Annotated in this window: 100 protein-coding genes, 1 tRNA gene and 3 pseudogenes (1 of these 104 only partly in view); 85 read left to right on the forward strand and 19 right to left on the reverse strand. The window is 34.5% G+C overall.

All coding sequences use genetic code 11. From position 1 onward, the window contains the following. The 17 genes from CC92_RS0117440 to CC92_RS0117525 form a co-directional block, all read left to right on the forward strand. Positions 1-325: the 3' end of a DUF5704 domain-containing protein gene (locus CC92_RS0117440; RefSeq protein ID WP_029501362.1), read on the forward strand. 1,877 nt of this gene lie to the left of the window's left edge; 325 of the gene's 2,202 nt are visible here — the last part of the coding sequence; the start codon falls outside the window, past its left edge; the stop codon is at positions 323-325. 30 nt (positions 326-355) lie between these two features. Beyond that, the gene (locus tag CC92_RS0117445) at positions 356-1,672 is read left to right on the forward strand and encodes an S-layer homology domain-containing protein (protein WP_029501361.1); all 1,317 of its coding nucleotides are present in this window, start codon (positions 356-358) and stop codon (positions 1,670-1,672) included. Positions 1,673-2,007: 335 nt separating this feature from the next. Then, complete coding sequence (locus CC92_RS0117450; RefSeq protein ID WP_029501360.1) at positions 2,008-3,324, forward strand: S-layer homology domain-containing protein; 1,317 nt, start codon at positions 2,008-2,010, stop codon at positions 3,322-3,324. A gap of 368 nt (positions 3,325-3,692) precedes the next feature. Next, positions 3,693-3,845, forward strand: coding sequence for a hypothetical protein (locus CC92_RS22670; RefSeq protein ID WP_155998553.1), 153 nt, complete (start codon positions 3,693-3,695; stop codon positions 3,843-3,845). Beyond that, positions 3,829-4,422 (forward strand): hypothetical protein, encoded by a 594-nt coding sequence (locus tag CC92_RS0117465; RefSeq protein WP_029501359.1) that lies wholly within the window; start codon positions 3,829-3,831, stop codon positions 4,420-4,422. The genes CC92_RS22670 and CC92_RS0117465 overlap by 17 nt, the downstream gene beginning before the upstream one ends. A 428-nt stretch (positions 4,423-4,850) precedes the next feature. After that, entirely contained in the window at positions 4,851-5,945 is a 1,095-nt protein-coding gene (locus CC92_RS0117470; RefSeq protein ID WP_029501358.1) for a PPC domain-containing protein, read from the forward strand. Positions 5,946-6,005: 60 nt separating this feature from the next. Continuing rightward, complete coding sequence (locus CC92_RS0117475; protein WP_051650565.1) at positions 6,006-6,257, forward strand: DUF2164 domain-containing protein; 252 nt, start codon at positions 6,006-6,008, stop codon at positions 6,255-6,257. 326 nt (positions 6,258-6,583) lie between these two features. Continuing rightward, positions 6,584-6,895, forward strand: a complete 312-nt coding sequence (locus CC92_RS0117480) for a PadR family transcriptional regulator (RefSeq protein ID WP_029501356.1) — start codon at positions 6,584-6,586, stop codon at positions 6,893-6,895. Positions 6,896-7,032: 137 nt separating this feature from the next. Continuing rightward, positions 7,033-7,683, forward strand: a complete 651-nt coding sequence (locus CC92_RS0117485; RefSeq protein WP_029501355.1) for a DUF2812 domain-containing protein — start codon at positions 7,033-7,035, stop codon at positions 7,681-7,683. A gap of 33 nt (positions 7,684-7,716) precedes the next feature. Next, positions 7,717-9,639, forward strand: coding sequence for a sigma-54-dependent Fis family transcriptional regulator (locus CC92_RS0117490; RefSeq protein WP_029501354.1), 1,923 nt, complete (start codon positions 7,717-7,719; stop codon positions 9,637-9,639). Between the two features lie 203 nt (positions 9,640-9,842). After that, entirely contained in the window at positions 9,843-10,763 is a 921-nt protein-coding gene (locus CC92_RS0117495; protein WP_029501353.1) for a carbohydrate ABC transporter permease, read from the forward strand. A 1-nt stretch (position 10,764) separates the two neighbouring features. Then, entirely contained in the window at positions 10,765-11,601 is an 837-nt protein-coding gene (locus CC92_RS0117500; RefSeq protein WP_029501352.1) for a carbohydrate ABC transporter permease, read from the forward strand. 15 nt (positions 11,602-11,616) lie between these two features. Continuing rightward, positions 11,617-12,945: an ABC transporter substrate-binding protein gene (locus CC92_RS0117505; RefSeq protein WP_029501351.1), complete on the forward strand. Its 1,329-nt coding sequence runs from the start codon at positions 11,617-11,619 to the stop codon at positions 12,943-12,945. A 64-nt stretch (positions 12,946-13,009) separates the two neighbouring features. Further along, positions 13,010-14,098: a glycoside hydrolase family 88/105 protein gene (locus CC92_RS0117510; RefSeq protein WP_029501350.1), complete on the forward strand. Its 1,089-nt coding sequence runs from the start codon at positions 13,010-13,012 to the stop codon at positions 14,096-14,098. A gap of 4 nt (positions 14,099-14,102) precedes the next feature. Further along, positions 14,103-15,065, forward strand: coding sequence for a uroporphyrinogen decarboxylase family protein (locus CC92_RS0117515; protein WP_029501349.1), 963 nt, complete (start codon positions 14,103-14,105; stop codon positions 15,063-15,065). After that, positions 15,062-16,450, forward strand: coding sequence for a Sapep family Mn(2+)-dependent dipeptidase (locus tag CC92_RS0117520; protein WP_029501348.1), 1,389 nt, complete (start codon positions 15,062-15,064; stop codon positions 16,448-16,450). The genes CC92_RS0117515 and CC92_RS0117520 overlap by 4 nt, the downstream gene beginning before the upstream one ends. 12 nt (positions 16,451-16,462) lie before the next feature. Continuing rightward, the gene (locus CC92_RS0117525; RefSeq protein WP_029501347.1) at positions 16,463-17,764 is read left to right on the forward strand and encodes a serine dehydratase subunit alpha family protein; all 1,302 of its coding nucleotides are present in this window, start codon (positions 16,463-16,465) and stop codon (positions 17,762-17,764) included. A gap of 185 nt (positions 17,765-17,949) precedes the next feature. On the opposite strand, the gene CC92_RS0117530 is transcribed toward CC92_RS0117525, so the two are convergent. Further along, positions 17,950-18,315 (reverse strand): metal-dependent transcriptional regulator, encoded by a 366-nt coding sequence (locus CC92_RS0117530; RefSeq protein ID WP_029501346.1) that lies wholly within the window; start codon positions 18,313-18,315, stop codon positions 17,950-17,952. A gap of 142 nt (positions 18,316-18,457) precedes the next feature. Further along, positions 18,458-19,315, reverse strand: a complete 858-nt coding sequence (locus CC92_RS0117535) for a helix-turn-helix domain-containing protein (protein WP_051650564.1) — start codon at positions 19,313-19,315, stop codon at positions 18,458-18,460. Between the two features lie 178 nt (positions 19,316-19,493). On the opposite strand from CC92_RS0117535, the gene CC92_RS0117540 reads away from it, so the two are divergent. The 7 genes and pseudogenes from CC92_RS0117540 (at position 19,494) to CC92_RS0117570 (ending at position 26,907) form a co-directional block, all read left to right on the forward strand. Continuing rightward, complete coding sequence (locus CC92_RS0117540; RefSeq protein WP_051650563.1) at positions 19,494-22,619, forward strand: glycoside hydrolase family 2 TIM barrel-domain containing protein; 3,126 nt, start codon at positions 19,494-19,496, stop codon at positions 22,617-22,619. A 396-nt stretch (positions 22,620-23,015) separates the two neighbouring features. Then, entirely contained in the window at positions 23,016-23,237 is a 222-nt protein-coding gene (locus CC92_RS0117545; RefSeq protein WP_029501343.1) for a FeoA family protein, read from the forward strand. 41 nt (positions 23,238-23,278) lie between these two features. Continuing rightward, positions 23,279-23,500, forward strand: coding sequence for a FeoA family protein (locus CC92_RS0117550; protein WP_029501342.1), 222 nt, complete (start codon positions 23,279-23,281; stop codon positions 23,498-23,500). A gap of 196 nt (positions 23,501-23,696) precedes the next feature. Then, positions 23,697-25,841, forward strand: a pseudogene (gene feoB, locus CC92_RS23525) (ferrous iron transport protein B). A 105-nt stretch (positions 25,842-25,946) separates the two neighbouring features. Then, positions 25,947-26,084 carry a FeoB-associated Cys-rich membrane protein gene (locus tag CC92_RS21170; RefSeq protein WP_034218541.1) on the forward strand — a complete coding sequence of 46 codons (138 nt, stop codon included), beginning with the start codon at positions 25,947-25,949 and terminating at the stop codon, positions 26,082-26,084. Positions 26,085-26,134: 50 nt separating this feature from the next. Beyond that, the gene (locus tag CC92_RS0117565) at positions 26,135-26,623 is read left to right on the forward strand and encodes a transcriptional repressor (protein WP_051650562.1); all 489 of its coding nucleotides are present in this window, start codon (positions 26,135-26,137) and stop codon (positions 26,621-26,623) included. Further along, on the forward strand, positions 26,620-26,907 hold the full coding sequence (locus tag CC92_RS0117570; protein ID WP_029501340.1) for a DUF2325 domain-containing protein: 288 nt from the start codon (positions 26,620-26,622) through the stop codon (positions 26,905-26,907). Before CC92_RS0117565 ends, CC92_RS0117570 begins: the two co-directional genes overlap by 4 nt. Positions 26,908-26,952: 45 nt before the next feature. Here CC92_RS0117570 and CC92_RS22675 read toward each other — a convergent pair whose 3' ends face one another. Next, positions 26,953-27,120: a hypothetical protein gene (locus CC92_RS22675; protein ID WP_155998550.1), complete on the reverse strand. Its 168-nt coding sequence runs from the start codon at positions 27,118-27,120 to the stop codon at positions 26,953-26,955. Between the two features lie 290 nt (positions 27,121-27,410). On the opposite strand from CC92_RS22675, the gene CC92_RS21895 reads away from it, so the two are divergent. From CC92_RS21895 to CC92_RS0117595, 4 genes are all read left to right on the forward strand, one after another. Beyond that, entirely contained in the window at positions 27,411-29,414 is a 2,004-nt protein-coding gene (locus tag CC92_RS21895) for a peptidoglycan-binding protein (protein ID WP_051650561.1), read from the forward strand. A gap of 328 nt (positions 29,415-29,742) precedes the next feature. Continuing rightward, complete coding sequence (locus CC92_RS0117585; protein ID WP_034218539.1) at positions 29,743-30,237, forward strand: DedA family protein; 495 nt, start codon at positions 29,743-29,745, stop codon at positions 30,235-30,237. After that, positions 30,234-31,517 (forward strand): glycosyltransferase, encoded by a 1,284-nt coding sequence (locus tag CC92_RS0117590; protein ID WP_051650560.1) that lies wholly within the window; start codon positions 30,234-30,236, stop codon positions 31,515-31,517. The genes CC92_RS0117585 and CC92_RS0117590 overlap by 4 nt, the downstream gene beginning before the upstream one ends. Continuing rightward, complete coding sequence (locus CC92_RS0117595) at positions 31,507-32,115, forward strand: hypothetical protein (protein WP_029501336.1); 609 nt, start codon at positions 31,507-31,509, stop codon at positions 32,113-32,115. The genes CC92_RS0117590 and CC92_RS0117595 overlap by 11 nt, the downstream gene beginning before the upstream one ends. 77 nt (positions 32,116-32,192) lie before the next feature. Here the strand turns inward: CC92_RS0117595 and CC92_RS0117600 are convergent, their stop codons facing one another. Both CC92_RS0117600 and CC92_RS0117605 read right to left on the reverse strand, forming a co-directional pair. Continuing rightward, entirely contained in the window at positions 32,193-32,873 is a 681-nt protein-coding gene (locus tag CC92_RS0117600) for a DUF6320 domain-containing protein (protein WP_029501335.1), read from the reverse strand. Then, complete coding sequence (locus CC92_RS0117605) at positions 32,860-34,128, reverse strand: hypothetical protein (RefSeq protein ID WP_029501334.1); 1,269 nt, start codon at positions 34,126-34,128, stop codon at positions 32,860-32,862. Before CC92_RS0117605 ends, CC92_RS0117600 begins: the two co-directional genes overlap by 14 nt. A gap of 435 nt (positions 34,129-34,563) precedes the next feature. On the opposite strand from CC92_RS0117605, the gene CC92_RS0117610 reads away from it, so the two are divergent. The 7 genes from CC92_RS0117610 to CC92_RS0117645 all read left to right on the forward strand — a co-directional run bounded on the left by CC92_RS0117610 (position 34,564) and on the right by CC92_RS0117645 (position 46,834). Beyond that, complete coding sequence (locus CC92_RS0117610; RefSeq protein WP_029501333.1) at positions 34,564-36,966, forward strand: stalk domain-containing protein; 2,403 nt, start codon at positions 34,564-34,566, stop codon at positions 36,964-36,966. Between the two features lie 683 nt (positions 36,967-37,649). Further along, positions 37,650-39,599, forward strand: coding sequence for an endonuclease MutS2 (locus tag CC92_RS0117615; protein ID WP_029501332.1), 1,950 nt, complete (start codon positions 37,650-37,652; stop codon positions 39,597-39,599). A gap of 112 nt (positions 39,600-39,711) precedes the next feature. After that, positions 39,712-41,028: a xylose isomerase gene (xylA, locus tag CC92_RS0117620; RefSeq protein ID WP_029501331.1), complete on the forward strand. Its 1,317-nt coding sequence runs from the start codon at positions 39,712-39,714 to the stop codon at positions 41,026-41,028. 383 nt (positions 41,029-41,411) lie between these two features. Continuing rightward, positions 41,412-42,305, forward strand: a complete 894-nt coding sequence (locus tag CC92_RS0117625) for a leucine-rich repeat domain-containing protein (protein ID WP_029501330.1) — start codon at positions 41,412-41,414, stop codon at positions 42,303-42,305. Positions 42,306-42,348: 43 nt separating this feature from the next. After that, the gene (locus CC92_RS21900; RefSeq protein ID WP_051650559.1) at positions 42,349-44,208 is read left to right on the forward strand and encodes a DUF2201 family putative metallopeptidase; all 1,860 of its coding nucleotides are present in this window, start codon (positions 42,349-42,351) and stop codon (positions 44,206-44,208) included. 8 nt (positions 44,209-44,216) lie between these two features. Then, on the forward strand, positions 44,217-45,734 hold the full coding sequence (locus CC92_RS0117640) for an ATP-binding protein (protein ID WP_029501329.1): 1,518 nt from the start codon (positions 44,217-44,219) through the stop codon (positions 45,732-45,734). A gap of 239 nt (positions 45,735-45,973) precedes the next feature. Next, the gene (locus CC92_RS0117645; protein WP_029501328.1) at positions 45,974-46,834 is read left to right on the forward strand and encodes a DMT family transporter; all 861 of its coding nucleotides are present in this window, start codon (positions 45,974-45,976) and stop codon (positions 46,832-46,834) included. A 247-nt stretch (positions 46,835-47,081) separates the two neighbouring features. On the opposite strand, the gene CC92_RS0117650 is transcribed toward CC92_RS0117645, so the two are convergent. From CC92_RS0117650 to CC92_RS0117660, 3 genes are all read right to left on the reverse strand, one after another. Then, complete coding sequence (locus tag CC92_RS0117650; RefSeq protein ID WP_029501327.1) at positions 47,082-48,242, reverse strand: ABC transporter permease; 1,161 nt, start codon at positions 48,240-48,242, stop codon at positions 47,082-47,084. Next, the gene (locus CC92_RS0117655; protein WP_029501326.1) at positions 48,229-49,371 is read right to left on the reverse strand and encodes an ABC transporter permease; all 1,143 of its coding nucleotides are present in this window, start codon (positions 49,369-49,371) and stop codon (positions 48,229-48,231) included. The genes CC92_RS0117650 and CC92_RS0117655 overlap by 14 nt, the downstream gene beginning before the upstream one ends. A 90-nt stretch (positions 49,372-49,461) precedes the next feature. Beyond that, entirely contained in the window at positions 49,462-50,394 is a 933-nt protein-coding gene (locus tag CC92_RS0117660) for an ABC transporter ATP-binding protein (protein ID WP_029501325.1), read from the reverse strand. 605 nt (positions 50,395-50,999) lie between these two features. Here CC92_RS0117660 and CC92_RS0117665 point away from each other — a divergent pair. From CC92_RS0117665 to CC92_RS0117695, 8 genes and pseudogenes are all read left to right on the forward strand, one after another. After that, a complete protein-coding gene (locus tag CC92_RS0117665; protein ID WP_029501324.1) occupies positions 51,000-51,905 on the forward strand; it encodes a LysR family transcriptional regulator in 906 nt (301 codons plus the stop codon). Between the two features lie 609 nt (positions 51,906-52,514). Next, complete coding sequence (locus CC92_RS0117670; RefSeq protein ID WP_029501323.1) at positions 52,515-53,558, forward strand: methionine ABC transporter ATP-binding protein; 1,044 nt, start codon at positions 52,515-52,517, stop codon at positions 53,556-53,558. After that, entirely contained in the window at positions 53,542-54,222 is a 681-nt protein-coding gene (locus CC92_RS0117675) for a methionine ABC transporter permease (protein WP_029501322.1), read from the forward strand. Before CC92_RS0117670 ends, CC92_RS0117675 begins: the two co-directional genes overlap by 17 nt. A gap of 12 nt (positions 54,223-54,234) precedes the next feature. After that, positions 54,235-55,194: an L-lactate dehydrogenase gene (locus CC92_RS0117680; protein WP_029501321.1), complete on the forward strand. Its 960-nt coding sequence runs from the start codon at positions 54,235-54,237 to the stop codon at positions 55,192-55,194. Positions 55,195-55,386: 192 nt separating this feature from the next. Beyond that, on the forward strand, positions 55,387-56,214 hold the full coding sequence (locus tag CC92_RS0117685) for a MetQ/NlpA family ABC transporter substrate-binding protein (protein WP_029501320.1): 828 nt from the start codon (positions 55,387-55,389) through the stop codon (positions 56,212-56,214). A gap of 21 nt (positions 56,215-56,235) precedes the next feature. Beyond that, positions 56,236-56,340: pseudogene (locus CC92_RS23530) on the forward strand (FAD-linked oxidase C-terminal domain-containing protein); the annotation flags it as partial. Between the two features lie 90 nt (positions 56,341-56,430). After that, complete coding sequence (locus tag CC92_RS0117690; RefSeq protein ID WP_029501319.1) at positions 56,431-57,609, forward strand: pyridoxal phosphate-dependent aminotransferase; 1,179 nt, start codon at positions 56,431-56,433, stop codon at positions 57,607-57,609. Positions 57,610-57,673: 64 nt separating this feature from the next. Continuing rightward, a tRNA-Met gene (locus tag CC92_RS0117695) sits at positions 57,674-57,743 on the forward strand. A 134-nt stretch (positions 57,744-57,877) separates the two neighbouring features. Here CC92_RS0117695 and CC92_RS0117700 read toward each other — a convergent pair. Next, complete coding sequence (locus tag CC92_RS0117700; RefSeq protein ID WP_029501318.1) at positions 57,878-58,372, reverse strand: AAA family ATPase; 495 nt, start codon at positions 58,370-58,372, stop codon at positions 57,878-57,880. Positions 58,373-58,739: 367 nt separating this feature from the next. Between CC92_RS0117700 and CC92_RS0117705 the strand changes: the two genes are divergently transcribed. The 5 genes from CC92_RS0117705 (at position 58,740) to CC92_RS0117735 (ending at position 66,684) form a co-directional block, all read left to right on the forward strand. Beyond that, positions 58,740-59,819, forward strand: coding sequence for a sensor histidine kinase (locus tag CC92_RS0117705; RefSeq protein ID WP_081841985.1), 1,080 nt, complete (start codon positions 58,740-58,742; stop codon positions 59,817-59,819). Then, positions 59,816-60,439 (forward strand): response regulator transcription factor, encoded by a 624-nt coding sequence (locus tag CC92_RS0117710; protein ID WP_029501316.1) that lies wholly within the window; start codon positions 59,816-59,818, stop codon positions 60,437-60,439. Before CC92_RS0117705 ends, CC92_RS0117710 begins: the two co-directional genes overlap by 4 nt. A gap of 794 nt (positions 60,440-61,233) precedes the next feature. Beyond that, a complete protein-coding gene (locus tag CC92_RS0117725; protein ID WP_029501314.1) occupies positions 61,234-62,160 on the forward strand; it encodes a phosphotransferase in 927 nt (308 codons plus the stop codon). A gap of 183 nt (positions 62,161-62,343) precedes the next feature. After that, a complete protein-coding gene (locus tag CC92_RS0117730) occupies positions 62,344-63,477 on the forward strand; it encodes an exonuclease SbcCD subunit D (RefSeq protein WP_029501313.1) in 1,134 nt (377 codons plus the stop codon). A gap of 90 nt (positions 63,478-63,567) precedes the next feature. Continuing rightward, a complete protein-coding gene (locus CC92_RS0117735) occupies positions 63,568-66,684 on the forward strand; it encodes an AAA family ATPase (protein ID WP_029501312.1) in 3,117 nt (1,038 codons plus the stop codon). Positions 66,685-66,858: 174 nt separating this feature from the next. On the opposite strand, the gene CC92_RS0117740 is transcribed toward CC92_RS0117735, so the two are convergent. The 3 genes from CC92_RS0117740 to dpsA form a co-directional block, all read right to left on the reverse strand. Then, positions 66,859-67,662, reverse strand: a complete 804-nt coding sequence (locus CC92_RS0117740; RefSeq protein ID WP_029501311.1) for an aminoglycoside phosphotransferase family protein — start codon at positions 67,660-67,662, stop codon at positions 66,859-66,861. 438 nt (positions 67,663-68,100) lie between these two features. Then, positions 68,101-68,688 carry a dipicolinate synthase subunit B gene (locus CC92_RS0117745; protein WP_029501310.1) on the reverse strand — a complete coding sequence of 196 codons (588 nt, stop codon included), beginning with the start codon at positions 68,686-68,688 and terminating at the stop codon, positions 68,101-68,103. Between the two features lie 22 nt (positions 68,689-68,710). Further along, on the reverse strand, positions 68,711-69,589 hold the full coding sequence (dpsA, locus tag CC92_RS0117750) for a dipicolinate synthase subunit DpsA (protein ID WP_029501309.1): 879 nt from the start codon (positions 69,587-69,589) through the stop codon (positions 68,711-68,713). A 153-nt stretch (positions 69,590-69,742) separates the two neighbouring features. Between dpsA and CC92_RS23665 the strand changes: the two are divergent. Beyond that, positions 69,743-69,934: pseudogene (locus CC92_RS23665) on the forward strand (chromate transporter); the annotation flags it as partial. A gap of 288 nt (positions 69,935-70,222) precedes the next feature. Continuing rightward, a complete protein-coding gene (locus tag CC92_RS0117760; RefSeq protein ID WP_029501308.1) occupies positions 70,223-70,852 on the forward strand; it encodes a histidine phosphatase family protein in 630 nt (209 codons plus the stop codon). Between the two features lies 1 nt (position 70,853). On the opposite strand, the gene CC92_RS0117765 is transcribed toward CC92_RS0117760, so the two are convergent. Then, entirely contained in the window at positions 70,854-71,624 is a 771-nt protein-coding gene (locus CC92_RS0117765) for a Cof-type HAD-IIB family hydrolase (protein WP_029501307.1), read from the reverse strand. A 678-nt stretch (positions 71,625-72,302) separates the two neighbouring features. On the opposite strand from CC92_RS0117765, the gene CC92_RS0117770 reads away from it, so the two are divergent. The 4 genes from CC92_RS0117770 to CC92_RS0117785 all read left to right on the forward strand — a co-directional run bounded on the left by CC92_RS0117770 (position 72,303) and on the right by CC92_RS0117785 (position 77,335). Continuing rightward, positions 72,303-73,646 carry an MATE family efflux transporter gene (locus tag CC92_RS0117770; RefSeq protein ID WP_029501306.1) on the forward strand — a complete coding sequence of 448 codons (1,344 nt, stop codon included), beginning with the start codon at positions 72,303-72,305 and terminating at the stop codon, positions 73,644-73,646. A 7-nt stretch (positions 73,647-73,653) separates the two neighbouring features. Beyond that, positions 73,654-74,592, forward strand: coding sequence for an AEC family transporter (locus tag CC92_RS0117775; RefSeq protein WP_029501305.1), 939 nt, complete (start codon positions 73,654-73,656; stop codon positions 74,590-74,592). 253 nt (positions 74,593-74,845) lie between these two features. Continuing rightward, positions 74,846-76,024 (forward strand): bifunctional metallophosphatase/5'-nucleotidase, encoded by a 1,179-nt coding sequence (locus CC92_RS0117780; protein ID WP_051650558.1) that lies wholly within the window; start codon positions 74,846-74,848, stop codon positions 76,022-76,024. 237 nt (positions 76,025-76,261) lie between these two features. Further along, positions 76,262-77,335 carry an SGNH/GDSL hydrolase family protein gene (locus CC92_RS0117785; protein ID WP_029501303.1) on the forward strand — a complete coding sequence of 358 codons (1,074 nt, stop codon included), beginning with the start codon at positions 76,262-76,264 and terminating at the stop codon, positions 77,333-77,335. Positions 77,336-77,566: 231 nt separating this feature from the next. Here the strand turns inward: CC92_RS0117785 and CC92_RS0117790 are convergent, their stop codons facing one another. Next, a complete protein-coding gene (locus CC92_RS0117790) occupies positions 77,567-78,091 on the reverse strand; it encodes a peptidylprolyl isomerase (RefSeq protein WP_029501302.1) in 525 nt (174 codons plus the stop codon). Between the two features lie 233 nt (positions 78,092-78,324). Between CC92_RS0117790 and CC92_RS0117795 the strand changes: the two genes are divergently transcribed. Further along, the gene (locus CC92_RS0117795; RefSeq protein WP_081841980.1) at positions 78,325-79,524 is read left to right on the forward strand and encodes an SLC13 family permease; all 1,200 of its coding nucleotides are present in this window, start codon (positions 78,325-78,327) and stop codon (positions 79,522-79,524) included. Between the two features lie 359 nt (positions 79,525-79,883). On the opposite strand, the gene CC92_RS0117800 is transcribed toward CC92_RS0117795, so the two are convergent. Further along, positions 79,884-81,995: a methyl-accepting chemotaxis protein gene (locus tag CC92_RS0117800; protein WP_029501300.1), complete on the reverse strand. Its 2,112-nt coding sequence runs from the start codon at positions 81,993-81,995 to the stop codon at positions 79,884-79,886. Between the two features lie 349 nt (positions 81,996-82,344). Between CC92_RS0117800 and CC92_RS0117805 the strand changes: the two genes are divergently transcribed. The 15 genes from CC92_RS0117805 to CC92_RS0117880 all read left to right on the forward strand — a co-directional run bounded on the left by CC92_RS0117805 (position 82,345) and on the right by CC92_RS0117880 (position 97,075). Beyond that, positions 82,345-83,007 (forward strand): hypothetical protein, encoded by a 663-nt coding sequence (locus CC92_RS0117805; protein WP_029501299.1) that lies wholly within the window; start codon positions 82,345-82,347, stop codon positions 83,005-83,007. Between the two features lie 193 nt (positions 83,008-83,200). After that, positions 83,201-83,623 carry a pyridoxamine 5'-phosphate oxidase family protein gene (locus tag CC92_RS0117810; protein WP_029501298.1) on the forward strand — a complete coding sequence of 141 codons (423 nt, stop codon included), beginning with the start codon at positions 83,201-83,203 and terminating at the stop codon, positions 83,621-83,623. A gap of 335 nt (positions 83,624-83,958) precedes the next feature. Then, positions 83,959-84,408, forward strand: a complete 450-nt coding sequence (locus tag CC92_RS0117815; RefSeq protein ID WP_029501297.1) for a hypothetical protein — start codon at positions 83,959-83,961, stop codon at positions 84,406-84,408. A 186-nt stretch (positions 84,409-84,594) separates the two neighbouring features. After that, positions 84,595-84,804: a DUF4177 domain-containing protein gene (locus tag CC92_RS0117820; RefSeq protein ID WP_029501296.1), complete on the forward strand. Its 210-nt coding sequence runs from the start codon at positions 84,595-84,597 to the stop codon at positions 84,802-84,804. A gap of 154 nt (positions 84,805-84,958) precedes the next feature. Beyond that, positions 84,959-85,816, forward strand: coding sequence for an aminoglycoside 6-adenylyltransferase (locus tag CC92_RS0117825; RefSeq protein ID WP_029501295.1), 858 nt, complete (start codon positions 84,959-84,961; stop codon positions 85,814-85,816). Positions 85,817-86,284: 468 nt separating this feature from the next. Continuing rightward, positions 86,285-87,046: a hypothetical protein gene (locus CC92_RS0117835; protein ID WP_029501293.1), complete on the forward strand. Its 762-nt coding sequence runs from the start codon at positions 86,285-86,287 to the stop codon at positions 87,044-87,046. Between the two features lie 32 nt (positions 87,047-87,078). Next, positions 87,079-87,777 carry a hypothetical protein gene (locus CC92_RS0117840; RefSeq protein ID WP_029501292.1) on the forward strand — a complete coding sequence of 233 codons (699 nt, stop codon included), beginning with the start codon at positions 87,079-87,081 and terminating at the stop codon, positions 87,775-87,777. A 699-nt stretch (positions 87,778-88,476) separates the two neighbouring features. After that, positions 88,477-88,794 (forward strand): PadR family transcriptional regulator, encoded by a 318-nt coding sequence (locus CC92_RS0117845; protein WP_029501291.1) that lies wholly within the window; start codon positions 88,477-88,479, stop codon positions 88,792-88,794. Next, positions 88,795-89,670: an HAAS signaling domain-containing protein gene (locus tag CC92_RS0117850; RefSeq protein ID WP_029501290.1), complete on the forward strand. Its 876-nt coding sequence runs from the start codon at positions 88,795-88,797 to the stop codon at positions 89,668-89,670. Continuing rightward, positions 89,667-90,530 carry a DUF4097 family beta strand repeat-containing protein gene (locus tag CC92_RS0117855; RefSeq protein WP_029501289.1) on the forward strand — a complete coding sequence of 288 codons (864 nt, stop codon included), beginning with the start codon at positions 89,667-89,669 and terminating at the stop codon, positions 90,528-90,530. The genes CC92_RS0117850 and CC92_RS0117855 overlap by 4 nt, the downstream gene beginning before the upstream one ends. A gap of 38 nt (positions 90,531-90,568) precedes the next feature. Beyond that, positions 90,569-90,745 (forward strand): PspC domain-containing protein, encoded by a 177-nt coding sequence (locus CC92_RS0117860; protein WP_029501288.1) that lies wholly within the window; start codon positions 90,569-90,571, stop codon positions 90,743-90,745. Between the two features lie 392 nt (positions 90,746-91,137). Then, on the forward strand, positions 91,138-92,922 hold the full coding sequence (argS, locus tag CC92_RS0117865; protein ID WP_029501287.1) for an arginine--tRNA ligase: 1,785 nt from the start codon (positions 91,138-91,140) through the stop codon (positions 92,920-92,922). Between the two features lie 117 nt (positions 92,923-93,039). Beyond that, a complete protein-coding gene (locus CC92_RS0117870) occupies positions 93,040-94,350 on the forward strand; it encodes an ATP-binding protein (RefSeq protein ID WP_029501286.1) in 1,311 nt (436 codons plus the stop codon). A gap of 410 nt (positions 94,351-94,760) precedes the next feature. Next, on the forward strand, positions 94,761-95,933 hold the full coding sequence (locus CC92_RS0117875; protein WP_029501285.1) for an SH3 domain-containing protein: 1,173 nt from the start codon (positions 94,761-94,763) through the stop codon (positions 95,931-95,933). 209 nt (positions 95,934-96,142) lie between these two features. After that, a complete protein-coding gene (locus tag CC92_RS0117880) occupies positions 96,143-97,075 on the forward strand; it encodes a pectinesterase family protein (RefSeq protein ID WP_051650557.1) in 933 nt (310 codons plus the stop codon). A gap of 210 nt (positions 97,076-97,285) precedes the next feature. Here CC92_RS0117880 and CC92_RS0117885 read toward each other — a convergent pair whose 3' ends face one another. Continuing rightward, positions 97,286-97,561, reverse strand: coding sequence for a hypothetical protein (locus tag CC92_RS0117885; RefSeq protein WP_029501283.1), 276 nt, complete (start codon positions 97,559-97,561; stop codon positions 97,286-97,288). A 213-nt stretch (positions 97,562-97,774) separates the two neighbouring features. On the opposite strand from CC92_RS0117885, the gene CC92_RS0117890 reads away from it, so the two are divergent. The 4 genes from CC92_RS0117890 to CC92_RS0117905 all read left to right on the forward strand — a co-directional run bounded on the left by CC92_RS0117890 (position 97,775) and on the right by CC92_RS0117905 (position 100,533). Further along, positions 97,775-98,452, forward strand: coding sequence for a DUF3298 and DUF4163 domain-containing protein (locus tag CC92_RS0117890; RefSeq protein WP_029501282.1), 678 nt, complete (start codon positions 97,775-97,777; stop codon positions 98,450-98,452). A gap of 116 nt (positions 98,453-98,568) precedes the next feature. Next, entirely contained in the window at positions 98,569-98,925 is a 357-nt protein-coding gene (locus tag CC92_RS0117895) for a GntR family transcriptional regulator (RefSeq protein ID WP_029501281.1), read from the forward strand. A 104-nt stretch (positions 98,926-99,029) separates the two neighbouring features. Next, positions 99,030-99,722 carry an ABC transporter ATP-binding protein gene (locus CC92_RS0117900; protein ID WP_029501280.1) on the forward strand — a complete coding sequence of 231 codons (693 nt, stop codon included), beginning with the start codon at positions 99,030-99,032 and terminating at the stop codon, positions 99,720-99,722. 67 nt (positions 99,723-99,789) lie between these two features. Then, positions 99,790-100,533, forward strand: coding sequence for a hypothetical protein (locus tag CC92_RS0117905; RefSeq protein WP_029501279.1), 744 nt, complete (start codon positions 99,790-99,792; stop codon positions 100,531-100,533). 8 nt (positions 100,534-100,541) lie between these two features. Here the strand turns inward: CC92_RS0117905 and CC92_RS0117910 are convergent, their stop codons facing one another. Continuing rightward, positions 100,542-100,970, reverse strand: a complete 429-nt coding sequence (locus tag CC92_RS0117910; RefSeq protein ID WP_029501278.1) for a hypothetical protein — start codon at positions 100,968-100,970, stop codon at positions 100,542-100,544. A 159-nt stretch (positions 100,971-101,129) separates the two neighbouring features. Here CC92_RS0117910 and CC92_RS0117915 point away from each other — a divergent pair, with 159 nt between their 5' ends. Both CC92_RS0117915 and abc-f read left to right on the forward strand, forming a co-directional pair. Next, entirely contained in the window at positions 101,130-102,368 is a 1,239-nt protein-coding gene (locus CC92_RS0117915) for a DUF1015 domain-containing protein (protein WP_029501277.1), read from the forward strand. 617 nt (positions 102,369-102,985) lie between these two features. Continuing rightward, positions 102,986-104,452, forward strand: coding sequence for a ribosomal protection-like ABC-F family protein (gene abc-f, locus CC92_RS0117920; RefSeq protein WP_029501276.1), 1,467 nt, complete (start codon positions 102,986-102,988; stop codon positions 104,450-104,452). On the opposite strand, the gene CC92_RS0117925 is transcribed toward abc-f, so the two are convergent. After that, positions 104,449-104,790, reverse strand: a complete 342-nt coding sequence (locus CC92_RS0117925; RefSeq protein WP_155998544.1) for a hypothetical protein — start codon at positions 104,788-104,790, stop codon at positions 104,449-104,451. The genes abc-f and CC92_RS0117925 overlap by 4 nt on opposite strands. Before the next feature lie 356 nt (positions 104,791-105,146). Between CC92_RS0117925 and CC92_RS0117930 the strand changes: the two genes are divergently transcribed. The 9 genes from CC92_RS0117930 (at position 105,147) to CC92_RS0117970 (ending at position 113,906) form a co-directional block, all read left to right on the forward strand. Beyond that, entirely contained in the window at positions 105,147-105,773 is a 627-nt protein-coding gene (locus tag CC92_RS0117930) for a DUF4004 family protein (RefSeq protein WP_029501274.1), read from the forward strand. Between the two features lie 74 nt (positions 105,774-105,847). Continuing rightward, on the forward strand, positions 105,848-106,483 hold the full coding sequence (locus CC92_RS0117935) for a hypothetical protein (RefSeq protein ID WP_029501273.1): 636 nt from the start codon (positions 105,848-105,850) through the stop codon (positions 106,481-106,483). 112 nt (positions 106,484-106,595) lie between these two features. After that, positions 106,596-107,216 (forward strand): hypothetical protein, encoded by a 621-nt coding sequence (locus CC92_RS0117940; protein ID WP_029501272.1) that lies wholly within the window; start codon positions 106,596-106,598, stop codon positions 107,214-107,216. Positions 107,217-107,403: 187 nt separating this feature from the next. Continuing rightward, positions 107,404-108,564: an enoyl-ACP reductase FabV gene (gene fabV / locus CC92_RS0117945; RefSeq protein WP_029501271.1), complete on the forward strand. Its 1,161-nt coding sequence runs from the start codon at positions 107,404-107,406 to the stop codon at positions 108,562-108,564. A gap of 129 nt (positions 108,565-108,693) precedes the next feature. Next, complete coding sequence (locus tag CC92_RS0117950; RefSeq protein WP_029501270.1) at positions 108,694-109,383, forward strand: response regulator transcription factor; 690 nt, start codon at positions 108,694-108,696, stop codon at positions 109,381-109,383. 43 nt (positions 109,384-109,426) lie between these two features. Next, positions 109,427-111,031: a sensor histidine kinase gene (locus CC92_RS0117955; protein ID WP_155998541.1), complete on the forward strand. Its 1,605-nt coding sequence runs from the start codon at positions 109,427-109,429 to the stop codon at positions 111,029-111,031. Between the two features lie 189 nt (positions 111,032-111,220). Next, the gene (locus tag CC92_RS0117960) at positions 111,221-112,120 is read left to right on the forward strand and encodes an ATP-binding cassette domain-containing protein (protein ID WP_029501268.1); all 900 of its coding nucleotides are present in this window, start codon (positions 111,221-111,223) and stop codon (positions 112,118-112,120) included. Then, complete coding sequence (locus tag CC92_RS0117965; protein WP_029501267.1) at positions 112,101-112,889, forward strand: ABC transporter permease; 789 nt, start codon at positions 112,101-112,103, stop codon at positions 112,887-112,889. The genes CC92_RS0117960 and CC92_RS0117965 overlap by 20 nt, the downstream gene beginning before the upstream one ends. Positions 112,890-113,438: 549 nt before the next feature. Continuing rightward, positions 113,439-113,906, forward strand: coding sequence for an LURP-one-related/scramblase family protein (locus tag CC92_RS0117970; protein WP_029501266.1), 468 nt, complete (start codon positions 113,439-113,441; stop codon positions 113,904-113,906). Positions 113,907-114,102: 196 nt separating this feature from the next. On the opposite strand, the gene CC92_RS0117975 is transcribed toward CC92_RS0117970, so the two are convergent. Beyond that, on the reverse strand, positions 114,103-115,140 hold the full coding sequence (locus tag CC92_RS0117975; RefSeq protein WP_034218537.1) for a pectinesterase family protein: 1,038 nt from the start codon (positions 115,138-115,140) through the stop codon (positions 114,103-114,105). Positions 115,141-115,343: the final 203 nt, after the last annotated feature.

The following is a 115,343-nucleotide window of genomic DNA, read 5'->3' on the forward strand; positions in this document are numbered from 1 at the left end:
ACTAATTCAGGAGAACTTAAGAACCTATATAGGAAGAAACTATACTCCAACGGGAACCGTTCCAGCTGGTGTGGACCCAGGCAAAGTTACTAAGTCAATGCAAAAATGGTACGGGGAATATTATTTACCAAGTGACATCCATGCGGTACCTAAAAATTATCCTGTGATAGAGTATGCAAGACAAAATTATGGAATCGATTATAAAGAAAACTTTTGGTTAAGAAACGGATATATCATCGTTAATTTTAAAATCGAAACAATAAAAAATGGTAGTAAGCATCTAAGTTATATTATACCGATCAATCAGCGGGTAAGGACTACATAAGTGGGGGTACCCATTAGAGGGGGAGAGTATATGAATAAAATACTAAAAAAATTAATCAATAGTATCATGGTAATCGTACTCACCTTAACTGCTATAGCACCGGCAAGCGTTAAGGCTGCGACTGCAGTAAGCTACATTACGAAAGAAGAATTTGTTAAGCTCGTAGTGAAAGAGCTTAAAATCAAGGTAGATGAAAGCAGTTCGAAACATCCATATGTAGATGCAGCCATTCGAGCAGGTGTTATGACAAAGTATACGATTGGGAGCAAGCATAATAGTTATCTTACCAAGGGGGATGCTGCTGTCATCTTAGTCAATGCAGATATCTATCTACATGGAGAAACGGTCAGCGTTGAGCTATTACAATTGATATTATCTAGTAGAATTTCGGATATTACAAGCGTTTCTAGTGCGAGAAGACCATATATTGCAAAAGCATATGCTTTAGGCTTTATTACTGGTACATCAGACGGCATTTACACACGTACTCGTAGTATGAAAGTTGGTCAAAAAATATCGTTAAGTACAGCTAAGAACTTAGTAAGTATGCTAAACAACAAAGAGAAGCGCTCTAAAATCACGGATGATGGTCAACTGATCCGCACCACCAATCTTCCAGAATTTGCAGAGTTTTATCCTTACATATTAGCAGACTTTCCTAATAGCTATTATGCTTGGGAGTTCAAATTTATGCAGTACTCAACATCAAAGGGGCCTTTATATGGAACGAAGAACTGGGTGAATTTAAAAGATTATGCAGCTCCTAAAGATTTCGCAAAAATAGGGAATGGAGAAAAGGTTTGGTATTGGGCTGCAGTAAATGGGAGAGAAAAAATGACAGCGAAAGAAGTATACGACTTATCTGTAGATAAATGGGTCGCAAATACTGAGAAATATTTAGACCTTGTATTTAATGTAAATTATAAGACCTTAAAGAATGATAAAAAGTGGTACAAAGGAATCCAGGAAACGCATTGTCAATATGAAAATGAAGATTATGAATATAAATGGCTAAATAGATATATTGAAGCTGCCACAAAAAACAAAACGATTGTAGAAAGTAAATACATTGGGGTTGATAAATCCAGTATTTATATGTGCATGGATAGAGTTTATATTCGTGCACATGTAAAATACCGTATTATTTCCAGTGAAAATTTAGAACGTGTTGCACTTTCTCCGATTATATATACAAGCTATACTTACCCGGACCTAAACAATATTAAATTAGGAGAATGGAGAGACTGTTATCTGGATATCGAAGTCACGAATGATTATCTAAACTGTGGTATAAAAGAGGCGATTATCAACGATTATTTGCATGATATCAGGGTGGTGATTAAATAGTGATAGCCAATTCTAAAAAATTAAAGTTAATAGGTTGTACTGTAATATGCTTGTTTATTGTAGTTATGGCTTTTTTTATGGGCAACGAATATATGAATGCAGAAACTGTTTTTGACGGAGATTACTAGTTTTTTGTGACGATGGTAATGAATTAAAGTAGAGATAAACATAAGAAATATTTAGTATATTTAGAACTGTATTAGCAAAACCAATGCAGGAAATTCAGGGTATAATTTTTGAGTTATGATGAATTTGTTAGGCGGATAATAGATATAGAATAAAATAGAATTTCAAAACTGTATTGTATTTTTAGAATAAAGAGGAGGAGAGAGGATATGAAAAGAACACTAAAAAAGTTAATCATTAGTATCATGGTAATCGTACTCACCTTAACTGCGATAGCACCGGCAAGCGTTAAGGCTGCGACTGCAGTAAGCTACATTACGAAAGAAGAATTTGTTAAGCTCGTAGTGAAAGAGCTTAAAATCAAGGTAGATGAAAGCAGTTCGAAACATCCATATGTAGATGCAGCCATTCGAGCAGGTGTTATGACAAAGTATACGATTGGGAGCAAGCATAATAGTTATCTTACCAAGGGGGATGCTGCTGTCATCTTAGTCAATGCAGATATCTATCTACATGGAGAAACGGTCAGCGATGAGCTATTACAATTGATATTATCTAGTAGAATTTCGGATATTACAAGCGTTTCTAGTGCGAGAAGACCATATATTGCAAAAGCATATGCTTTAGGCTTTATTACTGGTACATCAGACGGCATTTACACACGTACTCGTAGTATGAAAGTTGGTCAAAAAATATCGTTAAGTACAGCTAAGAACTTAGTAAGTATGCTAAACAACAAAGAGAAGCGCTCTAAAATCACTGATGATGGTCAACTGATCCGTACCACCAATCTTCCAGAATTTGCAGAGTTTTATCCTTACATATTAGCAGATTTTCCAAATAGTTATTATGCTTGGGAGTTCAGTTTTATGCGGTATAAGTCAAACGGAAAACCTTTATACGGGACTAAAAACTGGATTAATTTAAAAGATTACGCAGCTCCTAAAGATTTTGATAAGATAGGGAATGGAGAGAAAATTTGGTATTGGGCTGCGGTAAGTGGAAGAGAAAAAATGACAGCAAAAGAATTTTATGATTTATCTGTAGATGAATGGGTAGCAAATGCTGAGAAATATTTAAAATTGGTATTCAATGTAAATTACAAGACCTTAAAGAATGATAAAAAGTGGTACCAAGGAGTCAAGGAAACAGATTCTCAATATGGAAATGAAGAGTATGAATATAAACGATTAAATAGATATATTGAAGCCGCCGTTAAAAACAAAACGATTGTAGAAAGTAAATATATTGGAGTCGATAAATCCAGTATTTATATGTGTATGGACTGGATTTATATTCGAGCACATGTAAAATATCGTATTATTTCCAGTAAAAGTTTGGAGCGTATTGAACTCTCTCCTATTATCTATACAAACTATGATTATCCGGATATATATAATATTAAATTAGGAGAGTGGAGAGACTGTTATTTGGATATCAAAGTTAAAAATGAATATTTGAACTGTGGTATAGGAGAGGCGATTATTAACGACTATTTTTATGATAACAGGGTGGTGTTTAAATAGTGGTATTCTATTCAAAAAAATTAAAGTTAATAGATTGTACTGCAATATGTTTATTAATTGTAGTTATGGCTTTTTTTATGGGAAACGAATATGTGAATGCAGAAACTGTTTTTGACGGAGATTACTAGTTTTTTTGTGACGATGGTAATGAATTAAAGTAGATATACACAAAAGTAAAAATACACTAAAGTAGAGATAAACATAAGAAATTTTCAGTATATTTAGAAACTGTATTAGCAAACAAAATGCAGGAAATGCAGGTATAATTTTTGAGTCATGATGAATTTATTAGACGGATAATAAATATAGAATAAAATGGAATTTCAAAACTGTATTGTATTTTTAGAATAAAGAGGAGGAGAGAGGATATGAAAAAAACACTAAAAAAGTTAATCATTAGTATCATGGTAATCGTACTCACCTTAACTGCGATAGCACCGGCAAGCGTTAAGGCTGCGATTGCAGTAAGCTACATTACGAAAGAAGATTTTGTTAAGCTCGTAGTTGTCAAATGCATTTAAAGTAATTGAAAGACCCGATGGAGTAGGAACAGAAGAGTATATAGAAAGAGGTAATTTATGTCATTCATATGAAGCCATAATTCAGGAAGTAAGGAATGTATTTGGTGTGGATTGGTCACTTAAAACACAAGGGGTTCTACATTCTTATTATGATAATCCAATTAAATTCCAACTAATCTCATATAAGTATAATGTTGTCTATATCGACCAGGAAGATTATGAGAATGGAAAAACAGGAAAAGATTCCATACTTTCTACTCCGGCTAAAGACCTGAATACGTACCCTGGAAGCGTAAGTGATTTTGTGATTGAAGATCCAACCAATATTGATATTAATGGAACAGCATATGAATATGCCGGAAAAAGTTATTACAAGTATAATGATAGTAACACGTTCTACAATGCTACATTAAAGGACGGAGTGATATCAGCAAAACATCAATATCAAAGTGATGCAACATTATATGTCTTAGTAAAAAATAAGGGTAACATAGATGTTGTTGTAAAGTGTGTCGATAAGGATGGAAAAGTTCTAAAAGATAATATCAATGGAGGGAAGTTTGGGGTAGAGAGTTGACCTCTCTTTGGTATGTAGTTATATAAATATAATACGATAGATTTAAGTAAAAATCAAACTGTGTCTCGGTTACAAAAATAGATTCTCGATTACAAACAGGGGTAAAAGTAGCGTTTCGTTTACAAAAAATGAATCTCACTTACAAAGAATGAATCTTGGCGTACAAAAATGCTTCTCGTTTTACAACTCACCGATAATAGAAAGTAGATAGAAATTATCGTAAACAATCTTGCTATAATTACTAAATAATGATAAAATATTACAAAATCTACAAATATACTTCATGACAAATGATAAGTTTTGTTATTACTATTTATAAGAAAAGTACAAATGATTGATTCCAAATAAGTAACAAGTCAATATTGAAATGGAATTATTAAATACTTCCGATGCCAAAAGAGTGAGACGTATGAATATGGAGGAACATAATGAAAAAAGTACTACTAATTATTTTAAGTTTGATGCTAATTGTACCAACAGGCGTTGTATATGCTGAAGAATCAGTAATAAATGCCTATGCAACTTCAGAGGATGAAACAGTAATTAATACCGTAACATTTCCAGAAGGTGAAACGACATATTCCGAGGAATTAACATTATCCCAAGGTGCATTTATTGTTAATATTGCGGATACACAGGATACGAAATATAGCATGTTAACTATTACTGTTTATTCTGATGCACAGAAAAAAACCAAGATTGGTTCTGCTACCCGTTTCTATGGGGATAAGGAAGCGACTCAAAAAACAATTGATATAGTAAAAGACGGTACCTATACAGTTACCTATGAGTTGTCACGCAGAAATGAACCACAGGAAATCTCATTTGATGTAACATATTATGAGGTACTAAATAAGGAACAAGCACTAAAGAGTGGAAAAGCTGCAACAGGTTATCTTAGCTATTATCAAAAAGAAGCATTGTATAAAGTAATAATTGAAGAAACAGGCTACATAAGTGTTAATTTAAAGTCAGACGATGATTATGCTAGTGCGTATTTAACTTTCTTAGATTCGAAAAAGAAAGAAATACAAAAAGAAGAATATGTGAATGCTTCAAAAGATAATACCATGTACTATGGTGTAAAAAAGGGAACGTATTATATTAAAGTGAAATCTAGTATGGGAATCTATTCTATCTCCTACTCCTTCCAAAAAATGAAAGATAACGGTGCCACAACGAAAGAGAAAGCCACCGCACTAAAAGTGGGTGCTAAAGCAAGCACTGGCATCATTTTAGCAGACAGCAAGGAAACTACAGCTGACTGGTTTAAGTTTACTCTGAAAGAAAGCACGAAGGTTTCAATCAAGGTTAGTGGTAATACGAATAATACGATACGTTTTGAAATACAAAGCGATTCTGTGAATTTTTTATTCAATAATTTAAAAATATCAAATGTTACAAAAGAAAATACAGCAACGATATCGAAAGCATTGCCAAAAGGAACTTACTATATAAAAGTGTATAAAGGGGCATCTGGAACGTCTGGTAATTATAGTGTTCAGGTTCAGAAAGAAAAATAATATTTCATAGTAAGAAAGTGCTCCTTATGGAGCACTTTCTATTTGAAGGAGATAGTAATTATGGATAAAACATATTCTAAATTTCGTTTTAGTCTAGAAGAGAAAAATAACATGCAGGAAGCAATCATTCAGTATTTTGAAGAAGAACGTAATGAAAAGTTAGGAATCTTAGGTTCAGAGAATCTGTTGGATTTTTTTCTGGATCTAGTTGGTGATAAGATATATAACAGAGCTCTTGATGATGCTAAGATTTTTTACAAACGGGCGATAGAAGATGTGGACAATGACTATTATGGATTGTATAAGGGATGAGTTATCAAAAAAGCATGGTTTAGAAGACCATGCTTTTTTGATAAACACCACAAAAGAACTTTCTTCACCAAAATAAAATCTCTGCTAAACAAGAGTCTATCAAAATTAGGATTCATCCTATGATTAGCGATATTCTTCGCAATCTAATTCCTAGATAATAAATTCACAGATTATATTAAACTTAAGCACATTATATAACTTGACATATACAGTTGTACTGTATATAATGAAACTATACAGTACAACTGTATAAAGCGTGACGATATAATATAACTATAATAAGAGGACTATTAAGCTGTCTAGCCTGCTTAAAATAAGGAGTTGCTATGAATCTAGAAAAATTTTTACCACTTACAGAAACTACTTACTATATTTTAATTGCTTTGTTAGAAGAAGGGCATGGGTACCATATTATGCAGAAGGTTGAGGAGCTTAGTAATAATCGAGTACGAATAGCGGCTGGAACGATGTATGGAGCCATTGAAAATCTGTTACGGCAAAATTTAATTAGTGCAGTACCAAGTGATGATAAAAGAAGGAAAGTATATAAAATAACAGAAGAAGGACGAGATGTTTTAAAGCTAGAATCAAACAGATTACGATTTTTAGTTGAGGTTGCTAATCAAAACGGATTATAAAATAAGAGGATGTAAAGCATAACATGTAGTTTATAATCATAATTTAAAACTTAACGAGTGATTAATAACCATGTTTAGAAAATTAATCAATAACGGATAACAACTAAGATATTGAGCCTGCGAAGGGATGGATGGATATGAAAAAGTATAAACTTTTTAGTGTAAATTTAAAGAAGGAAGAAAACTGGATACAGAGTATTATAGAACAAGGATATCGATTGAAAAGGAAATCACCCTGGTCAGCTTGCTATGAATTTGAACCAAGTGAAGAGAAAAACTTTATACCAATTGTTCGAATTGATTATCGTCTGTTTAAGAAAAGGGAAGAGTTCGAGGATTATATCATGATGTTTGAAGACAGCGGATGGAAACATATTGGTGGGACGAAAAACAGTGGGTGCCAGTATTTTGAAAAGAGTAAAAAAGATGCAAGTGAAGACATATTTTCTGACCAGTCCTCGAAAGCAGAACGCTATAAAAGAATCTCTAATAATTGGTTATCCATAATGATAGCATATTTACCAATCGTTATTGTATTTATATCCACTGGCATTTTTAAAATCGACTCTTTCTTTCATCTGAAGGAGCTTTACTATACTCCAGGATTATGGGAGTTAAGTGGTTTTAGTTTTTGGAGAGCATTTCTTTTTGAAACACCGTTTGCGTTAATGAGAGGGTTCTCGGGTTGGTTATTTATCGCGATGATATTTCTATATGGTCTCTTTGGTTTAAAGGCATTGTATTGGTACCATAAAGAAAAAAAGCTTAATGATAATATTCATCATTAGAATACTAGTAAGGATAAGATGGAGGATACAAGGATGGCTGGAATTGCGCTATTGATGCCAACAAAACAATTATATGAACAAGCAAAGAAAATTGTAAATACAGTGAAATGTGATGTTAAAATGATTGAATATGTGACAATTGAGAATGTCATTGACAAAACAAAAGAGGCAATTGATAAGGGAGTAAATATTATTATCTCCAGAGGGCGACAAGCCGAAGAAATTAAATTAAGTACTAATATTCCAGTAGTAGAAATGGTTTTTACCGCACAGGAATTAGGTCTAATTATTGTGAAAGCAAAACGTTTGGTGGCAAAAGCTAGGCCCAAAGTTGGTGTTATCGCATTTCAGGGTATGTTGTGTGACATGACATATTTCAAAGAACTTTACGATGTTGACATTAAGTTATATCTGCAGGATCTTACATCAAACATCTCAGAATCAGTGGCGAATGCTATTAAAGATGGTGTAGATGTTATAATAGGCGGAGAAAGCACCATGATTTATGCAAATCAACAAAACTTTCCTGCATTGGTACTTGAGTCGACGGGGGAGTCTATAAAGACTGCTCTAAAAACAGCTGAGAATATGTATCATATGTTAGATATGGAGCAACACAATTTTGCTATCTTCTCCACAATTTTGGATAGTTCTTTTAATGGGATTATGAGAACAGATACACATACCACTATATTAGCTGCAAATCGTGTAATTCAGCAGATTGTTGGGAAAGATTCAAGTGAAATATTAGGACATAAACTAAGGGATATTTTAAATGGGTTAGATGAAAGTCTAATAGAACAAGTGATATCTGGTCAAACGCAGTCATACTATACGTTCTTGAATGTGAGTCAAGAACCACTGGCAATAGTAATTGAAAGTATTGTAGTAGATGGTGAAGTAACAGGTATGATTGTATCTTGTAACCGAGTTCATCGTTTAGGGATTCGCCCTGAAAAGGAATTAAAGGAACAGTTTTTACAGGGGTATGTAGCAAGAGAAACTCTAGATTCAATGCAAAAGGAGAGTCCAGGGTTAAAAAACATAATAAAGATAGCAAAGTTATACGCGCAATCCAATAGCCCTATTTTAATCGAACAAGCTTCTGGTGTAGAGGCAGAACGACTTTGTGAAGGTATACATAATTATAGTCTGCGAAAGGGAGGACCTTTTGTTTTAATAAATTTAGCTGGACTTGAACAAGAGGATCAGCATCGTTTATTATTCGGCGGACTCGACATCCGTGATTCTACAAAAGCGCCAGGAGCGCTAATGAAAGCTAAGTATGGAACTCTTGTAGTTATGGGAGCTGATAAGTTGACAAAACAGTCTCAGTATTACTTATCTTGTATCATACAGAAGAAGATTGTAAAAAACTATGATTTTGCTTATAACGAGATAAAGAGTCAGTTTATAGATGTAAGATTGATTTTTTGCACCTCGAAAGATATGGCAGAGTTAATTACGATTGATAAAATGAGAAAAGATTTTTATTACCAGATATGTGCTCTAAGTTTTAAAATCCCTACTATTAATGAACGTGCAAAGGATAGAGAATTGCTATTAGAGACTTACTTTGCAAAGTATCAAAAACAATATTCACATTTTCATATATTATCACAGGGAGCAAAAGAGGTCTTATTAAAATATCATTGGGAAGGCGGTGCTGTCCAATTAGAATCATTGATGGAAAGACTAATTTTAACAATTGGGAAAAGAATTATTTCGGAAGAAGATGTTCGTAATCTACTAGATTTTGTTTATGCCAATAAGGAAATAGTAAAAGAAGTGGAATCTGGAATAACGGAACCATCGGTAGAAAGAAAACAGGACGAAGAAGACTTAATTAAGAGTACCTTAAAACGTTATGCTCATAACAGATCATTAACCGCAAAGTCTCTTGGAATGAGTAAAACGACTTTATGGAGAAAAATGAAAAAATATGGGATAGACTAGGGGTTTCGCTAAAAGATATACATTTCGTTCTATGAAACAAATATGTTGCAAAATGAAATGAAAAGATTTCAAAAACAAGACTGTGACGGATACATAGTATTTGTCACAGTTTTTTTGTTTATTTCGTCAATTTACGCTAGGAGATTTGTCTATAAAATATAATTATACAACAAAGGAAGTGGAAGCTTAGGAGGTTAAATGTTATGAAAGCAAAAGGTAGAGCGAGGAGAAATAAGCTTTACTACAAGAGAGTAGTTACACCATATTTGTTATTACTGCCAGTACTAGTATTTGTTACATTTTTTATGTTACGGCCTATGGTGAATGTTTTTATTATGAGTATGCAAAATTATAAGATACTCGAACCCGGAAACAAGTCATTTATAGGACTCTCAAACTACATAAAGATTCTTACTCAAGATGAAGTATTTATAAAAGCAATTCGAAATTCCATCCTTTGGGTAGCAGTCAGTGTAGTTTTACAAACCATCTTAGGTTTTTGGCTTGCATATTTGCTAAATCAGAAATTTAAGCTTAGAGGAATAGCAAGAGCACTTGTATTATCTCCTTGGGCAGTCGCTGGCGTTATGGTAGGTATCATATGGAACTTAATGTTAGGTGAGACTTATGGCGTTGTGAATGACTTATTGCTTCGACTTGGAATTATAGATCAAAATATTTCTTGGTTCTCAAGTGGTAACATGGCAATGGCTGCGGTTATCATTGCAAATGTTTGGAGAGGAATTCCCTTCTTCGCAATTAGTTATCTATCTGCCTTATCCAGTATTCCAGAGGATATCTATGAATCAGCAAAGATTGATGGAGCGAACCGTATCGTTACTTTATTTAAAATCACAATTCCAATGATAAAAGATACCTTTGTATTAACAACATTGCTTCGTTCCATATGGACCTTCAATGCAATGGACTTAATTTATAGCTTGACTTACGGAGGACCTAACAATTCAACAATGACGATACCACTTTATATTATGACAAAGTTTAAAGGTGAGATGGATTATGGGTATGCCTCTGCCTTAGCTGGTATCGCAACCATTCTAATGATGATTGTTGCATTTGCTTATATTAAAATTGGAAAGCTTGGAAAGGAAGAGATGTACTAAGATGAAGGGTAAACAGGGAATTAAAAAAGTTATATTTTTATACTTACCAGTAATCGCTTTTATAATCATAACATTGGCACCATTTTACTGGATGATTGTAACATCATTAAAACATAGTACAGAGGTCTTTTCTAGACCACTTACTTATTGGCCAAAAGAGTTTACATTTGAGAATTACTCCAAGCTTTTTTCGGGATTTGGTTTTGGACGCTACTTTTTAAACAGTTTCTTTGTATCTATCACAACAACCTTAATTGTAATCGTACTTTCACTAATCAGTGGATATGCCATGAGCAGATATAAGTTTAGGGGAAAAGGCTTTGTATATTTACTATTATTATGTACCCAGATGTTCCCAGCAGTGGTGTTAATGATTCCATTGTTTGAAACGATGAATAGCTTACGTTTGATTAACTCCCTCTGGTCATTGGTAATCACGTGTTCTTGTACCAATTTACCATTCTGTTTATTCATGATGATGGGCTATTACAATTCTATTCCAAGATCCTTAGAAGAAGCAGCACAAGTTGATGGATGTTCCTTATTAAAAGCAGTATTTAAGGTTTTAATGCCAACAATGTTACCAAGTATTATTGCAACTGGCTCCTACGCATTCATTAATTCATGGAATGTGTTTATATATGCAACCGCATTTATTACAAAGAAAGAGAAATACCCAATTCCTCTTGCTTTAAATATTTTCCAAGGCGAGTTTAATACGGATTATGCAGGACTTGCGGCAGGGTGTGTAGTGGCTTTAATTCCAGTATTGATTCTTTTTGCAATGATTCAGAAGAATTTATCTGGTGGCGCAACAAGTGGCGCTGTAAAAGGATAATAGGAGGATGAAAGGATGAAAAAAAGAAGATTAGTCGCTTTATCTATGGCAGTAATTATGTCAGTATCCACTTTAATGGGATGTGGAAGCAAAGATTCTTCTACAAGTGGAAAGAAACAGGTTGTTGAGTTTTGGTACCATGCAGCAGACGAAAAGAGTAATAAAGCATACGAAGAATTAATTACAAAGCTAAATGCATCTCAGGATGAGTATGAGTATCGTTACACTGGATTTGCAAGTAAAGATTTCCCAGACAAATTCCAGATGGCAATTGCAACGAAAACTATGCCAGATGTAATTAGTACAGGCTTTGGTAATGTTATGACTTATGTAGCTCAGGATGCTCTAGTAGATTTGACCAGTTATTATGAAAAATGGGATCAAAAGAGCGATATTTTACCTCAGACATTTGACTCTTTAAAGGCTTTAGGTGGTGGAAAAATCTATGGTATGCCTTTTAACTATGACCAACAGATTTGTTACTATAACCCAGCATTATTTGAAGCGAATGGAATTACAGAAGTGCCAACAACACAGGCAAAATTTTTAGAGCTTACAGAGCAGTTTGGAAATAGAGAAAAAGGAACTTATTTTTATAGCTTACGTGGGGTAAAGCCAAGCGATAACTTATTTGCATGGATCTTTACTTATACGGATGGTGCTGGTTATAAGGGTTCTTTCTTTGATGAAAATAATCAATGTATTATAAACAAACCAGAATTTGTGGAAGCATTGGACGTATATGCAAGTATCTACAAAAACAAATGGGTTTCTGGTGATAGCGTAAATAATGATTTTAATGAAATGAATGCAGAATTTAGTGCTGGTACTTCTATGTTTGTTATGCATAACTCATCAGGAAGAAGAAGCATTAGTACAACACTTGGAGAAGGCAACTTTAAGCAAACCAAGCCTTTGGCAAATGAGGAAGGCAGATATTATGCACCATCGATGCAGCCACAGGTATACTGTGTGACAAATAATAAGGGAGCAGACGCTAACTATGATGGAGCAGTAAAACTTTGTCAGTACTTAGCAGGGAAAGAAGCAGTTTCTGAGTTATGTCAAGTTCTTGGACGTACTCCGGTAAACACCGCATGTTATGAGGCTGATTGGTATAAGCAAAATGCGTACTATCCACTTTATGGCGAAATCATGAATGATCCAAACTATGTACAGATTCAGAATCCTTACTGGTTAATGACATATGCAAATTTTATTAAGAGTGATATGACAACTGATTTTCAGGCGTTATTGCTTGGTGAAAAATCAGCACAGCAGGTTCTTGATAAATGGGCTCAGTTTTTAACAGAGGAACAAGCAAAATACTTACAGGATAAATAAAAAATGTCTGAATTTAAGAGGACTTTTATAAGTCCTTTTAAATTTACGAAAATTCGGGGGTAATATGGTTTTTGATCTATATTTTAAACAATATTTGGAAGAGTTTAATGAGATGGAATTAGAACGTTGGAACTATCATTTTGGGTGTGTTCTGATTGGTGCAATGTATCTTTACCAAGTGACAGGTGAGCAGATTTATTATGATGCTATCTTAAATTTTGGAAATCGTTATGTAGATAATGATGGAACTATTATTGGTTATGTGGCAGAAGAACAGAATGTAGATTTGATGGCAAGTGGAAGATTGTTATATTTTCTTTATGATAATACCCAGGAAGAAAAATACCTAAAAGGAATCCATTCCATTATGAAACATCTAAAAAATCAGCCTAGAACATCACAAGGCAACTTCTGGCATAAAAAGATTTATCCATTTCAGGTTTGGTTAGATGGACTTTATATGGTACAGCCATTTTATATGGAATATGAAAAACGTTTTAATCATAAGGAGAATTACGAAGATACGATCAAACAATTTGATAATGTAAGAGAGTATCTTTATGATGAGGAAAAGCATCTTTATTATCATGCTTATGATGAAAGAAAAGTAATGAAGTGGGCAGACAAAAAAACAGGTCGTTCTCCGAGCTTTTGGTTACGTTCGATGGGTTGGTACCTAATGGCGCTTGTGGATTGTTATGAGATTTCAGAAGAAAAAAATGCACAAGAAACCTTTGGAGCTTTGCTAAAAGAAGCAATCGAGGGAATGAAAGAGTATTTAGATCAAGAACACCTATTATTTTATCAGTTAATTGATCGAAAGGATTTGGACGGTAATTACCTTGAAACTTCAGGTAGTGCAATGGTATCTTATGCAATTTTAAAAGGTGCCAGAATGGGGGCCATTGAAAAAGAGTATATTTCAGTAGGTGAAAAAATCTTAGCAGCTTTAGAAGCTCAAAAGATGATTGTTAGAGATGGAAAGTTCCATCTGATTGATACTTGTAAGAGTGCAGGTCTTGGGCCAAAAGAAGAAAGAGATGGAAGTGCTGAGTATTACTTAAGCGAGCCTATTAGTGAAGATAATGCACATGGAGTTGCAACCTGTATGATGGCATATGCAGAATGGCGAAAGTGTAAAGAGATGAGGTAAGGAAATGACAAAGCGTGAAAGAGTATTCGGATTAATAGAAGGAAAAGAAATTGATAGGACTCCAGTTGGATTCTGGCTTCATTTTCCAGAAGAGTTCCAGCATGGAGAAGCTTCGGTAAATGCACATATCGATTTTATGAAACAGACAGATACCGATATATTAAAAGTAATGAATGAAAATATCCTATATGACGGTGAAACGAAAATCATGTCATCGAAGGATATTGGAAAATTCAGAGGGTATTCCAAAAGTGATAAAGTTATGCAGGATCAGATGGAGATTATTAAGCGTATTAGTGATCAAACCAAGGGAGAATATCCAATCCTTGCAACCATTCATGGACTATTAGCATCTGCTTTCCATGAAACTGGATTTTCTGGTTTTTTTACTAGTATGGGTTATAGTTTAGCACTGTTTTGTAGAGAAAAACCAGAGGAGATGAAAAAAGCTTTTGGTAGAATTGCAGAGACTTTAATGGAGTTTGTAGACTGTTCCTTAGAAGCTGGGGCAGAAGGTATTTTTTATGCTGCGCTCGGTGGAGAAAGCAGATATTTTACATCGGAGGAATACAATGAATTTGTTCTTCCATATGAACTAATGATTTATGAACATATCAAATCAAAAACAAAGTTTGATGTTCTTCATATTTGTAAGAGTGGGATTGGATTTGATCGTTATGTACCATTAAAACCAACGATTGTGAATTGGGGAGTATATACGAATGGATTTACTTTAACAGAAGGTGCAGAGCTATTTAAAGATAGTATTATTCTAGGCGGTTTTCCTGATAGACAGGGGGTACTGGTAGATGGAAGCAAAGACGAAATATATAACCACTCTAAAATGGTACTAGAGGAAATGAAAGGTAAAAGATTTATTGTGGGCTCTGATTGTACACTACCAACTAAAATATCTTATGACAGAATTAGAAGCGTAGTGGATTCTGTAAAGGAACTTAAAAGATGAAGTCTGAAGTAAGAGATTGGATTGAAAATAAAAGAGAAGATATCATTAGGGATGTAATTCAACTGGTAAAGATACCGAGTGTAAGTGAGAAGGGGAAGAGCAATTCACCATTTGGCACGGAATGTAGGAGAGTTTTAGTTAAGATGCTTTCTCTTGCAAGTCAGTACGGTCTCAGTGTTGAAAACCATGAAGATTATTGTGGGAGTGCTATATTAAAAGGAAAGTCTGATAAAGAGATAGGAATTTTCTCACATCTTGATGTGGTTCCAGAGGGCGTTGGCTGGGAGCTACTTAATCCTTATGAACCGATGGTTAAAGATGGCTGGATTTATGGCAGAGGAAGTGCAGATAATAAAGGCCCTGCGGTAGCGGCACTTTATGCGATACGTTATTTTAATGATCATAACATTACTTTAAAACATACCTTAAGACAATTTTATGGCTGTGATGAAGAACGTGGTATGGAGGATATCAAATACTTCTTAACCAAACATCAGGAACCAAGTTTTTCACTTGTTCCAGATGCTGCATTTCCGGTATGCTGTGGGGAAAAAGGGAGAATTGGAATCTCTTTTTTGACAGAATTCTCAGAAGATATTATAAATTTATCAGGTGGAGAAGGAAAAAATATTGTGCCCAAAGAAGCAAGTGCATGTATGAAAGGGTACGAAGTTTCCTTGCACCAAACAATGGATAATATTACGATTTCTAAAGAGGAAGGAGTTGCAAGAGTTAATGCCACTGGAATAGCAGGGCATGCAGGAAAGCCTGAGGGAACGCAAAATGCGATTGGTATATTGGTTGGTTTTCTATCAGCTTGTAATATCTTAAGAAAAAGTGATCAAAGAAAATTTGAATTCTTAAATGAAATTTTTTGTGATATTTATGGTGAAAGACTTGGAATTGCTTGTGAGGATGATAATTTCGGGAAATTAACAGTGGTAGGAACACTTCTCTCTATGAATAATCGGACAGCGCAATTATACCTTGATATACGTTATCCTGTATCTGCATCCGGAGAGAAGATACTAAAAAAATTAATAGAAAGAGCTGCGATTTATGGATTCTCTTATACTTTGGAAGAAGATAATAAGGGATACTACCTGGAAGAAGATGACCCAATCGTAAGGAAATTAACTAAGATTTGCGAGGAAGTATACCATAGGGACTTAAAGTCATATTGCATGGGAGGAGGCACCTATGCAAGAAAGCTGACCAATGCAGTTGGTTATGGACCAGGATTATCCTTTCAAAAAAAGCCTTGTAAAGAAGGACATGGCAAAGGACATCAGCCTGATGAATGCATTTGTATTGATAACTTAATCAATGCAATCGAAATTTATATACGTGCAATAGAGTATCTTGATGAGCATTTGGAAAGATAGTGAGAATAAAAGATGAAGAAAAATGATAGAAGATATAATGCCTATATCCAAATATTGAAAGAAGAATTAATGCCGGCAATGGGGTGTACTGAGCCAATTGCACTTGCATATGGAGCAGCAAAGGCAAAAGAAGTACTAGGCGAACTTCCTGACAGAGTTGAAGTTTTTGTAAGTAACAATATTATAAAGAATGTGAAAAGCGTAGTCGTACCTAATACGAACGGATTAAAAGGAATTCAGGCAGCGGTAGCGGCAGGAATTGTTGCAGGAAAAGCAGAGAATGTTTTACAGGTAATCTCTGAAGTTGATGATAATCAAAAAATACAGATACATGAGTTCTTAAACAAGGTTTCCATGAAAGTTTCTGCATTACAAACACCATTAACTTTTGATTTAGAGATAACACTCTATCTAAAGGAGTCATTTGTAAAATTAAGAATTGCAGAATATCACACCAATATCGTTTCTATTATAAAGGATAATAACATTATTTTTGGAACAAAAGAGAAGATGTTAACAGAAAGAGTGAAAGAATTACCGATGGATGAAACAATCGGAGATAGAAAATTACTATCCATCAAAGAAATCTATGATTTTGCAACCACCTGTGATGTGAATGATGTGAAACCAATTTTAGATCCACAAATCGTTTATAATATGGAGATTGCGGAAGAAGGTTTAAAAGCACCATGGGGAGCGAATATTGGAAGTACTTATTTAAAATGTTATGGTAATGATGTAAGAGTAAGAGCTATTGCGAAAGCAGCAGCAGGATCTGATGCAAGAATGAGTGGATGCGAAATGCCGGTTATTATTAATTCTGGAAGTGGAAATCAAGGTATCACGGTGTCTGTTCCTGTAATAGAATATGCAAGAGAACTATCTGTTACTGAGGAACGCTTATACAGAGCGCTGATTATATCAAATTTAATTGCAATACATCAAAAGACAGGCATTGGGAGATTGTCAGCTTACTGTGGAGCAGCAAGTGCTGGTTGTGCAGCAGGTTGTGGAATTGCTTACTTATTAGGTGGTGATTTAGATGTAATAAACCATACACTTGTAAACTCTATTGTGATTATATCTGGAATGATATGTGATGGTGCAAAGCCATCATGCGCTGGGAAAATTGCTACAAGTGTACAAGCTGGAATCTTTGGTTATGAGATGTACCAAAATGGCCAGCAATTTAAAAAAGGGGATGGCATTGTTAGTAATGGAGTAGAAGCTACGATTGAAAATGTAGCAAAACTTGGAAAAGACGGAATGAGACAAACCGATAAAGAAATTGTAAAAATGATGCTTGCTATTTAAACTATTTGTTAGCTATCCATTTTCCTATATACTATAGAACGATACTTATAAAGGTATCGTTCTATTTTTGTAGTTCGCAAACATTGCGCAATCTAACGAGTGCAAGTCTTAATAACGCCCGGTACTGGGATTGCGCTCTTATAAAAATACAAGAAGATATTATTTTCTATATCATAAAATCTGTTCTAAGATTTTTGAAGATATTTCTTAATTGCTTGAAAGCTTGTCTTACTAATTACATGCTCCATCTTACATGCATCTTCAACAGCTGTTTCCTTATCAACTCCAAGACTTACAAGCCAAGAAGTCAGAAGTTTATGACGTTCATAAATCATCTCTGCAATTTCTTTACCAGAATCAGTAAGATAGATAAAACCAGCATCCGTAACAGTAATATACCCATTCTCTCTTAAGTGTTTCATGGCAACACTGACACTGGATTTTTTAAAATTCAATTCATTCGCCACATCAATGGAACGCACGACTGGTAAGGATTTGCTTAAGATTAAAATTGTTTCTAAATAATTTTCAGCAGATTCATTTATATTCATAAAAACTCCATTCTGCGTGCAGTACACGCATATAAATCAAGGTGTTAAAAATTGGTTTCGATTTTTGACCTTATCTCATTACTAAGTGATTATTTGCAAAATTATATCACCTAGTATAACATAATGTAAACATAATTTCAAATTAGGATATGCTACTTTGCGTTCGGTATTCACTAGGTGACATACCGATAATCTTTTTAAATAGCCGACTAAAATAAAGTGGATTATCATACCCAATCATTCCACTGATATCTTGTATGGACAAAGGAGTGCTATTAAGTAATTCCATAGCTTTTTGCATTCTGGTTTGAATGATGTATTGTCTTGGCGATACTCCTGTTGTTTTTGTAAAATTATCGATAAAACGAGAGTAATTTAGTTTATGATCTTTTACATAATCTCTGATTGAAAAATTCTCATCGTATTTTAGATGGAAGATTCGAATTGCATTTTCTACCTGGTTATTATAGAGCTTTTTAAATCCTGGTATTCCTTGAGTTCTATAATTTCGCATCATCTTAAGTAAAAGCTCCTGTAATTGTAGGGAAGCAACCTCTTGATAGGAATATGTCTTTAATTGTAATTCTTGTATGATTTGGTTAAATAAAAATACATAGCTGCTATCGGTACCGACGTGGTAAATATTAGATTCATGAAAGCCCGATACTTTCCCAAAATCGTATTTGTCATGATAAGAAAAATGAATCCAATAAACATCTGGTTGATCCTCTAGATGATAGCTGTAGTGTTGTTCTTCACCAGGATAATAGAGGACGCATTCTCCTGCTTTCACTGTTAGCATCTCTTGATTAATACGAAACTTAGCACTGCCTTTCGCTAGATATAGGAGTTGATAATTATTTAGGCCATGGATACGAGTCGTGATAAATTCTTGCCTTGTAATTAATTTATAATGCCCACAGCAGTGAACATAAAAATCTTGATCAGAAACCATATCAAATTCTTTTTTGTTACTATCGTAACCAGTAATGGATAACATCAGATTTCTCCCTTCTTACCAATAATCTAATTGTATTAGTAAAATATAAAACTGTCAATGAAATGAAAACTTTGTGCATATGAATGCAAGGATAGGATATTCCGAAAAGACAATTAATTGCTTATAATCAGAGTACCAGATATCTTTTCGTAAAGATGGAATAAAGGAGGAATAGTCCATGAATGAACAAACACAAATTAAGATAAAATCGTCTTCTATGAGGCGATTAGAGTTAATGCCATATTATCAAAATCCTGAAGTTTTACATCTAGGTACTATGTCAAATCGCAGTTATTACATACCGCAAGACCAGAAAGAAGTATCCACAGATACTCTTAAAATCTCAGTTTTTCGTGAATCATCTCGTATAAAATTACTAAACGGTACTTGGGATTTTAAGTTATATCAAAGTCCATTTGAGATCGAAGACTTTACAAACGATGAAGATAACATTACCTATGATAGTATTCGTGTTCCTGGTTGCTGGCAGACGCAAGGATATGATTATAATCAATATACAAACGTAAAATACCCATTTCCCTATGATCCACCTTATGTACCAAATGAAAATCCAACCGGATTGTATCATCAGAAATTTCATTTGTCAAAGGAGCAAAAACAGTACCAACAATTTCTTAACTTTGAAGGGGTGGACTCTTGTTTTTATCTCTATGTGAACAAAACATTTGTTGGTTATAGTCAGGTATCTCACTCAACGAGTGAGTTTGATATCACGCCATTTACTGTAGAGGGACAAAATGAACTTCATGTAATCGTATTAAAATGGTGCGATGGGAGTTATCTGGAGGATCAGGATAAGTTTCGAATGAGCGGAATTTTCCGGGATGTATATCTGATGTTTCGCCCTGAAAATTATGTATGGGATTATAACATCAGAACTAGCCTATCGAATGAAAATAGCAAGGCCAAGATTGAGGTTTTTATAATGAATCAGGGGCAGCTAAAAAATCCTCATTATCAGTTATTAAATTCTGAGGGTATTGTTCTTTGGGAGCAGTATACAAAGGATACCAGTTTTCAATTTGAAGTTAGTAATCCAATTCTATGGAATGCAGAAGCACCATATCTATATACCTTTCTTATCAGTACAGAGGAAGAAGTAATCGTACAACAATTAGGAATAAGAGAGGTTAGCATATCGGAGGGTGTACTTTTAATCAATGGAAAGCCAATCAAATTAAAGGGTGTCAACCGCCATGATATGGATCCAGTGACTGGTTTTACGATTAGCTATGAACAAGCAAAAAAAGATATGACACTCATGAAGGAACATAATATTAATGCGATTCGCACTAGTCATTATCCGAATGCTCCCTGGTTTCCAATCCTATGTAATGAGTATGGTTTTTATGTAATAGCAGAAGCAGACTTAGAAGCGCATGGGGCTGTAAGCTTCTATGGCGGTGGTTATGATAAGACTTATGGAGACATTGTCCAAAGACCTATGTTTTATGAGGCGATTCTTGATCGCAACGAGCGTAATCTAATGCGTGACAAAAATAATCCTTCTATTTTTATGTGGTCAATGGGAAATGAAGCTGGTTATAGCAAGGCTTTTGAAGACACTGGAAGATATCTAAAAGAACTAGATCCAACCAGACTAGTTCATTATGAAGGTAGTATTCATGAGACGGGAGGACATAAAAATGACACTTCCATGATAGATGTCTTTAGCAGGATGTATGCATCGGTGGATGAAATCCGAGATTACCTGTCAAAACCAAATAAAAAGCCATTTGTTCTATGTGAATTTATTCATGCGATGGGCAATGGACCTGGAGATATTGAAGATTATCTTTCCTTATTCTATGAAACGGACCGTATAGCTGGAGGTTTTGTCTGGGAGTGGAGTGACCATGGAATCTATATGGGAAAAACAGAAGAGGGGATTAAGAAGTATTATTATGGAGATGATTTCGATATTTATCCGAATGACAGCAACTTCTGCGTGGATGGACTTACCTCTCCAGACCGAATCCCTCACCAGGGGCTATTGGAATATAAAAATGCAATTCGCCCAATCAGGGCAGCCCTAAAATCAGCAATCTATCCTTATGAAGTAACTTTAATAAACTGTCTTGATTTCACGAATGCAAAGGACTTGGTAGAACTCAACATTGAGTTGCTTAAAAATGGTGAGGTGGTTGCAAACCAAAGAGTGGAATGCCCTGATATTCCTCCGAGGTGCAGTGCGAATATAAAGATTGATTATCCTCATTTTAAAGGAGTTGAATGGCAAGAAGGCGATTATGTTCATATCAACTTAACTTACCTTCAAAAGGTTGCAAAGCCTTTAACGCCTAGAAATCACTCATTAGGATTTGATCAGTTATTAGTAAATGAGCCATCAAGAAAAGAGTTCTGGAGCGTTGGGAACGAGTTCGATATTCAAAATCGAACTCCGATAGATAATAATGAGGAGATATCTATTGAGGATTTAGGAAACAAGATTCAGCTTCATCATACCAACTTTCATTATGTATATAATAAATTTACTGGTTTATTTGACTCCATCGTATGGAATCAAAAGTCACGATTAACGAAGCCTATGGAATTTAATATATGGAGAGCTCTCATAGATAATGACAAAAAGCATGCCGATGATTGGAAAGCAGCAGGGTATGATAGAGCCTTAGTCCGCGTTTACAAAACATCATTAACCAAAAATCCGGACACAGGAGGGATCACAATAGTAAGTGAATTTTCTCTTACGGCGGTGCATATTCAACGCATCTTGGAAGGAAGTATCGAATGGAATATCGATAGAGATGGTGTTCTTACTTTTCATGTCGATGCAAAAAGAAATCTTTCAATGCCGTTCCTACCTCGTTTTGGAATTCGTTGCTTCTTACCTTCAGCGTATGAAGAGGTGTCCTATCTTGGGTTTGGTCCTAGAGAGAGCTATATTGATAAACATAGGGCATCTTACTTTGGACAATTTCATAACCTTGTAGAGCGTATGTATGAAGATAATATTAAGCCTCAAGAAAATTCAAGTCACTGTGGATGCCGTTTTGTTAGTCTACAAAATAATGCGAAGGATCAGATTTATGTTGCTAGCAAAGAAGCATTTTCCTTCCAAGCGTCACGATATACACAAGAAGAGCTAGAAACGAAACGCCATAATTATGAACTAGTGAAAGATGAAGATACCATTCTATGTCTTGATTATAAGATGAGTGGTATTGGTTCTGCCGCCTGTGGGCCGGAGCTTGCAGAGCAATATCAACTAAAAGAAGAAGAAATCAAGTTTAGTCTACAGATAAGGTTTGATAGAAGCTAATGTTATCCTATTTTATTCATAGCAAGGAAAAGATTATGAAGCATGATTTTTCTTGTTATCTGGCTTGAAAGTTAAGTGAGAATAAAAAGGATAGAATAGCTGGTAAACGGGCTATGAGGAATGAGTTATAATTAAAGAAAGGATGTATCACGAATTAGATTTTTATCTATTATGTGATACGTCCTTTTTAGTTCATGGCAAGGAAAAGTTTGCGAAGAGTACTTTTTCTTGTTTGCATTATCATATAAACCATCAGGAATCTATTTCAATGTAGATATTTTAACAAAATAATGTAAATGAGAAAAATTCTCAATTAAGTTATTGACATCAAACATAAGTTAGTATATACTAACCGTCAGAAAGATAAAGTACATAGTTAGAAAGGACGTGAAGGTCATGCCGTTATCTATGGCGAAAAAAGGTGAAATAAGTGTTATAAAAAATGTATGCGGTAAAGAAGAAACAAAGAGATTTTTGGAGAGTCTTGGCTTTGTTACCGGTAGTTTTGTAACGATTGTTTCTGAACTTGGCGGCAATATCATTGTCAATATTAAAGAATCCAGAATCGCACTAAACAAAGATTTAGCAAGTAAAATAATGATTCAGGTCCAAGCTTAATAGCGATATCAATGGAATCAAAAAGAAAGAAGGGTAGGAGCATGAAAACACTTAAAGATGTTCCATGTGGGCAAACAATAACAGTGGTTAAAATCAACGGTACTGGTCCTGTGAAACGACGCATTATGGATATGGGAATCACCAAAGGAACAGAAATTTCCGTGAATAAGTTGGCACCTCTTGGGGATCCAATGGAATTAACCGTAAGGGGATATTCCTTATCTTTACGTAAAGCAGATGCTGAAATGATAGAGGTAGAATAATTTTTTTCCTCTAGGGTTAGAATTAACTAACCCAAATAAGCGACATGAAACATTCTATCTGTAAAGGCTTCCTTAGTCTTTACGTCATATATCCTTAATAAAACTAAGTAAGTTATGCAGGTGATAGATTTAGGAACAAAAGAAGGATAAAAAAATAAAAGAATCAGGAATGGAAACAAATAGGGAGGCTTTAAACATGTCAATAAAGATAGCATTAACAGGAAATCCAAACTGTGGAAAAACAACTTTATTTAATGCTTTGACTGGTTCTAATCAATTTGTTGGAAACTGGCCAGGGGTAACTGTAGAAAAGAAAGAAGGTAAATTAAAAGGGTTTACTGATGTAATTCTTACTGATCTTCCGGGTATTTATTCACTTTCACCGTACACTTTGGAAGAAGTTGTTGCAAGGAATTATTTGATGGGAGAGAAGCCAGATGCGATTATTAACATCATTGACGGTACGAATCTAGAACGTAACTTGTACCTATCAACTCAGATTTTAGAATTATCAATCCCTGTTATTATGGCAATCAACATGATGGATGTAGTTGAAAAGAGTGGGGATAAGATACATATTGATAAACTAAAAGAAGAATTAGGTTGTGAGATTGTAGAGATATCAGCATTAAAAGGAAAAGGCATCAATGACTTAGCAAAGAAAGCAGTAGCATTAGCTCAAAGTAAGCAATTAATTGAGAAATCACCTCGATTTTCTACAGAGGTGGAAGAAGCTATCGAGAGTATTGAAGAAAGACTTCCAAGTGGGGTTCCATTAGAGCAAAAACGCTTTGTAGCCATCAAATTATTAGAGAAAGACGATAAGATAGAGAAACAGTTTAAGAATCTACCAGTTGTAGAAACTGAAATTACACGGCTTGAAGAATTATTTGATGAGGATACGGAGAGTATCATTACGAACGAACGTTATGTATTCCTGACGAATATAACGAAGAAATGTTATCAAAAGCAGGCAAAAGAAAAATTATCAACATCGGATAAAATCGATCGTATTGTAACCAACCGTATTCTGGCACTTCCGATTTTTGCTGTAGTAATGTTTTTAGTTTATTATGTATCAGTTACAACCATAGGTGGTATGGTTACAGATTTAGTGAACGATGGAATTTTTGGAGAAGGCTTTTCCTTCTTTGGACTATAGGTGCCTGGAATCCCTGTATTAGTAGAGCAGGGGTTAACAGCAATTGGTTGCGCAGATTGGCTACAAGGCTTAATTCTTGATGGCATGATTGGTGGCGTAGGAGCGGTTCTTGGATTTGTACCTCAGATGTTGTTATTGTTCCTTTTTCTTGCATTTCTTGAAAGTTGTGGTTACATGGCTCGAGTTGCCTTCCTTATGGATCGTATCTTCCGCAAATTTGGTTTATCCGGTAAGTCCTTCATTCCTATGTTAATCGGTAGCGGATGCGGAGTTCCTGGAATTATGGCATCCCGTACAATTGAAAATGATAGAGATCGGAAAATGACAATTATTACAACTACATTCATCCCTTGTGGTGCGAAATTGCCAATTATCGCTTTGATTGCGGGCGCTCTATTTGATGGAGCATGGTGGATAGCTCCAAGTGCTTATTTTATTGGAATCGCAGCGATTGTTACTTCGGGAATTATTTTAAAGAAGACAAAATTGTTTGCAGGGGATCCTTCTCCGTTTGTTATGGAATTACCACCATATCATATGCCAACAGTTAGCAACATTCTCCGTAGCATGTGGGAAAGAGGATCTTCCTTTATTAAAAAAGCAGGTACAATTATTTTGCTTTCCACTACTGTAATTTGGTTTGCTCAAAGTTTTGGCTTTACCGACGGGGCATTTGGTATGGTTGAGGATATGAATGATAGCATCCTAGCGGCATTTGGTAAAATAATAGCTCCAATATTTGCTCCGCTTGGATTTGGAGACTGGAAATCAACCGTTGCTACGATTACTGGACTTATTGCAAAAGAAAACGTAGTGGGTACTTTCGGTGTACTCTATGGATTTGGAGAAGTTGCAGAAGATGGTGCAGAAATTTGGGGAACACTTGCTGGCAGTATGACTTCAATTGCTGCATACGCCTTTTTAGTATTTAATCTTCTCTGTGCTCCATGTTTTGCAGCAATGGGAGCAATAAAAAGAGAGATGAATAATGCGAGATGGTTTTGGTTTGCGGTTCTTTATCAGACAGGATTTGCTTATATCGTAGCATTTGTAATCTTCCAATTTGGCTCATGGATTAGTTTGGGAACTTTTAGTGTATTTACAGTAATTGCATTCGTTGTGTCAGTAATTTTCTTGTATTTATTAGTAAGACCTGTTAAGAAAGGTACTCCGAAATAAGGTTGATTTGATAAAAATAGCATGTATGAAAAGTAGTGAAAGAATAGCAATATATTCTATGCTACAAAATGGATATTGTGTTAGCGTATCAGAATGGAGGTTAAGATGGGAACATTTCTTGTTTTACTAGTAGTTATTGTGGTTATAGCGATTGTGTGTCGAAGTATATATAACGATAGAAAAAAGGGAAAGGTTGGCTCCTGTGGTTGTGATTGCTCCAAATGTGGTGGTAGTTGCCACTAAGCAAGAGTTGAAACAGATTAGAAATAGCAGGTAAGTGATGGGAGTTTGTTGTGACTGAGAACTTAAAAGATCAAATACTAAAAAAAATTAAGGATACAGGATGTCGTATTACGAAACAAAGAATATTACTTCTTGATATTGTTCTTAACGAGGAATGTACTAGCTGTAAAGAATTATATGTTAAAGCAAGACAAAACAATCTTGACATTGGTTTAGCAACGATTTATCGATTTATCAACACATTAGAAGAGATTGGGATCCTGAAACGGAAAAATATTCAAACCATGCTTCCTAAGATCGAGAGCGTACCCTTATATGAAGTTCAAAAAGAATTAAAGCCAACGAAAAGTCAAAAGAATCAGCAAGTTATCTTAGTTGCAGCAAATAGTGAGTTATCAATTGTATTAGAGGACCAAACAACCTACCATCTTTCAGAAGCTGAATGGAAACAGGTTTTAAAAACAGGACTTAGTGCTTGTGGATTCTCAGTGCATAAGAATATAGCGACCGTGATTATGAGAAAAGGAGCCAAAGTATGAGTGTTGTAATCATTGGAGGTCATGACCGCATGGTTTGCCAATATAAAAAGATTTGCAAAGCATATCAATGCAAGGCAAAGATATTCACCCAGATGCCGAATAAATTAAAGGAACAAATTGGTTCTCCTGATCTTATTGTATTATTTACCAACACTGTATCCCATAAGATGATTCGTTGCGCTCTTCTTGAGGCTGAAAAGAATCAAGTTGATGTGGTACGATCTCATACCAGTAGTGGAAATGCACTAATCGGAATTCTTGAACAAAAAGTGTTAACACAATAAAAAGTAAAAGTCGGGATAAGTAATCCCGACTTTTGTGCTTTATCCTTACCGATAATAACCACAGTCCTTACAGCTACGACTTGAATTCAAGTTTCGAGTCGCACATTTAGGACAAATCCAAAAATCTACTTTTTTCTCCTCATTGTCTGGATTTTTCGTTTCCTTATCTGCACTAGCAGAGTCTACTTTCTTTGATTTTTTAAATAATCCCATGATATTACCTCCCACGATAGTAGAATTTGTGGTACTATTATTCCTAGTATAATATATTTTGGTACAAGTCATTGTATGACTAATGACCATACTTTAGCTATATAAAATAATGCAAATACCGAATGAAAGAAGATAGTGGTATAGGAAAGTGAATCATGTCGATATAAAATTTACATGTTACAGAATCGTTAGGAAACTGCCATATTTTTAACAAAGGTTGATCCTAGACTGAAGTAGAATAAGACGAGCAATATGATGTTTGCTTGGAATAGGAAGGAAGTAAGTATCCAATGAACAAAAAAAGTACAAGAGAGGTTATTACTAAGAGAGGGAACATGCAAGGCACAAGAAACAAATTCATCAAAGGGTTAAGTCTCTTATTAATTGTAGCGCTTCTTGGGAGTAATGCAGCTCCAAGTGTAGTAACAGCTAAGACTACGGAAGGCACCACAATCATAGCGAAAGAGGAATCCGTGCAAGACGATGCAAATTCACAAGGTGATCGTAATATAGACGAAGATACGGTGAAAGAAAAGTTCGGTGAGAAGATTGACTTTCTAAAAATGTCCAAGAAAGCAACGATAGTAACAGAAAATAAGGTAATGCTTGTGGATATGACAGCGAGTAAGGTATTAGGAGGTTCTTATCTATCAAGCCGCTCCTATTTTAGTGAATTTACTGATTTGATGTTTATCTTGACAACATTAAGAGAGGCATCACTTACAGATATCGTAACGATAAGTAAGCGCGCTGCATCACTACAAGATGAAAATATCTATGGATTCGAAGAAGGAGATAAGATTTCTCTATATGATTTGCTTTTATGTTTTTATTTTACTGGAAGTGAAGATGCCAGATTAGCTATTGTTGATCATATGACCGATAAAGATACTACATTTATTGCTAAGATGAATTCTGTTGCACGAAGCATAGGAGTAATCAATACGAATTACTCTAATCTTAATGGTGATTACAAAAAAAACCAAAACACAATGTTATATGATATTTATTCCATTATGTATGAATTACTGAATGAAGATTTTGTGAAAGAGGTACTATCGGAAAATAAGCTTTTTATCACATATCAAAATAGCGCAGGTAAGACTGTAAGAAAAGCTTGTGTAAATCAGAATATGATTGATGCTAAGAGTGTGACTGTACCTGAGAACATGAAACTAATCACAGTATTTTCAAGAAACTGCAAAGTACTTGGAAATGGACAGATAGCTTTAGCAGAAGGTGAAAATGGACACTATTATCTTTCTATCCTAATGGAAGTTGATGAACGTAGAGATATTGGGAAGGAATCAGGAAGAATTCTTGAAGTAGTGAATGGGACAGAGTATTTTGATGAAGAAATCCTTATTACACCAACACCGATACCTACTGTAACACCAACCCCAACGAAGAAGCCAGAACCAACAGTTGCACCTAAGCCAACTGTTACGCCAACGCCTACACCGATCGCATATAAAGCTAAAATTCCAACAGAAAGCAATAATGCTCGTTATCAGTTCCTTATGAATACTAATTACAAAGCATATACCATATATGATGCTCCAGCAGGATACCGTTCTGCTACGGAGGCGTCGAAGAATATGACAGTAATAACCGTTCCGGTGTGGAAGATGAATTCTGCGGGGAAGAAGTATTCCTCTACTATGAAGCTATCAATTCATAAAAAACTTGCGGATGGAGTATCAAGCATCTTTAAAGAGGTATATGCCTTACCAATGAAGTTCCCAATAAAAACATTACTAGGATATAGTTACCGTAAAGTGGGAGGCGTAGGATTAAGCAATTCCACCTTATTATCCATTCATTCTTTTGGTGCTGCGATTGACATCAATCCAGGAGACTATGATAATGACTATTTCCTTGGGAAGGGAAATGATTTAAGAGACAAGTCAAATCCATACTGCATTCCAGACGAAGTAATTGATATATTTGCAAGCTATGGTTGGTTCTGGGGTGGTGACTTTGAAATCAGTGCGGATACCATGCATTTTCAATATCTTGGCTTAGAATTCTTATCGTATCAAGGAAAGAGTCCGTTTCGAGAGTTAAAATATAAAAATGGTACTCTCATGAGTGGTAATGATGTTAAGAATCTACAACAACGATTAAATCGCCTAGGATATAAGGTAACTGTCGATGGAAAATATGCAAAGAGCACTGAAACAGCCATAAAGAAGTTTCAAAAAAATAATAAGTTAAAAGTAACAGGAGTAGTAGATTACTCTACTTGGGAAAAATTAATCAATTTAACACATTATATGGGATATGTATTCTAATTTTTTATAATATGTACTTAGTACCAGGCAAGACTTAACGTCATGCCTGGTTTTTTTATAGATAGGATATTGCAACGCAATTTCCTATCTATAAAAAACTCTCCGAGGGATGCCACTCACCCTATGGGTTCGATGCGAAGTAACTTCGCCTCTAAATATAAGACTTTTTTATTTTCTATATAGATTCTTAAGAAATTCTTTCGTTTTTTCTATCGGTGTAATTTCGAATTTTTCCTTATGATATAGTTAGTTAATCAAGCACATTAAGAAAATACAAAAAGGATAGTAAATTTGCATAGTAAAATAAAGATAAGAGGAGTAGGAACTTATGGAAGCACAAGCAATATTTCATGCAATTGAAAACTACGGATTACTAATCGTATTTCTCGTAGTGCTACTAGAATATTTAAATTTGCCAGGATTTCCAGCCGGTGTAATATTACCATTTGCTGGTGCATGGTCGGCCCGACACAGTGATTTTATTGTTACTTTCTTAGTAACAGTACTTGCGGGTGTACTAGGGAGTATAGCCCTTTATTATCTTGGTAGATTTGGAGGAGATAAACTGATTCGTTTTTTTACAGGCAAAAGCCCAAAGTTAAAGGTGAAAATGGATCAGTTGAATCAAAAAATTGAAAGTAAGGGTGCATACGCAGTGTTTTTAAGTAAATTGCTACCGGTTGTTCGTACCTTAATAGGAATACCTGCTGGAGCATTTCGTATGAACATTACGCAATATGTTCTTGCTTCAACACTTGGAATTATCATTTGGAATGGGGTTTTGTTTGGATTTGGATATTTTGTAGGAGGATTTACCGCATGAGAATTGCAATGTTTACTAATACGTATTATCCATTTGTAGGTGGTGTACCAGTTTCGATTGAACGATTAAGTAAGGGGCTAATGAGTCAAGGACATCAAGTTGTTATCTTTGCTCCATCCTATGAGGAAGATAACGAAAAAGAATGTCGCAAAAGGAAAGACCAAAAGATAAATCGAAATTTAAATAATCAAGGTAAAGTAGAACAAGAAACAGTAGAGATACACCGATTTAAGGTAATGAAGCATAAATTAAGCAATGGATGTGTGATTCCAAAGCTCTTTGATTCTGCTATAGAAAAAACATTTCGCCAAGACTCTTTTGATGTAATTCATGTTCATCATCCAATGCTTATGGGTTATACAGCTATGTATCTATCAAAGAAATACGATATCCCTATGGTTTATACATACCATACCAGATACGAATTCTATTTAAAGAGTTTACGAATGTTCCAAGATACATCAGGTTTCAATGAGGAGGAGAGTATGAAAGCAAAGGTAAAAAATAAATTATTACAAGTTACAAGTAGTGTTATTATACCAAAGCATAATAAAGTCTTTATGAATCGATGTGATGCTGTCATAGCTCCTACGGAATCCATGCGTGAATTTTTAGTTAATCAACAAGTCTTAACTCCGGTTCATATTTTGCCTACTGGAATATCTTGTCCAAGTAAAAAGAGGGTTCTAACAGAAAGCAAACTAAAAAGCCACATAAAGTTTATTACCATTGCGAGGCTGGAAGAAGAAAAAAATCTATTTTTCTTAGTTCGTGCTTTGGAATTATTTAAGCAAAAAAATCAGACTTCCTTTCATCTTTCCATAGTAGGAGAAGGCTCAATGAGAGAGCAGTTACAGATGGAAATTAATCAAAAAGGACTCGCTGAGAATATCACCCTGCTAGGGAGTAAACGTCAGGATGAAATCGCAACCTTATTACAAGACAGTGATTTATTCTTGTTTAGTTCAAAATCAGAAACTCAGGGAATTGTGTTGTTAGAAGCAATGTCTCATCAACTTCCGGTGGTTGCTATAGAGGCAAACGGAGTTCGTGATGTAGTATTTGATGGATATAATGGAATCAAAACATTGGAAGAGGAAGACGGCTTTGTAAAGGCAATCACAAAAGTAACAGAGGATATCGATTTTTATCATGCGTTAAGTGAAGGAGCCTATGAAGTGGCGAGCAAATACGACTATAATCAAGTTGCACTAGAAGCAGAGAAAATATACCTAAGTAGTTTATGGAATAAAAACAGGAGAGTAGCACATGCAGTATAAAATCATTAAGAAAATAGGATTGCTATACCTTCGATTCGTAGCAAAGACATCAAAGGTTGTATATTTTGGAGATAGTGGAATTACCGGAAATGAAATGATTGGCTATTGGCATCAGGATAGTTACAGTATGCTATTATTGTTAGAGCATTTTGCAAAGCAAAGAAAGAATAAAGTTTCTATTGTTGTGACAGCGGATGACAGAGGAGATGTCATTGAGCATATGATTCGCCATTATGAGGGAATCGCTTTGCGGCTTCCAGATGGTGCAAGAATGAGAAAATGTATGGATTTTCTTGAAAGTAAGGGAATGGAACCTGGAATAATGGGACTTGCGATGGATGGTCCGGTAGGTCCATGTTATGAACCGAAAAAACTGTTATTTTACTTAGCAGAAAAAGCAAACAAAGAAGTGGTATTAGTTCGGATCACTTATAGTAAGAAGCTAACAATTAAGAAACGCTGGGATAATTATATCATACCACTGCCATTTACAAAGCTAAAAGTAATGTTACAGCCGATTGGAACAGTGTCAGGAGAAGAATTAAGAAACTTTAAGCAAAAAAAGGAAGAAATAAGAGGGTTTTATCAATTGGCATAAAAGTTAGCTTCTCGAAAAAAACAACTTATCTGAAATAAACAGCCGCCTGTTTTAGTATGGGCGGCTGTTTGCTTACATTATAAATGCAATCTTCTCTTTAATTCTTCCTTGGTTGCTTCAGGAGAAAAGATAAGAATTCCAAGGAAGGTTGTCAAGCTATAGAAAAAACAAGTGATCGTCGGCCATGTATAAGTGAGCCTGTGATTGAATAATAAAATTACAGGAAGGATACCAATAATTGAGGTTATCATACTGTATATGGCATAGTCATGGTGACGTCTTTTCTTTATTAATAAAAAGAATAGTATGGTAATGTTGATAGCAATAAATCCAAACGGCATAACATAATCTACAGACCATACAGAACTATTCCCTATAGAACCTAGATATACCAGAAATAACAATGTCAGATAAGAGCTATAGGTGATTTTTTGTATCGACTTTTTGGCCCCTGTTGTGATTGATAATAAGAGAAATATATAAGCGATGGAACTAATCACATAACGAGACCAACTTAAGTTTTTCTCCGTATGAGTTAATAGATCAAGATAAACACAGGATATAATAGCAATCAAACCAAGCAAGGCTAATAAGCGAAGTAGAAATCGCCTTGAATTTTTTTTCTTTTGGAATTCAGGATAATGATAGGTTTGCTCCAGTGTTTCTTCTTCCTTGGTTAACTCTAACTTGTTATTACACAATAAACAGTGTTCCAAGGGTGTGTCATAATGAAGGTTACAGTATTTACAATATCTCATCTAATCCCTCCCTATAGTTTGTATCAATGTTCACTTTGAGACCGGAATTTGCCAAACACTTGATAAAATGAGAGATAAAACCAAGATCTTTCCACTCCGTATTTAGCATAATATTGGTATGACCATGAATGGAGGAGATTGCCATATTAGTACCCCCGATGGAAAATTCCACATCCTTTATCAGTGCCTTCATATCTTCAGGTAAAGAAACCGGGCCAAGATTTGAAATAGCATAGGTGCTGATATTTTCTGCAAAATAATAATATCCAAGCTTAAATCCTAGATTTTTGAGTGCCAAAGGTAAGATTTTAATAAAAACACTCTTTTCAATCCAGACATTAGAGTTGATTCTTCCATGAAGGTCTTCTTTATTTAATTGTTCTAAGAACTGTCGCTTTGTTTCTACTAACATGGATTCCAATGTCCAATCAAGTCTTGGGTCGTAGGTTGCTTTGATATAAAGTGAGAAATTTCGTAAGGTATTCGATGGAAAATACTTTCGCAGATTTACTGGAACGAACAACTTAATCGGTTTTTTGCTTTTTCTACAATCCACATTTTGAGTGTAGATACTATAAGCAAGCAAAGCAGTTACATATTCACTGATTGTAACATTAAGACTCCTAGTGAGAGCTAATAGTTTCTCCGTTTCCACTTGGGCGCGGATACAAAGGGAAAAGTGATCTGCGAATTTTTCACCTGTCAGATGATAGGCTGGCTCTTCTTTTATGTTCTTTTTCTTTGATTTGTCATACTCATTGCAAAACATATCTTGAGTCTCATTGGAAGAAAAGGGGGTATTGCTGCGTATAATACCTTCGTGTTCTAGCTGATAGCCACATAGACAGCAGTAACGGTAAGTAATGGATTTTAGAAATTCCATTGCTCCGGTTCCATCACTTAGGCTATGAAAAGTTTCCAATGTAATTTTATTATGATAATAATATACATTAAACAGATAGCCATTATTTCTGGATGCAGGTACATACTTACAAACAATAGAGGACTCTGGTTTCACACGGAAGTGATGTTTGTTTGGGGATAAATAATTCCAAAAAAGACCGCTTTTTAACTCTACGGCAAACGTTTCGAAACGAGGCAATACTTCGTTTACAGCCTGCTCTAAAAGTTCTGGCTGAATGTCTTGTATAAGAAAAAAGGATAGACGAAAAACACTGCTTCTACTATCCTTAGAAACAGCAGGAAAAATCTTACCAGCATTGTCTACCGGATACCAATAGTTTTTTCGTTTCATTACAGACCTCCTATTGACACGATATTTGTGCCAAGGCTATTATAACTCGATTTTTTTAAATACACAATTATAAGCCTAAATTATAATAGAGTCAATATGCTTTTAGAATGATGGGTAAGAATTATGCTTTTAGAATAATGGGTCAGAGTATACACGATATGAGGTTCTTTAGCCCTGCTAATCATAATTTTCGCTGGAACTCCTTCCTATTCCGAACAAAATGGCGACTGTATTAACTATCAAGCTCAGCAATTTGGTCTTAAGCTCTAGTCTATGGATTTAGCTAATATAGATACAATTAACTTGAATATATATGTTAAATAGGATAAAATTGGTAACATGCAATGTATCATAATTTTCTGATTTAAATAAACAAATCAAAAATATGAAAACAATATTACAGAGAAAATAATATTTTATTACGGGGAGAAGATAATGAAAAAGTATGTACAGTGGATCGTTGTATTTCTATTTATAGGATTTATCTTGCAATCAGTATCAAATGTTGATGCTGCAACAGAAGAAAAGAAAAGTGTACCAAAATTGTTCTATATGACTAGAAATACCGCAACAGCTCAGGTGGACAATAGCACAATAAAAATTAGTGAAGCCTATGATCAAAATGTAATACCATACATAGAGAGCGAAATTTTGTATGTACCCGCAAAATATGTTGCGAAATTTATGAACGGTACATACTCTTATACTAAAAAAACTAAGAAAACTACAATTAAGCTTGCGGGTAGTACTTTTATTGTGAAAGCAAATTCTAAGATAGTAACAATAAACGGTAAAAATATTACAATGAAAAATAAAGCATTAGAAAAAGGCGGTAATCTGATGATACCCGCTAGTATCTTTGTTGATAATTTGAAAACACATAATGCGATTGTATATGAGGAGAGAGCCTTAATCATAAGTAAAAAAGGTGCTACCGATTTTTATACCGATAACAATGAACCAATTGGTTATTGTGTTCCAGATGATACTACATGGCAAGAAACACTAAAAAAGCAAGCGAAAGGTGAGAAAGCGAAGAAAGCAGCGCAAGAGATTCTTGCTAAAATTATTACGCCTGATATGACAGATTTAGAAAAGGTCATAGCTGTTAACGACTACTTAATACAAAATACAACATATACAAGTGGAGATTACTCGATCTATGGTCCGATTTTAGATGGAACAGGAGTTTGTCAAGGATATGCTTTCTCGGCAGAGTTACTGCTTAATATGGCAGGAGTGAATTGTACTAGAATTCAAGGATATGCAGGGATAGGTAGTAAAGAATTAACGAATGATATTTTAGATGCCCTTGGGTATATGGGGAATCTGCATGAATGGAACTTAGTCGAGATTGATGGAAACTGGTATCACCTTGATATAACCTTTAGTGATGGAACGGTAAATGGAGAGGAATCATTTCAAAATGCGTATCAATATTTTTTATTGTCTGATACTGAGATTTCAGACGATCATATTTGGAGAAAGACCTTCTATCAAGAAGCACCTAAGAGTTTTACAAGCACAACCTTAGCAAATACCTTAGATTCCAAAGGATACCCTGTGATTTATGGACGAATTTCTTTACCAAACGGTGAAGTTGCTCCAAAAGGTGGAGTAGAAGTAAGTGTTAGAGTGGGAATGGGACTTAATTTAAATATAGATCGTGCCTATCTGATCAAGGAGGGAAAATCATATGTAGATTTTACGATTGTAGCCTCGAAGACGATTGATAAACAGAGATTTCAAAATAGTTTTAGAATTATTACGAATACAAGAGGTTATGAAAAAGAGGTGTATTTGTTAGATACAAGTGCTACCAACGTTCAAGGGGTTTTAGTAAAAAAAGATATTAATTTAATCAATGGTAAGTTAATCATACCATCTTCTGTTACTCTAACCAAGGATTATAAATATACCGTTGAACTTACAACCTATTATAAAGTAGAAGGAGCCAATGGCCTTCGAAACGATGGAGGAGAAAGTTTCGATGGCATCCTAAAGGCAGGAGAGAAGGAAGCTACCTTTGATTTTGATTGTACAATTCCTTCGACAGAATATGAATATACAATTCGTTACTACATTTCAGGGTTTAATAAGACACCTTTGGTTGAAAGCGGATTCCTAACTGCAAATGGGACGATTGCTAGTGAGAGAACTTATATTAAAGGCAGTGAAAAACCACTCACTGATTTTATTATTCAGGTAAATGCAAAAGAAGTAACCCCAACCCCAACGCCTACCGAAGCACCGAAACTTAGCGGTACAAAGATGACGAAAGAAAATAGAGCAGAGCTGGTTAAAACCTTAAAGAATTACAACATTGGAAATAATGCGAAGTTAAGTAAGCTAAAAACAGAAAAGCAGATCATTGCTTTTGAAACATCGGAACCATATCAAGTATCAAATGCCATGAATGGTGACTACACGATGTATTATAAACGTAATTTAGATAGCGGTATTAAGTTAAGTACAATCTACTCATTCCAGGAGAATAACAAAAAGCTTTATATTAGCACTACGATTTCAAATATTGAGCTTTCTAAAGAGTACTATATGACAACGATGAATGAATTGAATCAATATTTACAGACTGCAACTTCCTCTAAAAAAATTGCTGATTTTTACGTTGTTTCTTATGAAAATTATGGGGTGACAGTATTTGATGCGAAGAATAAAGAGCAAATCTTTCAAGATATCATGGCACATAAAGTATTTATAGAGGCTAATTATACAGTTGGAGATAGTGTATATCAGATTTCATTAATGGGGGAAGAGAATGAGTTACCTAGGGTAACCATTTCACGTTTCACCAAGAAAGTCCATAGCGAATATTGACAGAACACATGGTTTATGTTATTTTAAAAAAGTATATAAATAAAACGAGAAAGGAAGATGTTTTTTGTTACGTGTATTAAGTAAAAGTGAGGTTTGTGCTAACTAGCACGAAAATTTAAGATGCAAAAAAGGTAATCTGCTGAAGTAATGTATTGTCAGCTTTCTTTTTTGTACCCAAAACCTGTTTTTACTTAAACGCCATTTAGTCTTGGTATACCGTAAGAAGCATCTTTTATTCTTATACTAATTCTAAATTGTTTGAACTAGCAGTTTCTTTATAGAAGCTTATTTAACATACGATACTTTTGATTTTATATAGAATTAGTATCGTGTTTGTTACAAAGCATTTCTATAAAGAAGCTTGATTATAGTCGTGAGTATCTTAAAACAGGTACCACGGCTTTTTTTTGTGTTTTTTTATAGCACATGAAAGTGACGTGGTAATAGGGATAATTTTCAGGTTAGGTAATAGGATTATCTAGTATATGGGAATGTATAAGCAAACCATTTTTTGTTTGGATTGTTTATCTGGTAGAGTGTTATAGGATTTCGGTACCAAAGTTTTTTAGATTAAAACAAACTTGGATATGTAATAAAATGACTAGAAGTGTAGAAAGGATAAAGGAACGAATCATTCTTTCTATTGTTTCGTACAGAAAATGTGAGTAAGAAAGAGGAAAATAATGAATACAAGACAGACTTTAGAATTTCAGAAAATATTAGAAATGTTAAGTGAATATGCAGTATCAGAAGAAGCAAAGAGGAATCTACTTAAGATGGAACCAAGCCTTTGTGAAACTGAGGTATTAAACCGAACAAAAGAAACGACAGAAGCAAGGGTGATATATGATGTACAAGGAAATCCTCCGATGTCAGAGAGGAAAGAAATAGACATGATAGTATCGCTTGCGAAAAAGGGTGGAATGTTATCACCGGAACAGTTAACCTTGGTATCGCAGTTTATCGCTGCGGGCAGAAGATTAAAAAGCTATCTAACCAAAGCACAGTGTCTTAAGGTGGATTTAGCATTCTATGCAGACTCATTTACGTCATTAGAAGATCTGCAAGGAATCATTGATGGAGCAATTAGAAATCATCAGATTGATAGTTCAGCTTCCAAAGAATTAAAAGACATAAGGCGGAAGATGGAATCAGTAAGTGGAGTAATGAAGTCAAAATTGGAGGCTCTTTTAAGAAGTAAAAAAGAGTGTTTTAGTGAAGGATTTGTATCGTTAAGAAATGGGCATTTTGTGCTTCCTGTGAAAAAGGAGTATAAGCATCAAATATCTGGAACTGTTCATGACGTATCTTCTAGTGGTGCAACCTATTTTATAGAACCTGTAATTGCAGTTCGTTATAGTGAAGAACTATCAGTGTTAAAAGCAGCGGAAGCAAAGGAAGAAGCAGTAATCTTATACACATTAACTTCCCTTGTTATAGAGAATGAATTTGAGCTCATGAGAAATTATGAAACTATGGGGATTCTTGATGAGATATTCGCAAAAGCGAAACTTTCTGCTTTCATGAAGGCAGTTCCTGCAAGTTTAAATACAGAACGAAAGATAAAGATTATCAATGGTAGACATCCACTTTTAAAAAGAGAGGAATGCGTACCGCTTAATTTTGAGTTTGCCAAGGGGATACGAGGTGTAATCATTACAGGACCAAATACAGGAGGTAAAACAGTAGCATTAAAAACGGTTGGACTATTATCCATGATGGCACAAAGTGGTCTTCATGTACCATGTGAAGAAGCAGTTTTATGTATGAACGATGCAATTCTTTGTGATATTGGAGATGGGCAGAGTATCACTGAGAACTTGTCAACATTCTCGGCTCATATAACAAACATCATAGCGATATTACAGGAAATAACGAAGGATAGTTTGGTACTTTTGGATGAGTTAGGTTCCGGAACAGATCCAGCAGAAGGGATGGGGATTGCGATCTCGATTCTTGAAGAACTAAAAAAGAAGCAGTGTTTATTTCTTGCTACCACTCACTATCCACAAGTAAAAGATTATGCTGCTCAGTCAGAGGGGATTATGAATGCAAAAATGGCATTTGATAGAGAAAGCTTAAGACCACTCTACCGTTTAGAAGTTGGTGAAGCTGGAGAAAGCTGTGCTTTATATATAGCAAAAAGATTAGGATTACCAAAGCACATGCTCATGCTAGCATATCAAAATGCCTACGGAGTTCAGGAAAAGGAGAATCATAAGGAGCTTAATCAGATGGAGCTTTTTTCTGAAAATGATCAAAGAAGCGTTTGGGAGGATAACTTAGAGAATTCATCCAATAGGCCTCGGATAGAAAAGAAGGTTGAGAGCAGGAGAAAAGAGCTTCCAGCAAAGGCAGCAAGTTTTCAACTCGGAGACTGTGTCATTGTATATCCAGAGAAAAAGGTAGGTATCGTGTATCAGGCATGCAATGAAAAAGGAGAAATCGGGATTCAGATAGCGAAAAAGAAAAAGCTCGTTAATTATAAACGAATTAAGCTTCATGTTGCAGCTACACAGATGTATCCAGCGGATTATGATTTTTCAATTGTATTTGATACCGTAGCAAACCGAAAGGCTAGACACAAGATGGAAAAAGGTCATCAGGAGGGAATGGAGATTCGATATAAGTAGGTAAAATTTTGATAATCCTTGGAAAGCTTATTGACTATTTTCTTAACTAATGTTATCATATTATTGTAGTTAGTTCAGTGAATAAACAAATAGTTTAGAAAGGGGTAATCCTATGAAAAATTACTTTCCAAATGTTCCAGAAGTAAAATACGAAGGACCAAATTCAACAAACCCATTCGCTTTTAAATATTATGACGCAGAGAGAATTGTTGCGGGTAAAACAATGAAAGAGCACTGCCGTTTTGCACTATCCTGGTGGCATACGCTTTGTGCAGGTGGAGCTGATCCATTTGGTGTAACAACTATGGATAGAAGCTACGGAAATATTACAGATCCAATGGAGTTTGCGAAAGCAAAAGTGGATGCTGGTTTTGAATTAATGACTAAATTAGGAATCGAATACTTCTGTTTCCATGATGCAGATATTGCTCCAGAAGGTGAGAATTTTGAAGAATCCAAGAAAAATCTTTTTGTAATCGTAGATTACATAAAAGAAAAGATGGATCAGACTGGTATTAAGTTATTATGGGGTACTGCAAATAACTTTGGTCACCCAAGATTTATGCATGGTGCTTCTACCTCCTGCAACGCGGATGTATTTGCATATGCTGCAGCTAAAATCAAGAATGCATTAGATGCTACGATTAAATTAGGTGGTAAAGGTTATGTATTCTGGGGTGGTCGTGAAGGTTATGAAACACTTCTTAATACAGATTTAGGGCTTGAACTTGATAATATGGCTAGACTTATGAAGATGGCTGTAGAATATGGCCGTGCAAATGGTTTTGATGGTGATTTCTACATCGAGCCAAAGCCAAAGGAACCAACCAAACATCAATATGATTTTGATACAGCAACCGTACTTGGTTTCCTACGTAAGTATGGTTTAGAAAAAGATTTCAAGATGAACATCGAAGCAAACCATGCTACACTTGCTGGCCATACCTTTGAGCATGAGCTCGCTTTAGCAAGAGTGAATGGTGTATTTGGTTCCGTAGATGCAAATCAGGGCGATCCAAATCTTGGATGGGATACCGACCAGTTCCCTACAGATGTTCACAGTGCAACCCTTGCAATGCTTGAAGTATTAAAGGCTGGTGGATTCACTAATGGCGGACTTAACTTTGATGCGAAGGTAAGACGTGGTTCCTTCGAATTTGACGATATTGCATATGGTTATATCGCAGGTATGGATACATTTGCTCTTGGCTTAATCAAGGCAGCTGAGATTATCGAAGATGGTAGAATTGCGAAATTTGTTGAAGATCGTTATGCAAGCTATAAGACAGGAATTGGTAAAGCAATTGTGGATGGAACTACTTCTCTTGAAGAATTAGAGCAGTATGTTTTAACACATAATGAGCCTGTTATGCAGAGTGGTCGTCAGGAAGTTCTTGAGTCTATCGTAAATAATATTTTATTTCGATAAGAAGAGTTAATATTAATCTAAAATTATTGCATAGATAAGATTATAATAAAGAGCGATCACATAGGAATTGTGTGATTGCTCTTTTTTTAGTAGTTAAGTTTTCAAAGTATGTAGATCTTTCCATAGGTTAGAGTTGAAATATCTGACTTATTTCTTTATAATCGTAAGTAACAGAACAGCTGTTTTATAGAACTGGTACCAACCCAGTATCTAGATGGAATAAAAAGCTTGTTTTGTAAGGATAAAAGTAAGAAATCGCATTAGTTTTTTGTAGATATTATGCGCACAGGTTTCATTGATGTAAATCACAGCGCTTTGATTGAATAAGAGTGAAATTAAATAATTTTCACAAAACAAATAGCAGCGTAGAAATAAGGGTAATTATGAAACAGGATATGGAATATAAAGTAGAAAATAATGAGATGATCGTTCAAAAATATAATGGAACATCAAGCCAGATTGAAATCCCTAGTGTTGTGGATGGATATCCTGTCACAGGAATTGCGGATTATGCCTTTCATAATTGTAGAAGTGTAAAAAAGGTAATTCTTCCAGATAGTATCATTACAATAGGAAACCACGCTTTCTATGATTGCAGGAGCTTAGAAAGCATGGTTATTTCTGATGCAATAAGAAGCATTGGTGACGGTGCGTTTAAGAACTGTTACCTACTAAACTCGATTGAACTATTTCATAGAAATGGCAGGATATCGGTATTAAGAAATATCTTGTCTGAATTTAGTGCAGAGCTTACTGTTACACTTCACTATGGACGCAATGCTTATGAAATAGGAAAAACAGCAAAGATAATTTTTCCTAGGTTTTTATATGACTACGTGGAGAATAACTCTGCAAGGATTATTCGCCAGGAAACCTATGGTTCAGGAGTTCATTACCGTGAGTGTATGACAGGTAATGATATTGATTATAAAAAGTATGATTCGATTTTTCATGTCGGCATGGCTGTTGATATGCTAGAAACAACCCTTTTCATCGCATTGTATCGAATCATGTACCCATATCAATTGATAGATTCAGCGAAAGAAAACTATAAAGACTTTATCCTGGAACATTGGGAAGTATTAATGAAATTATTAGTGGAAGAGGAGCTGAGGGATGAAATCCTTAGTTTATTAAAGGAAAACATCATATCCTTAGAGCACCTTAACAGATTAATGGAGTATGCTAGAAGGCAGCAGAAATTAGAACTTGTAAGCTATTTTTTAAGTTATAAACAACGAAATTATCTTAAAAAAAGTATCACATTTGATTTATAAAACGAAACTAAAAGTTTTATTACAACAAGAAATGGAGGTTAGGATGGAGCATGAAGTTAGGCAGAAACTGAGACAGCTTGGGGAACGAATCTTAAAAAATAGTTCCAATGAGTTGTATCTGTCAATGCGATTTTTAGATGTTCCACTCAGTGAATTAAGTTATGAGCTGCGGATGTCCTCTTTTTATATGGGAACGGATGGGAGTACAATCTATTATAATCCAAGATTTTTAATAGAAAAGTACACGTATGACAGTGTCTATGTAAACCGTTCTTATCTACACATGTTACTCCATAGTATTTTTCGTCATATGTATCTGAGAGAGGAACGCGACGAAGAAAAATGGAACTTAGCATGTGATATTGCGGTAGAATATATTATAGATGAGCTGGATAATAAGGCGACGAAACGACTTGTCTCATCCCGTCGAGAAGAACTCTATGAACGTTTATCCAAAGAACTTAAGGTATTTACGGCGGAGGGGATTTATCATCTGCTCCAAATCAATTGGTTTACTGAGAGAGAGATTGTTCAATATAGCGCTGAGTACTTAGTATGTGACCATCAGTTCTGGAATTTTGGAATCTCATCGAATAAAGGGAAAGATAGTGAGGACTCAAATCAAAAGGAGGAAACTGATCCTTCCCAAAGGAATGAGCAAACAAACAGTAAAAATTCCAAAGAACAATTAAGAGAGAATCAAACTGAGGGACAAGACGAAAAAGAGCAAGAAGACAAAGATAAAGAAGATAAAGAGCAAGAAAATAAAGAGCAAGAAAATAAAGATCAAGAAAATAAAGATCAAGAAAATAAAGAGCAAGAAAATAAAGATCAAGAAGATAATGAGCTAAATAATAAAGATAAAGAGCAACAAGATAAAGATCTAGGAAGCAAAGATCAAGGATATAAAGGAGATAACGAGACAAAGGATAGGGGTCAAGAAAATAATAAAGAAGAAAAATCAGAAGTAGACAAATCAAAGAAAGATAAAATCAATCAGGGTAGAAACAATCAAGATAGAAGTAATCAGAATAGAAACAATCAAGATAGAAGTAATCAGAATAGAAACAAAGTAGACAACGCAAGAGAAGAATATCAATCCTATGATGATAGAGCAGTAGAAGAACTTCCTATACGGGATGATAATTATAGAAAAGCACAGGAAAATCGTTGGAAAGATATCAGTGAAAAGCTAAAGACTAATCTTGAGACTTATCAAGCAAATAGTCCAAAAGCTACAGAAAGCTTATTGAAAGGAATAGGTGCAGCGAATCGTGAAATCTACGATTATCAGACCTTCCTTCGAAAATTTGCAGTATATAAGGAGCGTCTTCAAGTAGATGAAGATTCTTTTGACTATGGTTTCTATACCTTTGGCATAGAACATTATGGGAATATTCCTTTCCTTGAGCCATTAGAATATAAGGATGAAAAACGAGTTGAGGAGATTGTGATAGCAATTGATACCTCTGGCTCATGTGCAAGTAGTTTAATCTATCGTTTTCTAAAAGAAACAATAAGAATTTTAAAAAGCACAGAGACATTTCATGATAAATTTAGAATTCATGTGATTCAGTGCGATGAAGAAATTAAAGAACATAAGATTCTTACAAATCTTATGGAATTAAATCATTACATGGAACATTTTCAGGTGAAGGGATTTGGTAATACAGATTTTAGGCCTGTGTTTGAATATATCAAGGAATTACAGCAAATAGGGCAATTGAAACGATTAAAAGGATTGCTATATTTTACAGATGGATATGGCACTTTTCCTAGTAAGCAACCAGAATACGAGACTGCCTTTCTATTTGTTCGGAATCAATATGAAGAAGACAGAGTTCCTGCATGGGCGATGAAAGTTGTATTAGAAGAAGAACAAATTGAAAAGATGGGTGAATAGGAGCTACAATGAATATAAAAGAATGTAAAATTGAAATAAAGAATACGATACAAGCATATTTAAATAAAGACGAGTTCGGAGCATATAGAATTCCAGTAAAGCATCAACGTCCCATCTTACTTATGGGACCTCCGGGAATTGGTAAAACAGCAATTATGGAACAGATTGCAAGAGAATGTGAAATTGGGTTGGTATCCTATACCATTACTCACCATACGAGACAAAGTGCGATTGGACTACCCAAAATTGAAAAAAGAAGCTTTCAAGGAATTGAGTATTCAGTCACAGAATATACGATGAGTGAAATTATTGCTTCTGTGTTTGAGAAGATGAAAAATACTGGTCTTAAGGAAGGAATTTTATTCCTAGATGAGATTAATTGTGTGTCAGAAACGTTGGCACCAACGATGTTACAGTTCCTTCAGAATAAGACGTTTGGAAATCATAGCATTCCAGAAGGTTGGATTGTTGTTGGAGCAGGTAATCCACCGGAGTATAACAGGTCAGTTCGTGAATTTGATATTGTTACACTGGATCGAGTTAAGAGAATTGAACTAAGAGAAGATTATGGTGTATGGAAAGAGTATGCGTATATACAAAAACTTCATGGCTCCATCTTATCTTATTTAGAGATTAAGAAAAATAATTTCTATGTGATTGAGATGTCAGTAGATGGAAAACAGTTTGTGACAGCAAGAGGTTGGGAGGATTTATCACAAATCCTATATGCCTATGAAGAACTTCACTTACCTGTGACAGAAGAAGTGGTAAGAGGATATCTTCAACATCCAAAGATTGCAAAAGATTTTGCAAATTATTATGAATTGTTCCTAAAGTACCAAAAGGATTATCAAGTACAGGATATCTTAGATGGTAAAGCAGAGGAGCATTTAAAGAGGCAATTACGCACTGCTGGCTTTGATGAAAGATTAAGTGTACTTTCGTTACTACTTGACCGACTTTCTAGTGATTTTTATGAAACCTATCAGACGGGTGAATATCTAAAGAGACTTCATACTATCCTAAAGGAAGTAAAGGAATATTTTACGAATACCTATATGGAGCCAGATGTTATTATGGCTGATATGATTACTCAAAAAGAGAAGGAATTCGAGGATAAGAAATCAGCTGGGTTACTCGATCGCTTGCAAAATAAGATATGGAATCAAATAATTTTAAAATTATATTATTTTAAAGAACAAATACTTTTGAATCGATTAAAAGAAAATGACAGTGCATTCTCCTACATCAAGATGGAATTTGATGCGATGGTACAAGATTATCAAAATAAAATTATAGAAACCTCAAGCTCTCTTGAGAATTCCTTTGTTTTCCTTGAGGATACCTTTGGTGAAAGTCAGGAACTAGTCGTATTTTTAACTGAGCTTACAGGTAACTTTTATAGCATGCATTTTATTGGAGAACATGGAAGCGAGCATTATGTAAAGCATAATCAAAGCTTATTATTTTCTGAAACCAAACAAGAATTATTAAAAGAGATTGATGAGTTAAAACTGTTATCTTAATATCTATGGTAAGAAGAAGGTGTACAGGTGCTTACCAAAAGAATGACAAAAAATAGCATCTGTATACTTCTTTTATCTTGAATAGGAAAAGCTCACAAAGTGTACTTCTTCTTTCAGAGATGACTAATTTTATTCGATGGAGGACGGGGAATTTTTGGTTTGTGTCTAGGCTGCTAACACAAACTGAATGACATAATTAAAAACAGGGTTTTAAAAGCAGCGCAGAAATGAGGAAAGTTATGAAAACAAGATACAAAGGAATACTGTGTATTCTATGTTCTGCATTTTGCTTTGCAATTATGAATACAATGGTAAGACTATCTGGAGATTTACCTTCCATTCAAAAAAGTTTTTTTCGAAATGTCGTGGCTCTGGTCTTTGCCTATATTGTTATTAAAAAGAATAAAGAAAGTTTGAAATGTCAACCAGGAAATTTTAAATATCTGATCATACGCTCATTTTTTGGCACCATAGGAGTGTTATGCAATTTTTATGCAGTAGATCACTTGGTACTATCGGATGCATCCATGCTAAATAAGATGTCACCCTTTTTTGCAATAATACTAAGTTTGATGTTTCTAAAAGAAAAAGTTAATCTAGTTCAAGGGCTTGCCGTAGTAATAGCTTTTGTAGGAAGTTTATTTATTATAAAACCTACGTTTTCCAATATGGAATTAATCCCTTCCCTCATTGGGTTGCTCGGTGGGTTTGGGGCTGGAGCTGCTTATACAGCGGTACGTTTTCTAGGACAACGAGGCGAAAAAGGTTCCTTCATCGTGTTTTTCTTTTCTGCCTTTTCTTGTCTGGTTACCTTACCATTTTTAATTTTTCAATATGCACCTATGGAATTGTGGCAAATCGGTACGTTATTATTGGCAGGTCTTGCAGCAGCAGGAGGACAGTTTGCTATCACTGCCGCTTATTCCTATGCACCTGCGAAGGAGATTTCTGTTTTTGATTATTCTCAGGTAGTCTTCTCAGCAATCTTAGGCTTTTTCTTTTTTGGGCAGATACCAGATGTATTTAGTATACTAGGATATTTTATTGTATGTGCTACAGCAATTGGAATGTTCTTTTATGGTAAGAAAAATAAATCATAAGTAGTGATTAAGAAGGCAGTGCAAAAGAATATAATTTTTTACTCAGTAATTTATGTCTGTGATGTTATACTAAATTGATATGCGCAGAGGATTGCTCAGATGAAGGGAAAATATAAAGCGAGAACGATTTCATAATAAAGGGCTAGCATTATGCTTGTTAGGCAATATGAAATCATCTCGCTTTTTTATTCTTATAAGGACAAGTTTACGAAGAGTGTAATTTTTTCGCTATACAGTTACTCTTATTTTAAAATGCTTGAGTTTTTCTCTTTGTAATTACCAGCGAGATACCAAAGATTGCAATAGCAAAACATAGTTGGATAAGTATACCATAAATAACATCCTTTAAATCACTACCTACAAGCTCTGTATTCTTCCCTATTATCTCATTCGTCATAACATACCAGTAGGAAGGTAAAAATTTTGAAAAGTAAAGGACTTGTTTACTCATAACCGAAAGAGGTACAAATACGCCCCCTAAAAAGCAGAGTCCAAGTGATACAGAGGTACTAAAAACTGAGATTGCTTCCTCGGAATTACTAAAAATACCTATGAGATAGGAGATACTAAAACTAACGATAAGGAAGGAAAAACTGTTCAACAGATAATATCCATATACTCCGGAGCGTAACATGTCAGTTCCATAAATAATAAACGGAAAGATCATAAGTATAATCCAAATAATGACTGCTACCGTGATATTAGCAAGAGACAATTCAAAATTACGCTTTTTTAAGGAGAAGGATGCACAAACAGTTCTGTTTTTTAAATCCTTTTCATTGTAGATGATGAGTATCAAACTAATGCAGGATACCAATATTGCTATCATAGGGTAAGGTAAGTATTGAAAATAATAATTATAATTTGGTGCTTCCTCTAAGCTATGATTATCTAGTTGAATGTTAACAGATGCGTTAGACTGCATAATCTCTTTGGTTTTTGTCATCGCTTCCGATGGGTTAAGCCCAAGAGCAAGATAAGTTTTAAAAAAACGCATGATTTGATCGACTTGTATACTTGATAATGTTGTAACCCCAGCATCTGGTGCCTCTAAAGTTTCTAACGGAATTTCTTTTCCAGCAAGTAAGCCTTCTTCAAAACCAGCTGGAATAATAAGAATTTCATACACATTATTAAAGTAGAGTTCATCTTGAAAAACCACAGGGTCATCTTCAAGTTCTGTTAATTGATGAAGTTCACCTATATAATTTTTCAGTTCCATGCTGGTGGCCGAATGGTCACGGTCAATTACTGCAAGTTTTAGTTTTATGTCTTTAAAGTTAATCTGATCTTCCGGAGAACCACTTCGCACTGCAATAGAGGCAATACCCAAAAAGACAACCAGATTAATGACAATACTCCATTTATTTTTCTCTAATAGTTTAAAAAATGTACTAAATACTATCATATCGTTCCCTCCTGAGTATCAAAAAGCTTACGAAAATAAAGATTACCGCTATGACAAGTAGTGATATGATATCACTAGTAAATCTGGAATAATCACTAAATACAGTGAGGCTATAGAAGGCATCTGTTATCAATGCAGCAGGATTGATTCGGTTTAAGATTGGAACATTTGCTTCTACGATGTATTTAATTTTATCAATCATTAAGCCGCTTAGGAAACTAAATATTAAGCTGACGCCGGTAACAATAGAGATACGAAGTGCCTCATGACCTTTGCTGATTGATCCAATAAATTGGCCATAAGCAATTCCTATTACGCTACCTAAGAATACAGTAAGTAAAAAGAGAATCGGTTGATCTCCAATCGGTATGCCGAGAACAAATCTCAGGTAGAGCCATACAACGGTGAGTTCAAGAAAATGAATGGTTATTGCAGCGGAGGAGTCAGCAAGGATCAAGATTAACTTATTGGTCGGTGTAATGCATCTTCGTGCAGCTACCGTAGTTTGATTGCCCTGAATATCCATACTATTGCTAAGTCCCAAATAACTTCCGAACATACAAGCCATTGCAATTAAGGAGTAGAAATATTGGATAAAACCATTGGTGTTCTTTCCATTCAGTGAAACTTTTACAATATTTTGAGCTTCCGATTGCAGCAGTAAGATAGCTTTCGGGAGATCCTCCGGATTGTTTCTTGCAATATCTTCGATTGCTTTACTCATTCGGGTATATTGATCTAAAAATTGTTTTAATATATTTGTTTGTAAGCCACTGTCTGAAACATAGAGTTCTACCGAGTCTGATAATGCTATAATTCCATTTACAGTTTCATCGCTAAGCATCTGATCTGCTTCTTCCCTAGTTGTCTTCGTTATTTTAAACATCGGGGTCTTATCATTATAAGTAATGGAGGAAATAGTAGTTTGTAGAGTTTGATTTTCTGTAGATTCTTTCTCCATTACGATAGCTACCGGAATACTATTCATCACTCCAAGATTAAACATGGCATCTCCAAAGGCCGCACGAAACAGTGAGCCTAGAATGAGAGGAAAGAAAAATGCCCAGAAAAGAATGGTAGGGGTCTTTAAAAAGTATTTAAAGCGATATTTATACTGATGAAAAAACATAATAATCTCCAATCTGCCGCCACCCTGTGAATTTGAGAGACAGCTAAAGTTTACCGTGTGAAAAATCTTTTGACTTTTAACACTGCTGCTCTAATCTCTAAGTTCTTTCCCTGTTATTTCAAGGAAAACATCATTTAAGGTCGGAAGTTCTGTATAGACACGACCAAAGGCTACTTCTTTTGACTGAAGGTAGTTCAGTACTCGAATCAGGTTATGCTTTCCTCCAGTGCAGCTAATGAGGAGACGCTGATTATCATAATCAACTTTATAAACATGAGGAAGTTCTTTGATATTCTCAAGATGTTTTTCTTCTAGCTCTAATACTTCGATACAGATGGTCTCACTAGTCTTTATCATTGCTTTGAGTTGTTCTTTTGTTCCTATCGCAATTGTTTTTCCTTTATCGATAATAGCGACACGACTGCAGATTTGTTCCACTTCCTCCATATAATGAGAAGTGTAAATTATGGTTGCACCCTTCTTATTTAAGTCTACAATTCCTTCTAATATACGATTCCTACTCTGTGGATCAACTGCTACCGTTGGTTCATCCAAGATAATCAACTCCGGTTTATGGGCTATGCCGCAAGCTATATTTAATCGACGTAACAAACCGCCGGATAATTTCTTTGGATAAAATTTTTTAAAATCCTCTAATCCAACAAACTCAATGGCTTCCATAACAAGCTTTTTTCTTTCCTCTTTATCCTTTACATATAAACCACAGAAATAATCGATATTATCGTAAACAGTTAATTCGTTAAAAACCGCCACATTTTGAAGTACAACTCCAATTTTACGCTTCAGATCATAGCTATCTGGTCTCATAGGCTTACCAAAAACCTCGATATTTCCTTTATCAAAGTTAAGTAAAGCTAAGATGCACCCGATAGCGGTTGATTTTCCAGAACCATTTGGACCTAATAATCCAAAGATTTCACCTTTTTCTATACTTAGGTTCAAGTGGTCAAGAGCTAGGAGATCTTTATATCTTTTTACGAGATTTTCAACTTTAACGATCATAGAACACCCTCCATATTTTTAAGTTTTGATATAATAAAACTGCCAAGCCGAAAGCTTTTGTAGATCATGATCATGAATTTAGCATTTAAATTCATAATATAATTATAAAAATCCCGAAAGCGATTTGGTAGTGTTTTATGTCAAGTATTCATATGACATTTATCACATTTTTCATATGGATAAGCTAGCTTAATTTAATTGTTGTTTTCCAATATGCATATGATAGAAAGAAAGTAAAGTTGTAAGTACAAACTTTACAGTCATTTATTAAAATGGTATTGATCATACAAAAAGACATTGAAAGAAATTGATTATGGAAACTCAGTTGAAAAAACTAGATACAAGGAGTACAATAAGTTATTTTAATGGAAAAAGAAAACGGGACGAGACAATTATTTAACCGAATCAAGTAAGTCTTCCTCTTCAAATGTGGAGAGTATTAAGAGGGGGGGTGGGGACTTGCTTGTGTCAGGTGGGGTTAAAGTCCTACCTAACAAACTGCGAGAACAGTTATGAGGTTATGAGAAAGTAGCGAAGTGGATTGCGAATATCCGCTTTGACTAGTAACCTATTATAATTATAGTAAGAACTTATTAGGAGGAAACATGACACTACAGCAGTTAAGATACGTAATCATGATAGCAGATTGCGGTTCTATGAATGAAGCAGCAAAGCAACTTTTTATCTCTCAACCTAGCCTTTCAGGAACGATTAAGGAACTGGAATTAGAAATAGGTTTTGATATCTTTCTTCGTTCGAATCGAGGAATTGTAATAACTCCAGAAGGAGAGGAGTTTCTTTCTTACGCAAAACAAGTATCAGAGCAGTATCGGTTATTGGAAGATAAGTACATCGAAAAAAAATCAAAGAAAAAATTCAGTGTATCCATGCAGCACTATACCTTTGCAGTGAAAGCTTTTGTAGAGATGGTAAAGAAGGTAGGAATGGAGCAGTATGAATTTGCGGTTCATGAAACTAAGACCTCTGAGGTGATTGAAAATGTTAAAAATTTTAAAAGTGAGCTAGGAGTTCTCTATCTCAATGATTTTAATGAGCAGGTAATGACAAAGGTTCTGAGAGAGAATAGCTTAGAGTTTATAGAGTTATTTCAATGTGATACCTATGTATACTTATGGTCAGGGCATCCATTAGCGAGCAAAAAGATGATTTCAATGAAAGAATTAGAAGAGTATCCATGTCTGGCATTTGATCAAGGAAAAAACAATTCGTTCTATCTTGCCGAAGAGGTTAAGAGTACGTTTGATTATAAACGAATTATTAAAGCAAATGATAGAGCCACGATATTAAATTTAATGATAGGCTTACATGGATATACCCTATGTTCTGGAATTATTTGCGAGGAACTAAATGGAGATGACTATAAGGCGGTGCCGCTGCTGGAGAGTGAAACAATGAGAATAGGATATATTAAACGGAAAGGTTCCATTATCAGTAGCAATGGCGAATTATATATCCAGGAATTGATTAATTATCGAGACAAGGTGCTATAGGTTTAACCTATAACAGACTATTGGATTTGAGTATTAACACATTCTTCTTTGGGCTGTTATAATAACAAACATAAGAAATACACGAGGCAAGAATCACATAGGAGAAACAAGATTATTCTATTTAAATCTGCCTAAAGTAAATGATTAAGAATAGTAAAGAAGTATGATTAAGGATGAAAAAAGAAGAATTATCAAGGATGAAAAAGAAGAGTTATTAAAGATGAAAAAGAAGAGTTATTAAGGTTGAAAAAACAAGTTATAAAGAATTGGAATAGAAGAGTAGAGGAAAAAAACTGCTACTCAATAAATAATATGAATTTTAAAGTAACCTAAGCTAGAGATACAAAATAATGAAAAGGAGAAATACAATGCGTACTGTTAATTTAATCAATACTATGAATATGAAGATGTGCTGCAATAATGGATGTATGTGTAATAGCATGCCTAATACAGTGCGCTCAAAATCCGGTTTTTTGTAAGATTATTGTGACTTTAATCTGAGAAAAGAACAAGGGAAACAGGGTGCATGAGTTTAATGCACCCTGTTTTTTTAGAAAAGTTATGAAAAATAAGGTGGCACAGAAAAGTAGCATAGAAATGAGGTAGTATATGATTCGATTTGAAAATCTTAGTAAGACGTTTGCTTCCGGTGATAGGACTGTGGATGCTGTAAAGAAGGTGAATCTGACCATTGAGAAAGGTAAGGTTTATGGCATCATTGGTTTTTCTGGGGCAGGAAAGTCAACCCTAGTAAGGTGTATAAATTTATTAGAAAGACCAACAGAAGGTAAAGTTTTCATCGGTGATGTGGAACTCACCGCATTAAAAGGTAAGGAACTTAGAAAGCAGCGAAGAAAGATAGGAATGATTTTTCAGCACTTTAATTTGTTTGCGTCCAGAACAGTATTCCAGAATGTAGCTTATTCGCTAAAGTACCAAGGATTATCAAGAGAACAAATCGAGGAGAAAGTCAATGAGCTGCTAAAGCTAGTAGGCCTTGAAGAAAAAGCCAAGGAATATCCGTCAAAACTTTCCGGGGGGCAAAAACAAAGGGTAGCAATTGCAAGAGCACTGGCGAATGATCCTGATATTTTACTGAGTGATGAGTCTACTAGTGCATTGGATCCACAAACTACAGTTTCAATACTAAAACTGTTGAAGGAAGTAAATCAAAAGCTTGGAATCACAATCGTTATTATCACCCATGAGATGCAGGTGGTAAAAGAGATTTGTGATAGGGTTGCAGTAATGGAAAATGGCGAAGTAGTAGAAGAAGGGGATGTATTTGGAATATTTGCCAACCCGCAGCAGAAGATAACCAAGGATTTTGTTGACAGTACTTCAAATCTTTCAAAAATCTATCATTACATAGAGGAGAGGGCAAAGATAACAGAACTGAAAGAAGGAGAGTGTATTTTGCGATTTAAGTACCTGGAGAGAAGCACCTCAGAAGCTCTGGTATCACAGCTATCAAGAGAATTTGCATTGAACATTAATATCATTTTTGGAAATATTGAGCTTATTGGTGAAAATCCAATTGGAGGATTGGTTTCTATCGTAAGTGGTAGGAAAGAAGATATTGATGGTGCAATAAAGTATTTACAAGAAAAAAATGTTGGAGTGGAGGTGATACTTGATGCAAGAGCTTCTTAAAGAATATTTACCCAATGTCATGTCAAAGCTACCTGACTTTTATGAAAGCATTCTGGAAACCTTACAGATGTTTTCCAAAGCAGGGCTCATAATCTTTATCATTGGATTATTCTTAGGAATTGTCCTAACTGTAACAAAAAAGGATGGAATACTTCAGAATCTGGTGGTTTATCAGATTCTTGATAAGTTGGTGAATTTCTTTCGCTCCATTCCATTTATTATCTTACTTGCTGGTTTGATTCCTCTAACAAGACTAATATCAGGGACAGCAATCGGAGTGAAAGGGGCAATCGTTCCATTGATTTTTGGTACAGCACCCTTCTTCTCGAGACAAGTGGAAACAGCTCTTGCAGAAATGAATGCAGGACTGGTAGAAGCTGCACAGGCGATGGGAAGTGGTCCAATTGAAATCATTTTTAGAGTTTTGATAAAGGAATGTATTCCAGGATTAGTGAGAGCAACCACGATAACTGCGATTAACTTAATCAGTTTAACAGCGATGGCTGGTGCTATTGGTGCAGGGGGGCTTGGTGATTTTGCAATCCGTTTTGGTTATCAGCGTAATCAAACGGATGTAACCTATGCATCGGTGATTGTCTTGGTGTTACTGGTAAGTCTTATCCAGATTGTTGGTAATGCAATATCAAGAAAGAGTACACATTAGGAGAGGAAAGTTATGATAAAGCCAAGAAAAGTCATTATTATCGGAGCAGGGCATGTAGGCTCTCATGCCGGGTATGCACTAGCAGAACAAGGATTAGTGGAAGAAATCATTTTTATTGATATTGATGAAGAGAAAGCAAGAGCGCAAGCACTTGATATCTATGATGCAACGGTATATCTACCACAAAGAGTTAAGGTAAGAGCAGGTGATTATAGTGATGCAGCAGATGCAGACCTTCTTGTCCTTTCTGTAGGAACCAATCCGGATAAGAATAAGGGTGAAACAAGAATGAGTACCCTTACAAAAACAGCAATGATTGTCAAAGAGGTGGCTAGGCATATTAAAAATTCTGGTTTTGACGGTATCATTGTTAGTATTTCAAATCCAGCTGATGTCATTGCACATTATTTGCAGCACTTACTTAACTACCCATCAGATAAGATTATCTCAACAAGTACGGTATTAGATTCTGCAAGACTTAGGAGAGCAATTGCGGATGCTGTTGGTATTGACCAAAAATCAATCTACGGATATGTGCTTGGCGAACATGGAGAAAGCCAGATGGTAGCGTGGTCAACAGTCTCGATTGCCGGTAAACCAATTCTTAACCTAATCAAAGAAAAGCCTGAAAAATATGGGCGGCTTGATCTAACAAAACTTGCAGAAGAAGCCAGATTGGGCGGATGGCATATTTTAAACGGGAAAGGCTCGACGGAATTTGGAATTGGCGCAGCACTGGCTGAGGTTACCAGAGCAATTTTCTCAGATGAGAAGAAGGTACTTCCGGTATCTACACTTTTAAAAGGGGAGTATGGTCAAAAGGAGGTATATGCTTCGGTACCTACGGTACTTGGAATTCATGGAGTAGAAGAAATTATTGAACTTAATCTGACACTTGAGGAGAAGGAGAAATTTGATGCTTCTTGTAGGACAATGAAAGAAAATTTTGAGTATGCTTTGACACTATTATAAAGATATGTTTAAGAAGAAATACCTATTCAAGGATCCTGCTTTCCAAGATGAGATCGGGGAATGTTATCCGAATGGATGAAGAAATTTTATTAGAAAATGTCTATCAATAATGAATATTAAAAGGAAAGTAAAGGGAGCAAAGAGACAATGATCTAAGCAATGATTGTACTGTTACCCGGAACGGAGGATATTATGAGAAAATTAAAGAAATTAGGTGTATTGGCGTTAGGATTCACTTTGGCTTTTGCAGTAGCAGGATGTGCAAAAAAGGATGAAAAAAAAGAGAACTCAGTAGTTAAAGTTGGTGTAGTCGGAGAATCGAATGAAATGTGGGATCCAGTCATTGAAGAACTTAAAAAAGAAGGGATAGAGGTTCAGTTAGTGACCTTTACTGATTATAATACTCCAAATGCTGCTCTTGATGGTGGTGAGGTGGATTTAAATGCGTTCCAGCATTATGCTTATCTGAATAAAGAGAAAGAAAACTATGGATATAAGATTGATTCCATCGGTGATACCTTTATTTCTGCTATGAACATCTATTCCAAGAAGATAACGAAATTAAGTGAAATCAAAGAAGGGGATAAGGTAGCAGTTCCTAATGATGCAACAAACGAAGGAAGGGCACTAAAGGTTCTTGAAGCAGCAGCTCTTATAGAGTTAAACCCAGATGCAGGTGATAGCCCAGAAGTAAAGGATATTACTGCAAATCCATTCAATCTTGAATTAGTCGAAGTAGATGCAGCAAACGTATATGCTTTACTGCCAGACGTAACGATTGCAGTTATTAATTGTAATTATGCTTTAGATAATGGTTTAAACCCAGGAAAAGATGCATTATTCCAAGACAGTGTAAGTATCTATGAAGGAAAAAACTATGTGAACCTGATTGCTGCAAGAACTGAAGATTTAGAAAATGAAGTATTTAAGAAGGTTGTAAAAGCGTATCAATCCGATGCAGTAAAGGAAGTTTATGCAGATACCTTTAAGGGATCTTATTTAGCTGCATGGGAGGAGTAAAATCTAAGTAAAAGAACTTTTTATCTGAAGGAAACCGCGAAAGAGAACATAGAACTTATGCGACAGATGAAAAGAGCATTTGATGAGAGGGAGATCTTAAATCGACATAAATCATATTTAGCATAACGAGGAGAATAGAGTGAAAATAAAGATTTTTCAAACACGAATTTGTGTTGTTACCCAAATTCGCAGAAATCCGAAAAAATGGAGGTTAATATGAAACCATTAAGCGAACGAACTGCAAATTTTACGGATTCCGTTATCCGTAGAATGACTAGAGTATCGAATCAATACGACGCCATAAATTTATCTCAAGGCTTCCCGGATTTTAATCCGCCAATAGAGATAACAGATAGACTTGCTAACTTAGCAGGAGAAGGTCCGCATCAGTATGCGCTAACCTGGGGAGCAGAGAATTTTAGGTATGCTCTTGCTAAGAAACAAGAGATGTTTTCCGGTATGGAGATTAATCCAGACACTGAGATTGTTGTTACCTGCGGAAGTACGGAAGCAATGATGGCTGCAATGATGACGGTAACAAATCCCGGGGATAAAGTAATTATATTTTCTCCATTTTATGAAAATTATGGCGCTGATACGATACTTTCCGGTGCCGAACCAATCTATGTTCCTCTAAAGCCACCTGCTTTTTCGTTTGATGCAAATGAGTTGGAGGAAGCCTTTAAGAAAGGTGTAAAGGCATTGATTTTATGTAATCCATCGAACCCTTGTGGTAAAGTGTTTACTTATGAAGAATTAAAAATTATCGCAGATCTTTCTATCAAATATGATACTTATGTTATTACGGATGAAGTATACGAGCATATTGTATATGAGCCAAACAAACATAGTTATATGGCGACCTTACCTGGAATGAGGGAGAGAACGATTATATGCAGTTCGCTTTCTAAAACATATTCAATTACTGGATGGCGATTAGGATATGTAATAGCAAGTCCGTTTGTAATAGAAAGAGTAAAAAAAGTACATGACTTTTTAACGGTAGGGGCTGCCGCACCTTTAATGGAAGCAGCGGTTGTAGGGCTAAATTTTGGAGTGGATTATTACAAAGAGTTGCAACAACATTATACCCAAAAAAAAGAGCTGTTTGTAGGTGGACTGGCGGATTTAAAACTTAGTTTTACAGATCCACAGGGAGCATATTATGTTTTGGTGGATGTATCTGAGTTTAAGGTAAAAGATGATGTGAAATTTTGTGAATGGCTAGCTAGGGAAGTCGGTGTAGGTGCGGTACCAGGTTCCAGCTTTTTTAAAGAAGAGGTGCATCATCTCATAAGATTTCACTTTGCAAAGAAGGACGAGACATTAATAGGAGCTTTAAATCGTTTGTCCAATTTACGAAAGAAGGCTAGTAATAGCAGTAGAAACTATTAACATGCTACGATATTATAGTGGTCGAGGTAATGTTACACTAAGGTATTGTTTGATATAATCATAAGGTGTCGTGGCCAATCGGAAGGCAGGGGTTTCATAAACTTTTAATCCTGGTTCGAATCCAGGCGGTACCGTGCTAAAATAATGAATCAGAATTAGATAAGAGAATGATTTGTCGCTTGCTTATAGTGCAAGCGACCTTTTTTCTATCGTATTCTTAGTTCGGTGTGATTACAAACAGTTAGCGCAACTATTGTTTTGATTGATTTTAGGAGCATTCTTCGATTATATCTTTTATTTCACTAACAATTTGACTTACTGTTTTATCGTCAGTGTTGATCACATAATCGTTGGGATAGGGTTCTAACTTTAACCATTCAAAGGATATCTCATTGTCATCACCGCGTTTTTTGTGTCGTTCTATTAAAGTCTTTTCAGAGCAAGTCAATGTAAATCCAATTGTTATGTAATCTTTTGCTATAATATCCCTCAATATAGGCTCTCGGATTGATTCGTACATCACCACGACAGAAGAAAAAATAACATAATCGAACCTTGAGTTTAAGTAGTTAGATAAAACATAGGACATATTTTTGTCACCGTTTCGTAGTCTTTTATCACTGAGAGAAAATGGATTGACACACCACATCCAGTCGCCGTCACAATATGCACTGTTTTCATAGGATTCAAACAAGCTGGTTGCAACTGTAGTTTTGCCGACACAGGGAGAACCACTTATAATGATTAATTTTTGCTTAGACATCCTCATACCTCCACTTAAAATGTGTATTGAACAATAAATCTTAAAAGATATAAATAATCTCTCGTTAGAATTTTACCAAAAACTAACATTCTTTTCTTATACTCTAAATTCAAACGCCAAGCTTGTCAAGTTGTTCTGAAACTTAGATTCATAAAAAGCTCAAACCACAACAATTTTTAATACAACAGATGATACGTCCGTTAACAGGAATAAATTGTTTGGTGGAAAAATTAAGAAATATGTTTAACAAGAGTATATGGTTATGGTAAACTAATAGTAATGGAAACCAAAGTACGACAAAGGAAAACAACAAAAATAGAAATCTACAAACGAAAAGATTAATGTTTCCTGAAAGGAGAAAACTTGTTTGAATTCCATCTATGATCGGCTACTTATATTACTATGTTGCAGCTTTTTTCTAGATTTAAATACTAACATAAAGTATGCAGTGATAGCCCTACTGCTTGCCATGGCTATCAGTGAATTTAACTTTGTTATCGAAAAAAATCTATTTTTTTATGTAAGTTATATCTGCTATTTTCTTTTATGCTTATTCATGCCGCAATTTTTTGCTTTTCTACCACTACTTTTGTATGATTCTGTTTGGTTTCATAAGATGGTATTAGGTATTGCAGTCGTATTTACTGCAGGATATCAACTTTCGCAATTTGATTCGGTTTTTACGTGCTTATTTTTTATCATGTTACACATTATCTCCGTTATATTTGCGATACGAACGATGGAACTAAATTGTTTAAAGTCGCAGCTTATTAAGATACAAGACACTACCAAAGAATCGAAGATGGAGTTAGAAGCAAGAAATCAGGAACTTATAAGACAGCAGGATACCGAGATCTATTTAGCTACATTAAAAGAGAGAAACCGAATTGCCAGAGAAATTCATGATAACGTCGGTCATTTGTTATCTCGCTCTATCCTTATGGTTGGTGCAGCCATTGCTGTAAATAAGAATAAAGAAAGTGATGAATTACTGTGTGGTTTAAAAGATACGTTATCGCAAGCTATGAATTCCATAAGACTCAGTGTTCATGATTTGCATGATGGTGCGTTTGATTTAAAAACCAGCGTCGAACAGTTGGTAAACGAGGTATCTTTTTGTAAGGTAGAGTTAGATTATGATATGGGAGATGTGGTAAATCGAAATATTAAGTATTGTTTCGTATCGATATTAAAAGAAGCATTTTCTAACATTATAAGACATAGCAATGCCACGATAGTGGAAGTGGTGTTACGAGAACATCCAGGGATGTATCAGTTACTCATAAAGGACAATGGAACTGGAGAAAAAAAGACACAAGGAGAAGGCATAGGATTAACGAACATGCAGGACAGAGTGAATGCATTAGGTGGAAATATTACGATTACTTCAGAAAAGGGATTTCGGATATTTGTTATGATACCAAGAAAACAGGAGGGAGAAAGTTGAGAATTGTAATTGTGGATGATGACCGTTTGGTATGTTCGTCATTAAAGGTTATCTTAGAAATGGATTCTGAGATTAAAGTGGATGCCATCGGAAACGATGGTAGTGAAGCTATCAAACTATATGAGATGTATACTCCAGATGTACTTTTAATGGATATTCGTATGGCGACAATGAGCGGAATAGAGGCGGCAGAACAGATTTTAGCGAAGCATAAAAATGCTAAGATATTATTTTTAACAACATTTTCTGATGATGAGTACATAGTAAAAGCATTAAAGATTGGTGCCAAAGGCTATCTGCTAAAACAAGACTATGATAGCATCCTTCCTGCGCTAAAGGCAGTTTCCATCGGTCAAAGCGTCTTCGGCTCTGATGTCGTTACGAAATTACCGGACTTAATGCAAAAGAAAAAAGAATTTCCTTATGAGGAGTACCAACTGACGAAGAAGGAATATGAACTACTTAGAATGGTCGCAGAAGGTCTTAGCAATAAAGAAATTGCGGATGCTATGTTCTTAAGTGAAGGTACGGTTAGAAATTATCTTAGTAATTTATTACTAAAGCTTGATGTTAGAGATCGGACACAGGCAGCTATTTTTTATTATAAGCAGATGCAGTAAGATTAAAAGACAAAAAACACGTAGTGATCTTATTTTATGTCCATTATAAATTAGGTGATGTAACGGGAAAAACTAGTAATAGGAAATAGTGAGAAAAATAAAGTTTTATCCCACTATAATTAGTCCAAACGCCTATATCTAAGGTGCTTTGGCAGAATGGAGATTTATATGAATGAGCAGGTAGAATCTTATTTAACCAAAAGAAAAAAAAGAGATAGAAGAGGAGAAAAGGGAAAAAAGAAGTGCTCATCTTAAAAGCTTAGGGCTTACTACAAGGATATATACAGACGAAGCTGGATATAACGATGAATTTCCAAGATATGATAATAAGGAAAAGAAACATTATAAATTAATTGCACTTGATGTTACTGATGATGAATATGAAGAGATTTGTAAGCATGATACAAATAATAAGCATACTGTAGAATATGAGGCTAGCAATATAGTCACTGTATTAAATGTGATCGCAGTTATCATAATTGTGGGAGGTATCATTGCTGGTTTTGTTATGGGGTATCAAGGAGCTGAATACAGATCGAATAATGAATTTTATATGAAAGTAGCATTTATATGGTGGGCTTACTCCATAGTAATTGGTGTAGTGTTGTTAGGATTTAGCAAAATCATAAATCTACTAGAGAAAATCGATCATAAATTAAGTGACAAATAGATTATAGGTGTAGCCTTTCATGAGTACTTATGTTTTCGATAATATTATAGTCTTTTACATAAAAAGGAGCAGTTTAGATAACCGAATATTACAATTTTGTATTCTCTTAAAGGAGCTATCACATATGATTGACGAAGCTTTACTATACTATAATTTTCTCAATCCGAAATACACGTTTATAAGACATAATGAAAATATGACCTATCAAGTGATAGATGGTAATAATAAGTTTTTATTAAGAATACATAAAGCAGCGGCAGGCTTGAATTTTTCCTTTCAGTGCGGTGAAACACCAAGAGAAGTTTTTATTCATAGTGAAATCGAGCTTTTAATGAAGATGCTCTCTGATACTAATATTAGAGTTCAGCAACCGATAACAAATAAATTAGGTGAGTATGTCACGAAACTTCGTTCAGGACATTATGTTACAGCACTTTCCTGGTTTGATGGTGAAGATTTGAGGAATGCAACAATAACCAGTGAAATTGTTCATAATATTGGTAAGTTAATTGGCAGTCTTCATAATCTGATGTCTAGGTTGCCATATTTTCATCGATATAGCTATGATGAAGATATGATTGGTCGAGTACTAAATGAAATAAAAAAAGCCTTTGAGCTTCAACATATAGAAGAAAAACATTATGAATGTATTCGGAATTTTCTACTAGGTTTTTCTAAACTAATCCGTAAAGAAAAGAAGAATTTTATTCTAGTTCATGCGGATTTAAGCAAATCAAATCTTATAAACAATGGGAATGAGATTATACCGATTGATTTTTCTTTATCTGGTTATGCTCTTCCAGAAATGGATTTAGCAGAGATGAGCTGTAGCTTAAATGATAAAACACTAACATCGTCTTTGTTAGACGGTTATCGCCACGTTAGTGAGTATTCTCTGAATGAATTTTATGTAGATGTATATTTTGCTTTTTCTATAGTTTTATATATTGCGTACCACCATGAAAACTTTGTTGGAGATGAAAAATCTCAAAATTCATTAGACCGATGGACGACTACGATTATAGAACCCATAGTAGCAAAAATGGAGTAAATATTGGAAAGAAATAAAAGGCACTATGTAGAAACTTCCTTCTATCAAGTAGATAGAGAGTGAGCCCTACCTGGTGCCTTTATTCATCCTTGTTCCATGCTTGTCCCTTTCCAGAATATTTGTTCTTATCATTTTCTGTTTCTTTATGTTATGATACAATAGAAACTAAGAGGAGGTGTCGGTATGAAATTTATGCATTTATCAGACCTGCATATTGGAAAAAGAGTAAATGAGTTTTCCATGATAGAAGACCAGATATATATCTTACAAAAGATTTTAGAGCTTGCAGATAAAGAAAAACCAGATGCAATCTTGATTGCTGGTGATGTGTACGATAAGAATCTGCCGACGATTGATGGCGTTAATCTATTGGATGATTTTTTATCGGGCTTACATGAGCGAAAGATTCCAGTGTTTATGATTAGTGGAAATCATGATTCTGCGGATCGACTTAATTTCGCAAGTCGGATATTAAGAAATAATGATGTTTATATAGCAGGAACTTATCAGGGGGAGATAGCAAGATTTACATTAAAAGATGGACAGGGTCCGGTAAATATTTATCTGTTACCCTTTGTTAAACCTGCCATTGCTTCGGTGTATCACGAGGGAGTTGAATCCTATCATGATGCAGTGAAAGCGATTCTGTCAGCAGCGAATGTAAATAAAGCAGAAAGAAATATTCTAGTGGCGCATCAATTTGTGACTGCTGGAGATATTTCGCCAGAATGTTGTGATTCTGAAAATATATCAGTTGGTGGGCTTGATAATGTAGATGTCAGTGTTTTCGATGATTTTGATTATGTCGCACTGGGACATCTTCATGGTCCACAGCGAATTGGTAGAGATACGGTTCGATATGCGGGTTCCCCACTAAAATACTCTTTTTCTGAGACAAATCAGAAAAAGTCCGTAACGATGGTAACGATTAATAACAAGGAGGAGATTATACAGGAGTATATCCCATTAATTCCTTTAAGAGATATGCGTCAGTTAAAAGGACCAATTGATGAGTTATTGAATCCTAAGAATTATAAAAATGGAAATACGATGGACTATATTCATGCTACTTTAACGGATGAAGAGGAAATCTATGATGCTATCGGACGGATTCGAAGCATTTACCCAAATGTAATGCGCATTGATTTTGATAACAGTAAGACGAAGCCAAATGAAACAGCGAAACTAGCGGCTGAAGATATCATAAGAAAAGACCCCTTGTGGCTATTTGAAGAGTTTTTTAAGAACCAGAATAATGTTCCTATGTCCGATGAGCAACATGAGATTATGAAAAAACTACTTATGGAGCAGGAGTAATTATTATGACAATGTGTGTTTGAGCATAGATATCATGTAAATAAGAAGTGCTAAACGTAAGAGTAGAGTTTAGGAAAGGAGGGGGAACTTATGAAACCGCTTAAGCTAGTAATTAGTGGTTTTGGACCATTTAAAGGTGAAGTTACAGTACCATTCGATAAAATCGGGGAGTCAGGGATATTTTTAATTAGCGGTGATACTGGAGCTGGTAAAACAACAATTTTTGATGCAATTGCATTTGCGTTATATGGCAGTGCGAGTGGAGAAAATCGAACCACTGATTCGATGCGTAGTGATTATGCAACAAGCGATGATAGAACCTATGTAAAGCTTGTATTTTCACATAAAGGTAGACAATATGAGGTAGAGAGAAATCCATTATACCAAAGAGCCAAAAAGCGTGGAGATGGATTTACGGAAGAAAAGCCAAATGCAACACTTACCAAATGGGATGGTACCGTAATCGCAGGATACCAACCGGTAACGAATGAGATTATAGAGATTTTGACCGTTGATTATAAACAGTTTAAGCAGATTGCTATGATTGCACAAGGCGAGTTTATGAAACTTCTTACTGCAAGCAGTGAGGAACGAGGAGTTATCTTTCGTAAAGTATTCCAAACAGGCCATTATGAAGCAATGCAAAAAAAGTTAAAATCCATGGCTTCTGAGTTAAAGGGAGAATGTGATCAGCTAGAGCGAAGTATGGTACAGTATCTTTCAGGAATTATTCTTCCGAAGGAAAATGAAGTGTTAGAAGAGTGGAAGCGTAAACCAGATATTCATAAAATAGATGCTTTATTAGAGCTATTAAAGCTAGGATTAGAAGAAGATAAAGCGACATATGAAACACTGGAAGAAGAGAATAAGAAGTTAGAAAAGAGCCTCGTTGAGCTGACTACAAAGATTACTTTAGTAGAAGAACAAGAGAAGAAGAAACAGGAATTAGAGCAAAGAAGGCTAATCTTAGAGCAATTAAGCAAACAGTCGGACGAGATAAAGTCAAAGCAGATAGAGTTACAAAATGCAAAGAAAGCTTTATATCAAGTAAAACCTGTTGCAGATGTTTATCATAGAAGCAAAACAGAAATAGAAAATTTATCAAAAGAGATATTAGAGCAGAAAAAACGCTTTGCCATTCTTGAGGTAGATGTAAAGAAAAAGCAGGAAGAATATCAAGAACATGAGAAAGACAAAGCATATCTAGAAGAACTAGCAGTTGCTATTAATCAGTGTAAGGAAGAACTTGTTCAGTATGAGAATCTAAGGCAGCTAGAGATAAAGATTCAAAGTAATCTTAAGAAGCAAGAAGAAATTGTTGTGAATGAGAATGGTCTAACTGAAAAGAGTAAGATTCTAAAGACCGAGATTAGTGAACTTACCAAAGAGCTACAAGGATATCTTCCTATCGATCAAGAGATTTCTGAATGTATTCAACTTGGGAAAGAGTTAAAGGTAAGAATCACAAAGCTTAAGAGTCTTTTCGAAGAAATGAATCGAATTGAAGTAGAGTCTGGTAATCTTGAAGCCTTACAAAAGGAATATTTTAAGAAAGAGAACTCGTATCAAACTGCGAATAAAGAGTACCAAGTCTTAGAATTAGCATATTTTCGTGAGCAGGCAGGTTTGCTTGCGATGAATTTAAAGGAAGAAGAACCTTGTCCTGTTTGTGGCTCGACGAATCATCCAAAGAAAGCAGAATGTAGTAAAGAAGCACCTACCGAAGCCATGTTAAATCAAGCAAAGGCAAAATTTGAGCGTGAAACAGCAGCTCTTAACCAGCAGAGCCTTTCTGTAAGTAATCAAAAAACAAAGATTTCCATGATGTGGGACAATTTAAGTTTGGTATGTGAAGAAATCTTTGAAGAATCGATTGCATCAGAAAAAATTAAAGATCGTATTACAGAAGAGCTAGCTCGTAGTGAGGAAGTATTCCTTCAAAAAAATGAGGAATATAAAGTGCTTAAGAAAAATCAAGAAAGAAGAGACTGCTGTAATAAACGTGTGACAGAAATCACGGATTCACTAGAAGAGATAGCACAGAGAATTCAGTCACTTAATAAAGATAAGATAGCAATTGCAACTGTTCTTGGTCAGATGGAAGGAAGTAAAGAACAGATTCTTGCGCGAAGAAAGTATGCTACGAAGGAGGAATGTGAAAACAAGCATAACTCACTTCTTGAAGAGAGTAAACAAATTCGTAGTTATCTGGAACGACTAGAGAGAGAATTCCGAGAACTACGTTCCCTGTGGTCAGCATTAAAGGCTGTTATTGAGGAAAACGAAATAAAAGAAGCGAAACGAAAGACTTCGTTAGAGGAAGAAGAAAAGGCTTACCAAAACAAGTTAATAGAAAATTTCTCTGGATCTGAAGAAAGTTATCTATCCTGCCTTTGGCCAGAAGATAAAATCGAGCAGACACAAAAAAATATAGAAGATTACGAGAAACAGGTATCAGAACAACAATTAATGATTGAAAAGTTGGTTATAGAAATCAAGGATATTGATTCCGTGGATTTACCAACTCTTCATGAAAATCGTAACATGATTATCTCTCAGAAGTCCGAATGTGAACGGCAGAAAGAAGAAGTGAATCGAAGAGTTCGTAATAACGAACAGATTTATCAAGATGCCAAAAAGCAACTGGAAGCTAAGGGAGAGATACAGAGAAAATATCTTAGTATCAATGAACTATCAAAAACAGCAAACGGTGAGCTAGCAGGAAAAGTTAAAATAGCGTTTGAACAGTATGTACAAGCTTTCTATTTTGACTCTGTCATTGAAGAAGCAAATAAGCGTCTTCGTAAGATGACATTTAGCCAGTATACCTTGCACCGTGTAGATAGTGTGAATTTAAGAAGTCAAGGTGGGCTAGAAATCTTTGTTATGGATCATTATACTGGAAAGAAGAGGTCCGTAAAGTCTCTTTCTGGAGGAGAGTCCTTTAAAGCAGCGTTGGCACTTGCTCTTGGGCTATCTGATGTAATTCAAAGTTTTGCGGGTGGTATTGAACTTGATTCGATGTTTATTGATGAAGGATTTGGCTCCTTGGATTCTGAATCTCTAGAACAAGCGATTGAAACTTTAATTTCCTTAACTTCTGGTAACCGTTTGGTGGGTATCATCTCGCACGTAACAGAACTAAAAGAGAGAATTGATAAGAAGATACTGATTCATAAAACAATGGAAGGAAGCTATATTAAGTAGTAAAACCAATATAAAGTAGTAAAACAAATAAAAGTATTCTATTATTATTGTTGAATGACAGTTACATTCGGACAGACGATAGTCTGTCCGTTTCTTATGGAATCTGGTATGCCATGTATAGGTTATGAATAAGTATCGTAAGCGATTGTGAATATCCGCTTTGATTCAGATCTATTATGTCTTTTCTATCAGTCTAAAAAGCCATTCTCTCTCTTGTCTTGAATTGTCATTATCACACATTATATTATCATATAATCTTCTGGATGCAACAATTGGTAGACACATTAAGATATGTTCTTGCGTAATACCAGACAAATTACAATAGTACGATAAATAGTCCTTTGCAAAATTAGCAAAGATTTCGGATACGAATGCTCCTAGTAAAAGCTTAATAATAGGTGAGTTTAAAGTCATGTAGCTCCAAGCAACATCTAATATCGGATTTCCTGAACAGGCTCCATTCCAATCAATAACAATATATTTGTTATCTTCTCCAATGATATTTAGTGGTTGATAATCACCGTGGCATAGTTTATTATCACTAGGAATATTATCCAACAGGTTAATTAAAGGGGCAGCCTTATTGCCTAATATACTTTTTAATTCTAGGATTCGTCTTTTTAGGAAATCATATTGCGATGGTAGTTCATCCAATGATTTGTTGTGTATATCATAATGCATTTGTGCAAATTTATATGCTAATTCTGTTTCATAAATTCCTGCTAGAAGTGGTTCTGCCATAATCTTTCCACAGATACGTTCATATATTAGTGCCCTTTTACCATAATAATCAATGGAACCCATATATTTTGGTATATTGAGTAAAAATCTGTTTAATAACTGTCCAATATGCATCTCATTATCGATTACATTATCTTCGATATGTGGCTTATATATTTTAATGACCTCGGTATCTCCCCATTCGTATACATTGGATGTACCACCACTTCCTACTTGTTTTCCTAGTATTTTCTCCATAAAATACCTCTATTAGATATTATTTTAGTAGATATATTATTTATTTTCTTGCATATTAAACAAATTGAAATATTAACACACTGATATACGAAACACACTGAAAAATGAAACACACTAAAATATTACTCGCATGGAAATATTATACATAAAATATGAGTGAAATACAATATACTATCCTTCTAAGAGATACAACTAGTATAGATTTCAGTAGCCACATTGGACGATAATGTATATGTAAATAAGAATTAAAAAAAACCAGTCATTGAAACAGAAATTACAAAAAATAAGAGAACACTTAAAACCTAGAAACATTGATGCTTCCTTTAAGGTTTCATGTGTTCTCTATATTTATGGAAGTTACTATTTTAAATATAAAGCTGAATGCGCTAGGTTTATTACGTAGGATACAACATTTATTTTCCTTTTTAACCATCTAAATTAAGCAGGATTCTCAATAATAGGCTGCATTTGCTTCCCATCCAGTGCTAATTCAAGGGTTGGAATAATATATGAGGTATTGGAAATCATGGAGTTTGGTTTTTTATTAAAGTCATCTTGACCAAATGGCACAAAGTATACATTTTTACAATTTAACATAGAGCCAACATTTTTAAAATTAATACCGAGTGCATCATTGGTAGCTAAGGAGATAGCGAGTGGTTTCTGATTCCGCAAATGACCTTTCGCAGCCATTAGGACAGGCGTGTCGGTGATTCCATTGCATAATTTTGCTAAAGTATTTCCCGTACATGGGGCAATGATTATAATGTCGACCATCCCCTTTGGACCCAAAGGTTCTGCTTCATTGATGGTTAATACTGGTTTATTTCCAGTGATAGTTGTAATCTGCTCTATAAAATCAGCTGCTTTTCCAAAACGGCTGTCGATGGTTTGAGCATGAAAGGAAAAGATAGGTATAACATTTGCTTGTTCGTTTACTAAGTTTTGAATTTGTTGTATTACTTTTTCGAAGGTACAAAATGAGCCGGTTAGTGCTACACCAACATTCTTACCTGATAATTTCATTGTTTCACATTCCTTCTAAATCTTACGAGGAGGCACTTCTGCTAATACAATCTAGTAAAGCTGTCACTAAGATCGAAGCCGATGTTTTTGGAGAATAGATTCCAGGGAGTCCAAGGCATAGTGAGGCGTTGATTCCCAATTGGTCGCAATAATCAAAATTTACACCGCCTGGTTTTGAGGATATATCGATGATCACCGCATCTTTCCGTACATAGCTTATCAGTGCAGAATCTAGCACCATTGCTGGTATGGTATTAAAGATAAATGGAAAACGATGCAGATGTTTGCTAAGCTCGGAAAGTGGAATATTCTCATAACCATAGGCATCCGCATAAGATAACGCTTCTTCATTGCGTGCACCAATGCTAACTTTCGCACCAATACCTTTTAATTTGTCTGCTAGAATTTTAGCGCAACGACCAAAGCCTAAGACAAGGCACTCATTTTTGTGTAGGTTGATAGGACTGCGTACGATGGCTTCTGCTAAAGTCCCTTCCGCAGTTGCAATAGCGTTTGCGATGCTTACAGATTCTATTTCCATAAAGTCATAGTGGCGAATATTTTTTTTCATGCAAAACTCAGACATGAAGTTAGGGAAACAACCACCGAAGAGAGTATGCCCCTCCGTCAAATTTTCCTTAAGGTTATTAAGGGTCAAATCAGGAATCTCATGTACTGAGAAGATAGTAACCTGATTTTTGGAGACAGGTATAGGACATATCACGATATTGCCAAAAGATAGTGCTTCTTTTAATGTGGTCGCTTCATATATGGTGTCGCCTAATTCTCCACGGTCCAGACCATAGACCGCCACAGGAAAACCGGCTTCCATAAGTTGTTTTATCATATAATACTGTCTTAAATCTCCGCCTAGAAAGACAATTTTACTTAGCTGTGACATAGAGCTACCTCCTTCTTCTATAATATATGATTGGTCATTCAATCGGTTCCTCTTTCATAAAAGCAGTTTTCTTCTGTAGACAAATACGCTAGGATTAGGTAACATAAAGCTAAGAAGATTTGGCATACCATAAGGTAGTACGGGTATCATGCAGCAGGAGTAACAGGTGCAATACTTGCTACATTATCTTTGATATTACCTAGCGTAGTCATTATCATAGTGATATCCAAGTTCATAACGAATTACAGGAAGAGTTTTATAGTTTCTAGTATCTTTTATAGGATACGCCCAGCAGTTACAGGCTTACTTGCAATTGCAGTCTATAATTCATTAAAATTATTTTAGTAACGATACAGGGTAACACCACCATCTTTCATATTCCGGTAATAATTATATGCATTGTGATGTTTGAGTTATTACAGATAAAAAGACTTAGTAGCTTACATTCAGGAATATGGTTATTAGCGGATGCAGGAGTTGGGATTTTATGAAAGTTGTAACATCCCAACATAAAGTAATAAGGATGAAAGTTTGTGTGATTCGCTATAAGTTTTACAAAATGAAGTATTGTGCTAGTACCATTAAGGAGCAGAGTTCAGATGCGCAAAAGATTGTGCAAGAATGGAGGTTACGATGAACATATTTTTGATAAGACATGGCAGACAAAACAGTCAGCTATGTAACGTGGATGTTAATTTAGCAGTAGAAGGAAGAGAACAAGCAAAATTACTTGGTAAAAGGCTGAGTGAGTATGGAATCGACTGTCTATACTCTAGTGACTTACTTCGGGCAAGAGAAACCGCTGAAATAGTGAAGATATATTTAGGAAATGTAGATTATCGAATTAGAACAGAACTGCGAGAGATTGATTTTGGGCGTATGACTGGAAATAGCGATGAATATAATAATATGGCGTTTGCTGATTTTAAGAAGAAAAGGATGGAATTATCGGAAGATTTGCCATTCCCTGGTGGAGAATGTGGACAGGATGTGGTCAATCGAGTTAGAGATGTACTTGAGGAGATGATACATTCTGGGAAACAGAGAATAGCAGTAGTTACCCATGGTGGAGTAATTCGATCCATTGTTACAGATATTCTAGGCATGCCTCAATCAAAGAAGCTGCTTTTTGCGGTATCGCTTGAGAATACCAGTATTACGCAGCTTCAGTTTAATCGGGATTATCAACGGTTTTATTTGGAACGCTTTAATGATTTTTCTCATCTTGAGGTAAATAATAATCTCTTACGCAGAAATTGGTAGATTATAATAGTGACTCTAGTGTGTCTTCTACTAAGGATGTTTTGAGAGAATATCGATTCTTGATATCAGGCACTGCGTTTTCCATTACATAACCATAAGAGACAAGAGAGAGCATCTCTAGGTCATTATAGTTATCACCGAAGGCCATTGCTTCACATGGACTAAGGGATAGATAACCTAGTAAATGACTTAGAGCAGCTCCTTTATTTACGAGAGGGTTAACAAAATCTAACCAACTCTCTCCTGATATGGTTGCTTTTAACTTGTCACCGAAAAGTGAGGTAAAATAGGAAGCAGAGTGAGAAATACCTTCTTTTTCATATACTGAGATTTTAATGATATCTTCTGGAATTTCTTGAAAACTGTCTACTACAACTACGTTGTTTTTTACGATATTTTTCATACGATGAACATAACTATCAGTTTTTGGTAGCAGGTAAGAAGTATTTTGACCTGAGATCAGAACTTCACATCCTTCTCGTTCATAAATAGTTTGACATAGTTTTTTTGCTATCTCAGGAGCCATTACACTTTTATATAAAACCTTATCTTGATACATGACAAGGGAGCCATTTTCACAAATAAAAGCCATATATTTAGCAACATCTTTAAAATTACGGTAGAGATTCGGATATTGGCGACCACTGGCTGCCACAAAAAGAATACCTTTATCATGTAGTTGTTTTATTATTGATATAGCACGGTCACTTACTTGCTGGCATCCGTTTAGAAGTAGTGTACCATCCATATCACTTGCAATTATTTTTATCATAGATCCTCCGGTGAAATATTTTCCCTATTATAACAGGTTGCTATCATAGAAACAAGGTGAGAAGTCTGAAAATATTTTTGGAACATTGACTAATAGAATGTTTGAATTACATAGGAATCGGGGATAGATATTAGCAAATGTGGATAAAAGAATGAAATTTGGAAAGAAGAGAAAAGCGGATGTGTAGAGATTAACTTAGTATGTAAATGTGTAAAAGGGATAAGCAGAAAAAGGAATAGCAGGAAAGTATAATCAGATAAAATATAATCAGGATATAAACAGAAAAGATATAAATACAAAAGATATAAACAGAAAAGATATAAACAGAAAAGATACAAACAGAAAAGATATAAACAGAAAAGATATAAATAGAAAAGATATAAATAGAAAAGATATAGTAGAAAAGAAATACTAGAAATAAAGATAACCTAAATGAAATAAGTCAAAAAGAAATAAGCAAAAAGAGATAAGTGTAAATAAAGAATTAAGAACTCATAGATTATAGATATGAAGGATCTCTTTAAAAGTTTAATGGACTCAGAATTTTTTAGATATATACAAAAGTTAATACAAACATACAAGGAAATTCAGTGTTTCTACTATTGTATATTTGTAATAGATACTTCATAATAATTCAGTATTTGTGATTTTCGAAAGAGAAAGCGGAGAGGATTAGCTATGTTTACTAGAAAGAATCTTATCAAGTTATTGGTTCCACTTGTTATTGAACAGTTGCTTGCAGTTACAGTTGGTATGGCAGATACCATTATGATTGCAAAAAGAGGAGAGGAAGCTGTTTCAGGTATCTCAGCAGTTGATGCTATCTGTGTACTATTAATCGGGCTTTTCTCAGCTCTGGCAACAGGGGGTGCTGTTGTAGCAGCCCAGTATCTTGGACAAAAAAACAGAGAAAAAGCTAGAGTGGCTGCCAATCAGTTAGTTTTATCCGTAGCAGTTTTATCAGTGATATTAATGATTATTGCTTTGATTGGAAATGAAGCAATTTTGCATTTGATTTATGGCAAGTTAAGTCCTCAAACGATGGAAAATGCGAAGATTTATTTTTATATCGTAGCAGTATCGTTCCCGTTTATTGCAATTTATAATGCAGGAGCTGCTCTGTTTCGAGCTATGGGTAATTCTAAGATTTCAATGATGACATCGTTTTGGATGAATATCATTAATATTACTGGAAATGCAATTCTTATCTTTGGATTTGACATGGGAGTTGCAGGAGCAGGTATCTCTACTTTATTAGCTCGTATGATTGCAGCAACTATTGTTATGTTACGCTTAAGAAACCAAGAGAATGCTATCTGTATTGAATATAACTTTCGTCTAGGCTATGAGCCAAAGATGATTCGACGTATTTTAAACATTGGTATTCCAAATGGTTTAGAAAATAGTATTTTTCAATTTGGAAAGCTTTTGGTAGGCAGTCTGATTGCCAGCTATGGTGAAGTCGGAATGACAGCGAATGCAATTGGTAACTCAGTGGCATCGTTTAACTGTATCCCTGGTAGTGCAATTGGGTTAGCAATGATTACCGTAGTTGGTCAATGTGTAGGTGCAGGAAAGCTTGATGAAGCTAAGAAGTACACATGGAAACTATTAAAATATGCAAGTATTTCTATGTTAGTACTTAATATAATCGTATTATTAAGTATCAATCCAATCGTTAATTTGTTCGAAGCTCAGGCAGAAACAAAAGAACTTGCAACGAAGTTACTGATTTATCATTGTATTTGCTGTATCATCATCTGGCCATTTGCATTTACATTACCTAATGCATTAAGAGCTGCAAATGATGTGAAATACACGATGTTTACTTCTATTGCTTCGATGTGGATTTTCCGTGTTGGTTTAAGTTTTGTATTAGCTCAGAATTTCGGACTTGGTGTATTCGGTGTTTGGGTAGCAATGACAATCGACTGGTTATTCCGTGCAATCTTATTTATTAGTCGTTTAGTAAGTGGTGGATGGAAAAAGCATGCACGGATGGAGCGTGCAGTTTCTAAGTAGGAGGTTTATGGAGCTATCTCGTATAGTGGTGAATCAAGTATTTATTATGTTTCTCTTGATAGCAGTAGGGTTTGTCTTATATCAATTGAAATTAATCTCAGATCAGACGAATAAGCAGTTGGCATCTATTGTATTATATGTTGTTTCTCCAGCATTAATTTTAAATACGTATCAGATGGATTTTAATCCTAAAGATGCAAAAAATATGCTGCTTGGGTTTTTATTATCTTTTGTGAGTATCTTCTTAGCTATCCTCCTCTCACAGGTGTTAAGAGTGAAAGGAAAAAAAGAGAGTATTTCAACAGAACGCTTTTGTGTGATATTTTCAAACTGTGGGTTTATGGCAATTCCACTCTTAAACGCTTTGTTTGGTGAAATCGGAATATTTTACTGTAATACTTACATCACAGTATTTAATCTAGTGTTGTGGACCTATGGGATAGGGATCATGCAAAAAAATCAAGGTAGAGAACGGAAGTCTTTTTCTCATAGGGTAAAGCCGTTTTTAACACCTACTATGTTCAGTATTGTTATAGGGTTGTTTCTCTATTTCTTTCAGATTAAATTTCCAGCGCCTATTAGAGAGGCAACAAAATTTATTGCAGATATGAATACACCGCTTGCAATGATTGTTTGCGGGGTTTATATCGCTCAAAGTGATTTTTTAAGCGCGCTAAAGAAGTGGCGAGTATATCTAATCGTAGCATTAAAAGGGGTTTTTCTACCTTTCATTATAATTGGCGTATTTTACTTCCTACCACTTGATAATATGCTCCGCACAACGATTTTAATTACTGCTTCCTGCCCAACTGGTGCAACCGCTATATTAATTGCAAGTGGATATAAAGGCGATGTGGAACGAGCTTCCAATGTATTTGCAATCTCCACCTTATTTAGTATTATTACCTTACCGTTGGTAGTTTTGATATCCCAGTGGATGATATAATATATATGGATTGTATATAAATATTGAAGAAAAAGATGGCTAATTGAGAGTTATGATATCGTTCTATATCAATAAAGAATACGAATGATGCAAGAAATAGGATATAGAAACGTCGAACCTTAATGTTTCAATTAGATGGTGAAAGATTTAATGTTCAAAAATTACTTTCGAAGGATTCCATAAAAGTAGGATAAGCAACCTAATTTTATCACATAATACCATGGAAATATGTGATGTTAGGAGTGTTATCGGAGTGAAAAAAAGAGCCATAATATTATTAATCGTAACTTTTTTGGTATTTTTAGGTTCTCATACGAAAGCATACGCAGGTGAGGATTCCTTTCATTTGGAGGATTTATATGGAAAAACGGTAATTTTGCATACGAATGATACTCATGGTAGAATACAGTTGGGAAAGGATAATAGTGTTGGGTTAACAACGCTAGCTGCATTAAAGGATGCTTGTATTGCTGCGGGGGCAGAAGTGTTATTGTTTGATGCAGGGGATACCTTTCGTGGAACAACTCTTGCTACTTATAATGAGGGCGTGACGATTGGAAAGTTAATGAATGCTCTTGGCTATGATGCCATGGTGACTGGAAATCATGACTATGAATATGGAGCAAATCATCTTGTAGAATTAGCAAACAAATTAAAATTCCCTGTTCTAGGTTCGAACGTGATTGACCTAACCACCAATCATTTATTATTCAAAGAGCATGTTTTGATTGAGAAAAATGGTGTTACTTATGGAATATTCGGACTAAGTACACAAGCAACCATGACAATTAATGATCCAAAGAATGTAGAACGTATCACAATTATGAGTCCTGTTGATGCTGCACGAATGGAAGTTGGGGTCTTAAAAAGTGCAGGAGCAGATGTGATTATAGCTCTTTCTCATCTTGGTATTAACGATAAGAGTCCCCTCAACAGTATTGATGTGTTATCGAAGGTGGAAGGTATCGACTTATTTATTGATGGGCACAGTCATAGTACTCTTTTCGAATGTGAAAGTGTAAATCCTAGAAAAGGGACCTTACTGGTAAGTTCGGATCAGTATCTGAATGCAATCGGAGTAGTGGTTGTTGATAAAGATCAGAAGCTGAAGGCATACAGTCTAACAGAACCAATGCTAGAAGATTTGAATGTTCTTACCAAAGAATCAGATGATTTAGTAGTAGATGAGAAAAAGGCTCCTTACACAAAAATCGTGAATGAGATTTTACAAAATGCAGTTAAGGAATGTAGTCAGGGATTTAGTTTTCGAATTGGCGCGAATAATTTACGAATGTCTTCCATACCTAATGACAATTTGGCAATCTTAGCGGCAAGTACGGCAGTAGAATCCTCCATTACAACTACCGTTGGATATGAGCAAAAGGAAAAACAATTTACGAGATTTCGTATGATATTCTCTGTAAAAAGGTAGTTCCTACATTTACTTTTATAATTCTCTTTGATATTATATTTTTGAAAGATTTCTTATAAGAAGGACAGAATCAAGGATTTGCTATCATATATTATTTAACCGCATCAAGTAGCAAAGCGGATTGCGAATATCGGCTTGACTTTTACTGGATAGGCATCTTATATAGTGAGAAGAGGGTGCATGCAAATATATGATGTTTACCATAGCAAATCCTTGCTATGAAGAGGAGGAAATGTTATGTTACCGAGGAAGGAATGGAGTGGAGATTATAGTGATGTAAAGCAGATTGGAAGAACCTATTCCAAAGATGGGATACGATGGCTTGCTTTATCAGGGAGTGGTATTGAGTTTTACTGTGAGACAGATTTTGTTGAAATCGCTTTTGTTTCCGATAGTTCCGTTTGCGAGCAGAATGAGGAAAATTATGCAAGATATGCAATGTACATAAATGATGAACTGGTATTTTGTGATACATTAAAGGAAGAACAAAAAACAGTTAAAATCTTTGAGAATGTGAATAAGCAAGAGATTAAAGTTCGTATTTTAAAAATTTCGGAAGCACCTCAGTCCATGATTGGAATAGAAAAAATTATTTTACATAGTGATTTATCACCGAAGAAGACCGAAGACTTATCTCATAAGATTGAATTTATAGGGGACTCTATAACTTGTGGATATGGTGTTGATGCAGAGAATGAATTAGTCCATTTTACAACTGCTACGGAGGATGTAACGAAAGCATATGCTTATCTTACAGCGAAAGCATTGCATAGTGATTATAGTATGGTATCTTATAGTGGTTATGGAATTGTAAGTGGATATACAGAGAATGATAAAAAGGACTCTGTTCAGATTGTACCAAAATACTATCAGAGTGTAGCCAGATGTTTTGGTACATACAAAGACTTGCCATTATTAGAGAATATTCCGTGGGATTTTTCTAAGTATATCCCTGAACTTATTATCCTAAACCTCGGTACGAATGACACTACATACTGTAAAGATATCAAAGAACGTCACGAAGAGTACCTGGAGGAATACGTGAAGTTTTTAAAAGTAATAAGAGAAAAGAATAAGGATGCTACTATACTATGTGTGTTAGGGCTGATGGGTGCTACTTTATATCCAATGGTAGAACAGGCAGTAGCTTTCTATCAAAAGGAAACGAAGGATGAGAATGTAGTTACCTTTCAGTTAACAGAACAAGATAGGGAAGATGGTTATGGAGCAGATTGGCATCCAAGTATCGTGACACATCGGAAGGCAGCGAAGCAGTTGACTGAGGAAATCAAAAAGGTTATGGGATGGTAGTAATCGTGAGGTGAATAGAAAGCAATTACATTATGCTAATTTTGTGCATGACAGCCTGTAGCAGACGGAATAAAATGGATTTACCACATTATACAATAGTATTTTTGACATAGAAAAGTACCTTGAAATAGTTTTAACTAACCCATTCAAGGTACTTTTTTGTATACTATTTTTAGTGAGGTTTTATGCAACAGACCCTTGCTTTATAACCCAAATGCAAGAAATATTAAATTAAAGCTTCTCTGGCTCTTCGTATTCAACACCAAAAGTCTCAACAGTAACTTTCTTTAACTTTTGCTCTTCTAGAGGACGATCATTGTAATCAGTCTTCGTTTCAGCAATCTTATTTACCACATCCATTCCTTCTGTCACTTTACCAAAAGCAGCATAAGCACCATCAAGGTGTGGGGAATTTTTATGCATAATAAAGAACTGTGAACCTGCGGAGTTTGGACGCATGGAACGTGCCATGGATAAAACGCCTTCGGTATGTTTTAGGTCATTGATAAATCCGTTTTGAGCAAACTCACCACGGATAGAATAACCAGGGCCACCCATACCACTTCCTTCTGGACAACCACCCTGAATCATAAAGCCTTTAATAACACGATGGAAGATAAGTCCATCATAATAACCCTTCTTAATCAAAGATATAAAATTGTTTACGGATACTGGTGCGATTTCAGGATAAAGCTCAGCCTTAATCACATCACCATTTTCCATTTCAAATGTAACAATAGGATTTTTTTCTGCCATAATATTCTCCTTTATCATTTCTTATCAAAGTTCTTCGCTATTATATCATACCTGGGGCTATTCCTCAACCATATAGTTACAGGATTACCAAGACTTTCGTATCTATTCATAGGTAACTTATCATAAATTTTCCTTTGTATCAAAGCAAAAAAAGATGGATAAAAAATTCATTGCTTTTTGCAGTGAAAATGATACAATTAGTAAGGTTTGCAGAATTTACACTGGAGGATATCATGAGTACGGAGCAAGTTTTACAGTCAAGGGACGGTTTAGGAGAGTCTGGAAATACTTGGGATAATAATAAATCTAGGTTAGGCAGTCGGTTTATAAAAGCAATCAAATCACAAGCAGTGTTAACAATAGCAGTCATAGCAGCTATCATAACCTGTTTTTTCGTGCCAATCGATCGTGAATACTTAAGTTACTTCGATGTACGAACCTTAGCTTGTTTATTTTGTACGTTGGCAGTAGTTGGTGCTTATAAAAACATTCATATATTTGAAATAGTAGCACGATTTATTGTACTGCAACTACATAATTCACGTAATGCAATTTTAGGAATTGTATTTATTACTTACTTTGCATCGATGCTACTAGCGAATGATATGGCGTTATTGACCTTTTTGCCATTGGGATTCTTCGTATTAGAGAGTACCAATAAAAGAAAATATATGGCTTTTACCTTTATCATGCAAAACATTGCTGCAAATCTTGGGGGAATGATAACTCCATTTGGCAATCCACAAAATTTGTATTTGTATTCTTATTACAATATACCAACCGGAACCTTCTTTCAAATAATGGCGATTCCATTCGCAGTTGCAACCCTATTAATTGTAGCCTGCTGTTTGTGCGTGAAAAAGGAGCCACTCCTATTAAAGGATGATACGAAGTATGAGATTAAAATAGGAAGAACGGTAATCTATAGTTTTCTTTTTATTTGCTCTATCTTAATTGTATTTCGTATTGTACCTTATCTGATAGGGACAATATTAATCACTCTTGCTATCTTTCTACTTGATAGAAAAGCGCTTAGAGAAGTAAGCTATCCTCTTTTATTCACATTTTGTGCATTCTTTGTATTTGCAGGAAATATGGCTAGAATACCGATTGTAAGTGATTTTTTTCATCAGATACTACCGATTAGCCCTCTCCTAATTGGTACATTATCCTGTCAAGTGATTAGTAATGTGCCTAGTGCAGTATTATTATCGCAATTCACAGAGGATTATGCCAATCTATTAGTAGCGGTGAACATAGGAGGTTGTGGAACCCTTATTGCTTCTTTAGCAAGCTTAATTACGTATAGTGAGTTTAGGAAGAACTATAGTGAGAAAACAAAACAGTATCTTCTCTGGTTTTCTTTACTTAATTTTGGATTTCTTGCGGTGCTATTAGTAGTTCAGATGATTTGTTCTAGATTATTATCTTAAAATATAATAGAATGATATAAAGGGATTGTAAAATATTCATAAAATTAACAAAGAGGTATCTTGACCAAGTAAATAGCCTGATTAAGATACCTTTTATTCATGACAAGAAAAAGTACGCGAAGCGTGGTTTTTCTTGTTTTAAATAAGTTAACGATCCAAATTACGAACATAGCATGAATTTGCGTCGAGCATTTTAATTTAAGAGTAAATAAAAAAAAATTTATTGTGTAAAATACTCAGTAACATATATCTTATTGTGTAAAATACTCTATAACACAAATCTTATTGTGAAAATATATATCTACTCTTAGTTGGTATAGTAACTTATATTTTGGTCTGGTAAACACTCAATAACATATTTATAGTTTAAAGTGACTGATTTTCTCTTGCATATTTGTAGCGTTTTTACTTAATGTGTTGACAGTTTCACCAAGGGATTGAATTAAATCCTTCTGACGATTCGCATTCTCTTCTACTTCAGCAGAAACGGACGCTGTTTCCTCTGAGATGGCGGAGATACTTTCAATTGCTTCAACTGTAGTTTCCTTAGCTGCTTCAATATCTTTCATACCATTTAAAACCATCTGCATATTATTTACTAATTGATCGACAGAGTTGTTTATTACCTCAAAGGATGCAATCGTATGGGAGAGTGAATCTGTTTGGTTCGCTACGATATTGTCTGCTTTCATAACATTTTGTATAGTACGATTTGTCTTTTCTTGAATCTTATGTATGATTTCGGAAATTCGCTCGGAAGCATGTACGGATTCATCTGCAAGTTTACGAATTTCAGTTGCTACAACAGCAAAACCAAGACCTGCTTCACCAGCTCTGGCGGCTTCGATGGAGGCATTGAGTGAGAGCAGATTAGTCTGAGCTGCAATCTCATTAATAACACCGATAATACTACCAATAGTTCCAGATAATTTTTCTAATTCCTTAATATCAGAAGATATTGTACTTGTGATGTCTGCCGTGGCCTTCGATTTCGAATTAAGGTCATCCATTAAATAGATTCCATCGGTTACTTGTTGTTTGGTAGAAAGAGTAATCTTGTTAAAGTTATCTGTATAGTGATACACCGTCTTAATTTGTTCGGCTAGGTCGGACATTTGAACAGCACATTGCTCCGAATCATTTGCCTGATTAGCAACTCCATGCTCGATTTCTGTAATTGCCGTAGCGATTCCTTCACTTGCGGATAGAATATGTATGGTATTGTTATGTACTTCTTCAGTGGAGATAGCAACCTTGTCACTTACCTCTTCCATGTTACGTAAGAGATCTCTAACTCCGGTTATCATATCGGTAATACTATCTGAGATGATACGGAATTCATCTTTTCGTTTACTTGTAAAAGAAACAGAAAAATCTCCTTTAGCAGCAAAAGTTAATGGTTTTATGATATCTTTCACTCCCTTTCGTAAGGAACGAGAAAATAATACACAGATAATTCCTGCAATTATAATGGAGGAACTTACTAAGATAAGAGTAACATATTTTATATAATTAGTTTCCGTTAAAAGTGAACTCTCTGGAACGATTCCACACAATAAAGTTCCAGTAGAACCTACTTTAGCAGATACAAAAATATATCGGTCTCCATTCATAGTTATAGTAGCTGTACTATTTTGTGCTTCACTTGTATATGCATCTTGAACGGATGTTAGTGAAGAGATGCCAGGTAGTTCTTCTTTCTTTACCGTATCCTCTTCGTTATCACCAAATCCTGCGACAACAGATTCTTTCCCACCAGGAACAAGGAAGGCAGTATAACTGTTTTTTCCAAAATTTATATCCCTTAATGCACTATCAATGGTACTTTGCTTGATATCTATTATTACATAGACATTTGTATTAAAATTGTATTTTCGCCAGAGACTTAGAGCATAATCAGAACAATCATATTGTTTATTATCGGTAATATTTATTTCTTCAAGATAAGGATGGGTGCCGATCACACCAAAGGTATCAGGAGAATTTAAAATTTGTTTACCTTCTTCGGTTTCATTAAAACGGTCAAAGGTGTCAAGATTCATTTGCGCTTGTGTTGTAGTAACCCCTCTACCAATATTACCAAAAATGTAGATATGATAAATGAAATCTGATATTTTTGGCATATTCTGCATTCGCTTTTGGATGGCTTGTTTTGCTTTTGATTGGTCTTCGGTCAGGTTATCCGGATTTAATTTGGGATTTTGATAATACAATTGCATTTCTGTCATGCTTAATAGCTCAGTAGAACGACCGTTAATGTTTTCAAATCCTAAGGATAAATAGCTGGCTTTTGCATTAATGGTATCAGTAATTGAGTCTTTTGCTTGTTTTATTATTGCTTGTTTTGCTGTGATAAAACACACAGTACCAAGCAGTATAATCATTGCAATTGGTACCATAAAAGCAAGAACCATCTTTGTTCCAATTCCGTGAAATCCCTTGTGTTTTTGCTTTGCTTTTTTCTTCTTCACATTACCCCTCCTGTCAAGAAAATCTTAATCTTATTATATACCAAAATATAACATATTTCTACACGATAAGCGAAGTTGCGCAAATAGCCAAGAAAGTATAATTAGTACAAAATAATATAATTTTGTGAGGATCAACATAATTTGGACATATTTGTTTTTTTGATTGATTTGTGGCAAAATATGTATTAAATTATATATAAATGTCGTTATAGTAAGTGGTATAGTAATGCGAGTTTGTTTCCATGCAATTAAGTATCGTACCTCTTACTGTGAAAAAAGAGCGAAAGTCTTAAAATGCGGATATAGAGCAAACTTAACAGATGAAAATTCAAAATAGGGGGAGTAAGAAATGAATGTCGAGGAGTACAAAAAGATTGCTGAGGCTAAGAAAAACAGCGGAGAGTATTTTAGGATGGAGCAAACGGAATTAAACAAGGCATGGACAAAAGATAGAAAAGGTAAGATGCCATATATCGTTAAGGTATTATTATTTTCCTTTCTCTATGTAATTGCAATATGTATTCTTATGTTTGTGTTTATGGCAATGTCGGAGGAATATGGTGGTTTGTTGTTGGCATTATCTGTAATTTTATCGATGCCTGTATTCTTCGTATTTATTAAGAAAAATATGAGTAATTTTATTAATTATATATTTTATGATGGTCATCTGTATCGCTTAATATATACGAAACAATCTCCAACGATATTATCGGATGTCTTGCCAATCCAAACAATTGGTGCTGCTTTTGCAATGTCTGGAGTAAACAAAGCAATCAATGAAGCTTCTAATGCCGGTGCTGATATCGAGAAAACAATGACCGAGATGAGCAATGATCCGAATACATGGCGTATTGATAGGATTAAGGAGCTTAAAGTACATAAACATGGATTTAAAGCAAAAGTAGTTGTAACTGTAGTAATGACGAATAAGACTAAGTCTAAGAAGATAAACGTACCAGATGATTATATTGATTATCCTCTTTTATTAGATACTGTGAAAAGGTTAAAGTAAGCATAGAAGCAATAAAGTAAGCATAAAAGCAATAAAATTTAGGTATATAAACATAGAATAGAATTAATTCTTTTAGTAATTGAAAGAAATAAAATTTATATTACGAACACGACATACTGTTGTCATGTTCGCAATGTTACTATTTAGAAAGAATAAGATTCAAGATTGCGAAACAGAATTAGGAGAGGATGAAATGATAGAAGAAATTATCGAAAAGTCATGCAAATTAATTAAACAAAATTCAGGAGAGGGTACTTATTGTGTTTTAGGGTTAATGGATCATAACGGATATCCAACGATGTCCACCATAACGGCATCCCAATCAGACGGAATCAACTGGATTACGTTTTGCACTGGGTTAAATTCTAGAAAATCAAAAAGAATCAACAATTGCAACCTGGCAAGTGTTTGCTTTAACTCCGATGATTATAGCATCACTTTGGTTGGTACAATTGAAATCCTAACGGATTTAGAAATCAAAAAAGAGATGTGGTATGGGGGGCTTATCAATCATTTCAGTGGACCAGAGGACCCTAATTACTGCGTTTTGCGTTTGAAAACAGAGCGTTATAATTTATTTGTTGATTGGGAGGAGGTTACTGGGACTTTGGACTAAAGGTAAAGTGATAAATACATATAGGATTAGAAAGAGGTTGTTGTAAAACGATTTCTCATTAGTATATTGTATCATCAAATAGCATTTCTAACAGAAAAGGTACCTGAAATGGCGTTAACAGGCCAGAGCAAGGTACCTTTTTAACATTTTTTACGGGCTATCCTCTAACAGCGATTTAATAAAATATCGTGTTTATTCTGTTACTCATTCAAACTTGATTAAATTAGGTTGAATTATGAAAATAAGTGGTATAATATGGAATATATAGCAATAAAGGAAAGTAGAGTCTAGTTTGGCAACATAATTCATAAATCCATATAATAAAAGAAGAGAAGATGAATGGAAGGATTATTTGTTTACTTGGAAAAATTACATTTGCTCTTATTCTTGGACAGATGAAAATTAAGGAGAATGATATGTTAAAGTTTATTGGAACAATAACACTGATGACACTGATTGTTTTTATGTCTTCCTCATATAGTACAAAAACAGAATTACAAAAAGAAATAAATTCCACGTCTAAACAGAGTAAATCTATCGAAAATATCCTTGAACATTTAGATATTAATTATAATTCAGATACTGTTGTTAACATATCAAATAATGATATAGTTGATGGCATGGATAAAGCATGGGAAGCATATGACTTAACTAACAAAGATGGAAGTAAGTATCTTCTTATACTTAGAAAATCGGATAAAGATTTTACAGCATTTTTAGATAATGAGAATAAAATACTTTTTGGAATAATAGATAATGGTATTCTTCCGAAGTTTTTTGACTAATATCTTATTCTTACATCTTTTCATATTGCTCTATTTCTTTTACTTCGTTCATATTCAATTGCGTATAAACTGGAATGATTAGGAGAATAAAATAAACAAATTTGCAAATAAATCATTATAAAAAAAGAGGGTTAATCACAAACACGAAATGATTAATGTAAATCAATATAGGAAGGAGGAATTCCTATGTTTAAATATGAGTTTGAGCGCATATACAATAATATTTCAGGATTTGGTATGTTATCAGGAACTAAATATCACAATGATGATTATAAAAAAATAATCTCCCAAAGAGCAGAGGATGGGTGGCGTTACATTGGTTTTATTCCTTCAGTGCAACGTGGAACTGGTCACATTGAAGAAATGGATTTGATATTTGAAAAAGAAGAGAAATGAAATTCACAAGACATAAGCGGATATACATCAGATGATTGGATGAAAAGATATGATGCAATGTATTTTGTATATATTTAGCAGAAAATAATATATTATCGAAAATAAGTATTAAAATAGATGGTATATAGTAAATTTATTATTTCGAGGTGTTAATATGCGTTCAGAAAAAGAAATGTTTGAATTGATTTTACATATAGCGAAAGAAGATGAACGAATCAGAGCAGTTCTTTTATCTGGCTCTCGTGCGAATTCTGATATACCAAAAGATATCTTTCAGGATTATGATATAACTTATTTTGTCACAGATGCCAAGCCATTTTATAATAATTGTGATTGGATTGAAGAGAAATTTGGAAAGCCTGCTATTATGCAATTACCGGAATTGATGTCACATCCTTTACTACCGCCGGATGGCGACGGTCATTTTGCTTATCTTATGATATTCAAAGACGGTAATAGGATTGATCTAAGCATTGAGTTTACTCCTTATATTGATGATGGTGAGCCAGTTGTTGTTCTTCTCGACAAAGACAAGTTCTTACCAGATATCGTACCAAATAAAATGTATTGGTGCATTAAACCACCAAGTGAGAATATTTTTGCAGATACCTGCAATGAATTTTGGTGGTGCTTAAATAATGTAGCAAAGGGAATTGCAAGAGATGAACTACCTTATGCTAAGAATATGTTCGATCATTATGTAAGAGATATGCTCAATCAAATGACAGAGTGGTTTATTGGTGTTGACATTGATTTTACTGTTTCATCGGGTAAAATGGGGAAGTATTTTAAAAGATATTTACCTCAGAAACTTTATGAAATGTATGCAAATACATATTCCGATAGTAATTACGAAAACTTTTGGAGTTCGATATTTTCAGCCTGTGAGCTGTTTCGTACCATGGCAGATATAGTAGCCGAACATTTTGGATTTCGTTATAACAGGAATGATGATGAAAATATGATGATGTATTTAAATAAAGTTAAGAACAATAGTATTGTAATAGAATGAGCATACACTAAATGAAAGATTTTTGTTGGTATTTATTTTGGAAGCCTGATAAAATCTTTAAATGTGGAATACAAAAGCACCATTTGGAAAATTACATAATGAACTTATAATTGTCTTAGAGCCTCATGAAATAATTGCTTATCATAATACGAGATTACCTGATATAACAAGTATTGAAAGACAAGGGCTTATCTTTTCTGATGATAGGTACACAGATATGATTCGAGCAGCAATGCAAGATGCTGACATTACACAGCCACTGATAGATGAAGTCATGGGTATAGTTATTCTGAAGTGGATTAAGTAAAAGAGAAATGTTGAAATAGATTTCTTATTAATGGGAATGTATTGGCGACAAGCCATTTCAATTTTGGAATGGTTTGGAATATTTGTTCTAGGTTAGAGTATAATTTTGTGTCTTTTATTAAATAACTGATTATAGATTATCTAAGTAACGGGAGAATTAGTATGAATGGGGAGATATTGTTATCTTGTAAAATAGTTGCTGCAGCAAAGCTAGCAATAAAAGAAAATGAATTAATACATAATGAGCTATCAAAATATGAAAATAGTGTTACTTTTGAATTTTTACCACGTCGAACTTTGATTACTATGAAAACATATAAGGCATCTAATATTAAAGAATGGTATGAAAAATGTTTATCCCTAGGTTTAATGGATATTAGATTTTTAATGCCTATATCAGTAGAAGACAGAGGATTACTTGGTTTCTCAAACACCTCAAAAAATTCTTTAGTATGTTTTTATAAAAACGGAAAAGTGACTTATTTTACTGCACACTGGGAATATGACAACAACTTAAAACAATGGAATGTATCATATACGGAACACTCTTGGGGTAATCCACCACAAGGTAAGCCACAGTTTGAAGATAATACAGAAAAGTTCATTGAAATCCTAACAGAAATTGAAATACTAGCTCGCAAAATTGAATGTGATGGATTTGCTGATATATTTCATAATGCTAAGGTAATATTGATAGATGGCGCGAAAAACTTAACTGAAAGTGGTATTTCATTACCATCTAAAAACTATAATTTGTTTATGGCAGCAAGTTTGGCAGATGTTTTTGGGGCAATGGGTTCATGGAATGATTCTCCTCCGTATATGGCTCATGAAAAAGGTCTTGATACAAAGTACAATGAATTGTCTACAGAATTACTCAAACAGCTAAGGTTAGCTGTCCTTTATGCTGTAAATCAATGGTAATGATGTTTAAATAACAAGGGGGGACAGAAGTCATGATAACTTCTAGAGATTTAGATTATATAGAAACCAAATTGATAAAGCAGGGTAAAAAAGTATTAAACTACCCGCTAATAGAATTAGCTGAATGGATAAACAAAGAATACTGTGTAAACGTGATTAATATTCATTATGACTATATTCAAAACAACAGACCGAGGCTCGGGATAATATTTGAATTTCGTACTGATGAAAGAAAATTTTATGATAGCGATTATAACTATGACCATAATAAGCAAAAAGCTATTGCAGAAAAATTCAGCGAATTAGTATCTTTAAAAGAGAAAGAACCTAAGAATATATTTAAATGTTTTAAAAAAGATGTACCGTCGAAATACAATATTAAAAATATTTTCATAGCTTTTAGCGCATTTGAACCAATCGCTAAGGAAGAAGCAAATAATCGTATTCCAGAAGAAAAGGTACAGGAATTAAAAAATAAGTTGAATAATAATGATTTGTGGAAGATTGCAAGGTCCTTTTCATCCACTACCTTTTTCTTTTATACGGATGAGCAGGTTAAAGAATACAGTAATAATGAATCGATGAAAATATTTGAAGAAGCTTACTATAACTTAATTAAACCATATGATGAATTTAACTATATAAAAAAAGACAGCTTCCATTTAAATATCGATAGTAAAGAAAATTTCGACAACAACTTTAGCAGTAATTGGTATTACTATTACAAATAAAGTGTTTTTACATATAAAGAGTGCACGTATATGAGAATGTGTACCGAAAAGTTCCTATATAATAAATAAAGGCTTTAGTAGCTATTTGAAGGCTATTAAGGTCTTTCTTTATAGTATTACTAATTTCTTTCATTATGAGTATTCCGGAGGTCAATCCATCGCCTGTCCGGTCGTTGGAAATCAAGAAGTTTCATCTCTTTTTCTGCTTTGTATAAGGTATCATGGAATAGAAAAATCATCAATGCTGCTTCGCACCGCTGAAGCGGTAAGGCCTTGACACTTTCTCTATTCTAAGCTTAGTAGTAATTAAGCAGAATTAAGGTGATTTCCGTCATGCGGAAGATTGATTTCCATTTTGCCGGAATTCCGATTTCAGACAGCAAGAATATTCATTCATTAATTGGTCAATAAGTTTTGAAGTTATCTTATAAATTTATTCGTTATATATAGATGAAGTATATATTTTCAAAAACTATTTTGTAACGCCCAATCCCCATTTTCTTCTTTTCAAAAACTTTAATATCATTTTCAAAAACTATTTTGTAGTAATACAACAACCTTAAAGAATAATTAGAAATTGATTAACCATATTGACAGTACAATATTATACGTTGTATAGTATTGATAACGAAATAATATTATACTAAAAATAAGGGAATGATATGGGATAATATGATAATAGTAAAAGGAGTTGATTACATGGTTTTTAATACAGGATCCGCACTCTTGGACGCAATCGTACTGGCTGCGGTTTCTAAGGAACCGGAAGGAACTTATGGCTATAAAATAACGCAAGATGTAAGAGAGGCAATTGACATTTCGGAATCTACGCTTTACCCAGTTCTTCGTAGATTACAAAAAGATGATTGTTTGGAAGTGTATGATATGGAAATTGCGGGACGAAACCGAAGGTATTATAAAGTAACATCACAAGGGAGAATTCAGCTTCAGCTGTATTGTTCGGAGTGGAAAAACTATTCCGCAAAGATAAGTAAAATTTTTGAGGGGGTGGCGTAGTTGAACCGTGTTGAGTTTTTAAATGAGTTAGAAGAGTTGCTACAGGATTTAGAAACTGAGGAAAAAATGGAAGCACTCGCGTTCTATGATAGCTATTTTGAGGAAGCAGGAGAACTGAATGAACCAGTTATTTTAAGAGAATTAGGTTCGCCTGCAAAAGTTGCAGAAAGTATTAAAAAAGATCTTGGAGCAATAAAAGAAGAGGAGCTTGGTGAGTATACCGAAAGAGGTTACCAGAGTAGTAATCAAAGTAAAGACAGTATTATGAAATTGAACGAAGTTACTACCTCTGACTCTAAAGAAGCGAATGAGAATGAGTTACAGAGTGATACCGCTATTAAACAAAATTCTAGTTATCAGAGTCAGAGTACGGCAGATCAAACTCAGAGTGCAAACAATAAAAACCAAGAAACTAGTTCTCAGAAATCTAATACAGCGGATCAGAATCAAAAGGAAAATTATCAAAACCAGAACATGCATTATCAAAATACTACCTATCAAAATCAAAGACCTGTTGTCAAAAAGACTGGTATTAATGTATTTGCCTTAATTCTATTATGCATCTTTGGGTTTCCAATTTTAATCCCTTTGATGATTGCCTGCTTTGCAACCGTATTTGCTTTAGTGGTAGGATTTGGTGGAGCTGGTATCGGATGTATTGTATTAGGATTTTCGGTATTTGTTATGGGTGTAACGAAAGTATTTGTACTTCCACTGTTTGGTGCTTTATCCGTTGGGGGAGGAATGATATGTTTTGGCATCGGTTTATTGCTATTTCTAGTAGCTTGCGCTTGTGCTAAGATGTTCCCAGCATTAATTCGTGGTCTCGTTAGTCTGTTAAAAGCACCATTTGGGGGAAGGAGTGTAGCAGCATGAAATCAGCAGGGAGAATCGTTTTAGGAATTGCTTGTGCATCGATAGGAATTGGCATTGCAATACTACTTTTTGGTACTTTGTTTAGTGGTGGTAGAGATCGGAATCGGTATAATACATTTTCCTACCAAGATGAAGTAAAGGATGTTACTTCCATTGATCTTGATATCGACTTTGCAAAAGTACACATCGTAGAAGGGGATACCTTCCATGTCGAGGTTAAAAATACTACGGAAGATGGATTTCATAGTGAAGTTAAAAATGGAGTATGGTATCTAGAGGATAATTTTGATGACCGTTATTCTATTAATCTATTTGGGCTTAGACTACCAATCAACATTAATGTCGGGTTTCATAGGGAAGATGAGTGGTATCCTACCATTATAGTAACTCTACCAGAAGGCTTTGTTGCGGATGAATTTGATATGGAATTTGGAGCAGGAGAGTTAGTAGCGGAATATATTAATGCAAACTCTGTGGATTTTTCAATGGGAGCTGGTGAGATGACATTAAAGAATCTATCCGTTAAAGATCATTCTGAATTTTCAGTAGGTGCAGGTTCTATAAAGATTAATCGACTTACTGCGAAAGATGTTACGATGGACTGTGGTGCAGGTGAAATCAACGTTTCAGGTGAAATCCTTGGAAATAGCTATATAAACTGCGGTGTTGGCGAAATCAACCTTGATCTAGACGGAGAGGAAGAGGATTTTAATTATATTGTTGACTGTGGTATTGGAAGTGTTAAAATAAATAATAAGGAATGGGACTTTACGACACATCAAAGTATATATAATGATAATGCAAAAGGGACATTTGAACTGGATTGTGGTGTTGGTTCCATTAGTCTTAGAATTCGTTAATTGGTGTGTTTAAGAAGAGTAGAAAGGAAGGCTAAATTATGCAGAAAAAATTAGTGAAATCTCGTACAGACAGAAAAATATGTGGAGTATGTGGAGGAATTGCAGAATATATTAATTTAGACCCTACGGTGGTTCGAATTTTATGGATTATCTTTGCATTCTGCGGTGTTGGTATCCTTGCATATATTGCTTGTGCATTCGTAATGCCAGACTAAGTAATATATTATATTAGGTAATATTTATTTGAGATAACATAGAAGGGACTAAATTAGTGCGAAATTAGCCTAGATTTAGTCCTTTTTTCTGCGTTTGATACCATAATATAAGCGATAGACTAAGGTGTTTAAGAATGATATCCGTATAATCTAATAGTTTTTTACCTAAGAGAATGACATATGAGTTTTTTTATCGTTACTTTTTATACTTTGATATTGAAATAACTATGAAATTACCTGGTTTATTTTAACTTATTTGCTGGTCGCATTACTTTACAAGAGAAATAAATTGTGTTAAAGTATACGATATTATAATGTACGATATTACGTATACTCTATACTATCGTGTGACATAATGGTGAAAATGAAATGTAATATTAATGGAGGCATTTATGATAAAAGTTATTGATCAATTATCCAATATCTTTACTGCTGCATTTGTAAAGTGTGGTTACGAAGAAAAGTACGGAGTGGTAACGATATCGAATCGTCCGGATCTGTGTCAGTATCAATGTAATGGTGCTTTAGCAGCTGCAAAACAGTACAAAAAAGCGCCAATTATGATAGCAAATGAAATTGTAGAACTATGTAAAGATAATCCGGTTTTAAAAGAAATTACTGCTATTATGCCAGGATTCATTAATTTTTCTATTAAGGAAGAATTTTTAGTAGATTATCTTCAAAGCATGTCAGTGGATGAACGCCTCGGCTGTGAAGAAACTAAGAATCCAGATACTGTAGTTGTAGATTACGGCGGTCCTAATGTTGCAAAGCCTCTACACGTTGGACATCTTCGTCCTGCAATTATTGGTGAAAGCATTAAGCGTATGGTACGTTTCTTAGGTCACAATGTAATAGGTGATGCACATCTTGGTGACTGGGGAACTCAGATGGGACTTATTATTGCAGAAGTAAGAAAACGTCAGCCAAATCTTCCTTATTTTGATGAAAGTTTTACTGGTGAATATCCAAGCGAAGCACCATTTACCATTTCTGAATTAGAGGAAATTTATCCAACTGCAAGCGAATATTCAAAAGAACATCCAGAATTTCGTGAGGAAGCAAAGGAAATTGTATTTGAATTACAAAATGGTCATCGTGGATACACTGCACTATGGAATCACATAATGACTGTCTCAGTTAACGACTTAAAGAAAAATTATGATAATTTAAATGTTCATTTTGATGTATGGAAAAAAGAAAGCGATGCGCAGCCTTATATTCCAAACATGGTAACTTACTTAAAAGAGAATGGATATGCAAAATTAAGTGAAGGTGCTTTAGTTGTTGATGTAAAAGAAGAGACTGATACCAAAGAGATTCCTCCCTGTATGATTTTAAAATCTGACGGTGCAAGTTTATATGCTACTACTGATTTAGCTACCTTAGTAGAGCGTATGGAATTATTTAAACCAGCATCTGTTATCTATGTTGTAGATAAGCGTCAGGAACTTCACTTTGAATTAGTGTTCCGTTGTGTTAAGAAAACAAAGTTAGTACCAGAAGATGTGAAACTAACCTTCTTAGGTTTTGGTACGATGAACGGTAAAGACGGAAAGCCATTTAAAACAAGAGATGGCGGTGTAATGCGCCTTGAGTATTTAATGGATAGCATTAACGAAGAAGTTTATAAGAAGATTATGTCCAATCGTGAAATGAAAGAAGAGGAAGCGCGTGAGGTTGCCAGAATTGTTGGTTTGGCAGCATTAAAATACGGTGATTTATCAAATCAGGCATCAAAAGATTATATTTTTGATATTGATCGCTTTACTTCCTTTGAAGGAAATACAGGGCCTTATATTCTTTATACTATTGTTCGCATCAAGTCAATACTTGCAAAGTATCAGGAAGAAAATAAAGCAGTGGATGTAAGCAAGCTTTGTATCAAGTCTGGTAATGTTAGAGATTACGGTATTAGTGAAGTAAATCTAATGTTAGAATGTGCAAAGTTCAATGATGTGATAGAACATGCTGCATATGAAAATGCTCCACATAAGTTATGCGCTTATGTTTATGATCTTGCAAATGCATTTAGTACGTTCTATCATGAGAATAAAATTATTGCGGAAGAAAACAAAGAAAAACAGCAAGAATGGATTGCTCTCATTGAACTTGTTTTAAGAATATTAACTACTTGTATTGATTTATTAGGTTTTAGCGCACCAGAAAAGATGTAGCATTGATAAAAAGCGCGAAGGTGGACTGGAAAGTAACGAGCTTTCCAGTCTTTTTTCAATAAGAAAGATTTGATTACATAAGTGCATATCGAAAACCTATTTAGAAAGGACATGAACATGTATAAATTATTATCAAAGTTGGTTATCTATCGTAACATAGAAAAAGACAGTATTTTAGTTCGATTGGCAGATATCATAGAACAATATCAGCGAGGTAATGCAAATAGAGAAGATACGATTGTAGCAATCTATACGCAAATTCACAATTTATTAGATATTGCAACCGAATATGGGTTTAATCATAATTTGTGGCAGAATTATTTAAGCTATTTATTGGCTACTATTGAGAATCCATTTAGTATGACCTGTGAAAAAATAGGAGCAAGAGAAGGCTCTGTAAATGAGTTTGCGAGAGGTGATTTTGCAATATTTAAGGATTTATTTCACTATGATTTTAGTCCACTAGAGAATGAGCTTGGCATTGATTGTTTTAAAGTGATTACAAACTATAATGCAATTGAGAAAAACGGGAAAAGTTACAATCGAAGTGTCAGTGAAAAGGTGCAGGATCTAAGTAGAAAGATTGCTAAAGCTTCTGATGAAAATGAAATCTTTCAAATTGTAACTAATTTTTACAAAGATTACGGTGTTGGGATGCTTGGTCTAAACAAAGCTTTCCGCGTAGGAAAAGATGGCGATGAATTGAAATTATCACCGATTACGAATACCGAAGAGGTCGTACTCTCTGATTTGATCGGATATGAAATTCAGAAGAAAAAATTAGTGGATAATACGAAGGCTTTCATCGAAGGAAAAAAAGCAAACAACGTCTTATTATTTGGAGATAGTGGAACCGGAAAATCAACGAGTGTTAAAGCTATCCTTAACGAATACTACCCAGAAGGACTTCGTATGATTGAAATTTTTAAGCACCAGTTTGAAGATTTATCTGGGGTCATCTCAAAGATAAAGAATCGAAATTATAAGTTTATTATCTACATGGATGATTTATCATTTGAGGAATTCGAAATTGAATATAAGTATCTAAAAGCGGTGATTGAAGGTGGTCTTGAAACAAAACCTGACAATGTATTAATCTATGCAACATCAAATCGCAGGCATCTAATTAGAGAAACCTGGAGTGATCGTTCCGACATGTCAAAAGATGAGTTGCATCGTTCTGATACAATGCAAGAAAAACTCTCTTTGGTTGCAAGATTTGGTATTAGCATCAATTACTCTGCGCCATCACAAAAGGAATATTTTACAATTGTAGAAGAGTTAGCTAAAAAATACGATAATTTCGGATTATCAAAAGAGGAGCTGTTGCAAAAAGCGAATATGTGGGAACTTAAGGGTGGTGGTTTATCTGGTAGAACTGCCTCTCAGTTTATAGTTTATATGTTAAGTCAAGAAGGTACATGTTAATGTACCTTCTTGTTTAATACAAGTCATAATACAAGTCATAATACAAGTCATAATACAAGTCATAATACAAGACAATAATACATGACATCACAACACTAGACATCTTTCTGGTATTTAGCAATTTAAGTATACATAAATTTTATGGACATAAACTAAACCCTTCCGTCGATAAGAAATGATTTTTGTCGTAAATAGTAGAAATAATTATAATTAATACAAAAATGTGCTATATTTGCTAAAATCTACAATAAATATTTTGACATTGTGATACGTCACTGGTAAAATAGGGCTAGACGATTAATAAGGAAAACAGGTCATTCCTTATTGCAAATAAAAAGGTAGTGTTTACTACTTTGGCAGGTCGAGTTGTGTTAGCAAAGAAACGTATTGTATTGAAAGTGAGGTTAACCATGGAGACAAAGATTAGTAAAAATGGGAAACGAATCTTAAAAGGTGCAATGTTTGGAGCTTGTTTTGCGATGACAGTAGCACTTTTTGAAACTTCAGTTACCTATGGGCATGAACTGAAGATAAATGCATTAGTTTCTACTCAGACAAAGGATAAGGACGAAGTTTATTATATAGGCAAAGTGACAGGTGGTGTCAATGTCAGAGTGGGCGCAGGTTCTGATAAAAATCAGCTAGTTGTTGGTAATCAGAGTGTAAAGCTAAAAAAAGGTACTGAGGTAACAATACTATCCGAAGTGATGGTTGGTAAAAAGCCTTGGTATGAAATTCGGTTTGAATTTGAGAAAAATGAAGTAGTTGGCTATGCAACGAGTACATACATTGAGAAAACAAGTAAGACAGTTACTCCGACACCAATACCGACACTATCTCCAACCCCAACTATAACCCCAACGACTGAACCAACTGCAATACCAACGGTAGAACCAACTACATCACCTACGCAGAATCAGAAGGAAACCGATAATAGCAAAGGTAGTATGATTCTTTGGATATTTGGTGGAATTGCTATGGTAGCGCTTGGTATCGTTTTAGCGCTATCCGTTAAAAAGAAACGTAAAGAAGAGTATGCAGAAGCAAATGAAGTATCTAAAAAAGTTGAAAAACTTAAGAATATGGTGATTACGAAAGATATCGATGAGAAGGAATCACCAGATGAAAAATTAAAACGCAAAGCACAGGGAAAATTTACAAAGGAAGGAAAACCAACACGCCAGCCAGTTGCAGTTCAACATACTTCTGAGGTGTATGTTAAGAATTCTAAACTCAATGAATCAAGTATTGTTACAGATGAATTTGCTGCTACTTCAGAGCAAGTTATCGAGGATATTTCTAAGAATAAGGATAGATTAGAAAAAAACAGCTTAGAAAAAGAGAACCTAGGAAAAGAGAACTTAGGAAAAGAAAGTGTGGAAAAGACTGATTTGAGAAAAGCGATTCAAGCACTTCGTGAGCATGATATAGTAATTCATAAGTATTTTGGAAAAGGAGAAGTCTTCGATAACTCAGATGTCAAGCTGATTGAAGTTCGTTTTGGAGGAGATGTTCGATTCCTTAATAAAGAGCAATTGGTTAATAAAAAGTTATTACAGATTACGAATGAGCGTAGAAGGTAATCATAAAAGCTAAGAACAATGGCATAAAAAGCACAAAAAATAAGCACAAAAATGTAGAAGATAAGCATTTGCTTAAATACAAGTGAAACATAAGTGCTATATGGTATATATAACTACCATATGGCACTTTTTATCTTATTAAGTTATATGATTTTACAAAAAAGATTATCCCAAGGAAAAGGTGTTAAAGCACCAGAATAGAGGTTATAATGACAGAATATATCGTATCAAAACAGGATGACGGACAATTTAAAAGTGTACAGGAAGCAATCAATGCTATCATAAATGATGGTGTGGAGAACGCCACGATATCTGTGAAAGAAGGATGTTATGAGGAACTTGTTACTATCCCGAAAGGAATCAAAAATCTGAGGTTAAAGGGTGAAGGAAGCGACAAAACCAAAATAACATATGGAAATTATGCAGGTATTATAACAAAATCAGGTGAAAAACTTGGTACCAATCGTAGTGCAAGTGTTTTTATTGATGTAGATAATGCCACATTTGACGGAATCGCCTTTGAAAACAGCTATATACAAGAAGGTTTTGATACTTCAGGTCGTCAAGCTGTTGCAGTAAATTCAACGGGGAACGGATTAATCTTTACGAACTGTGCATTTTATGGACGCCAGGATACTCTTTATGTACGGGAAGGAAGCTGTTTATTTCAAGATTGCTATATAGAGGGAGATATTGATTTTATCTTTGGAGCAGCTGAGGCTGTATTTGCTCGTTGTGAAATTCATTCTAGAAATTGTGGCTCTAAGGAACTGAATGGTTATGCGACAGCTGCGAGTACAAAGGCAAAGGATGAGTATGGTTTTATATTTTATCAGTGTAATTTTACTGCACCATCGGAGGTTGCCCCTAATACAGTGTATCTAGGTAGGCCATGGCATCCAAGTGCAGCTACAGAACCAGTATGCTCTGCAACCATATTAATGAATTGCGAGCTTGGAAAACATATCAAAGAAGAGGGTTGGACTTACATGGGACAGGTTTGGCCAGAAACAGAGCGCTTTTTTGAGTATCAATCTACTGGTAAGGGAGCCAAGCAAAATGAGCATCGTAAGCAATTAACAGAGGAAGAAGCTTGTAAAGTCAGAACTCTTATTGAAACAAAGTTATGTAAAATAAACTAATGGACTAATTTATTGAAAGCAAACTAATTATTATAAAAATATTTAAAGGGCTTTAGAAATCTTGTATTCATCTAAATAACAAGTTTTCTATAAGCCCTTTTATGAAGGAAAGAATAGTTAATTATTATGCTTATCTTTAGCATTAGAATTTCTACAATGGTAGGGCAGGATATAAATCTATTCCTTCCTTTATAAGAAATCTTTAAATTTTCAATCAACTTTACTCTGAACATAATGCACGAGTTCTTTCACATCAAATGTTGAGAAATTATCCTCCGTAACAAAGAATGGAATTCCTATATTTCCAGCATTCTTTACCTTATAAAATATCGGATTTGAATCACGGTATTTTAGAAACTCTTTTAGATAAGCAGTTGCTTGTGTAAATTCGTGATAGTCTATGTTGATATTTGCATAGTCACGTAACATATTGATTGCCTCGATACAGTCCGGACATAGATTCATTCCATACATAATAACATTCATTGATGCCTCCCAAAATAGTTGATATCATTTTATTAGCTAAGTATATCATATTAGAAACGATTTTTAAAGAAATCCATTTCTAGAACAAATGAGTTTCTTAAGAGCGATTGCTACATACAAGAGCTATCATCAAATTAAGAAATTTGTTAGAGAACCGTAACCCCGCATGTGCATAAAATATAACAGAAGCTAAATTTAGGAGAGGTAAGTTATATGCAGGAAGGAAAAGGGGTCACTCTATTAAAGCATACAAGGAAGAAATCTGTTACCAATGAGAGCAGTTCACTAGATCTTTTAGAATGCTCATATGAATATCCTCAAATATTAACTAAAAAAGAAGATAGTCCACAGGCTATGGTGAATCAAGATATTATGAAAGAGATGGAGCAGCGATACCAGAGTAATTGTGAAGAGGCGCTCGTGAATGCCTTATATATCGTGGATTTATTTAGTAAGCCAGATGATTTAATAGGTCCTTCGTGGTTTCCTTTAACAGCAAGTGTTACTTATCGGATACCTTGGAATCAATATGGAGTTTTATCCATTGTGTTTTTAGAATTTCGCTGGTATGGTGGTGCACATCCTATGACGGAACAGTTTTCTATGACCTATAATGTAGAAACAGGAAAAAGAATTACAGCTCCGGAAGTGTTAGGAGAAACAGAAGAGGAGGTTAAGAGGCAAATAGCGAATGGATTTATGAAACAATTTGAAGAGGATCCAAGTAAGTTTTTTCCGGATGCGATAAAGGATCTTGCCAACCTTAAGTTTGAATACCGTTATTATTTAATGGGGGATAATATCGTGTTTTATTTTAATCCTTACGAGCTTGGGCCTTATGTTTCAGGAATTTTAGAATTCTCCGTGCCTATTTTAAAGAATAGAAAATAAGATAATACGAAAAAAGTAAAAATTTGTATTGACACCTTAAATGCTACGGTGTACTATGTAACTAGTACACTATTTATCACATACAAGAGAAAAATTCTTTGGAAGGGAGGTTCTGAATGGAGTTTAATAATAATATGCCTATTTATATGCAAGTAATTCAGGAAATAAAGAAAGAGTTAATTCGTGGTAATTTGTCACTTGGTTGTAAGTTGCCTTCTGCTAGAGATTTGGCAATTCGATATCAGATTAATCCCAATACTGCAAATCGTGTTTACCGAGAGATGGAACTTCAAGAACTTTGCTTTACAAAACGAGGGATAGGAACCTTTGTAACAGAGGATGAACAAAAACTTATGCGAGTAAGAGAAGAGATGGCAAAGGAATATATGACAACCTTTCTTATTGGTATGAGGGATTTGGGTCTTCAAGAAGAGGAAGTGATTTCACTCATTCAAAAGGAGTTTAATAAATAGAAGGAGCAAGGTTGAAGGAGCAAATTATTCAACTGGAATTGAAATCTAAGAAATCTAGATACAAATTTTATTTCGTGAGAACGTGATTAGAAATGGAGGAAAAGATGTTAATTAGTAAGGACGTTGTAAAGCGGTACATGTCAAAAGTGGCAGTATCGGGAATTTCCATGCAAATGGAGGAAGGAAAAATCTATGCATTACTCGGTCCAAATGGAAGCGGGAAAACAACTTGGATGAAGATGGTAGCTGGATTGATTAAGCCTACCATAGGAACTATTACATATAATGGAAAGTCAATTGGTGTCGAAAGCAAGAAGAGGATTGCTTATATGTCCACGGAACCTTTTTTTTATGATTACATGACAGTATATGATGTTGGACGCTATTATGAGGATTTTTTTGAAGATTTTGATATAGAGAAGTATCAACAGCTACTCGCCAAGATGGATTTAAGTTTGAAGGATAAGGCGAAAAATCTTTCTTCTGGACTTGCTGCAAAGTTGAAAATAGCTGCGACACTAGCAAGAAAAGCGGAAGTTTATTTACTTGATGAACCTTTAAATGGAATTGATATTATAGCAAGAGACCACATTATGAATGCTATTCTAGAGGTTGCAAATGAAAAAACAACTATAGTTATATCGAGTCATTTAGTAGATGAATTAGAAAAAATTATCGACAATGCTATCTTTATGAAAAATGGCACTCTGGTTTTAAATGGTGATGCAGAAACCATTAGAAAAGAACATCAAAAATCTATCGTAGACCTATATAAGGAAATCTATGCACATGGTTGATATATAAAAGATGTCGTAATTAAAGTGATAAAGTTAGTGGAAAAGAAAGGAGAGGTATAAGGAAAATATGTTGAAATTAATAAAATATGAGTTAAGAAAACAATGGTTCTCTAAACTCTTTATATTGATTGTAATGGGAATATTAGAACTTACTTTTTTATTTGGATTGCTTAGAGAGGATACAGAAGCCTTAGGAATTTCCATGGGAATTATGGTACTTGTTGCATTTACTGCAATTATGTTTGTTTCCTTTGAGTGTATTATGACTTATTCGAAAGACTTAAAAACGAAACAAAGTTATATGCTATTTCTGACACCAAATTCAACCTACAAGATAGTGGGTGCCAAAGTAATAACCTCTGTTGCACAGATTGGGTTTACTGCAGTTTTTATGGCCTCTATTATCTTTATTAACATGACTATCGTTGTGTTACGATACCAAAACATAGAAGAAATGATTAAGACAATTCAGATTACAATGAAAAATGTTATGGGATTAGATGTGGATTATGGTCTTATATTGATAGGTCTGATTTCATTTTTACTGGAATGGATATCAAAAGTTATTATGGGTATTCTTGCAATTACGTTGAGTGCTACTTTTTTATCCAACACAAAGGGAAAAGGTATTGTCAGTTTAATTATTTTCTTTACCTTGAATTATATGGTTGGAAGAATTGGCAAATTATTTATGCTAGAAAGTATGCCATTATTCGATCTATTTATGATTGATGCTATCTTTATGGCATTTGTCATAGCAGCCTTTTACCTAGCGACAGCATGGATGTTGGATAAAAAGGTGAGCGTATAAATAATTAACTATTTTGGATATTTTGGATAAAAATCGGAGGTATCCGCACAGAAGAAACCATCACATTCTGATAGAATGGAATCAAAAATAGGAGTGATGTTATCAAATTGATCACTAGGGAAGGTTACCATATACATACTTTGTATCTGGTGTTTGGAAAGAAATTCTGCACCATCACAATCACGAAAATAAGGTTTCATTTCCTCAAAGTCCAATGAACTTTTTGGTGAAAGGCTGATTTCCATAACACCAGCGGCTTCCCACAGCTCTACATTATCTGTATATTTTATGATTGCTTCATATAGTGTACGAATGGAAGTCTCTTTATGATTCATATAAAACCAGTCGCCAGTGATAGAGGAACTCTTCTCTGTAGCGATTGGTTTTTTATTTGGCTTCTTATTCACGTTTTTATCTTTTTGTTTTTTTATGATCATTATTACCTCTATTCTGGTGCAAAGGCACCTTTTTAATATAAGTATACCACAGGCAAAATGGTTTGAAAACATACAGGAAGATAAGTTTCTAAGAAACAACGTTGTATTTTGGGTACTATCATAGTAAAATAACGATAGAAAGATGAGGAGGGTATCAAAATGGCGATTATTAAACCTTTTTATTGTGTTAGACCAGAGAAAGAATATGCAAGTCGAGTGGCAGCTTTGCCATATGATGTTTATAACAGAGTAGAAGCAAAAGAAGCCGCCCTACAAGATGAGTTATCTTTTTTAAATATTGATCGTCCAGAGACTGGATTTGAGCTTTCAGTGGATATGTATGATGAGAGGGTATATCAACGAGCAAAAGATTTGTTGTTGAAACGATTGGAAGATGGAATTTATCTTGAGGATGAAAAAAGGTGCTATTACATATATGAACTGATTATGGAGGGACGTCCACAAACCGGTATCGTTGCCTGTGCTTCAATTGATGATTACCAAAACAATATCATAATGAAGCATGAAAATACGAGAGAAGAGAAGGAACAGGATCGAATTCGTCATGTAGATACCTGTAGTGCTCAAACTGGTCCAATTTTCTTAGCATATCGTTCCAATGATATCATTCATAATATTGTGGAACGAGTTAAAGAAGGGGAAGCGCTATATTCCTTTACTTCTGAGGATGGGATTACTCATAACGTATGGAAAGTGGAAGATGACCAATCGATAGCAACCATCGAAGAAGCATTTGGCGGAATCAATAGAATTTATATTGCAGATGGCCATCATCGTGCAGCATCTGCAGTTAAGGTTGGTCTAAAAAGAAGAAAAGAAGCGAAAGAATACGATGGAAGCGAGGAGTTTAATACATTTCTCTCCGTACTATTTCCGGAGGACCAGCTTATGATTATGCCATATAACAGGGTAGTTGCTGATTTGAATGGACTTAGTGAAGAGAAGTTTTTAAGTACTCTTTCTGAGAATTTTTATGTTAAGAATAATGGAGCGATAAGAGTTGCACCAGAGAAAAAAGGGATATTTGGAATGTATCTGAATCATACTTGGTATGAGATAACTGCAAAAGAGTCATTATTACAGATAGAAGATCCTGTTAAGGCACTTGATGTTTCTTTATTACAAGATTACGTATTAGATCTGATATTAGGAATTAAAGATCCTAGAACAGATCATAGAATTGATTTTATTGGTGGGATACGTGGACTTGGTGAGCTAGAAAAACGTGTAAATGAAGATATGACCGTTGCATTTTCCATGTTTCCAACCTCGATACAAGAATTGTTTGCGGTAGCAGATGCCAATCAATTAATGCCACCGAAATCAACTTGGTTTGAACCAAAATTAAGGAGTGGATTGTTCATTCATCGGATTTAAGAAGTACAATATTCCATAGTAATATAGATACCTTGACATGTCCTTACAAGACTGCTAAAATTAAAATACTTGATTAAGATTGGAGTTGGGAAGATGAGTATTTATTCTTGCAAATAATAATTCAATAAGAATGACGTGCTGGATTTAGAGAAGTGTAATAGCGCTTTTCTTTATGCGCTTATTTTGCTGATTTTTAAATTGCACGTTGCAAGAATACTTTCTTACCCAATGTTTTATAAACTAGATAGTTCACATGATCAATTATTATTGATTCTTTTTCATATTTGTTAAAAATTCGATGGTAGAAAAATATATTCAGGTATGCAGGTTACTCATACTGATATATTTATTTTATTCATTACAAGAAAAGTTCGCGAAGCCTGCTTTTTCTTGTTTAAACTTGCAAAATGAGAGAAATTAATAAATTATTATGGGATACCTCGTTTGAATTCTTAAGACGCAGAAAGATATATTCTTGCGTCTTATTTTTTTATTAAAAGTATAGAAAAGCAACATGTTTGCTGTGTATATGATGTGAAGAAAATTATTATTTATGAAAAGTATATTTTTCTTAGCAGGTAATTACTTGAAGTACTTAACAGATAGGAGGTATGATTATGGCACAACTTAATGTTACCGATTTAACATTTTATTATGATGGTAGTTATGATACGATATTCGACAATGTTTCATTTCAAATAGACAGTGATTGGAAATTAGGATTTGTTGGTCGAAACGGTAGAGGTAAAACAACATTTTTAAATTTATTAATGAAAAAGTATGAGTATAAGGGAACGATATCTTCCCCTGTGAGTTTTGATTATTTTCCTTTTCCAGTTACTGATAAATCACAGAATACGATTGATATTGTTGAAATGATTTATCCAGATTATGAACTTTGGAAGGTATGTAAGGAATTAACGTTATTAGAAGTTGATTGTGAAGTTTTATATCGACCATTTGAAACACTTAGCAATGGTGAGCAAACAAAAGTATTATTGGCTGTGTTATTTTCAAAGGAAAATAATTTTTTATTAATTGATGAACCTACCAATCACTTGGATATGAATACACGTATCGTAGTAATGAATTATTTGAAAGGGAAAAAGGGATTTATTTTAGTGTCCCATGACCGTTTTTTCTTAGATGGTTGTATTGATCATGTATTAGCAATCAATAAAGCAAACATTGAAGTGATGCAAGGTAATTTTTCTACATGGTGGGAGAATAAGAAGAATCAAGATGAGTATGAACTTGCAGAGAATGAGAAGTTAAAAAAAGACATCAAACGTTTATCGGAAGCAGCAAAACGTACAGAAAACTGGTCGGATCAAATTGAAAAGAGTAAGATTGGAAGTCATTCCCCAGACCGTGGCTTTATTGGCCATAAGTCTGCAAAAATGATGAAGAGAGCAAAAGCAATTGAGAATCGCTCATTAACAGCGCTGGATGAAAAATCAAAATTATTAAAAAATATAGAAGATACCGATGAATTAAAGATCATCCCATTAAAGCATCATAAATCTACTTTAGTTAATGTAGAGAATTTGTCCGTTACGTATGGGGATAGAACTATATTTGATCACATTAATTTTTCCATCAGTAATGGAAAAAGAATTGTTTTGCAAGGGAAAAATGGTTGCGGAAAATCAAGCATCTTAAAGATCATACTAGGAGAGGATATCCCTTGTAACGGAAAAGTAGAGATTGCCAGTGGATTAGTGATATCCTATGTATCACAAGATACCTCTAATTTAAGTGGAAATCTATCTGATTTTGCCAAAGAACATCACTTGGAGGAAAGTCTTTTTAAAGCGTTGCTTCGAAAACTTGACTTTACAAGATTACAGTTTGAGAAGAATATAGAAGATTTTAGTGGTGGACAAAAGAAAAAAGTTTTAATTGCAAAAAGTTTGTGTGAGCAAGCGCATCTTTATATCTGGGATGAGCCACTCAATTATATTGACATCTTTTCTAGAATGCAGATTGAGAAATTAATTAAACAATATGAGCCTACTATGTTATTAGTAGAGCATGATAAGACATTTGTGAATGAAATTGCTACAGATATCATACAGATTTAGATAATACCTTGAAGCCGTATAGTAATTTGCGGCTTCAAGGTTTTTAGTTTGTAATTATCGTATCTATTGAATAGTCCAGTTATGAATAAACGGTCATAGTCACTATACATAGAATAATCAAAAATGATAGGCGTCTCTTTTGTTATATTCTTCCTTCCAATCATGGATGTAAATGGTTTTTCTATTTTTAATTTTTTACCATTCTCATGGATAAAGACCGTATCAAAGGAGTTTTCTTCAAGATATATAGTTTTACATTGATCACTTCCGGTATATTGTATAGATACCAATACACTTATCTCATCATCTTGGTTATATTCATTTTTATCAAAATCCATTCTTAATTCAAGATCTTGTAATTTTTTTGCATTTTCTACGTTATTACAAGAAGTTAAAATTAAAAGTATATTCAAGATAATTAAAAGTAATATTTTTTCATTTGAAAAATCCTTCCGAATTTCAATCTTATTAGCTGATGTTGTAAATTAATAGTTGATAGTAAAATCATACCATATTTTCTCATGAAATTCTAATCGATTTTTTCCAAATTTATCATTGAAGCCCAAAATTTGATATGTTATGATAAATTCAACGTAATAAAACAATGTTTTACTCATGCATACGATATACTGGACACTATGGATTATTCCTATTGTGCATCTATGATATTGTGATGAAGAAAGGAGTAGTCCGGATGCTAATTTCAAAAAAAGATTTATTAGCGGTCACGGGTATCTCATACGGACAATTGTATCGATGGAAAAGAGAACGACTGATACCTGAAGAGTGGTTCATGAAACAGTCCTCTTATACCGGACAGGAAACATTTTTCCCAAGAGAACAGATATTAAGTAGGATACGCTCTATCTTAGATTTAAAGGATCATTATACTCTAGAAGAGCTTGCAAAAATGTTATCTCCTGAAGTAGCGGTTTCAGGTTATAGTGAAGCTGAGGTAAAGGAAATTACTGAGATAAAAGAAGAGATCATTGATTGGATACGGGAGAACTATCACAAAGATCATTATGAATATGCAGATATTATCTTATTGGTGGCATACACGATCTTTGAAAAGGACTATCAGATTTCGTTGGAACAAAGAGATTTCCTCTTAAGTAATTTATTAAATCGAGATACTTACTTTTCTATGAATGGTGTTGCTTTACTGTTGCTATCACATCGGTCGGAGTTTTTTATCCTGATGGTAAAGGAGCAAATGCCATATAGCTTAGATGAGCGCCTGGAAGTTATTTCAAAGATTAGTTTAAATAATATCTCAAATCAATTGAAACTAAAATACCAAACGAAGTTTTATTCTTAATAAGTCAAAGCAAGGAGCAATGTATTATAAGTACTTTTTATTATCATCACTAAAATATAGGGAGGTTATAGAATATGAGAGATTATTCTATTCAAGGATTGGGAAGTATCTCAGGAGGAGAATTTAGCAGATTAACAGTGGAGGGTATGGGAAATAACCATGGTAATATTATGGCTGAATTTTTGTCCATTGAGGGAGTATTTAAAAGTACTGGGAATGTAAATGCGCAAGTTATAGAATGTGAAGGGGTTGCTGATTTTTTTGGAAATCTTCGATGTAAAAAACTTGTTATGGAAGGTGTGTTAAATCTTAAAGGAGATAGTAAATTAGAAGCGGATGATATTGTGGGTGAAGGATGTATTAACTCAAAAGCAGATATTAATGCAGATCGGATAAAGCTTCATGGCTGTGTGAATGCAAAAGGTATCTACGGAGATCAGATAGAAATTGAAAGCAAAGAAGAAGGCTATTCTACGATTAAGAAGTTTCTTCATAAGATTAATTTATCCGAGCATGGTAGGGCTAGTAACATTGAGTTAATCGAGGCAACCAGAATAATAATAACAGGTGTTTATGCAAAGGAAGTAAACGGTCATGATATCGTAATTGGACCGTATTGTGAAGTTGAGAAGGTGGATTGTACTGGAACATTACGAGTACATGATACTGCAAAAGTAGGGACTATTGTGGGGGCAACACCTAGTGCCTAAGTAAGTGAGGGGATTTTAACCCTGTGTGAATTTGTTTATACAGTCTATTCGTTAAACGGATTGTATTGCAAGATAATAGAATATTAAGGGTATTAGTGAAAGGAGACTAAGTATGAGTAAGAAGAATGAAATTGTTCCAGTAATTCCAAAGAAGAAGTCAAAAGGAAAAACAGTTGTAAAAGTAATTGTTGCGATTGCAGCGATTCAGGGAATCTTAAAAGTGGTTTCCATGTACCAAAATAAAAAAAATGAAAAGCAATCCGATATAGAAGGGACAAAGAAATACAATGTTTGGATGAATGGGAAGCAGGAACGTCTGGAAGAGGAAGAATTACGTTCAATCGAAATCCAAGCAGTGATGTCAGGAATCGATTTAGATCTTAGTAAACTTAAGATAAAAGAAGATATGTTTATTTCAGGTAAGGCAATTATGTCTGGTGTCTGCATACGTGTTCCAGAAGATATTAATGTGAAGTTGAATTGCAAAACTGTACTTGGTGCATGTGCAAATTCTGTACCAAAATACTTTGATGAAACATTACCAACTATTTTTGTTGAAGTTGATGGTATTATGAGCGGTATTGCGGTAAAACTAGGAAAAATCGATGATATAGAAAATGATGTGAATGATTCAGAGAAAAAAGGTTCTGATGCTGATATAGAGGCAGCAAATAAAGAAGATTCATCAAATGAAGAAAAATCAGAAGAAGTAACGTCATCAGAAGAAGAGTAAATATCAGAAGAAGTAACGTCATCAGAAGAAGAGTAAATATCAGAAGAAGTAACGTCATCAGAAGAAGAGTAAATATCAGAAAAAGTAACGTCTTCAGAATAAGAGTAAATATCAGAAAAGTACTGACATCAGAAGAAGAGAATCTAACATCTAAACTTCATAAGAAGACGGAAAGGAAGAAAGAATTATGATAGTGGAACCAAAAGTAAGAGGCTTTATATGTACAACAGCTCATCCAGAAGGATGTAAGGAGAGCGTAAAAAGACAAATTGATTATGTAAAAAGGCATGAGCAAAAAGAAGGACCAAAGAAAGCATTAATTATCGGTGCCTCCACTGGGTATGGTCTTGCATCTCGTATTTCACTTGCCTACACATACGGAGCCGCTACTCTTGGTGTTATGTTTGAAAAACCCGCGAAAGAAAACAGAACGGCTACTCCGGGTTACTATAATACGGTAGCGTTGGAAGAGTTTTTACATCAAGATGGGTATTATGGTGAATCCATCAATGGGGATGCATTTTCCAGGGAAGTAAAAGATATGACCATTGCAAAGATTAAGGAAAATCTTGGTCAAGTCGATATGGTTATTTACAGCCTTGCAGCTCCACGCAGAACAGATGAAGATGGAGTTACCCACTCCTCAGTACTTAAGACAACCAGCATTCCTTATACGAATAAAACACTAGATTTAAGGAATAATCAGATATCCGAAGTTACAGTGCCAGCCGCCACGAAAGAAGAGGAAATTGCCACTGTGAAGGTAATGGGTGGTGAAGATTGGGCATTATGGATAAATGCTCTAAAAGATGCTGGTGTGTTAAGCGAAGGTGTGATTACCATTGCTTACTCCTATATCGGACCAGAGATTACTTATCCAATCTACTTTGAAGGAACGATTGGTAAAGCGAAGGAAGATTTATACCAGACTTCTGTATTGCTGAATGAAACGTTAAAAGATTTAAAAGGAAGTGCTTATATCTCTGTAAATAAAGCACTTGTAACTCAAGCTAGTGCTGCAATTCCAGTAGTACCACTATACATCAGTATACTTTATAAGATTATGAAGGAACAAAATCTTCATGAGGGTTGTATTGAGCAAATGGATCGTTTATTCTATGAAAAGTTTGATCATCTGTCAAAGGGATTAGATGATCAACAGCGAATCAGAATGGATGATTATGAGATGCTACCGGAAGTTCAAGAGAAGGTTACAAAGGCGTGGGAACTTGTAACTACAGAAAATCTTTCCGAATATGCAGATCTAAAAGGATATTGGGAAGAGTTTTACCATATGTTTGGATTCCATTATGATACGATAGATTACACGAAGGAAGTTGAAATATAATTTCATGTAAAAAAGTTTGATTACTTAAGAGTCAGGGTTCTTTTCCTAGGAGGGATGAAAATCCAAATCAAAGTAAGAGTGAATATCGCCGTTTCGCAGATCCTAACCTGCGAAATGCAGGGGGCTAATATGAAAGTATTATTTTTAGAAGATGAACCGGTGATTCAGGATGTGTTAGCGGAATATATGAGGATGAAAAATTATGATGTAGTAACAGTGAGCGATGGTGAGGAAGCCATCGCTACTCTTACGAGAGAAGCATTTGATATTGCTGTCTTAGATATCATGGTTCCGAAGAAGAATGGTCTTTTTGTGCTTGAGTATTTAAAGGAACATGAAATCGATCTCCCTTGTATTATGCTAACTGCGTTAGACGATGAGCAGACGCAGTTAAAAGCATTTAATTTATATGCTGATGATTATGTGATTAAGCCTGTTTCACCAATTATTTTATTAAAGAGAATGGAAACCATTTTACGAAGAGCAACAAATCATAAAAACAAGACGATAGGTAACTATGATTTTTATTTACAGGAAGAGTCTTATCAGGCGTTTTATCAAGGAGAGTCACTTCATCTCACATTAAGTGAATTTTTAATTTTACAGATGTTATGGAAAGAACCAAATAGAGTATTTACAAGAGAACAAATTATCCTTCATATCTTTAATGAAGATTATATTGGTAATGATCGAATTATTGATGCCCATGTGAAAAACTTAAGAAAGAAGTTACCATTTTCATATATACGTACCGTAATTGGAGTAGGTTATCAATTTGATATAGCTCAGTTAGAAAAAGCAACGAGGAAAGAGAACTAAGATAAAGAGTGGAAAGAAATAACTGCAGAAATGGGGTGAAGAGTTGAAGTTATCGAAAAAAACACTGCTTTATAGTCTGGCGGTTTCTCTTTTGATGGTTGCTTTATTTATTGGGTATTTTATTGCTTTATTGCCATCGCTTTATGTGGATTACAAGCAAAATAAAAATTTAGAATCAATCAAAGAATTGCAGCAAGATTATTGCAAGGAACGTTCTTATTCACATTTAAAGGTATTAAACCCAACTGGCACTATTACAGTAGAATTCCCCTTGGTAGGTAATACATTGTTTCTTAAGAATAATTTTATGGAAGTAGAAGTTATAATAAAGGATTCGGAATTACTTTCAATGCTTGAGAGATTAAGAAGACTATCGGATGATTTTTCGAATGAAGATTTTCAGCTATCAGAAGGTGAATTAGAAAGTTATCAAGATATTATTTTTGATAAATTATTTTCTTCAAAAATAATGAATGATGGTTATCCAATTTCATTTCATGTTAAATCAACTACGGAATATCAAGAATTGAAGTTATTATCGAATAAGACCCATCTAATATCAGATAAGTCCTTTGTTTTTGAATCGAATGTTGGTGATGGGCAGACTTATTATACTTCTTATATGGCTATCACAAGATTATCTGATACGATAGTAATAACCTTTTCGAACGTAACAACACCAAGTATGGATGATATTAAACCTGTCATTTTTAGAAGTTTACCAATGATACTTGCAATCGTAGTATTACTCTGTATGTTGTTATCGAGTACATTCGCAAAATACATTGTACAGCCGATTCGTAAGGTCGCAGATATGGCAGAATATATTATTAACACAAAGAAGCTACAAATGAAACCAATTGCTTTAGGTAAAAAGGATGAGATTGCATATCTTGGTGAAACAATGAAAGAAGTCTATCAAAGACTAGAAGATAATTACCAAGAGCTTGAGATAAAAAATTCTAAGTTATCAGAAGAAAACGAAAGGCAGGTAGTATTTTTAAGAGCCACCTCACATCAGTTAAAGACACCAATTCAAGCTGCACTACTTCTTACTGACGGAATGATAAATGAGGTCGGTAAATACAAAAACACGAAGGAGTATCTTCCGCAGCTAAAAGGACAAATCTTAAATATGCAGCATATTGTAGAAGAAATCCTATCTCTACACCACAACGCAAATGATATTTCTATGGAACCGATTGAGTTATCCAGTTTACTTCAAAGCATTCTTAATCGTTATAATTATCAAATCAGTGAAAGAGCATTAACGATTATTACAACATATGAAGAGGCTTCAATAATATCAAACAAGGAGATGTTAGAGAAGATATTAGATAATATTATAGCAAATGCAATTCATTATACCCCGAATAATCGAAGAATTCATATTCGTGTAACCAAGAATGAGGTAGATATTTTGAATGAAGGAACTACGATAGAGCCGGAGCTATTACCACATATTTTTGAACCATTCGTGACAAGTAATCGTAAGGAAAGAGGGCATGGCCTGGGGTTATATATTGTATCTTATTATTCAAAATTACTTGGTCTAAATGTATCGATTGAAAATTCAAAAGATGGCGTATTGGTAAGAATTAAGAAGGATAGTAAGGTACCAATTTGGTACGAAAATAGTTACAAGTAAAAGAATTTCAAAGCAAAAGAGTTTAAAAGTAAAAGAAGTTTAAAACATAAGAAGTTCAAGCAAAAGTTATTAATATATGCTAAGGCACTGATTACGAAATGTTACATGAAAACATCATCGCATCTTCATACCAAATTCATATCCTTTTGATATAGTAAAGATATCAAAGAATCGTAAAAGGAGGAAGTCATGTTAACGATTAAGGACTTACGGGTTACCTACGGGGAACAGATTGCTTTATCGATTGAGGAACCAATTGTAATAGAAGCGGGTGATCGTGTTGGAATTATAGGTAGCAATGGAGCTGGTAAATCAACGCTTGTTAAGTCAATCTTAGGAATTACTAAGTATGAAGGAACCATCCTTACTAACTTACGACAAGAGGAGATATCTGTACATTTACAACAGAATAATTATGTGAATACGATGCCGGTAAAATATATCATTGAGATGGTGCTATCTGTGAATATCAAGAAAGATAACAAACTTCAAGAATTAATCTCTTATTTTAACTTTGAAGGCTGCCTTAATAAAAAATATGCTCATCTTTCAGGGGGAGAGAAACAAAGGCTAACCATTATATTAGTGCTTCGAAAGGATACACCACTTGTATTTTTTGATGAAGTAACTTCGGGACTTGATTTTGAAACCAGACAAAAACTAATGCAAGGACTTATCAAGTGGTATGATGGGAAAAATACAACGTTATGCATGGTATCACATTATTATGAAGAATTGGAACAACTCGTCAATAAGCTATTAATTTTAGAAAAAGGGCATGTAATTGCTTATGGCACTAGGGAGGAGTTATTTTATAAATATTGTGGAAAAACTCTTTATATTCTTGATAATAACGATAAAAATAAGGAGTTTAAAAAGCAGTTTAAGTCAATCTTAGCACCGGAGCATTTAATTGCTCTCACCTGTGATACGGAAGAAGAGGAACGAAACTTAACCGAGCTTTTAATCCACGCCAATATTGATTATAAACGAAGTAACAGTGATATTGAGATATTATCAATCAATGCGAAGGCGCAGGAATTAGCCAAAGTGGAAGGGGGGAGTTTCGTTGAAAACTTTGTTGCCTAATAAGAGAATGATTTTCTATGAGTTACGCAATTTATTGGGAAATTTCTTTACGTTGTTCTTTGGTATTGCATTCCCAATTGCATTTTCTATCTTAATGCCAAGTATTATTACGAGAGATCTTCCAGAAAATGCGCAATCGGAAGCAATCATCACCGTTTTTGTTACAATGAGTATGGTAATACCGATGGCTGTTATGTTACTTGGCTATGCTGCAAATTATGCGCAGGAAGTAGAAAATGATGTTCCGCTTCGCCTGGATTTATTTGGAATTCAGCCGAAAAAATTGTTTGTTGCTAAATTGATTGCACATTTGATTTTTATAACAATCGCTTTTATTCTTTATTTCTTTGTAGATTGGATTGTACTTGATATTAAGATGCCTAATACCAAGATGATCGTTCTCTGGATATCCTGCTTGTATTTGTTAGCGATTATATTCTTTATGATTGCACATGGCATCACAACCATAGTAAAAAAATTCGGAATTACATTTGCTGTTACCATGTTACTCTATTTTTCTTTTATGATTTTATGCGGTATGATGGGAATTACAGTAGAGCAATTGCCAAAGGCTTTAAAGAATGTAGCACTGTTATTGCCTATGTCTTATATCAGTAAGGATTTTGTTGGAATTTGGGATGGAGGTAGTTACAATTATGCACCTCTTATTCAGTCCTTTCTCTTTCTTGCTGCAATCGCAGGTATTTTAGTACTACTAGGTATTAGAAAGAGTAAACGTACACAAGGAATTTATCAGAAGGTGGAGTAGAGCAGAAAGAATCCTATCTATTAATAGATCAAGGAATGAAAAAATAAGGTGGACGAAGAAATAGATATCAGAGAGCAATTAATTAAGGTAGACTAAAAATCAGATATCAGAGAGTAATTAAATAATTAAGATTGATTAAGACACAGTTTCCATAGAGTAATTAAATAATTAAGTATGAAATGCACCTCAAATATTTGATATCAATTCTTATGTTTGTAGGTGTATTTTTTTGACACCACAATTTTAATACGATATAATAAAATGAATGAAATAAAATGAATGAAATAAAACGATAAAGCAATAGAAGTAAGACGAAAGAAATAAAACAAAAGAAATAAAACAAAAGAAATAAAACAAAAGAAATAAAACAAAAGATATATGAATGATTAGGTAGAGTATGAAAATAAAACTGAAGGTAAATCGTATCATAACAGAAATCTCCGACAGAAATGGGTATGTTCTATTCATCATTTAAAAACTAGATATACAAGAAAATAGGATTAGATCAAGGTAGTTTAAACTAAAATAACAAAAGTGGAAGGAATAGAAATGAAACTTTTATTTAAACAAAGATTTTTTTCATGGTTTGACAGCTATGACATTTATAATGAACTAGGTGAAACCGTTTATACGGTGAAAGGTGTTCTTTCTTGGGGACACTGTCTTAAAATTTATGATTCAGCAGAGCGAGAGGTAGGAATGTTAAAAGAAGAGGTTTTAACGTTTTTACCAAAATTTCGTATGTTTTTGTTTGGAAATGAAATTGGCACTATAAATAAAGAATTTACTTTTTTTCGGCCTAAATTTTATCTTGACTGTAATGGGTGGAGCGTTGAAGGTGATTATTTTGAATGGGATTATTCCGTCATGGATGGTTCACAGCCAATTATGACGGCATCAAAAAAGCTTTGGAATTTTACTGATACGTATGAAATAGATGTGATACAGCCAGAAAATGCGCTGGTTGCTTTAATGATCGTACTCGCGATAGATGCTGCTAAATGCGGAAAAAATTAATATTTATTGCAAGAAATATACGTAAAAGAATATGAATCGATTTTCATAGGGAATAAAGTTACGTGTAAAGTATGGATAATTACGGGATATCGACGGATTTAAAATGGGATATATAACTGAGTGAATAGGATGACTAGTGTAGAACAGAATGAGAAAAATCCTCTGTAAGCAAGAAACTTACGGAGGATTTTTTTTCTTAATCAGTCAAACTAAGGTTAGCTCCCCAATTATCATCACCTGCTAAGACTTTTTCTACTGTATAGTTAAGTGCTTCGCTATTGCTAAGTTGCTTGGAAAAAGAAGCTCTTTTCCCTTCTTTTATTGCTTTTGCACCTTCACCAGTACTTTGATATTCTGCATAAAGCATAGTTTCATGAGCCTCTGGTTTATTCCAGTCATGCCAACCTTCCTCACGAATATGCTTGCCAATCTCACAATGAAGAAATACAGTTTTGGCAAAGTTTCTCCATGGTCTACCTAGATATACGCTATGCTTTGGACAATCGCTGGTAAGACGGCAATGAGAAAAGACATATCCATATTTCTGACCTTCTGCTGTACTAGCAGCTGTAACATAGCCATAATTCTTTTGTTCCTCTCCTTCTTTTGCAGCAGGAAGATCATCTGTTTTTTGAGAGAAAATTTCACAGTGATCAAAAAAAGCAGTTGCACTACCAAAAATAAAGTCAACATCGCCTCGAATATAGCAGTTACGATAATAATGACGACCATTTATTCGTGGTTCAAACTCCTTTGGTCCTGTAAAACCACCAGGTTGGTTTGCGGTTGGAGGAAGGGGTGCTGTAAATAGGGTGTCTTGGCTACCAAGTAGGATGCAATTATCAAATATCATGCGATCGCCATCCACATATAGAGCGAGTGCCTGTCCTACTTGATGACCGAACCCAGAACTATTTTGGAAGGTGAGATTCTTTGCAGTAAAATCATTGGCATCGATGAATACAGATGGGGTGCGAAAAGTTCCTCTTTTACTACCGTCTTCCATAATCATGTTAGCATAGTCGTCAAAGGTAAGAATAGTCTCTTCTTTGGATTCTCCAATTAAGGTTAGGTTCGGTTGCTTAATCACAAGTTTTTCTTTATAAGTTCCCTTTTTAATATAGATTGTTACCGGTTCTGTAGTTCCTTTTGGAATACTTAAGAGGGCATCGGTAATTGTAGAAAATTCATGTTCTGAAGTGTTATGTTTGGATACGTAAATCGTTCTACTCATTCGTTTTTCTCCTTTATGTAGTATAGTATAAGTTGTCATTAAAGAATGAAGATAGCTTACTATAGTATTACCACTGGTAAGGAACTCTATATTCCCCCTATCTAGAAATCCATATTCACATATTGATTAGATAACGTAACTTTGGGCATATACTTAGTTAGGAATATTATAACATATGGTGCAAGTGGTTACTATTGACAAAT

This window comes from Lachnoclostridium phytofermentans, from assembly GCF_000733755.1.
Lineage (GTDB): Bacteria > Bacillota > Clostridia > Lachnospirales > Lachnospiraceae > Lachnoclostridium > Lachnoclostridium phytofermentans_A.

What these genes read in the sequence shown, in the direction of transcription:
- CC92_RS0117445 (WP_029501361.1), top strand. Translation starts at nt 356, where the DNA reads ATGAATAAAATACTAAAAAAATTAATCAATAGTATCATGGTAATCGTA.
- CC92_RS0117450 (WP_029501360.1), top strand. Translation starts at nt 2,008, where the DNA reads ATGAAAAGAACACTAAAAAAGTTAATCATTAGTATCATGGTAATCGTA.
- CC92_RS22670 (WP_155998553.1), top strand. Translation starts at nt 3,693, where the DNA reads ATGAAAAAAACACTAAAAAAGTTAATCATTAGTATCATGGTAATCGTA.
- CC92_RS0117470 (WP_029501358.1), top strand. Translation starts at nt 4,851, where the DNA reads ATGAAAAAAGTACTACTAATTATTTTAAGTTTGATGCTAATTGTACCA.
- CC92_RS0117475 (WP_051650565.1), top strand. Translation starts at nt 6,006, where the DNA reads ATGGATAAAACATATTCTAAATTTCGTTTTAGTCTAGAAGAGAAAAAT.
- CC92_RS0117480 (WP_029501356.1), top strand. Translation starts at nt 6,584, where the DNA reads ATGAATCTAGAAAAATTTTTACCACTTACAGAAACTACTTACTATATT.
- CC92_RS0117485 (WP_029501355.1), top strand. Translation starts at nt 7,033, where the DNA reads ATGAAAAAGTATAAACTTTTTAGTGTAAATTTAAAGAAGGAAGAAAAC.
- CC92_RS0117490 (WP_029501354.1), top strand. Translation starts at nt 7,717, where the DNA reads ATGGCTGGAATTGCGCTATTGATGCCAACAAAACAATTATATGAACAA.
- CC92_RS0117495 (WP_029501353.1), top strand. Translation starts at nt 9,843, where the DNA reads ATGAAAGCAAAAGGTAGAGCGAGGAGAAATAAGCTTTACTACAAGAGA.
- CC92_RS0117500 (WP_029501352.1), top strand. Translation starts at nt 10,765, where the DNA reads ATGAAGGGTAAACAGGGAATTAAAAAAGTTATATTTTTATACTTACCA.
- CC92_RS0117505 (WP_029501351.1), top strand. Translation starts at nt 11,617, where the DNA reads ATGAAAAAAAGAAGATTAGTCGCTTTATCTATGGCAGTAATTATGTCA.
- CC92_RS0117510 (WP_029501350.1), top strand. Translation starts at nt 13,010, where the DNA reads ATGGTTTTTGATCTATATTTTAAACAATATTTGGAAGAGTTTAATGAG.
- CC92_RS0117515 (WP_029501349.1), top strand. Translation starts at nt 14,103, where the DNA reads ATGACAAAGCGTGAAAGAGTATTCGGATTAATAGAAGGAAAAGAAATT.
- CC92_RS0117520 (WP_029501348.1), top strand. Translation starts at nt 15,062, where the DNA reads ATGAAGTCTGAAGTAAGAGATTGGATTGAAAATAAAAGAGAAGATATC.
- CC92_RS0117525 (WP_029501347.1), top strand. Translation starts at nt 16,463, where the DNA reads ATGAAGAAAAATGATAGAAGATATAATGCCTATATCCAAATATTGAAA.
- CC92_RS0117530 (WP_029501346.1), bottom strand. Translation starts at nt 18,315, where the DNA reads ATGAATATAAATGAATCTGCTGAAAATTATTTAGAAACAATTTTAATC.
- CC92_RS0117535 (WP_051650564.1), bottom strand. Translation starts at nt 19,315, where the DNA reads ATGTTATCCATTACTGGTTACGATAGTAACAAAAAAGAATTTGATATG.
- CC92_RS0117540 (WP_051650563.1), top strand. Translation starts at nt 19,494, where the DNA reads ATGAATGAACAAACACAAATTAAGATAAAATCGTCTTCTATGAGGCGA.
- CC92_RS0117545 (WP_029501343.1), top strand. Translation starts at nt 23,016, where the DNA reads ATGCCGTTATCTATGGCGAAAAAAGGTGAAATAAGTGTTATAAAAAAT.
- CC92_RS0117550 (WP_029501342.1), top strand. Translation starts at nt 23,279, where the DNA reads ATGAAAACACTTAAAGATGTTCCATGTGGGCAAACAATAACAGTGGTT.
- CC92_RS21170 (WP_034218541.1), top strand. Translation starts at nt 25,947, where the DNA reads ATGGGAACATTTCTTGTTTTACTAGTAGTTATTGTGGTTATAGCGATT.
- CC92_RS0117570 (WP_029501340.1), top strand. Translation starts at nt 26,620, where the DNA reads ATGAGTGTTGTAATCATTGGAGGTCATGACCGCATGGTTTGCCAATAT.
- CC92_RS22675 (WP_155998550.1), bottom strand. Translation starts at nt 27,120, where the DNA reads ATGGGATTATTTAAAAAATCAAAGAAAGTAGACTCTGCTAGTGCAGAT.
- CC92_RS21895 (WP_051650561.1), top strand. Translation starts at nt 27,411, where the DNA reads ATGAACAAAAAAAGTACAAGAGAGGTTATTACTAAGAGAGGGAACATG.
- CC92_RS0117585 (WP_034218539.1), top strand. Translation starts at nt 29,743, where the DNA reads ATGGAAGCACAAGCAATATTTCATGCAATTGAAAACTACGGATTACTA.
- CC92_RS0117590 (WP_051650560.1), top strand. Translation starts at nt 30,234, where the DNA reads ATGAGAATTGCAATGTTTACTAATACGTATTATCCATTTGTAGGTGGT.
- CC92_RS0117595 (WP_029501336.1), top strand. Translation starts at nt 31,507, where the DNA reads ATGCAGTATAAAATCATTAAGAAAATAGGATTGCTATACCTTCGATTC.
- CC92_RS0117600 (WP_029501335.1), bottom strand. Translation starts at nt 32,873, where the DNA reads ATGAGATATTGTAAATACTGTAACCTTCATTATGACACACCCTTGGAA.
- CC92_RS0117605 (WP_029501334.1), bottom strand. Translation starts at nt 34,128, where the DNA reads ATGAAACGAAAAAACTATTGGTATCCGGTAGACAATGCTGGTAAGATT.
- CC92_RS0117610 (WP_029501333.1), top strand. Translation starts at nt 34,564, where the DNA reads ATGAAAAAGTATGTACAGTGGATCGTTGTATTTCTATTTATAGGATTT.
- CC92_RS0117615 (WP_029501332.1), top strand. Translation starts at nt 37,650, where the DNA reads ATGAATACAAGACAGACTTTAGAATTTCAGAAAATATTAGAAATGTTA.
- xylA (WP_029501331.1), top strand. Translation starts at nt 39,712, where the DNA reads ATGAAAAATTACTTTCCAAATGTTCCAGAAGTAAAATACGAAGGACCA.
- CC92_RS0117625 (WP_029501330.1), top strand. Translation starts at nt 41,412, where the DNA reads ATGAAACAGGATATGGAATATAAAGTAGAAAATAATGAGATGATCGTT.
- CC92_RS21900 (WP_051650559.1), top strand. Translation starts at nt 42,349, where the DNA reads ATGGAGCATGAAGTTAGGCAGAAACTGAGACAGCTTGGGGAACGAATC.
- CC92_RS0117640 (WP_029501329.1), top strand. Translation starts at nt 44,217, where the DNA reads ATGAATATAAAAGAATGTAAAATTGAAATAAAGAATACGATACAAGCA.
- CC92_RS0117645 (WP_029501328.1), top strand. Translation starts at nt 45,974, where the DNA reads ATGAAAACAAGATACAAAGGAATACTGTGTATTCTATGTTCTGCATTT.
- CC92_RS0117650 (WP_029501327.1), bottom strand. Translation starts at nt 48,242, where the DNA reads ATGATAGTATTTAGTACATTTTTTAAACTATTAGAGAAAAATAAATGG.
- CC92_RS0117655 (WP_029501326.1), bottom strand. Translation starts at nt 49,371, where the DNA reads ATGTTTTTTCATCAGTATAAATATCGCTTTAAATACTTTTTAAAGACC.
- CC92_RS0117660 (WP_029501325.1), bottom strand. Translation starts at nt 50,394, where the DNA reads ATGATCGTTAAAGTTGAAAATCTCGTAAAAAGATATAAAGATCTCCTA.
- CC92_RS0117665 (WP_029501324.1), top strand. Translation starts at nt 51,000, where the DNA reads ATGACACTACAGCAGTTAAGATACGTAATCATGATAGCAGATTGCGGT.
- CC92_RS0117670 (WP_029501323.1), top strand. Translation starts at nt 52,515, where the DNA reads ATGATTCGATTTGAAAATCTTAGTAAGACGTTTGCTTCCGGTGATAGG.
- CC92_RS0117675 (WP_029501322.1), top strand. Translation starts at nt 53,542, where the DNA reads ATGCAAGAGCTTCTTAAAGAATATTTACCCAATGTCATGTCAAAGCTA.
- CC92_RS0117680 (WP_029501321.1), top strand. Translation starts at nt 54,235, where the DNA reads ATGATAAAGCCAAGAAAAGTCATTATTATCGGAGCAGGGCATGTAGGC.
- CC92_RS0117685 (WP_029501320.1), top strand. Translation starts at nt 55,387, where the DNA reads ATGAGAAAATTAAAGAAATTAGGTGTATTGGCGTTAGGATTCACTTTG.
- CC92_RS0117690 (WP_029501319.1), top strand. Translation starts at nt 56,431, where the DNA reads ATGAAACCATTAAGCGAACGAACTGCAAATTTTACGGATTCCGTTATC.
- CC92_RS0117700 (WP_029501318.1), bottom strand. Translation starts at nt 58,372, where the DNA reads ATGTCTAAGCAAAAATTAATCATTATAAGTGGTTCTCCCTGTGTCGGC.
- CC92_RS0117725 (WP_029501314.1), top strand. Translation starts at nt 61,234, where the DNA reads ATGATTGACGAAGCTTTACTATACTATAATTTTCTCAATCCGAAATAC.
- CC92_RS0117730 (WP_029501313.1), top strand. Translation starts at nt 62,344, where the DNA reads ATGAAATTTATGCATTTATCAGACCTGCATATTGGAAAAAGAGTAAAT.
- CC92_RS0117735 (WP_029501312.1), top strand. Translation starts at nt 63,568, where the DNA reads ATGAAACCGCTTAAGCTAGTAATTAGTGGTTTTGGACCATTTAAAGGT.
- CC92_RS0117740 (WP_029501311.1), bottom strand. Translation starts at nt 67,662, where the DNA reads ATGGAGAAAATACTAGGAAAACAAGTAGGAAGTGGTGGTACATCCAAT.
- CC92_RS0117745 (WP_029501310.1), bottom strand. Translation starts at nt 68,688, where the DNA reads ATGAAATTATCAGGTAAGAATGTTGGTGTAGCACTAACCGGCTCATTT.
- dpsA (WP_029501309.1), bottom strand. Translation starts at nt 69,589, where the DNA reads ATGTCACAGCTAAGTAAAATTGTCTTTCTAGGCGGAGATTTAAGACAG.
- CC92_RS0117760 (WP_029501308.1), top strand. Translation starts at nt 70,223, where the DNA reads ATGAACATATTTTTGATAAGACATGGCAGACAAAACAGTCAGCTATGT.
- CC92_RS0117765 (WP_029501307.1), bottom strand. Translation starts at nt 71,624, where the DNA reads ATGATAAAAATAATTGCAAGTGATATGGATGGTACACTACTTCTAAAC.
- CC92_RS0117770 (WP_029501306.1), top strand. Translation starts at nt 72,303, where the DNA reads ATGTTTACTAGAAAGAATCTTATCAAGTTATTGGTTCCACTTGTTATT.
- CC92_RS0117775 (WP_029501305.1), top strand. Translation starts at nt 73,654, where the DNA reads ATGGAGCTATCTCGTATAGTGGTGAATCAAGTATTTATTATGTTTCTC.
- CC92_RS0117785 (WP_029501303.1), top strand. Translation starts at nt 76,262, where the DNA reads ATGTTACCGAGGAAGGAATGGAGTGGAGATTATAGTGATGTAAAGCAG.
- CC92_RS0117790 (WP_029501302.1), bottom strand. Translation starts at nt 78,091, where the DNA reads ATGGCAGAAAAAAATCCTATTGTTACATTTGAAATGGAAAATGGTGAT.
- CC92_RS0117795 (WP_081841980.1), top strand. Translation starts at nt 78,325, where the DNA reads ATGAGTACGGAGCAAGTTTTACAGTCAAGGGACGGTTTAGGAGAGTCT.
- CC92_RS0117805 (WP_029501299.1), top strand. Translation starts at nt 82,345, where the DNA reads ATGAATGTCGAGGAGTACAAAAAGATTGCTGAGGCTAAGAAAAACAGC.
- CC92_RS0117810 (WP_029501298.1), top strand. Translation starts at nt 83,201, where the DNA reads ATGATAGAAGAAATTATCGAAAAGTCATGCAAATTAATTAAACAAAAT.
- CC92_RS0117815 (WP_029501297.1), top strand. Translation starts at nt 83,959, where the DNA reads ATGAATGGAAGGATTATTTGTTTACTTGGAAAAATTACATTTGCTCTT.
- CC92_RS0117820 (WP_029501296.1), top strand. Translation starts at nt 84,595, where the DNA reads ATGTTTAAATATGAGTTTGAGCGCATATACAATAATATTTCAGGATTT.
- CC92_RS0117825 (WP_029501295.1), top strand. Translation starts at nt 84,959, where the DNA reads ATGCGTTCAGAAAAAGAAATGTTTGAATTGATTTTACATATAGCGAAA.
- CC92_RS0117835 (WP_029501293.1), top strand. Translation starts at nt 86,285, where the DNA reads ATGAATGGGGAGATATTGTTATCTTGTAAAATAGTTGCTGCAGCAAAG.
- CC92_RS0117840 (WP_029501292.1), top strand. Translation starts at nt 87,079, where the DNA reads ATGATAACTTCTAGAGATTTAGATTATATAGAAACCAAATTGATAAAG.
- CC92_RS0117845 (WP_029501291.1), top strand. Translation starts at nt 88,477, where the DNA reads ATGGTTTTTAATACAGGATCCGCACTCTTGGACGCAATCGTACTGGCT.
- CC92_RS0117855 (WP_029501289.1), top strand. Translation starts at nt 89,667, where the DNA reads ATGAAATCAGCAGGGAGAATCGTTTTAGGAATTGCTTGTGCATCGATA.
- CC92_RS0117860 (WP_029501288.1), top strand. Translation starts at nt 90,569, where the DNA reads ATGCAGAAAAAATTAGTGAAATCTCGTACAGACAGAAAAATATGTGGA.
- argS (WP_029501287.1), top strand. Translation starts at nt 91,138, where the DNA reads ATGATAAAAGTTATTGATCAATTATCCAATATCTTTACTGCTGCATTT.
- CC92_RS0117870 (WP_029501286.1), top strand. Translation starts at nt 93,040, where the DNA reads ATGTATAAATTATTATCAAAGTTGGTTATCTATCGTAACATAGAAAAA.
- CC92_RS0117875 (WP_029501285.1), top strand. Translation starts at nt 94,761, where the DNA reads ATGGAGACAAAGATTAGTAAAAATGGGAAACGAATCTTAAAAGGTGCA.
- CC92_RS0117880 (WP_051650557.1), top strand. Translation starts at nt 96,143, where the DNA reads ATGACAGAATATATCGTATCAAAACAGGATGACGGACAATTTAAAAGT.
- CC92_RS0117885 (WP_029501283.1), bottom strand. Translation starts at nt 97,561, where the DNA reads ATGAATGTTATTATGTATGGAATGAATCTATGTCCGGACTGTATCGAG.
- CC92_RS0117890 (WP_029501282.1), top strand. Translation starts at nt 97,775, where the DNA reads ATGCAGGAAGGAAAAGGGGTCACTCTATTAAAGCATACAAGGAAGAAA.
- CC92_RS0117895 (WP_029501281.1), top strand. Translation starts at nt 98,569, where the DNA reads ATGGAGTTTAATAATAATATGCCTATTTATATGCAAGTAATTCAGGAA.
- CC92_RS0117900 (WP_029501280.1), top strand. Translation starts at nt 99,030, where the DNA reads ATGTTAATTAGTAAGGACGTTGTAAAGCGGTACATGTCAAAAGTGGCA.
- CC92_RS0117905 (WP_029501279.1), top strand. Translation starts at nt 99,790, where the DNA reads ATGTTGAAATTAATAAAATATGAGTTAAGAAAACAATGGTTCTCTAAA.
- CC92_RS0117910 (WP_029501278.1), bottom strand. Translation starts at nt 100,970, where the DNA reads ATGATCATAAAAAAACAAAAAGATAAAAACGTGAATAAGAAGCCAAAT.
- CC92_RS0117915 (WP_029501277.1), top strand. Translation starts at nt 101,130, where the DNA reads ATGGCGATTATTAAACCTTTTTATTGTGTTAGACCAGAGAAAGAATAT.
- abc-f (WP_029501276.1), top strand. Translation starts at nt 102,986, where the DNA reads ATGGCACAACTTAATGTTACCGATTTAACATTTTATTATGATGGTAGT.
- CC92_RS0117925 (WP_155998544.1), bottom strand. Translation starts at nt 104,790, where the DNA reads ATGGATTTTGATAAAAATGAATATAACCAAGATGATGAGATAAGTGTA.
- CC92_RS0117930 (WP_029501274.1), top strand. Translation starts at nt 105,147, where the DNA reads ATGCTAATTTCAAAAAAAGATTTATTAGCGGTCACGGGTATCTCATAC.
- CC92_RS0117935 (WP_029501273.1), top strand. Translation starts at nt 105,848, where the DNA reads ATGAGAGATTATTCTATTCAAGGATTGGGAAGTATCTCAGGAGGAGAA.
- CC92_RS0117940 (WP_029501272.1), top strand. Translation starts at nt 106,596, where the DNA reads ATGAGTAAGAAGAATGAAATTGTTCCAGTAATTCCAAAGAAGAAGTCA.
- fabV (WP_029501271.1), top strand. Translation starts at nt 107,404, where the DNA reads ATGATAGTGGAACCAAAAGTAAGAGGCTTTATATGTACAACAGCTCAT.
- CC92_RS0117950 (WP_029501270.1), top strand. Translation starts at nt 108,694, where the DNA reads ATGAAAGTATTATTTTTAGAAGATGAACCGGTGATTCAGGATGTGTTA.
- CC92_RS0117960 (WP_029501268.1), top strand. Translation starts at nt 111,221, where the DNA reads ATGTTAACGATTAAGGACTTACGGGTTACCTACGGGGAACAGATTGCT.
- CC92_RS0117970 (WP_029501266.1), top strand. Translation starts at nt 113,439, where the DNA reads ATGAAACTTTTATTTAAACAAAGATTTTTTTCATGGTTTGACAGCTAT.
- CC92_RS0117975 (WP_034218537.1), bottom strand. Translation starts at nt 115,140, where the DNA reads ATGAGTAGAACGATTTACGTATCCAAACATAACACTTCAGAACATGAA.